Annotated in this window: 99 protein-coding genes, 3 pseudogenes and 1 riboswitch (1 of these 103 running past the window's edge); of the genes and pseudogenes, 30 read left to right on the top strand and 72 right to left on the bottom strand. The window is 46.9% G+C overall.

The window, feature by feature from the left end; all coding sequences use genetic code 11:
- On the bottom strand, nt 1–1198 hold the 5' portion of the coding sequence (locus DESYODRAFT_RS08990) for an aminoacyl--tRNA ligase-related protein (protein ID WP_007782080.1). It extends 2 nt beyond the left edge of the window; 1198 of the gene's 1200 nt are visible here — the first part of the coding sequence; its start codon is at nt 1196–1198; only part of the stop codon is in view: it crosses the left edge, with 1 base visible at nt 1.
- A 185-nt stretch (nt 1199–1383) separates the two neighbouring features.
- On the bottom strand, nt 1384–2079 hold the full coding sequence (locus DESYODRAFT_RS26615; protein WP_007782077.1) for a 4'-phosphopantetheinyl transferase family protein: 696 nt from the start codon (nt 2077–2079) through the stop codon (nt 1384–1386).
- Nucleotides 2080–2205: 126 nt separating this feature from the next.
- On the opposite strand from DESYODRAFT_RS26615, the gene DESYODRAFT_RS26610 reads away from it, so the two are divergent.
- The 5 genes from DESYODRAFT_RS26610 to DESYODRAFT_RS08960 all read left to right on the top strand — a co-directional run bounded on the left by DESYODRAFT_RS26610 (nt 2206) and on the right by DESYODRAFT_RS08960 (nt 8468).
- Nucleotides 2206–3087 (top strand): formyltransferase family protein, encoded by an 882-nt coding sequence (locus DESYODRAFT_RS26610; protein WP_007782074.1) that lies wholly within the window; start codon nt 2206–2208, stop codon nt 3085–3087.
- 39 nt (nt 3088–3126) lie between these two features.
- Nucleotides 3127–3855, top strand: coding sequence for a thioesterase II family protein (locus DESYODRAFT_RS08975; protein WP_007782072.1), 729 nt, complete (start codon nt 3127–3129; stop codon nt 3853–3855).
- Between the two features lie 62 nt (nt 3856–3917).
- Entirely contained in the window at nt 3918–4616 is a 699-nt protein-coding gene (locus tag DESYODRAFT_RS08970; protein WP_007782070.1) for an ABC transporter ATP-binding protein, read from the top strand.
- Nucleotides 4617–4637: 21 nt separating this feature from the next.
- Complete coding sequence (locus DESYODRAFT_RS08965; protein ID WP_007782068.1) at nt 4638–7220, top strand: ABC transporter permease; 2583 nt, start codon at nt 4638–4640, stop codon at nt 7218–7220.
- A gap of 21 nt (nt 7221–7241) precedes the next feature.
- A complete protein-coding gene (locus DESYODRAFT_RS08960) occupies nt 7242–8468 on the top strand; it encodes an efflux RND transporter periplasmic adaptor subunit (RefSeq protein WP_007782065.1) in 1227 nt (408 codons plus the stop codon).
- On the opposite strand, the gene DESYODRAFT_RS08955 is transcribed toward DESYODRAFT_RS08960, so the two are convergent.
- The 7 genes from DESYODRAFT_RS08955 to DESYODRAFT_RS08925 all read right to left on the bottom strand — a co-directional run bounded on the left by DESYODRAFT_RS08955 (nt 8465) and on the right by DESYODRAFT_RS08925 (nt 16416).
- Nucleotides 8465–10195, bottom strand: coding sequence for an ABC transporter ATP-binding protein (locus tag DESYODRAFT_RS08955; protein WP_007782062.1), 1731 nt, complete (start codon nt 10193–10195; stop codon nt 8465–8467). The two genes, DESYODRAFT_RS08960 and DESYODRAFT_RS08955, sit on opposite strands and share 4 nt — an antisense overlap.
- Nucleotides 10185–11954, bottom strand: a complete 1770-nt coding sequence (locus tag DESYODRAFT_RS08950) for an ABC transporter ATP-binding protein (protein WP_007782059.1) — start codon at nt 11952–11954, stop codon at nt 10185–10187. The genes DESYODRAFT_RS08955 and DESYODRAFT_RS08950 overlap by 11 nt, the downstream gene beginning before the upstream one ends.
- Before the next feature lie 101 nt (nt 11955–12055).
- Nucleotides 12056–13097 (bottom strand): IS630 family transposase gene (locus DESYODRAFT_RS27190; RefSeq protein ID WP_085938773.1). Its coding sequence is split into 2 segments (ribosomal slippage): nt 12056–12611 and nt 12610–13097, totalling 1044 coding nucleotides; the frame shifts between segments, so codons are not numbered across the junction.
- A gap of 205 nt (nt 13098–13302) precedes the next feature.
- Nucleotides 13303–13422 carry a GxxExxY protein gene (locus tag DESYODRAFT_RS29925; protein ID WP_427854323.1) on the bottom strand — a complete coding sequence of 40 codons (120 nt, stop codon included), beginning with the start codon at nt 13420–13422 and terminating at the stop codon, nt 13303–13305.
- Nucleotides 13423–13637: 215 nt separating this feature from the next.
- On the bottom strand, nt 13638–15098 hold the full coding sequence (locus tag DESYODRAFT_RS08935; protein WP_007782055.1) for an ABC transporter ATP-binding protein: 1461 nt from the start codon (nt 15096–15098) through the stop codon (nt 13638–13640).
- Between the two features lie 11 nt (nt 15099–15109).
- Nucleotides 15110–15808: an energy-coupling factor transporter transmembrane component T gene (locus DESYODRAFT_RS08930; RefSeq protein WP_007782052.1), complete on the bottom strand. Its 699-nt coding sequence runs from the start codon at nt 15806–15808 to the stop codon at nt 15110–15112.
- A complete protein-coding gene (locus DESYODRAFT_RS08925) occupies nt 15805–16416 on the bottom strand; it encodes an MptD family putative ECF transporter S component (protein WP_007782049.1) in 612 nt (203 codons plus the stop codon). The genes DESYODRAFT_RS08930 and DESYODRAFT_RS08925 overlap by 4 nt, the downstream gene beginning before the upstream one ends.
- A 226-nt stretch (nt 16417–16642) precedes the next feature.
- Between DESYODRAFT_RS08925 and DESYODRAFT_RS08920 the strand changes: the two genes are divergently transcribed.
- Entirely contained in the window at nt 16643–17614 is a 972-nt protein-coding gene (locus DESYODRAFT_RS08920) for a helix-turn-helix domain-containing protein (protein WP_042338381.1), read from the top strand.
- A gap of 320 nt (nt 17615–17934) precedes the next feature.
- On the opposite strand, the gene DESYODRAFT_RS08910 is transcribed toward DESYODRAFT_RS08920, so the two are convergent.
- Complete coding sequence (locus DESYODRAFT_RS08910; protein ID WP_007782044.1) at nt 17935–18453, bottom strand: DUF3231 family protein; 519 nt, start codon at nt 18451–18453, stop codon at nt 17935–17937.
- 304 nt (nt 18454–18757) lie between these two features.
- Between DESYODRAFT_RS08910 and DESYODRAFT_RS08905 the strand changes: the two genes are divergently transcribed.
- From DESYODRAFT_RS08905 to DESYODRAFT_RS08880, 7 genes are all read left to right on the top strand, one after another.
- Entirely contained in the window at nt 18758–21454 is a 2697-nt protein-coding gene (locus tag DESYODRAFT_RS08905) for a sensor histidine kinase (RefSeq protein ID WP_007782040.1), read from the top strand.
- On the top strand, nt 21447–22175 hold the full coding sequence (locus tag DESYODRAFT_RS08900; protein ID WP_007782036.1) for a response regulator: 729 nt from the start codon (nt 21447–21449) through the stop codon (nt 22173–22175). Before DESYODRAFT_RS08905 ends, DESYODRAFT_RS08900 begins: the two co-directional genes overlap by 8 nt.
- Nucleotides 22176–22585: 410 nt before the next feature.
- Nucleotides 22586–22663, top strand: a complete 78-nt coding sequence (kdpF, locus tag DESYODRAFT_RS29920) for a K(+)-transporting ATPase subunit F (protein WP_083842242.1) — start codon at nt 22586–22588, stop codon at nt 22661–22663.
- Nucleotides 22664–22683: 20 nt separating this feature from the next.
- Nucleotides 22684–24402 carry a potassium-transporting ATPase subunit KdpA gene (gene kdpA, locus DESYODRAFT_RS08895; protein ID WP_007782032.1) on the top strand — a complete coding sequence of 573 codons (1719 nt, stop codon included), beginning with the start codon at nt 22684–22686 and terminating at the stop codon, nt 24400–24402.
- A 13-nt stretch (nt 24403–24415) separates the two neighbouring features.
- The gene (kdpB, locus tag DESYODRAFT_RS08890) at nt 24416–26470 is read left to right on the top strand and encodes a potassium-transporting ATPase subunit KdpB (RefSeq protein ID WP_007782030.1); all 2055 of its coding nucleotides are present in this window, start codon (nt 24416–24418) and stop codon (nt 26468–26470) included.
- Between the two features lie 60 nt (nt 26471–26530).
- Entirely contained in the window at nt 26531–27169 is a 639-nt protein-coding gene (locus DESYODRAFT_RS08885; protein WP_042338377.1) for a K(+)-transporting ATPase subunit C, read from the top strand.
- Between the two features lie 503 nt (nt 27170–27672).
- Complete coding sequence (locus DESYODRAFT_RS08880; protein WP_007782022.1) at nt 27673–28050, top strand: pyridoxamine 5'-phosphate oxidase family protein; 378 nt, start codon at nt 27673–27675, stop codon at nt 28048–28050.
- Here DESYODRAFT_RS08880 and DESYODRAFT_RS08875 read toward each other — a convergent pair.
- Together DESYODRAFT_RS08875 and DESYODRAFT_RS08870 are read right to left on the bottom strand one after the other, a co-directional pair.
- Nucleotides 28030–28266, bottom strand: coding sequence for a cell wall-binding repeat-containing protein (locus tag DESYODRAFT_RS08875; protein WP_282433062.1), 237 nt, complete (start codon nt 28264–28266; stop codon nt 28030–28032). The two genes, DESYODRAFT_RS08880 and DESYODRAFT_RS08875, sit on opposite strands and share 21 nt — an antisense overlap.
- A gap of 177 nt (nt 28267–28443) precedes the next feature.
- Nucleotides 28444–28842, bottom strand: a complete 399-nt coding sequence (locus DESYODRAFT_RS08870; RefSeq protein WP_007782020.1) for a VOC family protein — start codon at nt 28840–28842, stop codon at nt 28444–28446.
- Nucleotides 28843–29045: 203 nt separating this feature from the next.
- Here DESYODRAFT_RS08870 and DESYODRAFT_RS08865 point away from each other — a divergent pair, with 203 nt between their 5' ends.
- The gene (locus DESYODRAFT_RS08865; RefSeq protein ID WP_007782018.1) at nt 29046–29891 is read left to right on the top strand and encodes a sialate O-acetylesterase; all 846 of its coding nucleotides are present in this window, start codon (nt 29046–29048) and stop codon (nt 29889–29891) included.
- A 48-nt stretch (nt 29892–29939) separates the two neighbouring features.
- Here DESYODRAFT_RS08865 and DESYODRAFT_RS08860 read toward each other — a convergent pair whose 3' ends face one another.
- The 6 genes from DESYODRAFT_RS08860 to DESYODRAFT_RS08835 form a co-directional block, all read right to left on the bottom strand.
- Nucleotides 29940–30578, bottom strand: a complete 639-nt coding sequence (locus DESYODRAFT_RS08860) for a Vat family streptogramin A O-acetyltransferase (RefSeq protein WP_007782017.1) — start codon at nt 30576–30578, stop codon at nt 29940–29942.
- 155 nt (nt 30579–30733) lie between these two features.
- The gene (locus tag DESYODRAFT_RS08855; RefSeq protein ID WP_007782015.1) at nt 30734–33313 is read right to left on the bottom strand and encodes a transglutaminase-like domain-containing protein; all 2580 of its coding nucleotides are present in this window, start codon (nt 33311–33313) and stop codon (nt 30734–30736) included.
- Between the two features lie 29 nt (nt 33314–33342).
- Nucleotides 33343–34545 carry a DUF58 domain-containing protein gene (locus DESYODRAFT_RS26605; protein ID WP_007782013.1) on the bottom strand — a complete coding sequence of 401 codons (1203 nt, stop codon included), beginning with the start codon at nt 34543–34545 and terminating at the stop codon, nt 33343–33345.
- Nucleotides 34539–35525, bottom strand: coding sequence for an AAA family ATPase (locus DESYODRAFT_RS08845; protein ID WP_007782011.1), 987 nt, complete (start codon nt 35523–35525; stop codon nt 34539–34541). Before DESYODRAFT_RS08845 ends, DESYODRAFT_RS26605 begins: the two co-directional genes overlap by 7 nt.
- Nucleotides 35526–35849: 324 nt before the next feature.
- A complete protein-coding gene (locus tag DESYODRAFT_RS08840; protein ID WP_007782009.1) occupies nt 35850–37094 on the bottom strand; it encodes a serpin family protein in 1245 nt (414 codons plus the stop codon).
- Nucleotides 37095–37271: 177 nt separating this feature from the next.
- The gene (locus tag DESYODRAFT_RS08835) at nt 37272–38120 is read right to left on the bottom strand and encodes a VanW family protein (RefSeq protein WP_007782008.1); all 849 of its coding nucleotides are present in this window, start codon (nt 38118–38120) and stop codon (nt 37272–37274) included.
- 106 nt (nt 38121–38226) lie between these two features.
- Between DESYODRAFT_RS08835 and DESYODRAFT_RS29095 the strand changes: the two genes are divergently transcribed.
- From DESYODRAFT_RS29095 to DESYODRAFT_RS08815, 5 genes are all read left to right on the top strand, one after another.
- The gene (locus DESYODRAFT_RS29095; protein ID WP_242833578.1) at nt 38227–38661 is read left to right on the top strand and encodes a helix-turn-helix domain-containing protein; all 435 of its coding nucleotides are present in this window, start codon (nt 38227–38229) and stop codon (nt 38659–38661) included.
- Nucleotides 38658–39662, top strand: a complete 1005-nt coding sequence (locus DESYODRAFT_RS08830; protein WP_242833576.1) for a Mu transposase domain-containing protein — start codon at nt 38658–38660, stop codon at nt 39660–39662. The genes DESYODRAFT_RS29095 and DESYODRAFT_RS08830 overlap by 4 nt, the downstream gene beginning before the upstream one ends.
- Entirely contained in the window at nt 39662–40423 is a 762-nt protein-coding gene (istB, locus tag DESYODRAFT_RS08825; RefSeq protein ID WP_007782005.1) for an IS21-like element helper ATPase IstB, read from the top strand. The genes DESYODRAFT_RS08830 and istB overlap by 1 nt, the downstream gene beginning before the upstream one ends.
- 4 nt (nt 40424–40427) lie before the next feature.
- A complete protein-coding gene (locus tag DESYODRAFT_RS08820; protein WP_242833471.1) occupies nt 40428–40649 on the top strand; it encodes a DUF5348 domain-containing protein in 222 nt (73 codons plus the stop codon).
- Nucleotides 40650–40717: 68 nt separating this feature from the next.
- Nucleotides 40718–41059 (top strand): hypothetical protein, encoded by a 342-nt coding sequence (locus tag DESYODRAFT_RS08815; RefSeq protein WP_007781996.1) that lies wholly within the window; start codon nt 40718–40720, stop codon nt 41057–41059.
- A 564-nt stretch (nt 41060–41623) separates the two neighbouring features.
- Here DESYODRAFT_RS08815 and DESYODRAFT_RS08810 read toward each other — a convergent pair.
- Nucleotides 41624–42535 (bottom strand): DUF3102 domain-containing protein, encoded by a 912-nt coding sequence (locus DESYODRAFT_RS08810; protein WP_007781990.1) that lies wholly within the window; start codon nt 42533–42535, stop codon nt 41624–41626.
- Nucleotides 42525–42692, bottom strand: a complete 168-nt coding sequence (locus tag DESYODRAFT_RS28060; protein WP_157137140.1) for a hypothetical protein — start codon at nt 42690–42692, stop codon at nt 42525–42527. Before DESYODRAFT_RS28060 ends, DESYODRAFT_RS08810 begins: the two co-directional genes overlap by 11 nt.
- Nucleotides 42693–42777: 85 nt before the next feature.
- On the opposite strand from DESYODRAFT_RS28060, the gene DESYODRAFT_RS08800 reads away from it, so the two are divergent.
- Both DESYODRAFT_RS08800 and DESYODRAFT_RS08795 read left to right on the top strand, forming a co-directional pair.
- Nucleotides 42778–43002 carry a DUF1659 domain-containing protein gene (locus tag DESYODRAFT_RS08800; RefSeq protein ID WP_007781988.1) on the top strand — a complete coding sequence of 75 codons (225 nt, stop codon included), beginning with the start codon at nt 42778–42780 and terminating at the stop codon, nt 43000–43002.
- A gap of 33 nt (nt 43003–43035) precedes the next feature.
- A complete protein-coding gene (locus tag DESYODRAFT_RS08795; protein ID WP_007781986.1) occupies nt 43036–43275 on the top strand; it encodes a DUF2922 domain-containing protein in 240 nt (79 codons plus the stop codon).
- Between the two features lie 102 nt (nt 43276–43377).
- On the opposite strand, the gene DESYODRAFT_RS28055 is transcribed toward DESYODRAFT_RS08795, so the two are convergent.
- Entirely contained in the window at nt 43378–43545 is a 168-nt protein-coding gene (locus DESYODRAFT_RS28055) for a hypothetical protein (protein ID WP_007781984.1), read from the bottom strand.
- Between the two features lie 772 nt (nt 43546–44317).
- Between DESYODRAFT_RS28055 and DESYODRAFT_RS08785 the strand changes: the two genes are divergently transcribed.
- Both DESYODRAFT_RS08785 and DESYODRAFT_RS08780 read left to right on the top strand, forming a co-directional pair.
- Nucleotides 44318–45181, top strand: coding sequence for a tyrosine-type recombinase/integrase (locus DESYODRAFT_RS08785; protein WP_007781978.1), 864 nt, complete (start codon nt 44318–44320; stop codon nt 45179–45181).
- Complete coding sequence (locus DESYODRAFT_RS08780) at nt 45174–46340, top strand: IS91 family transposase (RefSeq protein ID WP_007781972.1); 1167 nt, start codon at nt 45174–45176, stop codon at nt 46338–46340. The genes DESYODRAFT_RS08785 and DESYODRAFT_RS08780 overlap by 8 nt, the downstream gene beginning before the upstream one ends.
- A 316-nt stretch (nt 46341–46656) precedes the next feature.
- Here DESYODRAFT_RS08780 and DESYODRAFT_RS08775 read toward each other — a convergent pair whose 3' ends face one another.
- From DESYODRAFT_RS08775 to DESYODRAFT_RS08745, 8 genes are all read right to left on the bottom strand, one after another.
- Nucleotides 46657–47292 carry an EcsC family protein gene (locus DESYODRAFT_RS08775; protein ID WP_007781969.1) on the bottom strand — a complete coding sequence of 212 codons (636 nt, stop codon included), beginning with the start codon at nt 47290–47292 and terminating at the stop codon, nt 46657–46659.
- A gap of 181 nt (nt 47293–47473) precedes the next feature.
- Nucleotides 47474–47986 (bottom strand): hypothetical protein, encoded by a 513-nt coding sequence (locus DESYODRAFT_RS08770; RefSeq protein ID WP_007781966.1) that lies wholly within the window; start codon nt 47984–47986, stop codon nt 47474–47476.
- Between the two features lie 269 nt (nt 47987–48255).
- Nucleotides 48256–48390, bottom strand: a complete 135-nt coding sequence (locus tag DESYODRAFT_RS29515) for a hypothetical protein (protein WP_007781963.1) — start codon at nt 48388–48390, stop codon at nt 48256–48258.
- 122 nt (nt 48391–48512) lie between these two features.
- Nucleotides 48513–49364 carry a diaminopimelate epimerase gene (gene dapF, locus DESYODRAFT_RS08765; RefSeq protein ID WP_007781961.1) on the bottom strand — a complete coding sequence of 284 codons (852 nt, stop codon included), beginning with the start codon at nt 49362–49364 and terminating at the stop codon, nt 48513–48515.
- Nucleotides 49365–49431: 67 nt separating this feature from the next.
- The gene (locus DESYODRAFT_RS08760; RefSeq protein ID WP_007781958.1) at nt 49432–49962 is read right to left on the bottom strand and encodes a YfiT family bacillithiol transferase; all 531 of its coding nucleotides are present in this window, start codon (nt 49960–49962) and stop codon (nt 49432–49434) included.
- An 829-nt stretch (nt 49963–50791) separates the two neighbouring features.
- A complete protein-coding gene (locus DESYODRAFT_RS29090) occupies nt 50792–50893 on the bottom strand; it encodes a putative holin-like toxin (RefSeq protein WP_242833574.1) in 102 nt (33 codons plus the stop codon).
- A gap of 476 nt (nt 50894–51369) precedes the next feature.
- Complete coding sequence (locus DESYODRAFT_RS26600; RefSeq protein WP_083842141.1) at nt 51370–53553, bottom strand: M56 family metallopeptidase; 2184 nt, start codon at nt 53551–53553, stop codon at nt 51370–51372.
- On the bottom strand, nt 53550–53915 hold the full coding sequence (locus DESYODRAFT_RS08745) for a BlaI/MecI/CopY family transcriptional regulator (protein WP_007781956.1): 366 nt from the start codon (nt 53913–53915) through the stop codon (nt 53550–53552). Before DESYODRAFT_RS08745 ends, DESYODRAFT_RS26600 begins: the two co-directional genes overlap by 4 nt.
- 370 nt (nt 53916–54285) lie before the next feature.
- Between DESYODRAFT_RS08745 and DESYODRAFT_RS08740 the strand changes: the two genes are divergently transcribed.
- From DESYODRAFT_RS08740 to DESYODRAFT_RS27175, 3 genes and pseudogenes are all read left to right on the top strand, one after another.
- Nucleotides 54286–55650 carry an MATE family efflux transporter gene (locus tag DESYODRAFT_RS08740; protein ID WP_007781955.1) on the top strand — a complete coding sequence of 455 codons (1365 nt, stop codon included), beginning with the start codon at nt 54286–54288 and terminating at the stop codon, nt 55648–55650.
- Nucleotides 55651–55940: 290 nt separating this feature from the next.
- On the top strand, nt 55941–56213 hold the full coding sequence (locus DESYODRAFT_RS08735) for a type II toxin-antitoxin system RelB/DinJ family antitoxin (protein WP_007781953.1): 273 nt from the start codon (nt 55941–55943) through the stop codon (nt 56211–56213).
- Nucleotides 56200–56295: pseudogene (locus tag DESYODRAFT_RS27175) on the top strand (type II toxin-antitoxin system mRNA interferase toxin, RelE/StbE family); the annotation flags it as partial. The gene DESYODRAFT_RS08735 and the pseudogene DESYODRAFT_RS27175, both read left to right, overlap by 14 nt.
- Before the next feature lie 514 nt (nt 56296–56809).
- Here DESYODRAFT_RS27175 and DESYODRAFT_RS08730 read toward each other — a convergent pair.
- The 8 genes and pseudogenes from DESYODRAFT_RS08730 to DESYODRAFT_RS08695 form a co-directional block, all read right to left on the bottom strand.
- Nucleotides 56810–57619 carry a permease prefix domain 1-containing protein gene (locus DESYODRAFT_RS08730; protein WP_242833572.1) on the bottom strand — a complete coding sequence of 270 codons (810 nt, stop codon included), beginning with the start codon at nt 57617–57619 and terminating at the stop codon, nt 56810–56812.
- Nucleotides 57600–57940 (bottom strand): annotated as a pseudogene (locus tag DESYODRAFT_RS08725) (PadR family transcriptional regulator). The gene DESYODRAFT_RS08730 and the pseudogene DESYODRAFT_RS08725 overlap by 20 nt, the downstream one beginning before the upstream one ends.
- 324 nt (nt 57941–58264) lie before the next feature.
- Nucleotides 58265–58576, bottom strand: a pseudogene (locus tag DESYODRAFT_RS08720) (IS1634 family transposase); the annotation flags it as partial.
- Complete coding sequence (locus DESYODRAFT_RS08715; RefSeq protein ID WP_042338371.1) at nt 58548–59027, bottom strand: FAD-dependent oxidoreductase; 480 nt, start codon at nt 59025–59027, stop codon at nt 58548–58550. The gene DESYODRAFT_RS08715 and the pseudogene DESYODRAFT_RS08720, both read right to left, overlap by 29 nt.
- A gap of 42 nt (nt 59028–59069) precedes the next feature.
- Nucleotides 59070–61808 carry an NHLP bacteriocin export ABC transporter permease/ATPase subunit gene (locus tag DESYODRAFT_RS08710; protein WP_007781943.1) on the bottom strand — a complete coding sequence of 913 codons (2739 nt, stop codon included), beginning with the start codon at nt 61806–61808 and terminating at the stop codon, nt 59070–59072.
- Between the two features lie 84 nt (nt 61809–61892).
- Nucleotides 61893–64136 (bottom strand): NHLP family bacteriocin export ABC transporter peptidase/permease/ATPase subunit, encoded by a 2244-nt coding sequence (locus DESYODRAFT_RS08705; protein WP_007781941.1) that lies wholly within the window; start codon nt 64134–64136, stop codon nt 61893–61895.
- Between the two features lie 17 nt (nt 64137–64153).
- Nucleotides 64154–65125: an NHLP bacteriocin system secretion protein gene (locus DESYODRAFT_RS08700; RefSeq protein ID WP_007781938.1), complete on the bottom strand. Its 972-nt coding sequence runs from the start codon at nt 65123–65125 to the stop codon at nt 64154–64156.
- A 13-nt stretch (nt 65126–65138) separates the two neighbouring features.
- The gene (locus DESYODRAFT_RS08695) at nt 65139–66266 is read right to left on the bottom strand and encodes an ABC transporter substrate-binding protein (RefSeq protein WP_007781936.1); all 1128 of its coding nucleotides are present in this window, start codon (nt 66264–66266) and stop codon (nt 65139–65141) included.
- Between the two features lie 213 nt (nt 66267–66479).
- On the opposite strand from DESYODRAFT_RS08695, the gene nlpM reads away from it, so the two are divergent.
- Complete coding sequence (gene nlpM, locus DESYODRAFT_RS08690; protein ID WP_007781933.1) at nt 66480–67871, top strand: nif11-like peptide radical SAM maturase; 1392 nt, start codon at nt 66480–66482, stop codon at nt 67869–67871.
- A gap of 77 nt (nt 67872–67948) precedes the next feature.
- Here the strand turns inward: nlpM and DESYODRAFT_RS08685 are convergent, their stop codons facing one another.
- From DESYODRAFT_RS08685 to DESYODRAFT_RS08610, 16 genes are all read right to left on the bottom strand, one after another.
- The gene (locus tag DESYODRAFT_RS08685; RefSeq protein ID WP_007781930.1) at nt 67949–68191 is read right to left on the bottom strand and encodes a Nif11-like leader peptide family natural product precursor; all 243 of its coding nucleotides are present in this window, start codon (nt 68189–68191) and stop codon (nt 67949–67951) included.
- A gap of 84 nt (nt 68192–68275) precedes the next feature.
- The gene (locus DESYODRAFT_RS08680) at nt 68276–68518 is read right to left on the bottom strand and encodes a Nif11-like leader peptide family natural product precursor (RefSeq protein WP_007781929.1); all 243 of its coding nucleotides are present in this window, start codon (nt 68516–68518) and stop codon (nt 68276–68278) included.
- 111 nt (nt 68519–68629) lie between these two features.
- Nucleotides 68630–69013, bottom strand: coding sequence for a hypothetical protein (locus DESYODRAFT_RS08675; protein ID WP_007781926.1), 384 nt, complete (start codon nt 69011–69013; stop codon nt 68630–68632).
- On the bottom strand, nt 69003–69569 hold the full coding sequence (locus DESYODRAFT_RS08670) for an RNA polymerase sigma factor (protein WP_007781923.1): 567 nt from the start codon (nt 69567–69569) through the stop codon (nt 69003–69005). The genes DESYODRAFT_RS08675 and DESYODRAFT_RS08670 overlap by 11 nt, the downstream gene beginning before the upstream one ends.
- A 210-nt stretch (nt 69570–69779) precedes the next feature.
- Entirely contained in the window at nt 69780–70451 is a 672-nt protein-coding gene (locus DESYODRAFT_RS08665; RefSeq protein ID WP_007781921.1) for a response regulator, read from the bottom strand.
- A complete protein-coding gene (locus DESYODRAFT_RS08660; RefSeq protein ID WP_169315915.1) occupies nt 70423–72162 on the bottom strand; it encodes a sensor histidine kinase in 1740 nt (579 codons plus the stop codon). Before DESYODRAFT_RS08660 ends, DESYODRAFT_RS08665 begins: the two co-directional genes overlap by 29 nt.
- 63 nt (nt 72163–72225) lie before the next feature.
- Nucleotides 72226–72525 carry a hypothetical protein gene (locus DESYODRAFT_RS08655; protein WP_007781916.1) on the bottom strand — a complete coding sequence of 100 codons (300 nt, stop codon included), beginning with the start codon at nt 72523–72525 and terminating at the stop codon, nt 72226–72228.
- Nucleotides 72526–72663: 138 nt separating this feature from the next.
- Nucleotides 72664–73770, bottom strand: coding sequence for a 4Fe-4S dicluster domain-containing protein (locus DESYODRAFT_RS08650; RefSeq protein ID WP_007781913.1), 1107 nt, complete (start codon nt 73768–73770; stop codon nt 72664–72666).
- 2 nt (nt 73771–73772) lie between these two features.
- Nucleotides 73773–75785 carry an oxidoreductase gene (locus DESYODRAFT_RS08645; protein WP_007781909.1) on the bottom strand — a complete coding sequence of 671 codons (2013 nt, stop codon included), beginning with the start codon at nt 75783–75785 and terminating at the stop codon, nt 73773–73775.
- Nucleotides 75786–75800: 15 nt separating this feature from the next.
- Nucleotides 75801–78041: a molybdopterin-containing oxidoreductase family protein gene (locus DESYODRAFT_RS08640; protein ID WP_007781905.1), complete on the bottom strand. Its 2241-nt coding sequence runs from the start codon at nt 78039–78041 to the stop codon at nt 75801–75803.
- A 231-nt stretch (nt 78042–78272) separates the two neighbouring features.
- The gene (locus DESYODRAFT_RS08635) at nt 78273–78722 is read right to left on the bottom strand and encodes a MarR family winged helix-turn-helix transcriptional regulator (RefSeq protein ID WP_007781902.1); all 450 of its coding nucleotides are present in this window, start codon (nt 78720–78722) and stop codon (nt 78273–78275) included.
- A gap of 187 nt (nt 78723–78909) precedes the next feature.
- Complete coding sequence (locus DESYODRAFT_RS08630; protein WP_007781899.1) at nt 78910–80145, bottom strand: GAF domain-containing protein; 1236 nt, start codon at nt 80143–80145, stop codon at nt 78910–78912.
- Between the two features lie 3 nt (nt 80146–80148).
- Entirely contained in the window at nt 80149–84441 is a 4293-nt protein-coding gene (locus DESYODRAFT_RS08625) for an acyl-CoA dehydratase activase (RefSeq protein WP_007781896.1), read from the bottom strand.
- A 24-nt stretch (nt 84442–84465) separates the two neighbouring features.
- A complete protein-coding gene (locus DESYODRAFT_RS08620) occupies nt 84466–86070 on the bottom strand; it encodes a B12-binding domain-containing radical SAM protein (RefSeq protein WP_007781894.1) in 1605 nt (534 codons plus the stop codon).
- A 186-nt stretch (nt 86071–86256) separates the two neighbouring features.
- Complete coding sequence (locus DESYODRAFT_RS08615) at nt 86257–86571, bottom strand: hypothetical protein (RefSeq protein ID WP_007781891.1); 315 nt, start codon at nt 86569–86571, stop codon at nt 86257–86259.
- A gap of 110 nt (nt 86572–86681) precedes the next feature.
- Nucleotides 86682–87659, bottom strand: coding sequence for a helix-turn-helix domain-containing protein (locus DESYODRAFT_RS08610; RefSeq protein WP_207636363.1), 978 nt, complete (start codon nt 87657–87659; stop codon nt 86682–86684).
- Between the two features lie 190 nt (nt 87660–87849).
- On the opposite strand from DESYODRAFT_RS08610, the gene DESYODRAFT_RS08605 reads away from it, so the two are divergent.
- Complete coding sequence (locus DESYODRAFT_RS08605) at nt 87850–88803, top strand: LysR family transcriptional regulator (protein WP_007781886.1); 954 nt, start codon at nt 87850–87852, stop codon at nt 88801–88803.
- A 9-nt stretch (nt 88804–88812) separates the two neighbouring features.
- Here DESYODRAFT_RS08605 and DESYODRAFT_RS08600 read toward each other — a convergent pair whose 3' ends face one another.
- From DESYODRAFT_RS08600 to DESYODRAFT_RS08570, 7 genes are all read right to left on the bottom strand, one after another.
- Complete coding sequence (locus DESYODRAFT_RS08600; protein WP_007781884.1) at nt 88813–89586, bottom strand: ABC transporter ATP-binding protein; 774 nt, start codon at nt 89584–89586, stop codon at nt 88813–88815.
- Nucleotides 89583–90617: a FecCD family ABC transporter permease gene (locus DESYODRAFT_RS08595; RefSeq protein ID WP_007781883.1), complete on the bottom strand. Its 1035-nt coding sequence runs from the start codon at nt 90615–90617 to the stop codon at nt 89583–89585. The genes DESYODRAFT_RS08600 and DESYODRAFT_RS08595 overlap by 4 nt, the downstream gene beginning before the upstream one ends.
- 11 nt (nt 90618–90628) lie before the next feature.
- The gene (locus DESYODRAFT_RS08590; protein WP_007781879.1) at nt 90629–91735 is read right to left on the bottom strand and encodes an ABC transporter substrate-binding protein; all 1107 of its coding nucleotides are present in this window, start codon (nt 91733–91735) and stop codon (nt 90629–90631) included.
- Nucleotides 91732–93471 (bottom strand): nitrogenase component 1, encoded by a 1740-nt coding sequence (locus DESYODRAFT_RS08585; RefSeq protein ID WP_007781877.1) that lies wholly within the window; start codon nt 93469–93471, stop codon nt 91732–91734. Before DESYODRAFT_RS08585 ends, DESYODRAFT_RS08590 begins: the two co-directional genes overlap by 4 nt.
- Nucleotides 93468–94328: a nucleotide-binding protein gene (locus DESYODRAFT_RS08580; protein ID WP_007781874.1), complete on the bottom strand. Its 861-nt coding sequence runs from the start codon at nt 94326–94328 to the stop codon at nt 93468–93470. The genes DESYODRAFT_RS08585 and DESYODRAFT_RS08580 overlap by 4 nt, the downstream gene beginning before the upstream one ends.
- A gap of 200 nt (nt 94329–94528) precedes the next feature.
- Nucleotides 94529–94663: riboswitch (cobalamin riboswitch) on the bottom strand.
- Nucleotides 94664–94808: 145 nt separating this feature from the next.
- On the bottom strand, nt 94809–95294 hold the full coding sequence (locus tag DESYODRAFT_RS08575) for a hypothetical protein (protein ID WP_007781871.1): 486 nt from the start codon (nt 95292–95294) through the stop codon (nt 94809–94811).
- Between the two features lie 146 nt (nt 95295–95440).
- Nucleotides 95441–95758: a hypothetical protein gene (locus DESYODRAFT_RS08570; protein WP_007781868.1), complete on the bottom strand. Its 318-nt coding sequence runs from the start codon at nt 95756–95758 to the stop codon at nt 95441–95443.
- Nucleotides 95759–96017: 259 nt separating this feature from the next.
- Between DESYODRAFT_RS08570 and DESYODRAFT_RS08565 the strand changes: the two genes are divergently transcribed.
- Nucleotides 96018–96728, top strand: coding sequence for an ABC transporter ATP-binding protein (locus tag DESYODRAFT_RS08565; protein ID WP_007781866.1), 711 nt, complete (start codon nt 96018–96020; stop codon nt 96726–96728).
- On the top strand, nt 96725–98317 hold the full coding sequence (locus DESYODRAFT_RS08560; protein WP_007781863.1) for a putative ABC exporter domain-containing protein: 1593 nt from the start codon (nt 96725–96727) through the stop codon (nt 98315–98317). Before DESYODRAFT_RS08565 ends, DESYODRAFT_RS08560 begins: the two co-directional genes overlap by 4 nt.
- A 571-nt stretch (nt 98318–98888) precedes the next feature.
- On the opposite strand, the gene DESYODRAFT_RS08555 is transcribed toward DESYODRAFT_RS08560, so the two are convergent.
- From DESYODRAFT_RS08555 to DESYODRAFT_RS08500, 12 genes are all read right to left on the bottom strand, one after another.
- A complete protein-coding gene (locus DESYODRAFT_RS08555) occupies nt 98889–99878 on the bottom strand; it encodes an Rpn family recombination-promoting nuclease/putative transposase (protein ID WP_007781860.1) in 990 nt (329 codons plus the stop codon).
- 214 nt (nt 99879–100092) lie between these two features.
- Nucleotides 100093–101991, bottom strand: a complete 1899-nt coding sequence (locus DESYODRAFT_RS08550; protein ID WP_007781857.1) for an ABC transporter ATP-binding protein — start codon at nt 101989–101991, stop codon at nt 100093–100095.
- Nucleotides 101988–103715, bottom strand: a complete 1728-nt coding sequence (locus DESYODRAFT_RS08545) for an ABC transporter ATP-binding protein (RefSeq protein WP_007781854.1) — start codon at nt 103713–103715, stop codon at nt 101988–101990. The genes DESYODRAFT_RS08550 and DESYODRAFT_RS08545 overlap by 4 nt, the downstream gene beginning before the upstream one ends.
- A 17-nt stretch (nt 103716–103732) precedes the next feature.
- On the bottom strand, nt 103733–104164 hold the full coding sequence (locus DESYODRAFT_RS08540) for a MarR family winged helix-turn-helix transcriptional regulator (RefSeq protein WP_007781850.1): 432 nt from the start codon (nt 104162–104164) through the stop codon (nt 103733–103735).
- A 311-nt stretch (nt 104165–104475) separates the two neighbouring features.
- Nucleotides 104476–105600, bottom strand: coding sequence for a toxic anion resistance protein (locus tag DESYODRAFT_RS08535; RefSeq protein ID WP_007781847.1), 1125 nt, complete (start codon nt 105598–105600; stop codon nt 104476–104478).
- Nucleotides 105601–105659: 59 nt separating this feature from the next.
- On the bottom strand, nt 105660–108209 hold the full coding sequence (locus DESYODRAFT_RS08530) for a YceG family protein (RefSeq protein ID WP_345788221.1): 2550 nt from the start codon (nt 108207–108209) through the stop codon (nt 105660–105662).
- Nucleotides 108210–108286: 77 nt separating this feature from the next.
- A complete protein-coding gene (locus tag DESYODRAFT_RS08525) occupies nt 108287–108628 on the bottom strand; it encodes an arsenate reductase family protein (RefSeq protein ID WP_007781841.1) in 342 nt (113 codons plus the stop codon).
- 182 nt (nt 108629–108810) lie between these two features.
- Nucleotides 108811–109224, bottom strand: a complete 414-nt coding sequence (locus tag DESYODRAFT_RS08520; RefSeq protein WP_007781839.1) for a hotdog fold thioesterase — start codon at nt 109222–109224, stop codon at nt 108811–108813.
- A 376-nt stretch (nt 109225–109600) separates the two neighbouring features.
- Nucleotides 109601–111196 carry an acyl CoA:acetate/3-ketoacid CoA transferase gene (locus DESYODRAFT_RS08515; RefSeq protein WP_007781836.1) on the bottom strand — a complete coding sequence of 532 codons (1596 nt, stop codon included), beginning with the start codon at nt 111194–111196 and terminating at the stop codon, nt 109601–109603.
- Nucleotides 111197–111253: 57 nt separating this feature from the next.
- Complete coding sequence (locus tag DESYODRAFT_RS08510; protein ID WP_007781833.1) at nt 111254–112039, bottom strand: enoyl-CoA hydratase/isomerase family protein; 786 nt, start codon at nt 112037–112039, stop codon at nt 111254–111256.
- Nucleotides 112040–112057: 18 nt separating this feature from the next.
- Nucleotides 112058–113239, bottom strand: a complete 1182-nt coding sequence (locus DESYODRAFT_RS08505; RefSeq protein WP_007781830.1) for a thiolase family protein — start codon at nt 113237–113239, stop codon at nt 112058–112060.
- Nucleotides 113240–113282: 43 nt separating this feature from the next.
- Complete coding sequence (locus tag DESYODRAFT_RS08500; RefSeq protein WP_007781826.1) at nt 113283–115097, bottom strand: acyl-CoA dehydrogenase family protein; 1815 nt, start codon at nt 115095–115097, stop codon at nt 113283–113285.
- Nucleotides 115098–115343: the final 246 nt, after the last annotated feature.

The following is a 115343-nucleotide window of genomic DNA, read 5'->3' as shown; positions in this document are numbered from 1 at the left end:
ATAAATGAACGTACTCCTCTATTTCCCGGCGCGTGGGTTTGTCCCATTTATCACAATCCAGTCCCTTTTGAGACAGCAACCCATAGGCTAAGCGGTCGATGCCGAAAGCAAAGCAGGTGCTGTGACAATAGAAAGGCCCGTCTCCCGAGCGGATATTATATTTTTTGGTGAAATGCGTACGATGAAAGTTTGCCGAACTGCCGGCAATGTACTCTTTACTGTGGGGGATCAGCAGCTTGAATTCATTTTTGGATGAGCCCAGCATTTGAAACAATTTTAATTTTTTATAATTGCCGGCAAAGAAGGAGTCATTGGCCGTTTCCACCCGGCAATTGAGGGAAAAGACCTGAACCCACTCCCGCCATAGGGCTTTGGCTTCGTCGATGCCAGCGATGACATCATCGGCTTTTCCAATGAAGACATACTCTTTCATGAGAAATTCATTGAGCCGGGACAACTCGTTAATATTCCGGCCCTCGTTGCGATAGCATTTGCCGGTGACAAAGAATACTGAAGGCTCGTCCGGGGGAAGCACCTGATTTTCCAGCATCGGATAGACCGGCGCGCAGGCTGCCGTTCGCAATACATTCCCCGCCGGTTTCATCTGCTCCAAAATAAGGCCGTCCTGCCAACCGTTTTTGGCAAAAGCGTCAAGTACGGAGATATCGTTTTTCAGTGTCGTTTGAAACATAATGTGATGGGGAAAGGTCTCGAAGTACCCTCCCTTGCGGTAATCCTCCACCGGGAAAAGTGCCGGAACATCCAGGGTGGAATGGGGATATCGATTGAAATGAAAGGACGAGAAGCGGTCGATCTTGCGGATGAAGTATTCGTACACTTTCAGAAATAAACCGCTGTAGGCATATGAACCGGCCGCACCCGGAAGGATATCCCCCGCCGAAATCAGGCTGTCGAAAATAGTTTCCCGGTTGATGGTTGGCACATCCGAATAATCTTCCAGTATGGTTGTTTGGGAGGCCTCAGACGCGGAAGCGGATAATTTTGCGGTGATCATTTCTCTGAGCAGACCGGCTTTCTCCAGTACGGCTTCCTCCCGGCCGGCCTCAATGGTAAAAATAATTCGAGTACCGTCTTTTTTCACATCGCTTATGTATTCCGACAAATACGAGGACATTTCCAAAAAAAACGCCTGGTCCGCAGCACTGAGATCCTTGACGCAGTAAGATAGTTCCCTCATTTTTCCTCTCCATTCTTAAAATTTAAATCATTTGTTCTCAGAAAAATTTTGAAGTTATGGTTGATTTTCCAAATACATAGTGACATAATATTTTTAAGTTAGATCGATCTAACTTTTCGATTAGTATAAATCACAATTTTTGTAAGGTCAAACATTTTTTAATAAGACAGTATTTTTCAGGAAATTCAAGCAATGACTTTCTGAATGAAGTCCACCAATTGTTGCATCCCTAGATTCACCGGTCCTTGAAAATCGGCGGTACGGCTGCAAACCGAGCAGATGGCGTTTTTACCAAGCACATACTGTTTAAATTGATGTTTCAGCTTTTTGCCGCCGGCAAAAACTTCTATCTCCCGCTCTTTCATTGTTATGGAAAAGGCGTTCAGCGGCTGATGCAGCCCCGTTCCCTCAGCTTTAAGATAGCTTTCCTTTAAGGTCCATATGCCGTAAAATCTTTGTTCAAAACAGGCGGGGATTTCTGTGATGTATTCCTTTTCTTCGTCACTAAAATATTGCATAACCCGCGGACTGCCTTTTTTGTCCCACGTCTCCACATCAATGCCAGCAGAACCGCCGGTCGATACACAACCCACGACCCAGGCACCGGAATGGGATAAATTATATTCGACGGATCTTTTGTTGTGAAAATAAGGCTTGCCATAGGTGCCGTTGCGGATCGAATCCAGGGATATTGTCAGGGCAAATTGATCACGCAGCATATATAAGAGCAGTAAATCGCCACACAAGGAGCGCTGGGCATCCTGATAGTTTTGATATTGGGAAAGCCGTTTTTGCTTCTGCGGACCGGCCAGCCCTTGAAAGGACGCATATTCTGATGCCGTCAGATCTCTTGTCAATTCTAAACAATAGGTCGTAACCATTTCCCATCCCTCTTTCAACAGCCTCTAATATCCTAAATTTATATCATAAATTTTCATTGAGGTGTATATTTTTTAAACCGTACCGGACATTGAAGACTGTTGGTCCGTAGAAAGGGGACTTGCATCATGAGGTTCAGCGAAGGCATCGTTGTCGGCAAAGGATCATTGAAATTTAAAATCGCCCTGCTGCTGAAGAATAAGGGATTGCCGGTGACCATACTGGAACATGATCTCCGGTCATCCGCTAAAGAACCCTGTGCCTTTAATGGGATTCCCCATCATTTTTTTCATAAAGAGGCACTATACGACAGGTTGAAACAGGTAGGGCACGGAGCGCTTATTATCAGCGCAATCAACACCTATTTGCTTCCGGCTGATATCGTCTCCGCCCATACCATCATCAACTATCATAATGCTTTGCTGCCCCGGCATCCGGGGCTGAATGCGGAAGCATGGCAAATCTATGACATGGACCCTTATGCCGGCATTACCTGGCATTATGTTGATTCCCATATCGATACCGGCGATATCATCGTTCAGGAAAAATTTCTGCTCGACAATAGAATTACTTCTATTAAGCTGCTGAAACGTCAAAACGCCTTGGCCTACCGTTGCTTTGAGGACTTTGCAGACAAACTTTTATGGTGCGATTTGCCTGGGGCAAAGCAAGCCGATCATCCCGGCAGGCGGTTACATTATTTAAAAGACGCGCCCAATAATCGGCTGCTGGAGCTTACCTGGACCGCGCCTAAGGTATCCGCCTTTTTGCGGGCCATGGATTATGGGCCGCTCCATCTGCTTGGCATTCCAACCGTTACTGTCAAGAATAAAAATTTCCGGTGTGAATCTTATCAGATCTCAGAAAGCGGTCAAAACAGGGGAACAGCCCTGCAAGATAACCGCCTTTATATCGAAAATAACGGACTGAAAATTATAGTATTTCTGTCGGAGTTCTCGCCGGTGCAATATTCGGCTGATCTGAAAAGCTCCGCAGTTTCCGAAAAATAAAGAATGGTGATAGCTTTTACTGTAGGAGGTCTGGAATTAATGACGTACAAATTATTTTGCATCCCTTATGCAGGCGGCTCTGCGTCTGTGTACTACAGTTGGAAAAGGTACCTGCCGCCGGGACTCGAATTATTTCCCATAGAGTTGGCGGGCCGGCGGAACCGGCTTAAAGAACCTTTTTATGAAAGCATAGCAGCTGCTGTCGAGGATGTGTTTACAATCATCAGAAATCAGGTGAGTGATAATGGTGCATATGCCATCTTTGGGCACAGCATGGGGAGTTGGATCACTTTTGAAGTTGCCAAAACGATTTTTCAATGTAAGAAAACCCCAAACCCCTGCCACCTCTTCTTTTCCGGAAACTATCCCCCCCATTTTAGTAAAGGCGGAGGAACCATCCATCAACTGCCGGAAAAAGAGTTTCAGCAAGCGGTTATGCAGGTAGGGGGCACCCCGAAAATTATCTTTGAAAATGAGGATTTGTGCCGGCTTTTCAGTCCCATTATCAGGGCGGATTACAAACTCCTCGAAGGCTACAACGGGGCGGAGGATTCTTCCTTCCGCTGCGATTGCGATATAACCGTTCTTTGCGGAAAAAAGGACAGCATCAAAGAAGGGGAAGCGCTGGAATGGCGCCGCTATGCCGGCCGGGGATTTGCCCTGAATTTTTTTGACGGCGGTCACTTTTTTATCAATGAAGCGGCGGAAGCTGTGGTGCATTCCCTGTCCAAAACATTGAATCCTCATCCGGCAGTCCAAGCGGGATGACCTATTGAAGACTGTGAAAAAATGTAGTATTGAAAATAGCGAGAATAAAGCGGGGCGTAAAGATGTTTCTAGAGGTAAAGGAAATTGAAAAAAGCTATGGAGCCGGTGAAAGCTACACCCAGGTTTTGCGCGGTGTTTCCACCACAATGGCTAAGGGGAAAATATGCGTCATTCTGGGTCCCAGCGGCAGCGGCAAATCAACCTTATTAAATGCCATCGGCGGTCTGGACGGGATTGATAAAGGGGCAATCCTGATTGACGGCCTGGAGATCACCAAACTGAAACCGGAGGAATTGGTTCTCTACCGGAAAAACTACCTGGGGTTCATCTTTCAGTTCTACAACCTGGTTCCCAATCTCACGGTGAAAGAAAACATTCAGGTCTGTGAATACCTGACCGATTCTCCTTTAGACCTGGGGGAATTGCTGGATACTTTGGGCCTCACGGAACATCGGAACAAGTTCCCCTTTCAATTGTCCGGCGGACAGCAGCAGCGCTGCGCCATTGCCCGGGCGCTGGTTAAAAAGCCCAGGCTCCTGCTCTGCGACGAACCCACCGGAGCCCTGGACTATAAGATGTCCAAAGAAATATTGCTGCTTTTGGAACGGGTCAATCAAGCCTACGAAACCACGATTTTAATGGTATCCCATAATATCGCGATTAAGGATATGGCCCATAAAGTCATTCGCTTTAAAGACGGCAAAATCGAAGAAGATTATGAGAATACCGCCATCACTCCTGCTGCGGATTTGGAGTGGTAGATCGGAGCGCTGGGGGCTGCCATGATTTTAAATCAACGAATTAAACGGGAATTAAAGGAAAATCCGCTTCAGTACGGCGCGCTTTTCTTTCTGATCGTACTCAGTATGAGTATTGTAATCAGTATGGCGTCGGCTACGGATTCTGTTTTTCATACTGTGGATACGGGCTGGCAAAAAAACCATGTTGAGGACGGCGAATTTCATGTTCTGGTACCCTACTCCGGGGCACAGGCAGCGGAAATTGAAGCGCTGGGCTTGAAGCTGGAGGAAAATTTCTATATTGACCTGGATCTGGAGGGGATGACCTTTCGGATTTTTAAAAACAGAATGTTCATCAATACCCTGGAAGCGGACACAGGGGGGCCGGCAGAACACCCCGGCGAGATCGTGCTGGAAAAACGTTATGCCGCCCACCGCGGCCTGAAAGCAGGGGATACGGTCCAATTAAAAGACCAGCCCTTTACCGTCACCGGGATCGGTTCGGTCCCGGATTATGCCTATGTGAAAAAAAATCCCTATGATGTGGCGGCGGATCCCGATCAATTCACCATCGCCTTTGTTTCTCCGGAGACCTTTGCCGATCTGAAAAATTACGGCAATGCGGAGCTGTGCTACAGCTATCTCCTGACGGGAGACCTGACGGATAAGCAGTTAAAAAACCACCTGACCGATATGGACTTCGACCGCTCCATGATTTCCAACCGTTATCTCCTGGAAATGGTAGCAGAGGCGGAAAAGGAAAAGCAGGAGCTGGCAGAAAACCTTGACCGGCTGGCGGAGGGAAGCGGTACCCTAAAGGATGGCATCACCGGGCTGAATGACGGTCTGGACAACTTAACGGCTGCCTTGCAATCCCTTAGCCTCAGTCAGGACCTGGGGACTCTGAACCCCGAATTGGACGCCCTTTATGACGGAAGCGCCGCTTTATCGGCAGGCGGCCGGGAACTGGGCGGCGGTGCCTTTGCCCTGGACCAAGGCGTGCAGGACCTGCGCGCAAGCCTGATTGATTTCTGGGAAGACCAGGCGGAGGATCAATATGTGAATCTCTCCTATTTCTTAGTCAATCAGGATAACCCAAGAATTAATGACGTCAAAACAGACTGTGCCATCAACAAGTTCAGCGCGCTTTTTGCCGGCCTCATTATCCTGCTGCTCCTCGCTTATGTGATTTCCGTATTTATTGTCAACACCATTGAAAAAGAAAGCGCTGTGATTGGGACCCTCTATGCCCACGGCTATGTAAAAAATGATTTAGTCAAGCATTTCCTGATTCTTCCCCTGTTGCTGGTAACGGCAGCCTCCCTAGGGGGAACAGTCACCGGCTATTGGCTGATCCCGCTGATGGACCAATCCTCCGGGATCTATTCTTTCCCGCGGCTTCAGGCGGTAATCAAACCTTACGCCATGGTCTACGGCATTGCCGCCCCCATTCTCATCGCCGCTTCAGTCAATTTCTTCGTGATTAATAAGAAATTATCCCTGGCACCCCTGCAATTGCTGCGGCGGGAAACGAAACAAAGCCGGATTGCCAATCTTGATTTAGGGGGCATGAGTTTTATCCGGCGGTATCGCGTCCGCCAGCTTTTAAGGGAGATCAGAGGGAATATCACCATTGTTCTGGGCTTGTTTTTAGCCATCCTGCTGATGGTATTCGCTGTTCAGATCAAAGGAAGTATTGACAATTACGTGGAGCATACGACGGATGACGCAAAATTCAACTATATGTATATTCTGCAATATCCTGAGGATGAGGTTCCCGCGGAGGGCGAAGAGGCCTACAGTCAATCTTTATATACCTACTTTGATATCATTGACGGTGATCTGGAAGTCAATCTGCTGGGCATTGAAGAAGATAATCCTTATTTTAAGTTTACCGTTCCCGAGGGCGGGAATCGGGACGACGTCTATATTTCCAATTCAGTGGCTTATAAATTCGGCTATAAAACCGGCGACAGCATTATCCTGACAGACTCCATTGAAAATAAAGGCTACAAATTTCAGGTCGCGGGTATTGTCCCCTATTCCAACGGCTTATACATTTTTGCCAATCTTGATCATATGCGCAAAACCTTTGCCAAAGACGATGATTTCTACAATACGGTGCTCGCCGCTGAAGAACTGGCCATCGAACCGGGCAGGATCGCTTCCGTCATTCATTTAAGGGATCTGGCCAAAGCCGCCTCGAAATTTAACGAGATAATGGCCGGTTTAATTGTGACGCTGCTGGCCGGCTCCGTCCTGATCTTCATTGTTGTGTTGTATCTCTTATTAAGGATGATGGTCAATAAGGCAACCTTCAGTATCTCTCTGCTTAAAGTATTCGGCTATCAGGAGAAAGACGTCAAAAAAATCTATCTGGGCAGCGCTTCTTACACTGTTTTATTGGCGGCCGCCCTGGGAATACCGGTGAGCCGGCTTATTGTCAAAGCAATCTGGCCTTATATGATCTCCAATGTGGCGGCGGGATTTGAAAGCTACATCCCCCGGACCCTCTACCTGGCGGTCATCGGGATCATCTTGCTGTCTTATCTGGCCGTTAATTTTAGCCTGGCCAAACATTTGCAAAAAGTCACCCTGGTTGAGATCTTAAAAAACAGGGAATAAAGGAATGAAGGGAGCGCCGGAATGAAAGCAACCCTCAAAAAAGCCGCGGGAATCTCCATTGTCTTACTTTTAGGTTTGGCCGCGATCATTGGCTTCACGCAAATCACCAAGCCCAAAGCTGCTGAAGCGGAGATGGCCGTCCTTGAAAAAAGGAACTTGGCGAAGTCCATATCCGTGACAGGCAGCATCGACTCCGATGCCATTTATGAGACGGTTTTAAGTTCCTCCCAAAAGGTCGTCAAACTTTACAAGAAAGCGGGGGACTCTGTTCAAGCGGGAGATACTCTTGTTGTCCTGGCTACAGAAGACCTTGAGTATCAGCTGAATAAAGCCCGCCTTAGTCTTGAAACCCTTAACATAAGCCGGGAAAATGCCGAAGCCCAAGCCGCCATCAAGCTTAGTACGGCGAAAGATTCTTATGCGCTGGCCGAAACATCTTATCAGAATATTAAAATGCTCTACGATAAGGGCGCTGCTGCCAAGGACGATTTTGACACGGCGGCCAATGCCTTAAGCTTAGCGGAAAACCAGGTAAAATCAGCAGAACTTCAATACAACAACCTGCTGCTTCATTCAAGCAGCTCCGATGTGCAAAAACAACTGGAACGCCTGAACCTGGAGATTGAAAATCTGAACCGTAAGATTGCCGAAAGTACCGTTAAAACAACGGTCAGCGGAACCCTGACCTTGTTGGAAGCGCGGGAAAACCAGTATCCTTCCCGGTCCTCCCAGGGCCGGGTTCAGGTTATGGATCTGAGCAGACTTCTGGTAAAAGCCGATGTCAGCCAATACGATGCGGTTCTTTTAAGCCCCGGACAAAAGGTTTCCATAAAAGTGAAAGGACTGGGAAAGCAATTGACGGGCAAGGTCAGGTCAATCAGCGACACAGCGACAACCTCTTCTTCCGGCTCCAATACGGAACCCAAATACGAAGTTCAAATTTCCATGACTGATCCTGCCAATGATATCCGGGCCGGTTACGATGTGGACGCGGATATTTTTGTTGAAGAGAAGAGCGACTCCCCGGCAGCCTCCCGCCGGGCGGTTCAAAAGGAAGACGGGCAAACCTTCGTTTTCGTGGTTGAGGGGGGAAAGGCTGTAAAAAAATACATAAAAACCGGACTGGAAACAGACCGGTATGTTGAAATATTAGATGGCCTCTCCGTTGGAGAGCCGTACATCGCCGCGCCTCCCGATGATTTAAAGGAAGGGGATCGTGTGAATAGCCCCACCTCCATTCACTTTTAAGCCGAAAGCTTCTGCTCGGCCCTCCACATGGCGGCATACTTCCCGCCTCTGGCCAGAAGGGCCTCGTGAGTGCCGGCCTCACCAATCCTGCCCTCCTTCACCACCAAAATCTGATCCGCATGCTTGACAACGGACAGAGTGTGGGCGATCATCACCACGGTCTTTTGGCGCTTCAGCAGGTTGGCCACTGCTTCCTTCACAGCCAGCTCATTTTCAATATCCAGGGAGGCCGTGGCCTCATCCAGGAGGAGGATGGGACTGTTTTTGAGAATGGCCCGGGCCACGGACAAGCGCTGCCGTTCGCCGCCGGAGAGCAGATTACCGTTCTCTCCGATCCGGGTGTCGTATCCCTCCGGCAGCTTGAGGATAAACTCATGACAGTTAGCCTCCCGGCAGGCCTCTTCCACCTGGGCATCCGCAGCCTCCCGCCGGGCGTAGCGGATGTTATTGCGGACGGTATCGTTAAAGAGAAAGACATCCTGATCCACCATGGAGATCATCTCCAGCAGGCGCGGCCCGGCCATCCCGGCGATAGGCTGCCCCCCTATGGCAATGCTTCCCTCCTGAGCTTCATAGTATTTGGCAATCAAATTTAAAAGCGTGGATTTTCCCGAGCCGGAATCCCCCACAATAGCGGTGAGCTTCTCTTCCTCAGCCCGGAAACTGACCCCTTTCAAAACCGGCTCCTGGTCAAGATAGGAGAATTTCACATCCGTAAAAACAATGTCGTGGGCCTGGAGCGCCAAAGACGGGCCGCCGCCCCGTTCTTCCTCCTCCCCCAGGATTTTGAGGATCTTGTTTTTGGAAATAATCATGTTCTTATAGCTGGTAAGATCTATAAAAATCGTCCCCGCCAGCTTGGCGAAAAAGAGGGGCAGCAGGCAGAGGAGCAGGTAGGATACGGTGTCCAGGGTCCCGGCCTGCCAGGGCAGGGATGCGCTCCACATGACGAGAGGCAGGCTCAGCCAGTTCAGGATGGAAAAGATCACCCCCACGGGGATAATCTTGGCCTCGTAGCGATAGCTGATCTCGCTGAAAGCCTTCAGGGCCGCCACGGCGGTTTTATTTTTCATCCCCCCGGCGCCGTAGGCCCTGAAGGTCTGAATACCGGTGACATACTCCACAATGCTGCTCACCGACTCGGCGCAGATGGCGTTCTTCTCAGCGCCGTATTGCTTGACGGCGCGGAAGGACAGCCACAGAGCAGGCACCAGCAACAAGTCGCAGGCCAGGAGGATCAGCCCGGCAGGCAGCCAGATAGCAGACACGAAAACAATGAGCATCAGGGACAGGGTAATATTTTTGACCAGATCCCCCGTTTTATGGGTTAAGATTTTCTCATAGCTGCCCACATCACTGGTCAGAGTATTGATATAGTCTCCCATCTGCCCCCGGGCCAAACGGGACAGGGGGATGCGCTTCAGCTTGTCGCCCAGAAACAAGCGGATTTGCCGGCTGACCGCCGCGCCCCCCACCTGTCCCTGAATATAGCCGGTGCTGTAGACAATCAGCCGCAGGACAAAGACCGCCGCCAGCCCGGCGGAGAGAGCCCCGATCCGGCTCAGGTCAAAATCCCCCTGCCACAAGGCTCCCATAACGGCATAGAGAAGCATGAAGTTAAAGCCGGAGAACAGTCCCTCCGCCACGGTAAGGGCTATACTGAGGCGAAAGGCCCGGTTCTTCTGCCAGGGATTGTGCTCAGACTTCAGATTATGCTCAGGCTTCACCAAAAGCGCCTCCTTCCAATTGATAACGGATTTCCCGGGCCCTTTCATAATCCTCCCAGGCCTTCCTGTAGTATTCGTTCCCGGCCCGGGCCCCCTTATGGGTTCCGCAATAAGTCACAGTCTGCTTTTCTACCACCGCCACCCCGTCGCACATCCCCACGGCGCTCAGCCTGTGGGCCACAATAATCACCGTCTTGCCCCGGCAGAGATTGCGGATGGCCCGGTCGATCTCCACCTGATTCTCCGGGTCCGCCGCGGAAGTGGCTTCGTCCAGGATCAGGATGGGAGCGTTTTTCAGGATGGCCCGGGCGATGGCAAGACGCTGTTTTTCCCCGCCGGAGAAGCGTGTGCCGAAGCTCCCCACTCTGGTGTCATAACCCTCGGGCAGGGACATGATAAAGTCGTCGATCTGCGCCTCTTTGGCCGCCGCCCGCACCTCCTCCAGAGCGGCCTCCGAACCCATGCGGATGTTTTCCAGCACACTCTCCCGGGTGAGAAAGGTCTTTTGCAGGACTATGGAAATATTCTGGAGCAAAGTTTCATAGCCGATGTCCCGGATATTTTTGCCGCCGATAAGCACCTCCCCTTCCTGAACATCGTAGAAGCGGGAGACCAGCTCGATAATGGTGCTCTTGCCCGCTCCCGACCGCCCCACCAGGGCCAGCTTCTGACCGTCTTCAATCCTCAGACTGCAGTTTTTAAGAACATCGGTTTTGCCGTCATAGGTAAACCTCACTTTTTTCAGCTCAATATCGTGGCGGTCCGGGAAAGCCCCGCCCCCTTCATAGGGAGGAATAGCCAGGATTTCCGCCGCCTTGTCGATCCCTTTCAGCACCTGGGCTAAACTGCTACCCAGCTCTTGCAGGGGACGGAGCTCCGTGAGATAAAGAGAGCCGACAAAGGCAAAGAGGAGAAAAGCACCGGCGCCCAGGGAACCCTGCAGGAAAAGCAGCCCGCCCAGGGGCACCAGCAGCAGCATGCCGCATTCGATGAGAATGACGAACGAAGCATAAAGGGGTCCCATTTTCCGGGACATCTCGTTCCAGACCTGGTTTTCCTCCCGGATGGCTGCAGAAAATTTCTGAAAGGAGCTGCTGCCCATGTTGTAGGCCTTGATCAGCTTCATTCCCCTCACATACTCGATGATCACGGAATTCAGTTCGGAGATCGCCCGACCGGCCCGCTCCATCATACCCCCTGCTCGGCGGAACATCACTGTCATCACCGTCACAGCCAGGACCAAGGGAACCAGGGAGATCAGGGCCAGGGGCACATTGACGGTAAGCAGGTAGAGGAAAATCGCCACAGGCCCCACCAGATAATAAATTAAATCCGGCAGGTTGTGAGCGAGAAAAAGCTCCAGCTTTTCGATATCTTCGTTAAGGACCGTCTTAATATCCCCGCTGCTCCGCTCGTTTAGCGCTCCCAGGGGAATTTTCGCCAGGTGCTCCGCCACCCGGCAGCGGACCCGGAAGAGGGCCCCGTAAGCCCCTTTGTGGGAGAGCACCCCCGCCAGCCCGAAAAAGACAAAGCGCAGGCTGACCGCTCCCACCACCAGCCCGATACACTGCCCCAGAACCTGCCGGCTGTAGCTGCCGGCTATCACCGCCTCCAGCAGGCGATAGAGGGCAAAATAAGGCACTGCCGTACATAAGCCGCTGAGAAAGGCCAGGGCCGCCGACAAATACAGGTAGTACCGGTCCCCTTCCGCCCACTCCAGCAGCGTGACAAGGGGATGGGATTTTTGCTGTTCCTTCAAGTGTTTCACCTTCTTATGCGTTTATTCACTTATTTGCTTATTCACTTATACCCTTGATTCCCGTGAAAAATTATACCTATATAAGTTGAATTAATCCTTCATTATAACTTGCAGCATAGCCTTTGAATAACGGCTTCTGGTTTCGTGCTTATGAACTTAAGAAACGCTTTGACATTTTTTCTGATTTCAGGAACCGTTTTGTAAAAAACATTGTAAACGACTCGTTCCTTTAGCCACTTCCATAGCCCTTCAATTAAGTTGAGATCGGGACTGTAGGGCGGCAAATACATCAACTGCAAACGTGCTTTATTAGCTTCTAATAAGGGGTGAAGAAGCTTTGCATGGTGAATTCGTGCGTTATCCAGAATGATCACCGTTTTACCCTTCGTATTCCTTGACAATACGTTGTTCAGAAACTTGAGAAACACTTCTGCGTCATAGCGTTCATGCTCTTCGCAGTAGACTTCGCCGGTTTCATAGTTCAGATAACCGACCAGTTTGACACCACGATGGTTGCCGTAGGTCTTGATGATTCGTTGCTTGCCACGCTCAAACCAAGTTTGATGAATTGCCTGGTAGTCACGAATCATGGATTCATCAACAAAGAGAATGCGTTGGATTTCATCCTCCAGCAGTTTTTTTAACCATTTCAAACTCCTGCAGAAATTGCGCTTGCTTTTCCTTATCCGCTTTAGCCAGTACGTAAGTCGGTCGGGTATAGGAAAGCCCTAGGCGGCCTAACATCCCTGTAATTCCACGGATAGAATAATGATAACCATATTCCCGTTGAATGTACTGGGCAATGAGGCCTGCTGTCCAGTTAAATTCTGCCGTGAAACCGACTTCAACAGGCACTTTATTGAGAATGACTTCTTTTAAGGAAACCAGCTGATCGGCCGTTAGTCTTGATGGCCTTCCTGGTATGGGCTTATCTTGGAGCCCTTGAAGCCCTTCCGATTTATAGGTCTTGTGGAGATTCGATACCGTTTCCTTTGTGATTCCTACGATTTCAGCGGCTTCTCTGCAAGTCCTGCCTGAAAGGAATAGGTATAAAGCTTGATAACGTTTAAAAACTCTTACTTTCTTTTCTGCATCCATAGCCAATTTGACTGCATTTAATTCTTCCTGTGATACTCTCACCATCTGTCTCATCCTTTATAAAAAGTGTCAACAGATTATCGACTAATTTATTAAAAATCTTTAATTCAACTTATATACATTAATAAACCCTGATTTTACAGGCATTTTGGTGTTTTTGTAGGTAAAAATCATTCCTACAAATTGAATTACGAATCATTATTTTTATGACTATTCAGGTACTCAGTTAATCAACCACAGATTACACAGATTAACACAGAATAAGAAACGGAATCCCTTTTTCAGCCAACTCAATTGCTAATGCCGCCTGATAAACCGCTTCGAGAAACCCTGGGCCAAGTGTCCGGTGTACCTCCATTGCTGCACCAATAATGGCCTAGGTCTGTGAATCCCGTTCCACATTCTCCATCCCCTTTATCCTTCGTCTGTGTGTTTCTATCTAATCGTTCGTTATCTGTGTAATCTGTGTAATCTGTGGTTCCCCATTCAGAATTCCCCAAAGCATATTTACAGTGTTTCTCCTTGTAGGTATAAAAAAATGCGGGATTTTAGGGTATAAGTTAGGCCACTTACTCACCTATCCTATTATTCGCTTATTCCCAAAAGTCTTCTGAGTTCCGCCGTATTTTCAGGCCTCACCGCCAGGTCGTCCGGCATTTTCCCTTCGTCCAGACGGAGGACTCGTGTGCAAGTGCGGCAAATGAATTCGTAGTCATGGGTCACCACAAAGATGACCTTGCCCAGCCGGGCCAGCCTTTCCATCAGCCCGCCTACCTGTACCATGCTGTCGTAATCCAGACCGCTGGTGGGTTCGTCAAAGACCAGCACCTCTTTGCCGCAGACCATGCTCACGGCAACTGCCAGGCGCTGCTTCTGCCCGCCGGATAAAGTATTGGGATGCCTCTCTTTAACCGCCTCCAGGCCCAGCTCAGCCAAGGTTTGCTCTGCCAGCCCCAAGTCCGGGTGCCTGAGCCCAAAAACACATTCCTTCTCCGCGCTCTCGGCAAAAAGCTGGTAATTGACATCCTGCATGACCAGAAAGGAGTTTTTCCGCCTGGCCTTGGGTTCCATGGCCCTGCCCTGCCAGAGGAACCTGCCGCCCCGGCTGGGGTGCAGGCCGCAGAGGGCCCGGGCCAAAGTAGTTTTGCCCGCTCCGTTGGGCCCCGCCAGGCCGGTGATCTCCCCCCGGGCGACTTGTAAGCTGATTTTTTCCAGAACCGGCCGCTTTTTGTAGTCCAAGCTCACCTCCTCCAGCTCCAGCACGGGAGGCGCGGGGGCCGGCGGCTGCCGCCCGGGCCAGACCCCATTCAGGCAGGCGGCCCGCAGGCCCATTGCCCCCCGGGTTTCCTCCGGCAGAGCAGCCAGCTCCGCCGGTGTGTAAATCCCCCTCACCTGCCCCCGGTCCAGATAGACAATCCGGTCGGCCAGGTCCATGAGGTAGTAGAGCCGGTGCTCGGCAATAACCACTGTCCTGCCCTGAGCCTTGACCAGCCTCAGGTATTCTTTCAGTTCGGCCATGGAGTTCATATCCAAATTGGAGGAGGGTTCATCCAGGAGGTAAACCCCAGGGTTCATAGCATAAACTGAGGCAAAGGCAATTTTCTGTTTTTCCCCTCCGGAAAGCTCAAAAATATTCCTGCCCAAAAGCTTCTCCAGGCGGAGTTGGGAAGCTGTATCCCCGACCCGGCGGCGCAGTTCAGCCGGGGGCAAAGCCCTGTTTTCCAGAGCAAAGGCTATCTCGCTGTCCGTGTCCACATTAAAAAATTGGCTGCGGGGATTCTGAAACACCGAACCCACCTGCCGGGCAATCCGGTACATGGCCGTGTGAGGGATATCCATCCCCTGCACCCTCACCCGGCCCCTCAATTCCCCGGGAAAAAAATGAGGAATCAGGCCGTTGATCAGGCGGGTGACCGTGGTTTTTCCGCAGCCGCTGGGGCCGCAGAGGAGGACGCATTCCCCCTCCTCAATAGTGAGGTTCAGACCCCGGAGGCTTCCGCCGGCCTGCCCCCCATAGCTGAAGGAGACATTTTCTAATTCAATCATTGCCATTCTCCTCACCAATATCTTCCCGCCAGAAAATAGGCGGCCAGGCAAACTACCGCCAGTCCGTCCCTGAGTCCAAACCTGACGGGGGTAAGGCAGGTGCGGGGGGCAGGGTTTTCTATCCCCCGGGTCACTGCGGCCACGGATAATTCGTCCGCCGTCTTGGCGGCCGACATCATCAGGGGTACATATAAGCACTCCACCGTCATCCCCGGCCGGCTGACCAGCCCTTGCAAGGAAGGGGAAACATCCCGCAGGGCCATGGCATCCTTAATAAAGCGCCAGTCTTCCCGGACGGCGGGCAGATAGCGGAGCATCACCGCCATGGGGATAACCAGGGACTTGGGTACCCGGATTGTTTGCATGGCAAAGAGGAATTCGCTGACCCTGGTGGTCGAAATCACGATCCCCGCTAGGAAGCCGCAAGGATAGACTTTGTGCACCAAACCTAAAAAAGCGATCAAGGTCACTTGCAGGGGTGCCGCCGTGCCCCCCAGGGCGACAGTGGTAAGCAGATAAAAAACAGTGTAGACCATCAGCCCGCCCAGGGCATATCGCCCCTTGCCGGAAACCAGGCCAAAGAGGGCAATCAGCAGTACCAGCCCCAGTTCATAGGTCAGGCTGGGGGCCATAGACGAAGCAAGAACACAGAGGAGGAGCAGCAGTCCTTTGGCCCGGGGATCGAAGCAAAGCCCCCTCTTCCCCCTCATGCGGTGATGCCCGCTTTTTCAAACTGTTTGCGCAGCAGTCTGCTCCCCACCCAGCCGCTGAAGAGGGCCACAGCCAGAGTTCCCAAAATAATAACGGCCAGCATCCAGTCCCGGGCCGCCCCATTCATAGCCTCGATATAACCCGCCGACGTACCCCCCTCCAGCATATAGCTGCCCCAGGAGGCCGGGTCGGCGAAATAGGTGATGTAAGTGCCGGTGGGCCCCAGGCTCAGGCAGGCAAAAGCCAGGATGTTCAGCTTAAGGCTGCGGTATTTGCGGATGCCGGCGATGAGATCTGCCTCAATACCGCAGAGCACATAGCCCAGGTCCATGGCCCAGTGCATTCCCGTGATAAACCAAACGCTGCCGATGAGAATCCCGGCAATAGATATCGGCCCGCGCTTGGGAACCTTAGCCGCCAAAAGCATAAAAACCGGGCCGCCTAGAAGAGCGGACCCCAAGGGCATATAAAAGGTAGTGAGGGGGTTGGGGGCGAAGGGCAGCCCGCCTAGCAGCATGGTGATCCACAGCAGGGCGGAGAAAATCCCGGTGGTGACCAAATCCTTGACCGTAAGCCCCGGGGAGTTGACATAAGGTTGACTGTTCATCAAAATTCCTCCTCATCAAGATCATCACATCCCCCGGCCCATTGACGGCCGACAGGGTATGTGTTAAAACTTTAGTTAGATCGATCTAACAGTTTTAACCTACTATACCCTCGGATAAATGACAATAGTTCTCAATGAGCTTCGTCTCTTTGCGATAGAACTGCGTCCCATCGTGGCAAAAAGTACCGGGCAGCGAACTCTGTCCCTCACGGCGGAAGGTGATTTAATGACTGATGTCATAGAGGAAGTCTATGGGCCCATGCTCTCGGAAAACGGTTTTGTCCCCCAGCCGGAGGACGGCCGCTTCGGTTCCATGGGGCTGTGCTGGAAAATGACAGGCGGCCGGGGGGCCGGCTATTACTGGACCTACGGGCAAAAGGATTTATTCAATCTCAAGATCCACGACTTTTACTTCCATGAAGATACCTTTTTTGAGTTCCGGCTGCCCGAGTGCCTGAGCATAACCTATTATGAGTCCGTTTCCGGGGAGGAGCTCAGTCCTTACCGGCGGCTCAATGCCGGCTGCACCAAGACCTTTACCGGCGGCCCCGACCCTTGCAAAATGCTCATTCACAGAAAAATCCCCATCCGCTCCACGGGCATCGAGATCATGCCCGCCTATTATCAGGATTACCTGGAGCAGCAGTATCCCGGGGAATATGTCAATCCCCGGGACGCTTTTCGCAGCCTGGACCAGACGGAGAGCTTTCCCGAGATGGTGCGCCTTTTAATGCAAGTGAAAAACTACCGGGGCGATGGCATCGCCGCCAAACTCTTTTACGAGAGCAAAGTGGCCGAAGCGGTCTCTCTGGTAGTGGAGCGCCACAAGAAGCATGATCGCAGGGAAAAGCAGCTCTCCGAGACTGACAAAAGGCAGATCGAAAACCTGACCGCCTATATCAACGATCATTACGCCTTCGACCTGCCCCAGGAGCGCCTGGCCAGGATTGCCTGCATGGGAGCTACCAAACTGAAAACATCCTTCCGCCAGTACCATGACTGCACCATTACCGAGTATATCCGCCAGCGCCGCCTGAGCCAGGCTGAATATCTGCTTTCCTCCACGGATCTGAGTATCGGCCAGGTAGCCCAAACTGTGGGCTATCAGAGTGCCAGCCGTTTTGCCCAGCTGTTTCGGAAGAGCACCGGCCTGGTACCCAACGACTATCGGAAAATCAGTCTTGCCGGACGCGGCTAGGATTGGTCGAAACCCTAGGATTGGGTCAAACCCCTAGGATTGAGCAAAACCGCTAGGATTGGTCAAAACCCTAAGGTCAGTCAAGAAAGCCGGCAAAGAATTCTATCCAGGCAAAAAAAACCAGCGCCGGCATAAGCCGGCGCATCGTATTTACAAGAGAGAAAGCAACCATCCAGCATTGATCAAAGCGGGAATCCTATCAGCTCTTACCCTGTTTGTCCGAGAATCTTACGCGCGTACGATTCTCGGACAAACAGGCCGGGCCTTTTATCCACGGGTTAAAAAGAAAAAACTTGGCTTACACCAAGTTTCGGAGAACATCACGGTCTGAATGTGGGAGGCTCATGCAAGTATGATTTTAATTTGCCATATTCATAGTATTTGTCATACATATCCAGCTCTTCATCCAGGAATGTCCTGAAGATTTCTCTTAAATATGAACCGTGGGCCCTCTGATAATTGGTAATATGCTTAAACATGGTGTTGCTCATTCCTTCATAGATCTTCCGGAACACGAAACGATCAGACATGGTGTTTAAGTCAATCACCGAATTAGGCTCTTCGGGGGGACGCTGGGGCATGGGAACGGAAAATTCCTTCGCCAGTTGTTCAAGGGTTTCCTTCTGTTCCTCCATGACTTTGATGCCTTTGCGGATGATCATCTTCAGATCCGTATCTTTAACAAACTCCAAAAGAGTTTTTGTCTCGATCAGAGAATCATAACGGAGCACCATAGCATGCCAGAGGGAATAACCCTCTCCCAGGGAAATCATCCTCCTCTTCGCCTCAGAGGTTTTTCCTAGATAGCCAATTTTCTCAGCCAACCGCATAATTTTCATAAATCCACCTCAAGACCTATTCTGCCTTGCTTTTAGTGAATATATGTAATGAAGTTAAGGATACCCTTGCCAATTTAGCGAAGCGGAAGGAAGTTCATAAAATTGCCTTAACATAACCGGAACGCCAATATGAATGCCAACCGTTTCAGCAATACATAATAAGCCTTAGATGGTTACCCCCACTTTATTCCTATAATGCATCTTAATACAATCTTAATGCTGCAGCCAAAGTTATAACGCTATGCTGATTTTGCTTATGTTATACTCTGTAAAAGAAATCCTCTAAAGAAAGGGGCGTATTGGCATGGCAATCAAGCAAACAGATGCCGGTTCCCTGCTTGAGCAGCTTTCCACCAGACCCGCGGCCAAAAAACGCGGCCGGCTGAGAATCTACTTTGGCTATGCGGCAGGGGTCGGCAAAACCTGCGCCATGCTGAATGACGCCCATGAGGCCAAAAAAAACGGCGTCGATGTGGTTGCCGGTTACATTGAGCCCCATGCCCGGCCTGAAACGACGGCTCTTTTAGAAGGGCTTGAAACCCTGCCGCCCCTGGAAATGCCCTATAAAGGTGTTGTCCTGAAGGAATTTGACCTGGACCTCGCCATCCGGAGAAGACCGGAGCTTATTCTGGTGGATGAACTGGCGCATACCAATGCCCAAGGCTGCCGTCACAAAAAAAGATATCAGGATGTTGAAGAGCTGCTGGGAGCAGGCATTGATGTTTATACCACCATCAACGTTCAGCATATCGAAAGCCTGAATGACGTTGTGGCCTCCATTACCGGCATTAGCGTGCGCGAACGCATCCCGGACAGCGTCTTCGACAGCGCCGGTCAAATCAAGCTTGTGGATATTGAGCCGGAGGATCTGATTGAACGCCTGCAGCAAGGGAAAGTCTATGGTGAAGAACAAGCGCAGCGTGCCCTTTCTAATTTTTTCACCAAGGAAAAACTGATTGCCCTGCGTGAAATCGCCCTGCGCCGCACCGCCGATAAGGTCAACCGGGTTGCGGTTCAAAACAGTGAACCGTCAAAGCACAACCGTCCTTTTACCCACGAGCATATTTTAGTCTGCCTCTCTTCGGCACCTTCCAATACCAAGGTCATCCGTACGGCGGCGAGAATGGCGGATGCTTTTCACGGTGCCTTTACGGCCTTGTTTGTGGAAACGCCGGAAACTCAGGAACTGGAAACTAAAAACAGGTTAGCCTTGAGAGAAAATCTTAGGCTGGCCGAACAGCTGGGCGCCCAAATCGCCACGGTCTACGGAGACGATATTCCCGGGCAGATCGCAGAATATGCCAAGGCCAGCCGTGTTTCCAAAATAGTGCTGGGGCGCTCCAGCCGCCTGAGACGATGGTTGATAAAATCCAATTTTGTCGACAGACTTACCGCTTTGGCTCCAGCCATTGATATTTATATCATTCCCGATCTGCAGCCTTCCGCCCATCTATATTTTAAGTTTAAAAGACCGGCCAATCCCACCTTGGGCGACACTGTTAAATCAATAGCCCTCTTATCAATCTGCACCTTAATAGGATTTCTGTTTACTTATTGGCATTTCAGCATAGCAACTATTATAACCGTCTACATTCTGGGCGTTCAACTGAACGCCGTAGTTACCCAAGGCCGGATATACAGTGCCGTATCATCCCTATTAAGCGTGTTTATATTCAACTATTTCTTTACAGAGCCCCGTTTTTCTTTCCTGGCAACGGATCCGGGCTACCCGGTGACCTTTGTCGTCATGCTGGCAGCTTCCTTAATCACCAGCACGCTAACCAAGCGGGTCAAGGAACAGGCCCGCCAATCAGCACAAAAGGCCTACCGCACGGAGGTACTCCTGGAAACAAGCCGCAAGCTGCAGCAGGCCAAAGATCAAGGGGATATCCTGAATGAAACAGCGCAACAACTGGCTAAACTCCTGGACAGGACCGTAATTTTCTATTCCGCCCAGCAGAATACCCTCTCAGAACCTTTGGTTTTACCCAAAAAAGATTCGCCGGCTGATCCCCAGGCTTATCTTGGCGCGGATGAACGGGCGGTAGCCGAGTGGGTCTATAAGAACAATAAACACGCGGGTCAGACGACAAACACCCTTTCCGCCGCTAAATGCCTTTACCTGGCGGTACGCGGGAGCAGCGCGGTTCTTGCTGTGGCGGGAATCGTCATGGCTGAGGAAGCTCCTTTGGAGACTTTTGAGAAGAGCCTGACCATTGCCATGCTGGGAGAGTGCGCCTTGGCGCTGGAAAAAGAGCGGCTGAACGAAACCCAGAAACAGATTTCCATACAGATCCAGCAAGAGCAGCTTCGCGCCAACCTGCTCCGGGGAATTTCCCATGATTTGCGCACCCCTCTCACCAGTATTTCCGGCAACGCGGGTGTTCTCATGGCCAATTCCCAAGTGCTGAATGAAACCCAGAAAAAAGCCCTTTATACCAATATCTATGACGATGCCATGTGGCTGATCAATCTGGTGGAAAACCTGCTTGCCATTACCCGCCTCGACAATGGCACCTTACATTTGAATATGCAGCCCGAGCTTCTGGAAGAAATCATCGCCGAGGCCTTGCTGCATATTAACCGGAACAGCGTGGAGCATAACATTGAAACCCGATTGGCTGACGAGCTGCTCATGGCCAAAATGGATTCCCGGCTGATTATTCAGGTTCTGATCAACATTGTAGACAATGCCATCAAATATACGCCGCTGGGATCTCATATCACTGTTTCAGCAAAAGGCGAAAACCAAAGGGTGCTGGTCGAAATTGCCGACGACGGCCCCGGAATATCAGAAGAAGTAAAGACCAAGCTCTTCGATATGTTCTATACTGCCAATAACCTGCGCGGGGATGGGCGGCGCGGCCTCGGCCTGGGTCTTTACCTGTGCAGAGCCATTATTGATGCCCATGGCGGTAAAATCTACGTCAAAGATAATCTCCCCCATGGTACGGTATTTTGCTTTACCTTGCAGGCAGAGGAGGTGACTGTTCATGAATAAACCCTTAATCCTGGTGGTCGAGGACGATAAGGCAATCCGCAAGCTGATCACCACAACCCTGGAAACCCAAGGCTACCAATATCATACGGCCGGGACGGGCGAAGGTTCGATTCTGGAGGCCGTTTCCAAACAGCCGGACATTATGATCCTGGATTTAGGACTTCCGGACATGGACGGCGTGGATATCATCAAAAAGGTCCGGGCCTGGTCCAACATGCCGATCATCGTGGTCAGCGCGCGCAGTGAGGACCGTGATAAAATTGATGCCCTGGACGCCGGCGCAGACGACTACCTGACCAAGCCCTTCAGCGTGGAGGAATTACTGGCGCGGCTCCGGGTCAGCCTGCGCAGGGTCCGTTACGACAGGGAAAAGCTGCAAAAAGACGCCTCGGTCTTTACCAATGGAAATTTGAAGATCGACTATGCGGCAGGCTGCACATGGCTGGATGGAGAAGAAATCCACCTGACTCCCATCGAATATAAGCTCCTCTGCCTGCTGGCTAAAAATGTCGGGAAAGTGCTGACCCACAATTTTATCCTGCATGAAATATGGGGGGGTTTCGCCAGCGACATTCCCGCCCTGCGTGTTTTTATGGCGACTCTGCGAAAAAAGATAGAAAAAACACCTTCCCAGCCCAAATACATTCAAACCCATATCGGCGTCGGCTATAGGATGCTGCGGGTGGGCGACGAGGGCAATTTCCCCGACCCTAAACCATAAACCGGATTAAATATGCTTTAATCACCAACTAACCCAGGTCCTATAAAAGGCCTGGGTTAGTTTTTTTTGATCTCCTGCCGGAGTATGGTTCTGATACTAATTGGCTTTTAAACTATTATTAATATTCTATTGGATAAATCATTATTGCTCAATAACTATGTCTTTATAATCCCATCATTCAAACTCAAATTAGTATGAAAGCTAATCTTAATATCCTCTTAATTCGCCGCCGGAAACCCTAAGCCTAAATTTATGACAGAAATGATAGACTAAATCAAAATCAGGGATAAGGAGGAATTTGGTATGGATTTCTTAATGATTGCTGCCCTGGCCGTCTGCTTTCTGTTCATCAAGCTCTTTGCCGATTGGTGCGGGCGTCAGGTTGAAAAATCATAGAGGAGGATGGTTTTATGCTCTTGCTTGGAATTTTAATTGTCGCTTTGGGAGGGTACCTGGTCTATGCCCTGGTCCATCCCGAAAAATTTTAGGGGAAAGGCAGAGAAAAAACATGCTGCAAATTCTTATAGTTTTGGCAGTCTTTATGGCCCTTATCCTCCCCATGGGGAAATACCTATATCATATTGCGGTTGGCGGGCGCACCTTTGCCGATCCGGTTTTCGACCGGCTGGACAACCTGATTTACCGTGTCTGCGCTATTGATCGAAAGGAAATGAATTGGAAGCAGTATGCCCTAGCCATGCTCACTACCAACGCCGTCATGGTCTTCCTTGGCTACCTGATCCTGAGGATTCAGTCTCTTCCCCTTTTCAACCCCAACGCTATCGGAGGTATGGAACCCAGCTTGTCATTTAACACGATCATTAGTTTTATGACCAATACAAACCTTCAGCACTACTCCGGAGAGTCCGGCCTTTCCTATCTGAGCCAGATGACGGTGATTATCTTTATGATGTTCACCTCTGCTGCCAGCGGATTCTCCGTTGCCATAGCCGCTGTCCGCGGCTTTGCCGGCAAAGGGAAAACCATGGGCAACTTCTATGGGGATCTTATCCGCATTACGACCCGTGTTCTCCTGCCCCTCTCCCTATTGGTCGGACTGGTGCTTGTGTCACAGGGTGTCGTCCAGAACCTGTCCCCCAACCTAACCCTTCAGACCCTTGAGGGCAACTATCAGGATATCGCCATGGGTCCGATTGCCGCCCTGGAATCCATCAAGCACATAGGAACCAATGGCGGCGGCTTCCTTGGGGCCAATTCAAGCACGCCCTTTGAAAATCCGAATGTACTGACCAATATAATCGAAATGCTCTCCATGATGATTCTGCCCGGAGCTTGTGTGGTGATGTTCGGCCTCATGGTCCGCAGCCGTAAACAGGAAACTGAAAAAGGCCGGCAAAAAAGGGTTCTGTTCGGCAGTGAAGCCAAACCCATTTTTGCCGTGATGCTCATCTTTCTTGTTGTGGGCATTGCTGTCTGCTTTGGAGCGGAGGGAGCCGGAAACCCCACGTTGGAGCAGGCCGGATTAAGCCGGAGTATGGGCAACCTGGAAGGCAAGGAAATGCGCTTCGGCATTGCTCAATCCTCCTTATTTACCACCGTAACCACCGCTTTTACTACCGGCAGCATTAACAATATGCATGATACCCTGACACCCCTGGGCGGCACGGTCCCGCTGATGAATATGATGCTCAACCTGGTATTCGGCGGCAAGGGCGTCGGGCTGCTGAACATGATTCTCTATGTGATTCTGACCGTGTTTATCTGCGGGCTGATGGTAGGCCGCACGCCGGAGTATCTGGCCAAAAAAATTGAAGGCCGGGAAATGAAGCTGACGGCCCTGGGCATCATCATCCATCCCCTGCTGATTTTGGCTTTTTCAGCCTTAGCTGTTGCTGTACCGGCCGGCTTGGCGGGAATCACCAACCCCGGCTATCATGGCTTGACCCAGGTAGTGTACGAATACGCCTCTTCAGCTGCCAACAACGGCTCGGGGTTTGAGGGGTTGGCGGATAACACCTATTTCTGGAATATCACTACAGGGCTGGTCATGTTCCTCGGACGCTACCTGTCCATTATCATCTCCCTGGCCATTGCCGGCTCGCTGATGTCGAAACAACCGGTCAGCGAATCCATCGGCACCTTAAGAACGGATACAAGGACCTTTACCCTGGCGCTGCTCATGGTGGTTTTAATCATTGCCACGCTGACGTTCTTCCCGGCCCTGGTCCTGGGCCCCATTGCCGAGCATCTGACCTTGTGGCCTTAAGGAGGGTACTTTCATGAGTAAAGCAAAGAAGACAAAATTTATAACCGAGGATATCTTCAAATCCTCCCTTCTCGGAGCATTTAAAAAATTGAATCCCCGCTACATGATGAAAAACCCTGTCATGTTCGTGGTAGAAATAGGGTTTGTCGTGACCCTCCTCCTCTGCTTCTTCCCGAACCTGTTTGGGGATCAGGGCAACAACCTGCGCTTGTACAACGGGATTGTAGCGGCCATTCTTCTGATTACCCTGCTCTTTGCCAACTTCGCCGAAGGGGTAGCCGAAGGCCGGGGCAAAGCCCAGGCCAAAAGCCTGAAAAAGACCCAAAAGGATATGCAGGCCCGTATCCTGAGCGGCAGCGGCCAGGAAACCGTCATCAGTGCCAGTGACTTAAAAAAAGAGGATGTGGTGCTGGTTAAGGCCGGGGAACTGATCCCCAACGACGGCGAGGTCATGGAGGGAATTGCCTCGGTGGATGAATCCGCCATTACCGGTGAATCTGCACCCGTATTAAAAGAAAGGGGCGGCGATTTCGCCTCGGTTACCGGCGGAACAACGGTGACCAGCGACTGGCTGAAAATCCGCATTACCTCCAATCCCGGGGAATCCTTCCTGGATAAAATGATTTCTCTGGTGGAAGGCGCTTCCCGTAAAAAAACCCCCAACGAGATCGCCCTGAATACACTCCTGGTCAGCCTGACCATTATCTTCCTGATTGTGATTGTCAGCCTTTACCCTATGGCGGTGTACAGCGGTGTTCGTTTGCCAATTTCCACGCTGATTGCCCTGACCGTTTGCCTGATTCCCACAACCATCGGCGGTCTGCTGTCGGCCATCGGCATCGCCGGTATGGACCGGGTTACACGTTTTAACGTCATTGCTCTGTCCGGCAAGGCCGTGGAAGTCTGCGGCGACGTGGATACCATGATTCTGGACAAAACCGGCACCATCACCTACGGAAACCGCAGGGCTGCGAAATTTATCCCTGTAGGTAACTCAAATGAACAGGAGCTTATATATTATTCCCTTATCAGTTCACTGCAAGACGATACCCCGGAAGGAAAATCCATCATTGAACTGGGGGAACGTTTGAGCGGCAACCATCAGGAAGCCATCCCCGGCATGGAGTTCATGGAGTTTAGCGTCCAGACACGCATGAGCGGCGTCAGTCTTCCCGACGGCACCAGGATACGCAAAGGCGCTTCCGATGCGATTCAAACCTATGTACAGGATCTGGGCGGCTCCATCCCGAAAGATTTGGAAACCGAGGTCAATGAAGTTGCCAGGTTAGGCGGTACTCCCCTGGTCGTCTGTGCCGGCAGCCGGATTTTAGGAGTTATTTATTTGAAAGACACCATCAAGGAGGGGTTGGTGGAGCGCTTCGCCAGGCTCAGGGCCATAGGCATCAAAACCATCATGTGTACCGGGGATAACCCGCTGACTGCGGCCACCATCGCCCAGGAAGCCGGCGTGGACAGCTTCATTGCGGAATGCAAGCCGGAAGATAAGATCAAGGCCATCAAGGCCGAGCAGGCCGAGGGCAAGGTCGTGGCCATGACAGGGGACGGCACCAACGACGCCCCAGCCCTGGCCCAAGCCAATGTGGGCATTGCCATGAACAGCGGCACCACTGCCGCCAAGGAAGCGGCCAACATGGTGGACCTGGATTCCGACCCCACCAAGATTCTGGATGTGGTGGAAATCGGGAAACAGCTTTTGATCACCCGGGGTTCCCTGACGACCTTCAGTATTGCCAATGATATCGCCAAATATTTTGCGATTATCCCGGCCATGTTTATGGCGGTCATCCCCCAAATGGGGATGCTGAACATTATGGCCTTATCTACTCCCTCCAGCGCGATTCTGTCCGCTTTGATCTTCAACGCCATCATTATACCCCTCCTGATCCCCCTGGCCATGAAAGGTGTCAAGTATAGGCCGATGCGGGCGGAGAAGATGCTGTCCCGCAACATGCTGATTTACGGACTGGGCGGCGTAGTCGTGCCCTTCCTGGGCATCAAGCTGATCGATCTTGCCATTACCCCGCTATTGGCGGCTTTGGCCCTATAATAGGGCTAAACTTATGATCCCGCTGCCGGCGCTTTAGGTTAAGAATAGGAGGTTTTGATGATGAGTTCATTTTTGAAAGGAATAAAGAGGCCCTTCTTGGTGACAATAGCACTGCTTCTGATCTGCGGACTGGCTTATCCCCTGCTGCTTACGGGAATCAGCCAGCTCATCTTTCCCAAGCAGGCGAATGGCAGCCTGGTCAAGATAGATGGCCAGACCATCGGTTCTGAGCTTGTAGGGCAGGATTTCTCAGATGCCCGCTTTATGAAAAGCCGTCCTTCCGCTGTCAATTACAACACCTACACCCGGGAGGATCAAGAGAGAGGCAATTATACAAGAGTCGCTTCCGGTTCAAAGAACTACGCACCGACCAATCCGGAGCTTGTTAAACGGGTGGAAACCGATATCGCGGAGTTCCTGAAGGCCAATCCCTCCGTAAAGAAAGAAGCTATTCCTACAGACTTATTGACGGCATCCGGCTCCGGTCTTGACCCTCACATCAGCCCCGCATCGGCCGCAGTACAGATACCGGCTCTGGTTAAATCCACGGGTTTGGCGAAGGAAACACTGGAAGCCATCGTCAGAGAGAATACCCAAGGTAAGCTTCTCAGTATTTTCGGAGAAGAAACTGTCAACGTATTGATGGTGAATCTGGACATTGCCAAGGAACTGGGACTGCTTAAACAAGCAACTAATTAAAACATGGTGTTGTTATAATACCTTCATAATAGATAGGGGGAAAATAATTGACCCTACCCGTCAATTATTTTCCCCTATCCAATACTTACAAAAAGGTAAGTATTGCACAAAAAAGTGCCTGCTTGCCGAATGCCTGTTTTCAACCTATTATACTGGATAACTAAAAGGTAATAAAGATTTATGTCAAAGTTGGTCGAATACAGTATATTTGTCGTATTATTTGAAATAACTATCTTTTAGGTTTAAACATTTTTAGCAAAGGAATGAACGTGATGCAACGTATTGAACAGGATTTATACCAATTTAGTACATATATTCCGCCGATTGATCTCTCATTTCACCAGTATTTACTTACGGCAGATGAACCGATTTTATTTAAATAAGCCCCAGCTTGGCAGCGACAGGTCACGGTCCTTGCCTTAGGTTAAAGTAGGTGGTTATAACCCTGTTTTATTTTGCATTTAGCCGCAATTACATCAAAAAATTAAGGAGTGTTAGAACAAATGATCGACGAAAAGCTTATGGAAGTACTCACTACCCCTCCCGATGCTGCCCTTGCAATTGTTACACAGGGCTTAAATGAACCCCATGTAGTAAATTCATGGAACAGCTATGTACATGTGACTGGCGAAGGAAAACTACTTATCCCCGCAGGCGGGATGATCGAAACGGAAAAGAACATTGAAAGAAACAACAACGTTAAATTAACAATAACGAATAGAGAAGTTGAGGGTAAAACCTATAAAGGGACAGGCTTCTTGATTAAAGGCACTGCAGGTTTTATAAAAGAAGGTTCGGATTTCGATACAATTAGAGCGAAATTCCCATGGGCAAGAGCAGCACTAACAATAACAATTGAATCAACGGAGCAAACTCTCTAGTATTGTCCGAAAAACGGCCTCTCCGCCGAAGATGACCGTTTCAGCCGGTTTTCTGGATTCGATGTAATCCGCAGTCTGCTCAGGGAGCCTACTGTCTGTCAGAATGATCGGAGCCTTGGTTTTCGCCACATAAACGCTGCCGGCCAAGGCGTCCGGAAAATCCTTTCCGGTGGCTACACACAGGGTCTGGCTTCCCAAATTGAAGTATTCCGCGATAGCCAGTGAGGTAAGGCATCAAAACATGAACTCACAGAATGGGAACTGTGAGTTCTTTTATTTGTGCATAAATTTTCGGATATCCTTTTGTGTGTCTTATTGAATTAATGCCCCCTGTAGCTTAACAATTTATGCTTTTTGTTATGATATCAACAGGATAACATTAAGTTCTTTATATTATATAGGTAGATTTAGTTGCCACGAAACTCCAAAACGGTCATTTAACCATCCGAACTTTTTACTGAAACCATAATCCCCTAAAGGCATAAGCGCTTGTCCGCCTTCGTTGAGTTTCTGATAAAGATTGTCCAATTCTTCTTCAGTATCACAAGTAACATAGATGGAGAACGATGGTGTAAAGGAAAACTGATGCTTCACATTACTGTCAATGCACATAAATTCTTGTCCTTTTAAGGTGAAAGCAGCCTGCATTACAGTTCCTTCATCCCCACTGTCATTGGCACCATACCGAACAATTCCTGTAATTTGAGAATCACTAATAAGAGATATGTAAAAATTCATGGCTTCTTCTGCTTTGCCATCTTGAAACATTAAAAATGGTGTGACCTTTTCCATTATAAATCGACTCCTTTTAGCATCTATTTTTTAACTTATAATTCAACTTGTATTATAATATACATTCTTTTAGTAACCTAACCGTCAGTTCAATAACAATTATATCAAATAAATACATCTTCATTTATTATTTGATATAATATGAATGTTGTTAGGTTCAGAATTACCCAAAAGAATTCAGTATAAAAAGGGGCTTACTTCACATGATTCATTCTTTTTTAATGATTGGACAGTCAAATATGGCTGGCCGGGGTTTTTTAAATGATGTTCCACCTATTTATAATGAACGCATAAAGATGCTCCGAAATGGACTTTTTCAATTTATGGAGGAACCCATAAATTATGACCGTTCAATTGCCGGGGTTGGTCTTGCGGCATCTTTTGCCGCCGCATGGTGTAAGAAAAACAAGCAGAATGAAATAGGTCTTATTCCCTGCGCCGAGGGAGGCAGCAGTCTTGATGATTGGTCAGTGGACGATGCACTCTTTGCCAATGCAATAGCACAGACAAAACTTGCTCAACGCATTAGCACATTGGACGGAATTATTTGGCACCAAGGAGAAGCTGAGTCTCATTCAGGAAAGTACCGTGACTATCAGGATAAGTTTTTTATAATTATTGAAAGACTGCGCCAAGTACTTAATGTTCCGGAAATTCCTCTGATCATTGGCGGTCTTGGTGATTATCTTGGCGACGGCATAATGGGAGGGTATTTTAATGAATACACTCAAGTCAACGAAGAGCTTAAAAGGTTTGCCCACAGTCATAACAACTGTTATTATGTCACAGCCGAGGGACTGACTTGTAATCCGGACGGTATTCATTTAAACGCTGTATCCCAAAGGATTTTTGGTCTGCGCTACTATGAAGCCTATGACCAAAAATGTCATATCCTCGCGCCTGTTAAAAATGAAAACAAGGCTATTGAGATAGATAGCGACAGACCACATACCAAGACCGAAAAAGCACAGATGATAAACGTACTCTTTTTTGGCGGAAAGATTTCTTTTAAAGAATATCAGCAGAAGATGTCACAAATCGGCGACTAACAAGGCTTCAAGATTTATCATCCCCATACCCTTGGCTTTTCTGCTGGTTTAACTATTGTTCATTAATTGATCCAAACCAGCTTCTGATGTCAGCTTTTCAAGATTATCAAATATCCTTTCTTCGTCCCAGTTCCACCACTTAAGCTTTAGTAAGAACTCAACCTTTTCATCACTGAATCGTTTCTTAATAAATTGGGCTGGGTTACCGCCATAGATGGTATAAGGCTCAATATTTTTTGTCACAGTTGAGTCAGCGGCAATAATCGCACCATCACCAACTTTGACACCCGGCATGATCGTAACATTTTGGCCTATCCAAACATCATTGCCAATCACTGTATCCCCCTTGAAAGGCAGCTCCTCTCTTGTAGGAGTGACCTTTTCCCACCCATTTCCAAAGATATTAAAGGGATAGGTTGTAATTCCATCCATTCTGTGGTTTGCTCCATTCATGATAAACTTAACACCCTCGGCAATTGCACAGAACTTGCCTATTATCAGCTTATCCCCCAGGAATTCGTAGTGGTGCTCGATATTATCATAAAATTTCTCCGGAGATTTTTTATTATCGCTATAATAAGTATAGTCTCCAATCTCGACATTGGGCCTTTTAGGCAGATTACTTATATAGCAAACCGTCTTGATCGTTTCATTGGGATAAAGTTTTTTCTTATCTGGTCCCGCCATAGAATGCTTCCTCCTTTTTCAAAATCTTATAAACCCCTAAATCAGTTTACCCATGATAGCAAAATCTTTGACCTCTTGTAAAATCACTTTTTTGTCAATATTTTGTTATCCAAATTCCCGATCTCAAAGTTTAGACGGTCCGGTCAGCTTCACAGCTAAAACAGCACATAAATATACGCAAAGACGAACCGGCGAAAGAGTGACGCTTTTCGGCGGACCTGATCCGCCAGCGCCCCGGCATAGTCCAAGAGCTGATCCAGCTCCTGCTCTGTAAGCATCTGCCGGCTAAACCGTGCTTTCAGTACTAACTCATATAAATTTTCCGGGATCTCAGCGCTAAAGCTCAGATCGGATTTTGGGTGCGGGAGGAGCTGCAACATATAATCATAAACAGCAAGCGCCCCTTGGTTATGATCTTCTTGCCTAAACCTCTTGCGCCGTGAAGCAACACGCAGCTTTCTGTTGATCAACAAGGCCGGCAAGGGCAAAGCAATCACCGCTAAAAAGAAGATTACCCTCAACTGGGTGCTGATAACCATACTTTGAGGTCCTCCCGGCCCTCTTTCCCCTCCCTCAATCTCATTGGGAATCTGCAGTTCGGAAGATTCACCGGAAACTTCTTCCTCCGGGGCTTCACCGGAAAACTCCTCCTGAGGCACATTGGCTGCTTCCTGAGCCGGGGCGACCGCCCCGGTTTGATGATCAACTACCCCGTTATAAACGCCCGGCGTGGCCTCCACCGGAACCCAGCCCACACCGCTGAGATAGATTTCCGCCCAGGCGTGGGCACGGGAATCCGGAATATCCACCCAGCCATCGGGACCTGCCAAATCATGCGAAGATAGGGTGTACCCCTCCGCATAACGGGCCGGAACCCCCGCGGAACGGAGCAGCGCCACTGTAGCGGAGGCAAAATGCATGCAGTACCCCCGATGATTTTCCAACAGGAAATACTCGACAAAATCGCGCCCTCCCGGCAGCAGGCCCGGCGAAAGGGTATAGGTATTTTCACTGTGTACCTGATCGATAATGGCCCTGGCCAGGGAGCGGGGCCAGGGAAAATGTTCTGTGTCTAAACCATGCTCCCTGCGATATTGGTCCAGCTTGCCCCTCAGTTCTTCGGGAAGCTGAGTATAGTGTGCATAAACAAAGGAAGTGTAGGCCTGGGCGGCTTGGGCAAAAGCAGCTTGCTCCGGGGAAAGGAGCCCCGCCAGCCGCTCCGGCATCCTCCACTCATCCAGTTGCCGGCTGCTGCTGTCAAAATCCCTTTGGAAATTCCTGTCTAAACCCAGGTCGCCTAAGCCTCCTCCCCCTATCCAGGCATACCGCAAGAAATTCCCGACTACGCGGGTATAAAAACTTGTATTTTGATAATCCGCCGGGAGGCTGATTGCTTGCATACTGTATTGCGGCGTGCCGAACAGGTAATTACCGGATCTTAAATAGCCGTCATTGACAAAATCAAGGCCCGGCAAGGTATCCGGCCCGGAAATCAAACCATATGGAGTATAAATGCTGCGGGGATTGCCCCCCACATTCCGGACCACCAAATCATATACGTACAAGTCCCGATCCAGATTGGAACGGAGAAAATTGGTAAACAGGGAGGGGAAATTCTGTACTTTTTGTTCATTTAACAGCGCATTCAGTTCCCGGTAATCTTCCTCCCCCAGGGCTTCCCAGCTTTGGCCGGTATAGACACTGCCTGCGAAGCCCTTTAAATAGTCCGTATCCTTTTGGGAAGATTGTACCTGCAACACCGTTCGCCCTGTATAAGCGATGTCCCCGGCAAATTGCAAATTGACCCGATTGACATTTCCGGCAACCCCTCCGCTGCGGAACAGAGTTGTCATATTCGGCCTGCTGAGCAAGCCGCTGCGCAGATCCTCCACAACCTCGGAGCGCTGAAAGCTCTGCATCGGAAACAAGACGCCGACCAGCATCAAACAGTCAGCTAAAATAGGCAGCAAGATGAGGGATGCCGGATGTACCGCCGAATTCCTACCCTCATAAAACAGATTGCCCCTTTTGACAAAGCCCTTTTTACTGCGCAGAGAGGATGCGTTGAGCAGCAAAAATGCCCAAAATGTCAAAAGCGCTGTCACTGCGGCATAATGAGGAATGATGGCGAATACCAGGGAGACCGCTAAAAAGGGAGTTGTGAGCAGGAAACAGAAAAAACTGTTCTTCCTGTGAATCAGCAGCCAGGCCATAAGAAACGTTGTAAGCAACAGGACGAACACCGCAAACACCGTACAGGAAATAGTGATTTCCCTTAGGCCGGCCGGCTCGGCAGGCCAGGTGATAAAGTTATAGTTAGCCTTTTGGGCATAGGCAGCTATAACATAATTAACGGTGCGGATAAGCCCTTGACATAAAGGGTTCCGCCAGGCACCCGGCAAACCGTCTTTCAGAAAAAACAGGCTGCCCAGGCAGGCAATAAACAGAATTGGCAGCCAAATACCCCGCCTGCCTCCCCGCTTCTTTAAAAACAGGACTGTAAAGCCGGCGGAAAACAGGACTGTGCAGGGAATAACCACCCACCAGAAGACAGGTATGGGAAATGCCGTATAAAAACAGCCGTATGCAGCGGAAATCCCCAGCAGCAGCACGAAAAAATAAAAAAGGAAGCGCTTCGTCAAGGAGACTTCCGCCGCAATCAGGCGGGGATTGCCCAGGTTCAGGCTGCTATTCGGTTTTTGCTGTTGTTTTTCTTGTTTACCGGCAAGTTTCATAGCAAACATTCTCCTTTGAGTGAAAAGCATTATAAGGTAAGACTGCTCAGGCTTTCTCCCATATGCTCCGGATCGATAACCGTCAAGTTTACCCCCGGGACCGCAGCCAGGGACGGAGCCATTTTCTCCAGCTTATCGGGTTCCTCTACCAGCAGAATGCGGACCCGGCTTCCCGACATCCGCTCCCCAAGCAAAGCCATGGAGTCCTGGGTAATCCCTGAGCAGAGGTAGATAACCTGGGAATACCGGGCATAGCCGCAACCACTTCCGCAATTCGTCAAGGACAACGGCTGCCGCTGGAGCCTGTCTGGGGAGAGCAGGGCACTCAATGCCGTGTTAAGGTCATCCTGACCGGCGATCCTGGTACGGGCGAAGCCGCCCTGCAGACCGTCATACCCCTCTATTTCATGGAGGATCTGATGTTCCAGAAGAAAACAGGACAAGGAATAGAGGCTATCCAGCAGACCATCCAGTTGCTTAGGGCGGCCATTCAGATCAAGCAGCAGGAGTACGGCTTCAGACATTGGCAGGCCGAAATCCTTGACCATCAAGTGATCATGCCTGCCGGAAAGCTTCCAGTGGATTCTGGTCAAGGGATCCCCGTTTCTGTACTCACGGATAGCAAAGATTTCCCCGGGGTCGTCCCCCGCTTTACTTGGGGAAAACTCATCACTTTCTGTATCCTGCTGGATTTTTGAGCCCCCGGCCAGGCTGGTAAGGGGATAAACCGAGGGCAGGACAAACACAACCAGGCTTTCTCCCAGAGCTGTTTTTTTACGGAAGGAAACTAATCCGAGATAGTCATAGATCCGCAGCTCACTAATCCGGCAGTCCAGTTTACCGCAATACCGGGAAGAAAGAACCTGCTCCACGGTTTGCCCTGAAGGCCCTGCCGTGATAAAAAGGATTTCTGTTTGTTCCTCCTGCAGCAGTTCATTGCGTATGGCCAATTTCACCCTGACCCGGCAAGCCAGAAATGTGTTATTTTTCACTTTCAAGCTTAAGACCAGAGCCTCCCTTTTCTGTATGGCAACGCTTTTCTGCAGGGAGGCGCTTTTTATTTCCAGTTCCGCCCTTAGGCCGCGAACGGACAAAACCGTCATCAACAGGGAAACAGCCGGAAGAGCCAGAAAAAAAGCCAAAACGAAGAAGGAAAGATAATCCACCAGAAAGATATGAAACACTGTTGCCGCCAGCAGCAGCAGGCCATATTCCACTCGTTTTTTCACCATCTTCCGGACCTCGCCCGGACAATACCCGGCGGGGAAACTGCTTTGATGACATCCGTCAACAGACTGTGAGCTGTCGTATTGCTGATTCTTGCCTGGGAATTAAGGACCAGGCGATGTTCAAAAACATCGAAGAGCACAAACTGCACATCCCAGGGGATAACATAATCCCTTCCGGCAAGCCAGGCGGCGGACCGGCTCATCCGCACCAGCCCAATCGAGCCGCGGGGGCTCACGCCAAGGCTGATCAGAGGATGCTCCCGCGTGGCGGCAGCGAGACGGACGATATAAAGGTAAATATCCTCGTCAAGATGTACGGCTTCTGCCTGCTGCTGCATCTGGATAATTTCCTGGGCATCCACTACTTGCCTGACAAGCTTCAATACTTCGCGCCCCTGCTTTTTCTTTAAGATTTTCACCTCATCCTCTAACTCCGGGTATCCCAGGGAAAGCCGTACCATAAAGCGGTCCATTTGGGATTCGGGCAAAAGCTGGGTGCCGGCTGAGCCCACAGGGTTCTGGGTAGCGATGACAGTATACGGACCGGGAAGTTCACGGGTGACACCATCCAAGGTGATACAGCCTTCTTCCATCACTTCCAGTAAAGCGCTCTGGGTCTTGGCACTGGCTCTGTTGATTTCATCCACCAGCAGTAAGTTGCACAGGGCTGCTCCCGGCTGATACTCCAGTTGACCGCTGACCTTATTGTAAACGGAAAAACCAACAACATCCGCGGGCATGATTTCCGGCGTGAACTGGATTCGTTTATAGTCCAGGTCCATGGTTTTAGAGAAAGCGAGAGCCAGGGTAGTTTTGCCTACCCCGGGAGTGTCTTCCAGTAAAATATGGCCTTGCGCTAAGACGGCCATCAGCACTTTGCCAATGATCTCCTCTTTGCCGATAACGGCTTTTTCGATTTCTTTTATAATAGACAGTGCCTTTTGATGCCTAAAAACGCTTCCTGTATCCGGCGAATACAACAAAAAACCACCCGCCTTTCCGTCCAATTCATTTATTGCCTTCTGGATTAGTGAAGATTTGAACATGGTTACGCAAACAATCCGTAAGTAATTCACTTCCTATTATAATGCATTTCTTATGCATTTTGTTTAAGATTTTCTAGTTTGCCATTTTCCTAATTCTTCCTCCTCAAAACGGCAACGTAAGAGTAATCACTCGCTGTTATAAACTTCTATAGGTAAACTTATGATATATCAAATACCTATGCTTAAAAATGACGTCTTAACCACAGAAGGCAGCAGTAAGTTCAAATTCACTGCTGCCTTTTATCATTTGAGAAAATTTATTTACTTTACCTCATACACCTTGCCCATAAATAAAATGGTCCCGGTTTGATCATCCGCAATCACGAATAAAAACGGCCGGTCGGCGATGAAAGCCAGCGGTTCCGCTGCAGACGTCGGCCGTATTTCCACTGCGGTCGCCGCTGCTGCTTCACTGCCTTCTTCATTAACCTCGATGACCGCCTTGTGCAACACCCGGCTGATACAGACATCATCGCCGATTCCGGAAAAATCGGCTTTATCCGTAAAGGCTTCCCCCATCCCGAGGGCTGTCAGGCTGTCGTTTAAATTCTTGATCCCGTATTCCAGCTTGAAACGGGGCAACTGCAAATTGACCTCATTCCGCTCCGTGATGCTCTCCTTGATCCCCTTCCATCGGCCTGTATCCAGCGTGGCGATAAAATCATTAATTGTTTGGTCTTTCTCCGGCAAAATGCAGTACATTGCCGCCTTGCCGCTTCCATAGGGAAGCCGGACCGCTTGGAAATCGTCGCCCTTTCCGTATTCAACGTTCCCTGTCCTGCTCATCATCATGACTTCATTGGTGCCGCCGTTCCCTGCCCTGAATTGTGCCTTAACCGTATTCTTGCTGTCAAATTGCTCAGCCCAATCCCCCTTGAAGTAGATGGCATTGATCAGGTACATGATAGTATCTGAAGGTATCGGGGAACTAATGATCTTATCTATTTTTTTATTGGTCGCTTCGGACACCCATTGATTGATTTGATCCGGGGCATTGGCCTTACTAAAATCAAGAGGGGTCACGGAAGCCTTGAAGCTATCCTTGTTAGCTGTCAGGAAATCCTGCTTGATCTCCTCTCCTTCTCTCACCCACAAGGAATTGCTGATATTTAATTCCACCTTGTCATCCAGTCCGTTCAAATACGGAATCAGGTTTCGATAGCTTTCCTTGAGCTTTGCGTCTTCAATCCCGGTATATCCCAAAACCCCGGCCATAGCTTCTTTCGTCGCAGCTCCGGCTCCCTGGTAGGTCATGGCCAGGGCGGTGGATATGCTTAAAGGTGATATAAGGATATTCTGCTCCCGGTCCTCTTTGTCCAATTGTTTGAAACTATCGAAGGCAAAACGTGAATTCCCTTCGACAGCTTCCATACTGATTTTATCTTGATCAAAACTTTGGTTGAGAACCGGATTAGTTTGTCCGGACTGGGCGGGCTCGGCGGTACACCCTGCCAACAGGCTTACTGCCGCAATAAAGGCAAGCGGCAGGCAAAACCGTCTTTTCATGGGCTCAACTCCCTTTTAATTAAGATTTACTCCCTACTAAATACTTCTTGGAATTCCTTTCCTTATAATTATGACGTAAAAAAAGCTGCCCACCTGACGCTATGGATTTTCTCATTACCAAAAATCAATTTATCAAAACCAGCAATGCCTGATTTGCTTTGATCAGCCTTTCATTGATTATTCGTTTTTAATTACTTCGTCCGTCTGCTTATAGACGTCTGGGACATATTTGACCTCAGCAAAATTCTTTGTTACTAATTCGGTCTCTAATATTTCCCCGCTTTTCCTTCTGATTATTTTATTTCTCCATAGTTCATTTTTTCGGAAATATTTATTCCCAATTTTTAAAAACTGATGGTTTTTTTCAAATACATGATAAGCAAAGTCCAGGTCCTGATCGACCCTCAGTTCTCCTTCCAAGCACTTTTCCGAAAGCCAAAGTCTTAGTTGGAAAGTATATGGGGTACAATTCATAAACTGATAGTCTATATAGTTATAAAACACGGTTGCCCCACTACCAAAGGGCAGCACCCTTCTGTCATCTGGAAAAGGATCGAAACTGTGATGATACCGTTTAGTAACAGTCAAAGGACTATGAATAACCAACCAATGGATTAGGTTAGCTATCTGACAGATACCACCGCCAATGCCAGGCTTTGCTTCTCCGCAAGACAACAATATACCTGGCAAATATCCCTTACGCTTAGTTGTAAGTCCTACTAGTTTGCAAAAAGAAAATGTTTCACCAGGCGGTATAATAATGCCATCAATCCGCTCGATGGCTATTGAGAGATTTTTAACTTTGTTATATTGCAACTGCATGTCTGTATCACCGAGTTTTCTAATCAGTACCGACTGATGTTTCTTCACCCGGTATGGCAGCTTTTCGGTACTTTTTAGAGAAGAAAACGTTTTGCCTTCAAAGCTCCACTTTAAGTATGTGATCAATCTCCGAAACCATACCGATAAAAAGTAGAATATTGGATGTACTTCGCTTAACAACCTACGAGCTGTATCTGCTAACATAAAAGTGTACCACTTAGACATGGTTTGCTAACAAAAAAGTTGACCACCCTGAGCCCTAACCTGTTATGCTCGATTTGTCCAAGAATCAGCAAAACAGGAGGAAGGAATGCTTAGAATGGTCGACAAAGAGTATATCAGAAAGAAACATTTTTTGGAAGGATGGTCAATCCGAGAACTCAGTAGACAACTGAAGATTTCCAGGCAAACCGTAAGGAAAATGCTAAAGGATGGTGAAATACCGAAGTACCATCGAAAAAAGCCTAAACCCAGTCCGGTCATGGATCCTTATCGAGACGTCATAGAAAACATCTTAGAAATGGATACAAATGCTCCACCAAAGCAGCGGCATACCTCAGCTCGTATTTATGAACGACTTCATGATGAATATGGATTCAAAGGCGGAGAATCAACGGTCCGACGCTACGTGCGCAGTTTAAAAGATGTAAAGAATGAGTGTTTTCTTTTGCTCGAAGCCGCACCAGGCGAACAAATGCAGATCGATTTCGGGGAAGCCCAAATCTATTTAAAAATAAGCTTGTGAAAGTTTTGTTATTCTGTATGCGCTTAAAGCACAGCAGCGTACCGTTTGTTATCGCTTTCCCAACCCAACGTCTTGAAGCTTTTCTTGAAGGCCATAATCGTGCCTTCGCATATTTTGGAGGTGTTTGTAAAGAAGGCTTGTATGACAATGCCTCTACTCAGGTCGTTAAAATCCTTGAAGGTCCCGAACGAGAAGAACACACTTGGTTTTCCAGTCTGAGGGCTCACTATCTCTTTAACAGCTTATTTGCCCGACCTGGTCGTGGAAACGAAAAGGGCAGCGTTGAATCTCTTGTTAAATATGTACGTAAACGCGCTTTAGTTCCAGTTCCATCGTTTCAGACATGGGATGAATTGAATGCTCATCTGCTTTCTTGGTGCCAAAAAGAGAAAGAGAAGCATATGGATCAATGGCTTGAAGAACAAAAAGCTCTGCGTCCGCTTCCCGTCACCTCCTTCTCCGCTGCACGGCCAAAACCCGTTAAAGTGGATTCTTATGCTTTAGTTACGGTCGATCGTAACAAGTATTCCGTTCCATGCCAGTATACTGGCCAAGTGCTTCTAGCCAAAGCGTATGTGGATCGTGTAGACATCATCCATCTTAGCCAAATTGTAGCAACACATCCTCGCTGTTATGCCCGAGGTGAAGCTATCCTTGAAATCTTGCATTACCTACCCGTGCTTCAGCACAAACCTCATGCCGTCACCCATGCTAAAGTGGTGAGGCAGCTCCCGGCAGTGTTTGGACGTTTACGTGAACGAATGGTCGGGGTCCATAGCCGCGGCTACAAAGACTTTCTTGAAGTTCTGCTTCTGCTGCGTGACTATTCCGTTGCCGAACTGACCACAGCGTTGGAATTGCTGGGTGAATCTACGATCACAGCGGATACTATCCGCCAAATAGTATCAGGAGATAATGTTCAACCCCAAGTCTATTCAGAAGCCATCACGACCATTGATGATGCGACGAAATACGATCAACTTCTAGCGGAGGTGATCTAATGGATGCCTCTGCCATTATTGAAGCGCGGATAGAGCTGGCCTGTGGGCAACTACGGTTGCCGGGACTTGCTCAATACTATCGAGACATTGTTCGCGATGCTCTTGAACGGAATTCAGATCACTTAAGCTTCTTGGCAGCTTGCTTGGAATATGAGGTTGCCCGAAAACAAGAGCAAAAACAATTAGCCTTACTTAGGCAGGCCAAATTTCCGGTCCTTAAAACACTGCAAGAATTTCAATTTACAAAGATCCCTAAACTGCCAAAAATGAAGGTAGAACAGCTTGCCGGGGGAGATTTTGTCGGTCACCACGAAAACGTTCTTTGCATCGGAAAATCTGGAACTGGTAAAAGCCACATAGCCATTGCTCTTGGGATAGAGGTTATGCGTCAGGGGTATCGGGTGCGTTTTACACCGGTTATGCAACTCATCCAGGAGTTGCAGCAAGCGGAATCGGAATACCGTCTTCCCCGTTATCTGAAAACCTGGAACAAATATGATGTCGTGATTCTTGATGAACTTGGGTATATCCCTTTGGGAGAAGGCGGCAAGCTTCTCTTCCAGTTTATTTCTCAGCGTTATGAACGAAGCAGCCTCATTATTACCTCTAATTTGGAGTTTTCCCGCTGGATCGAAGTGTTTGGAGATCCCGCTTTAACCACCGCACTATTGGATCGACTGACCCACCATTCTCACATCCTTGTGTTTGATGGCGAATCACACCGATTCCGTGAGCGCTTAAGCCGCTCAGAGGAGGTGTGAAGTGGTGAGTAGAAAGACGACGATTCACTACAACCGTGAGCAAGACCAGTGGTGTGTCAAATTAAATGAGCGGATGTATCCCTTACACTGTGGAGAATCCTTTCTGTTGCATATAGGAAAAACCACGTTTTCATGCCAATTGGAGTTAGATGCTAACTGGTATGTCATTGTTCAGGAAACTCCCTTCGTGTTGCATCCAACGACTATTTATAGCGTGAGCATGTGAGAACGTCTAGTGGCAACAGATAAGCCTATCTTAATCCAGCTTGAATACGTTAAAATGGAGGAAATTACGTGAATCGATTCAACCGCGACCTTAAAAATCTAATTCAAATACTGCTCAAAAATAATGTACCGGCAATTTATCCTGCAGAAATAGCCCGCATGCTGCATTGTGAAGTGGAAATGATTCAAACTATACTCTTTCAGATGGTAGAAGAAGAGAAGCTTGAGCAGGCGTATGAACTGCATTGTGGCGAATGCGGTGAGATCATGTGGGTTTATGAGGACCCGGACCAATTAGATGGTCCTTCATTTCCTTGTCATGGCTGTTACACTCAAATGGATTCCATTACTATGAACGAAACGGTATGTACATTCTATCCACAAGGGAATAAGCGAGTGGTTTATGCGTAACCCCAAAGATTGATTTGGTCTTGTCTGTGGATAGGTGGCTTAGTAGCCTAGGGTTACTCCGGCGGATAACTTACTTTCTCCTTGGTGATAGAGGCTGAATTTTTCGCGGCGCGTGTAAAATCTTCATTCGGACTACGTCCTCACTTCGATTTTACACGCGCACTCTCTCCAAAAGAAGAATATGTCATTAACATTCGTATGTATTTAACGCTAATTTTTTTGCCAGGGTAGGTCAACTTTTAAGTTATCAAGGTGGTCAACTTTTAGGTTGACAAATACACGAGCCATATTATCCTTTTCCCCACATCTCAAATGTATCTTTCTCTTCGTGAGAGCTTTAGAATCAGCCAAATCAGTCCACTCAAATATTTCTACGTTTTTTCCTCATGTCCTTCCTGTAAAGTAAAAATAACCCAATCAGACATAAAAAGAAATCCGCAGGAAAGGAGAACAAACATGTCCCCAAACACGACAACCTGTCGCGTTTTAGGACATGCCTGCTTTAAAATTGAACTCGCTTCTTCTCAATCTACATAACGGGCAGAGCCTTGAGTTACTTACCGATCAGAACTTCTCCCGCAAGGCCTTGTGGAGAAAATCATCGATCTTCTCCTTGTATAGGTTATGCAGCTCCGGGTTTGTTCCGGCAAACCGGGTCATTTCATAGGCTAATTCCTTAAAGGTCTTGAAGAGATTGTCATATAAAAAGGCGATTTTATTGGCCTCAGCCCTGCCATAAGCTTCATTCAAAGTCGCCTCCATTTGTTTAATGGCTTTGTAGCCCGTTCGCTCTTTCAGCTTGTCGTAGGAGGCTTGTTTATTTTCGATCGCCTGCTCCAATTTATTTTTCTCCAGCTTTAGCTCATGGGTTTCGGCTTTCAGGCTATCCCGTTCTCCGGCCAACCGGGCGCTCTTATCCTTTTCCTTGTCCAGATCCTCACGGAGAACTGCGCTCTCATGTCTGACCTGATCCCGTTCGGCCACGGCCTGCTCCCTTTCCTTCTGCGCCTCTTGCCGCTGCTCAACGGCCTCTTTCAGCTCCCGGGCGCTCATGCTTTCCACATCCGCCTCCACCAGGAACTGAACCCGCTCTTCCTTGGGAAGCCCTAAAAGAATCATAGCTTGCGCCGTTGTCAGCTGCGGCAGCATCCGGCCCGCTTCCTCAATCCGAATCCCCTCTCCGCCTTGAGTCACCACCTGATCCTGGGAGGACTCCCCGGCTACGGGCAGGAGAAAGTGTTCTCCGTAAGCGTCAAAGAGCCGCATGAAACGCTGGGCTGTTCTTGGCGAGTAATTGACCGATGCTTCCAGCCACTGCCCCCACTGTCCAGTGGGAAGTACGGATCGGACCTCTTTCAGCCTGCGCCCGATTTCGACGGCATGGACAAGGAAAATCTTCTCCATCTGCCGCTTTAGGGTGTTAATCTCCGAGGCAATCACCACGGGGGTCCGGTTAGCTGCCAATTCATCCATCATTCCATCCATCCTCTCCTGCACCCGGCAAATCTTCTGTCGGTTCTAACCATAGCATATGATTCGCCCGCTGAGGGTGACAACCGGCACGGGCATGTCCCAGAACGCGACATCGTGTCGCGTTCTGGGACATGCCCGCTTTCCCCTGTTTTTTAACCAAGCTGTAACCTCCGGGAAAATAAAACCATAAGATACAGAGACAGGCCGAATATCCGGTCTGCCAATAAAACAAGGAGTTGAATTGAATGGCCATTACTGCTGAACCTCTGAATTCAGGACTGGTGATAGTCTATCAGGACGGAACCACTCCCGCCGGCGCTCCGGTGAGCCGCCAAAAAAGCATCAGCTATGTGCGGTCCGATGCCTCAGAGGAAGCACTTTATGAAATCGCTCAGGCTTTGTTCAGCCTTTCCCTTCATCCGGTCCTTGATGTCCTGCTGAAAAAGAACTTCCGGCTGCTGGAAGAATAAGGAGCACGACAATCAGAGAAAGGAGGCAGCGCCATGGGTATTTCAACGAATAAAATCCTTAAGCTCAGCTTCACTACGGCAGGCGGGAAGACGTTCACTCTGTCGATTCCCAATCCCCGGGAGGATTTGAGCCAGGCTGAAATTCTCACCGTCATGAATAAGCTCATAACGAAAGACATTTTAATCACGACCAGCGGCACCATTACCGGGGCCAAGGATGCGAAGGTCATCGATACCGTCATCAATGATTTATTCGACCCGCCTCAGACTTAAAAGTGCTGAGTGCCCCCTGGGTCTCAAAAGAGAAACCCTTTAGACTGCCGGCCAAGGTCTCTTGGCCGGCAGCTAACCTCTCACAAGGGGAATCCTCTTTCCCTATTCAGGATCACGGTTTTCATCTTTAATGGTAATGACTTTGAACCCAGGAAACGGCTCTTCATTCATGAATTCAGATTCTCCCTCCTGCAGTGCTTTTAAAAGAATATCCATGGCATCCGTAACTTTAGCCGCCAGCTGAAAATACATCTTTTTATAGTCCAACATCTTATTCTATACCCCCTATTTCAAGCAGCGGCAAGGCTCCGGGTCATGACCCGGTCCTAACCTCTGCTTTTATAGGGGAAATTAAAAAGCGCATGCGAGGTTTTATTTACCCTACACATGCGCTATGCTTCGTAATTTGCTGAATCCTAAACACCTGAGCCCCATCACAACGTTCCTTTCCGCTGCCCGGGTCAGGAATAGGCTTAATCTCCTGCTGCGTGAAGCCGCACAGTCTAATCCCCGCCGACGTTCCGTTATACTCGCTTCACCCATAGCACGGGTACCTCGCTTGTGCTTAAATGGGCAGCATTGTATAATAAAAATGTCGTCGTGGACAGTCTGTTACGTGTAGGTGCCGTTTCACCTGCGCGTGCCTGGAAGTGCGCCAACACTTTCAGGTCACGGCGACTTTTTAATTTCCACCTATTCCTAATTATAGCTTTTTTGACGGGGATTGCAAGGTATGGGAAAGGGGTAGTGTTGAAAAAACTGGCTTGTCTGACTCGGGCGTCAAAGTATTTAAGATCGCGAAGTTCAACCTGCAGTTTTTGATGATACTTGACTCTTTGATACCATATTGAGCCACGCACTGTTTCCTTCCCGGTTAGTAAAACATATTTTCTCTTTTACTAATATGGATAGCACTAAACCGCTTCGCGGTGGTCTCCGTAATTTTAAGATGCCTGTTGCTGAACTGATATAATAATCAGTTCCTTTTTTATTACTCTCCTTTACAATTAGAGCTAATTTAGATTAAAGGAGATGTTCTATTATGACCAAAGAAGAAGTTCTGGAAAAGCTGAAATTCGATGTAGAACTCAGGGGGTTAAGCAAGAATACCCAAGATGAGTATTATACCAAAGCTAAAATCTTTCAGGAGTACTTTGATAGACCTGCTACTGAGTTAGGTGAGCAGGACATTAGAAAGTTCCTCCACTATCTCACTACAGAAAAAGGTCTCGCTTCTGGATCGGTAAATTCCTATAATAGCGGTCTCCGCTTTTTGTATGGCGTAACGTTGGATATTAATTTAAACATCAAGCAAATCCCTCGTCACCGTAAACAACGCAAATTCCCTGATATCCTTACTCAACAGGAAATTCAAACCCTTTTCAAGGCTTGTGATAATTTGAGAGATAAATGTATTCTAATGACCATCTATGGTGCAGGACTTCGCCTTAGTGAAGTGGCTTCCCTTAAAGTCTCAGATATTCATAGTCAAAAAATGCAGCTTTTCATTCGTAATGCTAAAGGCAGCAAAGATAGATATGCTCTACTTTCACAAGCTAATCTTGAAATTCTTAGAGATTACTGGAAGGCATATCGCCCGAAAGAATGGCTTTTTTACAGCAGGAACAAGACTGGCACACACATGACTTCCAAAGCTGTACAAAATGTTTTTCATAAATATATCAACAAATCAAAAATCACCAAAAACGTGACTGTCCATAGCCTGCGGCACAGTTTTGCCACCCACTTACTTGAATCAGGCATAAGTATCTTCCACATTAAGCAGCTACTTGGGCACTCAGATATCAGCACTACATGCTTCTATTTGCATTTACTTAAGATTGAATCTCTAAATGTAACAAGCCCTCTTGATCTGCTCGTTGAATTGGAAAAGCCTAATGGTTGAAGTTCAAGATATCTTCCTAAACTACGGCACTGACTATCGAAACAACCATAAGCTCACTCTGGTGCAGCATAAAGCGATGTCTGCCATTCAAAAATGTCGATCGTCACAGTTAGGCGGTCATATGGACGTTTGTGATAGTTGTGGGCATACTCGAATTTCTTACAATTCTTGTCGTAATAGACACTGCCCTAAATGTCAAACTCTTGCGAAAGAACGTTGGATTGAAAACCAGAAGAGCAATTTGCTTGACGTTGGGTACTTCCATGTAGTCTTCACTATTCCAGATACTCTAAATTTGATGGCCTATCAAAATCAGAAAGCAGTTTATACACTGTTGTTTAAGACGGTTGCCGAAACTCTTGCAGAATTAGCCTCTTACAAGAAATATCTCGGTGCAAAGATTGGTTTCACCTCTGTCCTCCATACGTGGGGGCAAAATCTTATGCACCACCCGCATATTCACTGCATTGTACCAGGTGGTGGATTATCCTCAATTGGTAAATGGGTTAATAGCAGAAAGAAATTTTTCATCCCTGTTAAGGTTCTGTCTCGAAAATTCAGAGGCAAATTCCTGTATTACCTTAAACAACTATACTGCCAAAATAAGCTTGAATTCCACGGTAGTCAATCGTATCTTTCCAACGATCATGAATTTGAAAAGTTACTCTCCCCTCTCTATAGCAAAGAGTGGATTGTTTACTGTAAACCTCCTTTTAAAAATGCTTCTTGTGTTGTCGAATATTTGGGTCGATATACTCACAGAGTGGCTATATCCAACAAGCGTATCGTCAGTATGGAAAACGGTAACATTGCCTTCAAATGGCGGGATTACAAAGATAGCAGCAAGCATAAGCTAATGACTGTTTCTGCTGATGAGTTCATCCGCAGATTTCTTATTCATATTTTGCCAAGCCGTTTTATGAAGATTAGACATTATGGCTTGCTTGGCAATCGTAACAGGACTACCAAACTGAAAATTTGCAAACAGCTTACTAATACGCCAGTTCTAATTAAAGAAGAGGCTTCCAATCTTCAGCTTATCCAAAAACTCACAGGACTGGATTTGTCCAAATGTCCCCACTGTGGATCGGACAAACTAAAGCGATTTATGGACTTTGGTAAATCTCCTCCTGCCGCCATAAAAATTACAAACTCTTAAAAGTGCCCTGTTATGGGGAGGGGGGAACTATGTCTATGTTGCCATATTTGATGTTGATTTTTCATAGTAGTTATTGCGTCTTAACGCTGATTCCGTAACAGTTCTCAAAACTAGACAGGAGAATACTATTCAATCCCCATACTGATGTGCTTTTCCCGGCGGTTTCGTGCTATCGTAATTATCCAAAGTTAGGCAAGAATCGGTTCCCCTAGATATGTGTATTTATATACTCAGGCTCTAATTTGGGCTTGAGCTTTTTTACGCCTAACTCCGGATAATTTGCTAAGGATAATGAGAATTTCAAATAATGTACAAATTATCCCTTATAATATTTTATTGCAAATTTTCCTACAGCTTGTGTTGCAGCCCAATCAAATGAAAAACCAACCGGTGCACCAACTAAAGGTACCATTTTCATAAAACTAGTCAAAGACTTTTCACCTGCTTTAGTAATAACTTTTCTTCCTACCACACTCCATATTTTCAGCATAATATCTTTAGTTATATATTTTTCCACTGCCTTTTTAGTTATAGCCTTTGAGGCCTCAATACCGATTTTTTTCAAGGCTTCCTTAGCAGAATCTCCAGCAAGAATCAAATATAAATCCGTTTTTAAATCAGTAGTATCCTTTGTATGCCCATATACATACGAAATAGAAAAAGCCATCGATGCCTGAATTCTCCATGAACAAATTAAATCAGCCGGAATAGTAACGGGCAAAGTAATTAATCCGCCAAGACCCGTAGCTGCACCTATAAATCCATTCTTTATAGATTTTCTATGCAATATTTTTTTTGCTAATTCATCACAACTAATACCTTTGTTTTGTTCAAGTAGTTTTTCTACATAAGCCTCAATAGTTAGATGGTCTGTTGATATTACATAATCCAATACGTGTTCTAGTGCATTTTGTAAATCACTACTACTTGTCGGCAGCTTTAGTTTGTTCATAACTTATCCACCTTTAAGATTATTTTTATCATGATTACTATTGAACTCCCGATTATTAGATTAACGGGTATATAGATAATGGGAGGTTCAGTAAGTGGGAAGCACTGTAACAAATTTAAGAATAATTATAATATTCCGTTAATTACCAGTACAGTTCGAAAAGCGAACAATATCATTCAATTCATAGGATTTTTTTTACACTAAGTTTAACTATAAAATTTTTAGGGTTACCGTCATCTTGTGTGTAGGTAAGAGAAAAATAAAGGTTGTCTTTAAAAGCATTAATGTCTTTATCACTAAACAGTTCCTCGCTACTTATTTCTCCAATAGCTCTATTTAGTGATAACTCATCAGGAAACGTCATCCCCGTGATGCTATTATAATTCAATACAGTGTTAGATAAGACAGGTTGCTGACTCCCTTGTTTATCCAGATAAATAGTCTTGGAATAAGACTTTATATTTCCTAATTTGTTGCCTACATACTGTATTTGACCACCGTTAACAATCTGTTTACCAGAAGAGATAATAATAATACCATTACTTAATCGAATATCATTACTTTCTCCTTCGAATGTATATACTTTGAATACTTGATTGTCAATTATTCTTTTATAAAAAACGGTTGTAGAAATAAATATTAGATTGGTAATAATTAATAAAATAATGATGAGCTTAGCCCAATTTTTTATCATATTACTTCTCCTTGTAATTAGTTTATTCCCAGCAATTACCTTAATTTAGTATGCTACATAATTTAATGCCAGTCATTACATTGTTTTGGCACATCTAAAAGGAGGGGTAGCGTTAGCTAACACCCACGTCCAATCAAGCTCACATTTTAGATATTCTTATTAAGCGGAGTATACATAGCGTACATTGATATTCTTAGTTTCTGATTCATTAGGGTTGCATTAAAATAATTTGTCCTTGTCAAATGGAAATCAGGAAAGATTTTTGATTCCTATAACAACCTTATATGGTACATACAACGCATGGCATCCTTCTCAAGTTTTAGCATACCTACTGAATCATCATAAAAATTTACTACATCCCACTTATCTTTAAAAAATCCTCCTTGGTAAAACATCTCTATCATAAATTGTCCTCCATAAAAATGCTAGGATTGCAGATAACGTCCCGAGGGTTTGCGACGTCGGGTTACTACATTCATATTATCTCCGATGTCGCGAAACCCTCTGTATATATGGCGTAACAGCTTTACCCCAAACGCTGCCACATTTCGTCTGAAAATGTACCACTTGTGACACTAGAAACCGAACCGGTCATGTGAACATGTCCGTCAGGATTAATGTCTATGTCAATGACTCCACCAGGCATGTGCACCTTCACCTGGTGATCAACTAAACCTAACTTAAATGCAGCGCTTGCTGCCGCACAGCTACTACTGCCAGATGCCAAAGTATAACCAGCTCCCCGTTCCCAAATCTCAATTCTAATATTCTTTCTGTCAAGGATCTTTAGAAATTGAATATTTATCCGATTGGGGAACATCGGATGGGTTTCAATAACAGGTCCTAATTCTTTGGCTAGCCCCTCTGAAATCATATCCATGGGAAACACGCAATGTGGATTACCTATCGATAGACACGTAATCCTAAACGAACCTTTATCCAATTCTAAGACTTCATCCACAACCTCGCGGGAAAGTCCTGCCACTGGGATGGATTCACTCAAAAAGGTTACGGCCCCCATGTCTACTCTTATTAATTCACCTTTTCCATCTAGTATAGTAACAAGTACCTTCCCACCCAAGGTGTCCAAAGTGAACCTGTTCGTGTTGATATAGCCCTGATCAAAAAGATACCTTGAAAAGATACGGATTCCGTTTCCACTTTTCTCGGCTTCACTACCGTCAGGATTTAGAATCCTTAGCTTCATGCTACCGCTATCAAGGATTGGTCCATATAAAATCCCGTCTGATCCTATTCCAAAATTCCGATGACAAATCAGTTCAATATTCTCCTTAGTTAAATTAAGCCTGGTTCTATTGGGATCGATAACTATATAGTCGTTACCCAACGCATGGTATTTTACATAATCTACTTTCACGTATTAACCCCCTCTATCAATTGACCACAAACACCTTTTCCGATAGCTGTTATGTGTTGTGCCCACTCTATATTTCTAGCCCGATCTTCTTTTTGAAGGTGTTTATGTGTCCTAGATGATGATTACCGTGCCAAGCGTAAAGACTAGTAGCCTTTTTGAGACTGACGTTTCCGATATCAGGGTGACGAAATTCAGAGTCTAGTTGCGTACTGGACAATGATCTTATTAATCGAACCCATCTTTTGTGTAACGATTCGACAAGTCTTAGAGAAACATCGACCGGCATATTCACAGCATCCTCTAGTTCGGCCCATTGGGCCTCGTCGTATGGTTTGATTGTGGGACAATCTTCTGTAAGCGCCAATTTAAACCTAACGTACCCGTTCATATGGCTATCAGCAATATGATGAACCACTTGTCTAATTGTCCATCCCGCTGGTCTATATGAACAGTTCAATTGTTCTTCAGACAAACCTCCAATGGATTTTAAAAGTAAATCTGGCAGTGCCTCTATGTGTGCAACTAAGCCTGGAATTTGCACGTCACTGACCTCTTCAGAAAAATTAAATTGACCAATAGGATATTTAAGCTCGTCCATTTAACGCAACCTCCTCTTCATCCTATAATTCTCGTCTGGCAAACCTACCCCGAAATAGGCATGACACATAACTACGGGATTCCCGAATATTTAGTTCGGGTATTCCTACTATTTTGGGAAATACCCGAAGTTAATTTCGAAGATTTCCCCTTTTTCAAAACAAATTTACTTTATTTCGGTACGTCTTACGAATATGCCACAATCATTTATGCCATATAAAAATTCATTCTTAACGTCCATATTCATTACCAACTTCGCCTAATAGACAAAGCACTACAATATTCTAACTAACTGAATACCATTTCAGGTTACTTTTGATCGGGTCCAGTCTTATTCTTTAGTTTAGGGAAGCGGTACTTCTATGGCTCCACTGCAAGCCACCCCTGCGCTCCCTCTTTCATTATTGCACAACGCTTGTATAAAATTTGGCGAACGGAGTCATAAAACAAAAAAGCCCCTACCTACATCGGAAAGTGAACCTGAGCTGTTCCACTTTTTCTTGCGCGGTTCGTGCCCGTTGCCTCAGTAGACAATATCAGCCAACATATTAAGAAAGAGCACGATACACAACAAACATACCGCGCTCCCGTTCAACCATCCGCAAAATGAGCGGACTTATAAATGGATCTTGCCGAAAAAGTAGCTACTTCTCAGGGCAGGCTACTTTTGTCTTCAGTACTTGCTCAATCTCTTAAAGGGATATATAATTAATTCATAAGAACTCGAATATAAATAAAGCTAGGACGTTACCGCGTCCTAGCCTGCACAACCAGTCGCAAAGTGGGCGACCATAGGGGTACGGAAAAAGTAGCTGCCGGTCAGGGATGGGCTACTTTTTCTTTTGCGTTATTTTAAACGCAAATTGAAGTATCAAAACAACCAAAGTTGCAAATGCAATCATCAAAGAAAGCGTTTGATACATCTTATCCATGGCATCACCCCCTTCCACGGGGATTAGCCGCCCACCCTGCTCCCTATTTAGTTGTACAAGCCTATTATATCACGTTTTTGAGCTCATTTGACCAAATTTAACGAATATACTAATTACTTACATCGCATCCATACTTGCTTAATCTCTTAAAGAGGCTGTTCAAAAACACCAGTTTTTAGTCAAACAGCAACGTCAAAGAGCTAGAAGAGATTCCATAATTGGAAATAAAAGTAGTTCATAGACATTAGATATCCTTCAAAACTCCCATTTATTAGTTTAACTCCTGATTTCGGGCAGACATATCCTTTGTGTCGTAATGCTCTTTTCGTCACCACGAAACCAAGCAGTGTAGTTTCTTGATCGAGTCCATCGAATATAAGGGCATGGCCATCGTCGCATTCCGGTCTTCCTTCAGGAGAGCAGTGTTTAGCTGCCAAACGCGCAAGTAAAGGAAAACCCTGCCGGCAGTCTCCTCTTTATTCTATAACCACCAGAATATCCCCCAGATTATAGCTCTGTTCAACCCTCTCCCCTTGTTGGTTGGTATAGGCCACATCGATATTCAAATTCTTCAGTCTGTCCCGCAAGCCATTTTCCCCAATCTCTCTGATATAGACAACAATCTCAGCAGAATAGTGAGCGAAATTTTCAGAGGAATTATCCTGACTAAAACTGCTGGAGAACCAATGTACCTCAGGTGTCAGCACATCAGTTATTTGCCGGTCTTCAGGAAAACTTAGTTTCCTGTCATCAAGCCCTTGCACTTTAAGCGTCAGATCCAGCCTGCGAAAATCATCGATTGAGGGATTTTCTATCTCTGAAGTACCTACTTCCAGATATTCCTTCTCCGTTAAATGCCTCAGTTCGGCAATTGGGGATATCACCCTGGTTTTTTCAGAAAGAGGGTTTTGCTCAAACCACCTTACCCCCGCAGCAATTGAGCCGTTTTTTACTTTCATTTGATCCACGATTTCCATCATCTCTTGCTTAGAGATTTCCAGGGGATGGCTGACCAAAACATCAATGGTTCCGTATTTGGCCAGTTCGCGGCGTATATCTTCGATACTGGTGGTAGCCGCCGTCAGATCATAAATCTCCTCCGCCGTTTTATTGCGGTTCGTCCCCTGAAGAAGGGTGTAGTAGATAGCATTGCTGCCGGTTAGCTCCGGATTGCGCCAAACATAGAGTTCCAAGCCTTTCATTGTAGCTTGGGCTTGTGTTGTATCCGAACCCAGCAGCTTGACCACCTCGATCAGCTCTTCCAAGCTCCTTTGATCCTTGGCAAACTGCCTCACATCCCCACCGGCCACCCGCTCAGCATCAGCACGGGTATAGCTGAATTGAAAGGGTGTGGAAGAAAGCAGTTTATTATGCCAGAACCCGGTATGGGTCACCTGATCCAGATTATCGATCAGGGCAAAAAGCAGGATAGAGTTTCTCAAGAACTGATCTTCACTAACCTCAAGAGCATCATCTTCCAGATCGTAGTAAGACGTCAAGCCATAGGGAGGATTATCCGTTGACAATACGAAGCTGCCTCGGGTTATCCCCTCGGGCAGGGGCAACCCATTGAGCAGGGCACCCACCTTTGAGTTATTTCCCACATAGGGGGTTTTGTTGTTCAGCAAATACTCAACATTATACGAAGAAGCGGCGGCTTGAAGGTCCGATGTGTTTTGTCTGCTCAGTGGGTTGGAGATAAGCACCACTACCAAAATCAAGAGGGCAATAGCGGAAACACTTAAAGCCCAAAAGGATGGCTTGCGGTAGTTGAGGATATTTTTAATCCGGGCTTTCACATTGCTTTCCCCAAAAGCCAAAGGGGTTGGTCTGGGCATTTTCTTCTGAGCCGCTAAAGCCAGCAATGAGGAGCTGTAGCTGATGACTTCTCCGTTCTCCGCCCTTTCCACAACCCGTTCATCACAGGACATCTCCATATCCTTAGTGAACAAAGAGAAACAGACCCAGATCAGCGGATTGAACCAGTGGATCACCAAGGCAAAATAGGCTAAGGGTTTAATGATATAATCCAGGCGTTTGATATGAACCTGCTCATGGCGTATGATGTATTCCCGCTCACGCCCTGTGATCCTGAGAGGCAGATAGATCCTGGGCTTGATAAAGCCACAGACAAAAGGCGTTTGAATTAAGTCCGTTTCGTAAATGTTATCTTCGACCCAAGTCGCGGTGCTGATCCGGCTCAATAAGCGCTGATAAGAAAAGATGGCATAACCAAGCAAAACCACTATCCCGGTCAGCCAGACCAGACCGGCCAAAGAAATCCAAACCTGCATCGGGTTGACGCTGGCATAGGGAGTTGCCGCAGGCAGTACGGCATTGATTCCGGCGTTCACACTGTCTATTCCCGTATTCACCTGAGGAACAGCCATCAGCCCGATTTTACGGGGAATATACTGAGCAGCAGAAAAGGTATTATCGACGTGGTTGGAACCGATAAGCCCCAATAAACTAAAACCAGAGGAAAAGCTGACAGGGCAAATCAGCCGGAAAAGTACAATCGACCAAAGGGCATAGGAAAATAGTTTAGGTGCCTTGCGCAGAAGGAAACGGGCAGCCAGCACAGCCAGCGCCACATAACTGGCTGTCACACTCATATTGAGCACGGTCATAAACGCATCTTCATAAAATATGCCCATCATCTAGCCTCCTTATGACGGTCAATAAGGCGCTTCATCTCTTCTGCTTCCTCGGCGGAAAGCGTCTTATCATCAAGGAAAGCGGCGATGAATTTGGGCAAAGAACCATTGAAGGCTTTTTCAACAACCGTTTCACTCTCATATTTTTGAACTTGCTCCCGTTTGATAATCGTGGAAACCTGGGAATTCACATTCTGCAGGATTCCACGGTCGCTCAGCTTGCGCAGTACTGTATATGTAGTGGTTCTTTTCCAGCCCAACCTCTCCTGACACAGCTCGGTAAGCCTTCGGGCACTGAGCGGCTCTGCTTCCCAAACGATGCACATAAACTTAAATTCCGCATCAAACAGTTTATATTGTTCCATAATCCTCCTCACTTTCGTCTATTCCAATAGACAACATCAGTCTATCATAATAGACAAACGTTTTCAATCAAGTTTTAAATACTAAATTCGCCGCGCCAACCGTCAATTTATTACAATTGCAATTGATTCCAGGTCACTTTTCATATACAATAACTTAGTTAAAAGGTGAGAATTCTAACTATTAATCTCTTGCCTTAATGCAACAATGCAGTTTTTACTGTTGGGAACTTCCTGAGCAGGAGTCTTTGGCACCATCCTGGATAAAAAAAATCACGGTAAAATTATCAGCGTTCTTTATCAGCATGATTACCTGACCTTAACTGAAATCGGTAAGCGGCTCGATATGAAAAAAATTTAGAGGAGCTACATTATGAATAAGAATTTAGAAATGCGCGACGAAAAGATCAGTAAACTTCTTTGGAAATTTTCCTTGCCGGCGATCATCGCAATGCTGGTCAATGCCCTTTATAATATTGTCGACCGGATTTTTGTCGGTCAAGGTGTGGGATCTGTAGGGATTGCCGCCACAACGGTGGCATTTCCGATTATGATCATCATGATGGCAACGTCCATGTTGATTGCCATCGGAGCCACAGCCCTCATTTCTATCCGCCTTGGCGAACAAAAGAAAGAAGAAGCTGAAAAGATCGCCGGCAATGCCACTGTCTTGCTCATTTTACTTCCGCTCCTGCTGGCAGCACTTTATCTGGCTTTCACCGATCCCATCCTGAAGTTGTTCGGAGCCAGTGAAGCAGTTTTGCCCTATGCCCGTGATTTTACTCATATCATTATGTTGGGTTCAGTCTCCGGTTCGATTGCCTTTGGTATGAACAACTTCATTCGGGCCGAAGGAAACCCCCGCTATGCTATGCTGACTCAGATCATTGGTGCAGTAATCAACACGATCTTAAACTACATTTTTATCTTTAAACTCGGTTTAGGTATTAAAGGCTCTGCTTTAGCTTCGATTTGCGGTCAAACTATATCCGCGCTTTTCGTTCTTGGTTATTATCTTTCAGGCCGCAGTACGATTAAAATCTACTTGAGAAATCTCAAGCCCCAATTGCCTATTGTCCTGGGTATTCTTTCAATCGGATTTGCTCCCTTTGCCATGCAGATCGCCAACAGCGTTCAACAAACGATTTTGAACAAAACTCTGATGGTCTATGGCGGAGACCTGGCCCTTTCTGCCGTTGGGATTATTATGAGTATTGCTACATTAATATTCATGCCCATTGTTGGTATCAGCCAGGGTGCTCAGCCTTTAATCGGCTTTAACTATGGTGCAAAACAATATGACCGGGTTAAAGAAACTTTAAAGAAATCAGTGTTTGTCAGTACCATTATGGCCGTGACCGGCTTTATCGTTATTCTGATCTGGCCTGATCAAATTGTGGGGCTTTTCAGCAAGGGGGATCTGCCGCTTACCGAGCTTACTGTCCATGCGATGCTGACATTCTTTGCCCTTCTTCCCCTCATCGGTGTCCAAATTCTCTGTTCCAGTTACTTTCAAGCCGTGGGCAAACCTGTTCAATCCACTCTGCTGAGTCTTTCCCGCCAGGTATTGTTGTTCATCCCGCTCCTGATCATTCTTCCTCGCTTTTGGGGAATCGAGGGAGTATGGAGAACAGCTCCAATAGCAGATACTTTGTCTGTTCTGATTACAGTTACAGTTATCCTGTTTGAGATGAGAAATCTCCCCAAAAGTACCTCTAAGCCGGTGGAACAGTCCTGAAGGTGATTTTGTAAAAACTCTTCAATTCTCAAAATTCAAAGTGGGTACAGGTAACAAGAAGCGTCCTTCTCTCACTATAAAAGTGAGAGAAGGACGCCTTTCACTGATACAAATTAATTTTAATCAACCACTTTCCATGTATCTCCTACAAGTAATTTTACCTTCGGAATGATTTCCGGGACAGAGAGTTTTTATATAGATTTGTAATGACAACGTAAAGCAAATCAGGGAATTTTTTGAATAACTGCATATAATACTATATAATCTAAGTATAGAAAGGGGTTGGTATTGTGGCTAATACAACCAACTTAAATATTCGAGTGGATGAGGAATTAAAACGCAAGGCTGAGGCCATATTTGCTGAGCTAGGGCTTAATATGTCCACAGCTATGAATATTTTCCTGCGTTATTCCGTTCGCTACGGCGGCATTCCTTTTGACCTCCGCATTGAACAACCTAATGCTGAAACCTTGGCTGCTATTGATGATGTCAATAACAATCGCAATATGAGCAAAGCCTTTGACAGCGTCAGTGCTTTAATGGAGGATCTATATCACTCCTGACTGGCTGCTAATTTATAAAGTTGAAAAGGACATCTTGATATTGTCTTTGACACGAACAGGAACACATAGTGATTTATTTTAATGAGTTTACTCTAATACTCATGGAGATTAACCGAAACATTTCTATTCAGTTTACCTTCAACCCGACACTTTCCAACACCTCCTCGATCGTGCAATTCGTGTGACTACTCTGCCCGACCCACTCAATATATGAAAATCCCCCGGCATAGCTTAACGGAACAAAAACAGACGCAAACGAGACACTTCCTTGTGAAGCGCCTCGTTTTTCATTCCCCTATCGGTTTAGGGTATGGGGCCGCCCACAAAAAACCTGCTCTCCGGTCACGGATGCCCCGGCTCCATGAAGGGTCACTTTGTCACCATTCAGGTAATAGTTTGTCGTAACTCCATTAACGGTTTTCTGAGTTCTGAACTTTCAGTTGAATCCTTTCCATAACATCCACGCAATGCGATGTCATCTATTACCAACAAGTCATCTTCCATCATTCTCTGCTTAATTTTATAATTTCCTTACCTGACACGTAAATTATGTCTAGTAAGTAACTTATTAATTGTCATTGTCACTCTTCTGTAAATTATGCTATTCGTTCTTTAGAATTTTTTGCCGATATAAAAGCTGCCATCAGTAGTTGAGGAACCAAGCACATAATACAAATGATTGCTAAGGCTTTAGGAACATTCTCAAACCCTCCATAGCTGCCATTCACTCCGTGGTTGTACATATAACAATTAATTTGGGTGCCTACCACGAATAGAAAAAGTCCAGCAAAACTCGTTATAGTAGACATTAGACCAGTTTTAACACTTCTACTGATTCGGTATACGACAAGGAAGCTAATGATATTGACAACAACCAAGAGCAGAGCAAACCTAATACGAGGGAATACCTCCATAAAGTAAATAGCTGTCAGGATAAAACCTTGACACCAAATTATGACTTTACTTATATTCCTCGGAGCAAAAATAGCTGCAAATGAAGATATGGTCACAAACACTCCAACTAGGTAAATTAGTTCTCCTAGCATTGGGATATTTATCCCAAGCACTATTTGGTCTCCCACCCCAAGAAGCCGTAATAGACTGTTGCCCATATCCGCTGTTCCCAAAATACCTAGAACTAAAAGTATTCCTATACTCATGCCAATAAGCCCAGGCCTATGAACACGGTCAAGTTGCTCCCCAACAACAATAGGGTCGCCCATCTCAGCAATTGCCTTGTCTGTTGCCTCTTCTTCATTAAGTCCATCACTAATGAAGGCGTTCTTTTGATCAATTATATGGTTTTCGATTTCCTCTAAAACAGAAGATTGAGCCTTTTTCCAACGTATCTGTCGGCACACAACTTCCAAATACTCGGTTATTTTACTAGGTTGCAAAACCCGCACCTCCCAAAACAGCATTTACAGCAGCAGTAAATGTTTCCCATTCTTCTTTTTTCTCGTTCAAATGCTTGCGACCTTTTTTGTGATACTGTAATACTTTCGTACCCTCGCATTATCAACAGTCTCTTCGTAAGAAGTGAGCATATCCTTTTGCTCTAAGGTGTGGAGCAATGGATATAACGTTCCTGCTTTTAACTCAAAAGTATTGTTTGACTTTTTTCTGAGTTCTTCAATCATCTGGTAGCCGTACATATTTTTTTCGTCAAGTAGCTTTAAGATAAGTATGGTGGTACTTCCAGTTAAAAGACTTTTATTGATTGCCATATTCGGGCCTCCATATATAGATAATCTATATTAGTATAGTATATAGATTATCTATATATGTCAATAAAAAAAATACAGGAATGGGAGCCATTTCCTCTAACCGTAACCCCTTGTCGTCCAAAAGGTCTGTTGTTAACCCAACGTATCTCTTTCCGTTTACTGTGTTTATAGCACAGTAGATAATACCATTGAACTCTTTCAAAATATAAGCTCACACACGCTTTTGTTCTGAAAGTCATGTAGGAAGTCAGGCCGTTTCGTGACATAAAAAAAGAGCATAGACTTCGCTAGTCCTGCTCCCTGTGTTACCTGAGTTCCCGAAATTTATAACGAGGGTGGATTCACACCTAAGGCTCTGTAGATACCTTCTTGTTTTTTAGTCACCTCGCCTAGAATACAACCATGTCCTGGGGCCTCAAACAACTCAATGGTGTCCAGTTCATCCAACAGGCCTTGCATTGTCCATGCTTCAAAAAGTCTGGCATCCTGCATTTTCTTTTTTACATAGGATAGATAAATGAGGGCAATAAACTCAACAAAAAGTTTGCCGTTTAGAGATAATTCGGATGAAACCTGCATTCTACGGAAATTCAATCTCTCCTTTAGGTTACCAAAGGCCTTCTCGACAATGTCTTTGACTGTCCATCGTACCTGCTTCCGCCAAGAGCAGAGCAGTATCCACACCCACAGCTCCGCCGACGACGATAATCACGTTTCGCCCCGTTTTTTTACGGCCTAATAATACATCCCACGCCTGAAGAACCTCTGCACCTGCTTCAATTTTGATCGGCGGAGTGATAGGCTGGGCTCCGGTGGCCAGAACAACTCTATTAAACTCGACCTTCTGCACAGCGACCAGAATCTTGTCCGGAGTTGCCTTGATATTATACTGAATCCTTACCCCCAGTTCCCGGCAGGCATTGGCTAAGTAGTCAGCAAAGTATAAGAAATCCTGCCGTCCCGGAGGAGCTGCCGCCAAGGCTAATTGTCCCCCCGTCTGTCCGTTCTCTTCCCAAATGGTAACCTTATGTCCGCCCGGGGCCGCGACCCGCGCAAATTCCATCCCCGCGGCACCGGCCCCAATCACCAGAATCTGTTTGTTAGAAAACCTAACTCTGGAGTATCCGTTTTATCGAGAAAAGGTCACCAACTGTCTTCTGGCCAGATCAGCGAAGACCCCTTCCTTGTCCATAAGTTCCTGATAGGTTCCGCGCTCCACAATTTTCCCCTGATCCATCACCAAGATTTTGTGGCAGTTCATAATCGTGCTCAGGCGGTGAGCAATGACAATCCTGGTTGCCTGCAGCTTATCCAAACTTTGGCTGACAATAGCCTGGGTCCGGTTGTCCAGGGCGCTGGTAGCTTCGTCAAAGAAAATGATCCTCGGTTTATTGACAATAGCCCGGGCAATCATCAGGCGCTGTTTCTGCCCACCGGAGATGGTGCCGGCACCTTCACTGACCATGGTAAACATGCCCATGGGCATTTCCCGGACGTCTTCTTCAATTCCCGCCATCTTGGCCGCTTCCCAGGCGTCGTCGATGGTTAGCCGGGGATTGGCGCCGATTATATTGCTTAAGATGCTGCCGGTCATCAGCTGCCCGTTTTGCAGCACTACACCCAACTGCCGGCGCACAGCCCGGACATCTGCTTTGGCCAGGTCCTGTCCATTATAATAAACCTTTCCCGTTTCCGGTTTTTCAAAACCCAAGAGAATCCGAAAGAGTGTGGATTTACCGCAGCCGGAAGTACCCACCAGGGCGACATAGTCCCCTTCTTTAATTTCAAAGGAAACGTCCTCCAGGACCAGGGGGCCGTCAGTCCGGTAACGGAAAGAGACGTGGCTTACTTCAATTGAACCGTTTAAAACCCGGGGATTAATCTTCTTTTCATCGTCTTCAGGCAGGGTTTCCAAGATCGGTTTGGCCCTTTGGTAGAGAGGAATCACCAGGTTAACGCCGATTAAGGCGTCAGACAATGAAACCATAGAGAGCATAAAGGTCGTAAAGGCCGAATAAAAGCCGACGAACTGACCGGCCGGCAGCGGCTCAGTTAAGGAAGTCAGAGCATAGAAAATAATGATGCTGGAGAGAACCGGAAATATGGAATAAAATGTGGTTAAAACATTGGCCACAGTTTCCCTCCGGAAAACCAGTTTCCGCTGTAAACTAAATTCCCGGGCCCAGCGGCTGAAGGCTCTCTTTTCCGCACCTGCCACCCGGAACTTGATCACTCCGCCAATCAGCTGCAGCATTAAACCGGAGATATGGTTGGAAACCTCCAAGACTTGGCGCTCCCAGCTTACCTTGCGGTAACCCAGATACCCCATAATCAGGACAGCCAGGGCAACCAGTACTGCAGCTGCCAAGGCCAGCCGGGCTTCGTAATAGAATAGCAGAACAAAAGTGAAGACCGAAAAAATGCCGGATAGGATTGTATTAAGGGTTGTTCCTGAAAGGATGACCCTGATCTGGCTGATTCCCATAGCCCGCATGGCCAATTCCCCTGCTGAATATTCTTTGAAGAAGGGCACCGGCAGACTTAGCAAGCGGTTCCAGACCGCCGCCTGGAGTGTTCCGTCCATTTTTCCTTCCAAGCGCATTGTTGCTAAAGAACGGGTCAATTGAAATAACATCGAGGCCAGGGCGGCTGACCCCAGGATCAAAGCAATTTGCAGAAGCGCACCCTTATCTCCTTCAGGAATAATGCTGTCAAAGACGATGCCGGTTGCCAAGGGAACGGCAGTACCCAGGAGTCCTCCCAGAATACCCATGAGCACAATCACCAGCAAGTCCCTTTTCCAGCAGCTTTGCAAACCAAAGGAGAGAAGATCACCCAGTTTAATCGCTCTAGGGTTGAAGGGACGGTAGAAAACATACCCCCACCCTCTGATTTGAGCAGCCGTTTCCCGGTCCACCTTTTTTTGGCTATGTAAGACTGGGTCATGAAGAATATAGGCACCAGGCGAAACAGGGATCAGAGCAACCGGTCTGCCGTCTTCTTCCCTAAACCCCAGGATCGGGCCGCTGTCCTCTTTATACCATTCCTCGTTCAAAGCCACTTCTCTGATCCGGATACTGGAAGCGCGGGCAATTGCGTCTAAGGTAAGCTCCGAGACATAGCCTTCTCTGCCGTCATCATCATGACTATTTAAATCAGGCGTTTCAATTTTGATCTGCATGCTTTGCCCTACCAGACGGCAGGCATCCAGCAGCGGATCGCCGCTTTCCTCGTCGAGACCCCTTTCTTCCTCTTTGCTATTCAGGGAGGCAAGACGAGAAAGTACACTGTCCATCAGCCACAGGTCATTGTCTTTCCTTTTTTGCAGGCGTTTTGCTTCCGTCTGCCTTTTTTCCTGCCAAGATTCTGTGATCGCGCGCAGAGCCAGACTGTGATCATACTCGCTCTGACCAAGGTCCCCTGAAGCTGCAACCTCACTTAAAGCGTTATCGGCCAGATTAGGTTCCCTGCTTTGCCCAATTATCTCGCCGCCAGCGGCTTTCCTCAGATTTTCCAGCCAACAGGCCGTCAACCTGGCTCTTTCCCGGGATATTTCCTCTGACTGAAACTCTTCGAGCCGCTTTGCTTCCAGCCGGATCAGGCTGGAGCCTAGCCGCCCGCATGCCATTAAAGCCGTTTTTTGGGGAAGCTCTTCCGGGGTCAGGCCAAAGAGCAATTCACCGGGTCCGGCTTCAAACAGAAAATTCTTAACTCCCGGCTGGTTATCCATGGACAAAGCCGTTATAAAGACAGTAACTTTCTCCGGCCCGACAAACCAGACGAAACCAGGATCGTCCAGCATTTGCGGTTTGCTGCCCGCTAATAAGACCTTAGTGCCTTCTCTCTCAAAAAAATCTGCAATAGCCATAATTCACCTGCTTTATAAAGAAAACTCGCTTAGTGCCAAGCATATATAAATATCTCTGAAGGCCCCTTTTTGCCGTTCTGCAGATCAGCCGGTTTTGATCAGGCCGGCATAAAGGCCGCCTCGCGCATACAATTCTTCATGAGTGCCCCGCTCGGCGATTTTCCCTTTCTCCAGAACGATAATCTCATCACAGTCCCGGATGGTGCTCAAACGGTGGGCTACAATCACACAGGTACATCCCCGGCGCCGGATATTTTCATCCACTATTTTTTCAGTTAAGGGGTCCAGGGCACTGGTAGCCTCATCCAAGATTATAATTGCGGGATTTTGCACTAAGGCCCTGGCGATCTCCAGACGCTGCCTTTGCCCGCCGCTGAAATTCTTCCCGCCTTCTTCCACCCTTTGGTCATAACCGCCTGCCCGGGATGTGATGTCTTCATGAATACAGGCATCCTTAGCCGCCCGTATCAGTTCGAATTCCGAAACCGTTTCATCCCACAGGGTGATATTGTCCCGCACACTGCCCTCAACCATCCAGATTTCCTGGTCAACCATGGCCAGGGAATTAGTGATCACATCCGGGAGCCAGTCTGACCTAGGGCGGCCGTCCAAGAGGATTTCCCCGGACCAGGGCTTGTAAATTCCAGCCAGAATTTTCGCTACGGTGGATTTACCGCTGCCGGAACCGCCTACCAAGGCGACCCGAAATCCGGGCCTGAGCTTTAAACTGAAATCTTCAATGAGGGAAGGCTCCAGGAGGCTGTAACCAAAGGTGATCCCCTTCAGTTCTATAAAGCCCTCTAACTTTTGCCCAGCCGGGCAAATTCTCCCGCCCTGATCCTTATTCTCAGCATTAACCCTCTCTTCCATTTTCTCTGCGTCTTCCGCTTTTTCTTCGTCCCCTGTTTCCGGCCGGGCAGGGTACTGCAAGACATCGTCCAGGCGGTTCATTTCCCCTTCCACTTCCTGCAGCTCCGCCCCCAGCCCCACAATTTCTGTAACAGGGGTCATAAAGCTGGTCATCAGGCTTTGGAAAGCCACCAGCATGCCGATGGTCAATTGTCCCTCCAGAATAAAAAAGGCACCAAAGGCCAGGATCAGGGTGTTATTAATTCCCGTCAAAAAGGCAGGAAGTACCGCCAGGTATTGGGAAGAAACCCCTAATTCCTGTTCTGAATTCAGAGCTTTAGCCTGATAACCTGCCCACTTGGCAAAAAAGTCCGATTCCGAACCGGTGGCCTTGAGGGTTTCAATAATCTGCAAGCCTGTCATCCCGGTTGCAGTAACCATACTCCGGTCTTTTAAGAGCTTGCTGTTCGTGTCTTTTCGTTTAGCCGCAACCATCTTCAAATACAAAATATTGATGAGAGCAATTGCCAGCCCAACCAAAGCCAAGATGACATTATAATGAAGCATCAAAATAAAATAGAAAACAATCATAATCAGATTTAAAACGGAGGCTGCCAGTTTACCCGAGAGCAATTTAGCTACCCGATCATTGCTCAGCATGCGGGAGGCGATGTCCCCGGCGGAGCGTTGGGCAAAAAACTCCGCCGGCAGCTTTAAAATATGCCACAAAAACCGGCTGGAGGACGCCAGAGCAATTTTAGATTCCAATTTTAACAGGTAATATTGTCGGAGCCAGGTAAGAATCCCACGAACAACCGCCGTCAATCCCATCCCCCAAAGCAAGGGAACCAGCCAGGAATCTTTTCCGGCCAATAGAATATCGTCAACAAAAATCCTAGTAAAAACAGGAAGAATCAAGCCTGGAATGACCAGTGCCAGTCCAGCCAGCACCACATAAAGCAAAGCGGCCTGGGAACCGCGCAGTCGTTTAAGGAGACCGGAGACCAAGCTGGGCTTTCTGCCGCCTTTTTCAAAATCCGGCCTAGGAGTGAAGGTAAGGGTGATACCGGTAAAGGACTGGTTAAATTCATCTTCCGTTACACTCCGCCGGCCGGAAGCGGGATCATTCAAATAAACGTTACCCTTACGAAAGCCCTCCAGGACCAAAAAATGACTGAAGTTCCAGTGAACAATAACCGGCAGGGGCATTTTTTTCAGGCTTTCCGGTTCCTTGCGAAACCCTTTGGCCTCCATACCATACTGCCTGGCTGCTTTGAGGATATTACTGGCCTTACTGCCGTCCCGGGATACACCGCAGGCTGCCCTGACCTGCTCTAAGGGCACATATTTCCCATAGTATCTTAAAATCATGGACAGAGAGGCTGCCCCGCATTCCACTGCTTCCATCTGGAGGACGGTGGGTACCCTGGTTATGGCCGAAGTTATTCCTTTGTTATTTAGCACCTTATTTCTGCCCACTTGCTTAATCCCCCGCTTTATTTCTGACCGTTTTCAGCGGTCTGTGCCCCGAAAAAGGGAATCACCTTGGCAACCGGTTTTTCTCTGGCAATCACGACATCGCCTTGCACCAGCGTTCCGCCAGCCATGGCGAGGGGCGGTCCGGCCGGTGAAGACCACTTATATCCGCTGACCGTACTGTTGTCGGGTACCAGGTCGACTAGGACCTCTAAGGGGGCACCCCGCCCCGTCAATAAAGAGACCAGGTTTTCGTTGCCCAGAGTTTGCATCATGCTTTGGACAGTCGCCGGATATTCTGCAACGGAAATGACCCTGCCCGGCATATAGCCATATTCTTCTTTATTGACAATTGTCGGAGAGATTTGTACTTCCATCCCCGGCCGGATTTTTCCCGCAAGCTCCGCGGCAACATAGAGCACGGCTTGCAGCCGGACCGAGGCGCCATACTGCTCCAGTGTCGCCAGGGTCTGCCCCGGCTGAACGATACTGCCGGGATGCATATTCATGGCTAAAACCCGCCCCTCAATTGGTGATACGATTTGCGAGCGGTAGCCCAATTCTTGCCGCAGCTGCTCTACCTGGTTTTTCAAGCTCTGATATTTAAGAGAGGCTGAGTCCCCATCCTTTTCCAAACTTTGGAGGGTATCAAGCAGACCATTAATTTCTTTTACCAATTCCGATTGTTCGATTCTAGCGATAATATCTCCTTTTTTCACTTTATCTCCGGCAGTGAAACGCACGTCGAGGACCAGACCGGAAGTGTCATGAGTTAAAGAAAAAACGCCTGCGTCATTTAAGAGGATCCCCTGTCCTGCTATTTTCGTGGGAATGCTGCCGGCAAAACTCCAGACGATCACCCCAGCCAAAAGAAGGATTAGAGCGACCAGGGCCAGCCATCCCCTGGGTGAAGTAACTTTGATCAGTTGATCCAGTTGTTCCGGCGAAGAAAGCCTCTTTAAGGATACTTCCCGGAATATTTTTTGCTCCATACCCAGCACCTCATTACTTTTCTAAGAAAACAAATTTCCCATCCTGCAACTGTTTTAGGACTGCCAAGTCGCCCAGGTCGTCTCCCTCTGCACTCAATTCATGGACCCCGCAGACACCCGGCCACTTACCCAAATTCCTTAATCCTTCAGCTATCGAAGCCCGATCCTCTTTGCCGCTTTTTTGCATCGCAGCTGCCAGCATCCTTACGGCATCATAACCCAAGGCTGCATCGGAAGTGGGTTTTTCCTGGTACGTTTTCTGGAAGGCCGCGACAAAACGTTGTACCTCCTGTCGATCACTAACTGAATCAAACACCGAGCCAACCACCGTCCCATCCGCCGCTTTTCCTCCTATGACGGCCAGTTTAGGAGAGTCGAGGGCATCCCCGGCAGCAAAAGTCCCCTTGATCCCGGCTTTTCCGGCATCATGAATAAATTGGGCTCCTTCAGGCATCGAGGCCGCAATGAAAACACCGTCGTAACTAAACGCCTGCCACCGGCTGCGCAGCCGTTTGAGTTCTTCTATACCCGAGTAATCGTTAAAACGATCGACTATCGTGATGCCCTTCCGCTTAGCCTGGTCTTCAAAAGAATTGGCTAAGCCGGTCCCGTAAGCATCCGGGGAATAATAAACCACCATCTGTTTTAAGCCCTGTCCTCCCAAGAATTCTGCCAGTTTCCCCGCGATTTCGTCATCACTGGGAAGGCCGCGGAAAATATAGCGATAATTGTTACGGGTAAGTTCCGGGTCCGTGGAAGTGGGGGACAGCATGGTAAGTCCGGCTTGTTCGTATACTGCGGAAGCAGGAAGAGAAACAAAAGAATTGCGGTGCCCGATGACTGCCCGGACGGACTTATTGCCAGCCAACGATTCGGCGATGGAGATCCCTTTGACAACCTCGGAATTGTCGTCCTCTTTGAGCAGTTTTAATTCCTTGCCGTTAACCCCTCCGTCAGAGTTAATCTCTTTAACGGCCAGATCGATTCCTTCATTAAAAAGGTCATTATTAGCCGCAAAGGGCCAAACCGCCCCAATGACGATTTCCCGTGGTTCTTCCGGCCGGGTGCATCCTGCGGACAAAAAGATTAAACCAAGACAAAGAAAAAGGATTTGAAAAATCCGACACATTTTATCGAACATAGCCCCTCCTGCCTTTTGCTTGATCATTCTGAGATTAGAACGATTTTCTAAGTCTCTATGCTTTAAGTTAGTACGTTAGAGCAAAGAAAGTATTACAACCTGAGAAAATATTACAAGCTTTTGTAATAGTACCTCTTGTTTATCGTATTAACAAATGAAGCCGGAGGAAAAGCCCTCCGCAGGCCGAAAATCTAAGGAAAGAAGGATAGCGCGTTGAGCAGCAAAGATATAATGCCCTTTCACCTGTTTTATCATCAGGGCAGCCCCTATGTCATTAATATTGAAGGGATGTGCGCTAAGGCCATTGATGCTCCCACAGCCAAAATCCTTGAAAGCCTGTCCGCTCAGCCTGAAGTATTATTATCGGCCGGAGCAGAAAAAAAGCTGCAAGAAATTGGTATCATTTCAGAAGGCTGGGAGAAAAAACTACGACCGCTGAGAACAGAACCCTATCCCATTATCAACATGTGCCTTTTTCTGACCCAGTCCTGTAACCTAAACTGTGTTTACTGTTATGGAAATGGGGGGGGATACGGAACAGGCGGCAGTCTGGAAGAAAAGACTGCCTATCAGGCTGTGGACTGGTTAATTGAACAATCGAGGGATATGAAAAAGATTCATCTGGGCTTTTTTGGGGGAGAGCCTTTTTTAAAGTTTCCGCTGATGAAAGAAATTGTAGCGTACACCAATAAACGCGTTCGAGAGACTGGTAAAGAAGTGAGATTCCACTGCACGACCAATGCTACCCTTTTGGATGATGAACAAATCGCTTTTATCCGCAACCATAGTATTTCCGTCATGATCAGCATTGACGGTCCCCGGGAGATTCATAACCTCCAACGCCCCTTTGTGGGCGGTCAAGGATCTTATGATGTTGTCGTACCCAAAATAAAGAACCTGCTGACCTTCTTGCCCGATACCCCCGGTCATGCCGTAATTGTCGGCAATACCGATCCCCAAGTGGTTAAGGACGCAATGAAAGAAATCGGTTTTCAAAAAATATCGGTTATCACGTCTTCCCAAAGCCTCTTTTGCGGAGAAGCCGATAAGCAAAAAGCGGAGCGTGACATCTCCAACCTCCTCGATCTTTTGGAGCAGGAGGCCGAAACCTGGATCAGCCTTACCCGGAGCAGAGATGTAGGGGCTTTGCTGGAACTCAAAAATAAAAGTTTCTTATATTTTGGTCTAAGCGCTTTGTTCCATAACAAAAAATTGCATTATGCCTGCAGTGCGGGGCTGGGGATGGTCGCGGTCTCGGTTACAGGTGATGTCTATTTATGCCAGCGTTTTGTGGGTATGGCGGATTATAAAATCGGGTCCGTTTTTGAGTCTAAGCTGAACAGGGAGCAATATCAGGAAAGTCCTGCCAGAAGCAACCCGCTCTGCACCGCCTGCCTGGCCCGCTATTATTGTGCCGGCGGCTGCAAACACGATAATGTGGGCTCCCGCGGCTCCTTGACCACACCATCGGAGGAGATCTGCCGCTTGAGACGCCGGGAACTTGAACTGGCCGCCGCGATCATTGGTTGTTTGGACCCTGAGGATCTGGCTTTCCTGCTGGGAGGGGATATACTCCCCCCGAAACCCTGCCCCCTTGATTTTTGACATTTTTATTCCATGTGTGGCGCACAGAGGGCGCAGCGAAGTAAAGCCTTCGCTGCGCCCTCTTCCAGCACCTGGATTTAATAATATAGGCTGTCACAGAATAAATTCTCCCTGCACCCGGCACCTGCAACGGCATCCAGTTCACTGTCACTGAGCTGCTCTTCCCGGATTTCTTTGATCTCTTCAGGCGTAAAGCTAAACCCGGCTTCCTTCGCTATGACCATGCGCTCCTCAGCAGTGCGGCATTCTCTTATCTTGCTGTTGAATCCTTCGTCTGTTTTTAACCTCTCGATAAATTTCCTTGCTGATTCCGTACTCACTTCATAACCACCCCTTTGGTTATTTTCAATTGCAAAGCCGGCTACTAGAGGAACAGCCGGCTTTTGTTTGTGCGGTTACAGTTCTTAATAACCAAATGTCCAGCAAAAAGCATTTTCACACCAATGATCGCCGCCGGCAACCGCGTCCAGCTCATTATCGCTAAGTTCTTCATCCACTTGTTTAATTTCTTCCGGCGTAAAATCGAAACCTGATTCTTTCACGAACGCTAAGCGTTCCTCGGCATTCGGGAAGGCCTTAACCTGATTGGCAAACCCCTCATCCGTCTTGAGCTTTGCTACGAAAGCTTTTGCTGATTCAATACTCATCTTTCCAACCTCCATTTTTTATTGACCACTTGCTTTGCATTTTCAATGGTTAATACGCTGAACATTTGACTTTATTACATCCTAAAAGTACTTTTATTTCAAATTTTGACCCTACCTGCTGCAGAAGGGACATCTTCCCAGGCTGATGGTCCTTGCCCCGCAATAAGGACAAATTGTCTCTCCGGCTTGTCTCTCCAGACCGGCGGCTGCATATGCCAGATCTTCATCCGTAAGCTCGTCCTCTTCTGTCCGGTTGACCTTGACGTCAATTGCCTGGTTGGGTGTATCTTCAGGCGACAAGTGAGCCAGAAGCTTTCTTCGCAGTCTCTCCCTGATTTCCTTGTTTGTGCTGAAGTCAACAGTAATCATGCTTTGGGCCAGCCCCAAGAGTTTAGCTACTTCGGCATCCTCGACCGGTCCAATATCTTTTTCACCTGTCAGTATCCGGTCCAGGTAGGCGAGGTACAGTTCGGCCTTCGTTTGATCAGTTATCAATGTTAACCCCCCGGCTTTCCAAGATTTGACGCAGCCGCCGCATGGCCCGAAATAAGATAACACCAATATTGCTTTCGCTGATCCCAGTTAGTTTAGCGATATCCCTGTTGGTACAACCACTCCAGAATTTCAAGGCGATGATCTCCCGCTCCCGCTGACTTAAAGAAGCCAAAGCCCTATGCAAATGCCGCCGCATGTCCTTAGACTCGACAGCATCTTCAGGGCTAAATCCGGAATCTTCAAGCTCTTCCGTTTCTTCCAAAGAAACATAAGTATTTCGCCCCCGGCGGCGATAATAATCTGTTACGGTATTGCGGGCGATTCTGAATATCCATACTGAAAACGGCGCCTTTTCCGGCTGGTAACATTTTCGTTTGGTAAAGAGTTTGAGAAAAATCTGGTTGGTTAAATCGTCAGTATCATGGAAATCGTTCACTCGATAATGCACATAATTGTAAACCCGAGAAAAAAAAGCATTATACAACTCAATAAAAGCACGATCATCATCGGCCGGAGAAACCAATGACCTTTCCTCGGTTTGGGTCTGCGTGAACATTTTCTTGTAGTCCTCCTTGGAACATATGCAACTTATATTTAGTCAATATTATTCGAGGATTATCTCTTATAAGGAAAACTCCAAAAATACAGCTGATATTTTAATTTTATTTGCTAATCTTTTTCTTAACAATGTGCGAAAGTGCAGTCTTGCCAACAAAAAAAGTACAGTCTCCGGATTAGAGACTGTACTTTTATCAATCATCTTCATTTACTTGCCTTTGATAAGCCCCATCTGGGCTGCATAGGCAATAACCTGAGCCCGTTTTTCCAAATGGAACTGGTCAATAATTCTTTCCATATGATACTTAATAGTGCGTTCTGAAAGTCCTAAAGCCGCTCCCGCTTCCTTATAGGTCATGCCCCCGGCAACCATCTCCAGCACCTCCAGCTGCCGTTCCGTGAGATGCCTTCGTCTAACCTCTTCCCGGGCCTGCTGAGAGAAAACGTCTGCAGGCGCACCTTTGCGTCTGAATTCTTTTAAAAGCCTGGCAGCAAGGCACGGAGACAAAGGAACCTCTCCCTTTTCCAAACCGGACAGCATATCTACCAGCTCTCTGGCACTGGTATTTTTCAAAAGATAACCCGAAGCCCCGTATTTAATAGCGTCAAAAAGGTCATCATCCTCATCGGAAGTGGTCAGCATGACGATCTTAATTTCCGGCATATCGGCCTTAATCTGTTTTAAGACATCCAACCCGCAGCAATCCGGCATTTTAATATCCATTAAAATAATGTCCGGCTTCAGAAGCCTGGCCTGAGTCAAGGCCTTACTGCCGTCTTTGACTAAGCAGACAACCTCAATTCCATAGGTTCCGAGCAGGTATTTCAGCCCTTCCATGAATAAGTCATGATCATCTACCAGCATCACTTTCCCCGGCATCTTCCCTTCTCACCTCTTCCAACGGGACCAGCAAGGTAATCCGGCTCCCTTTCCCTTCTGCCGAAACAATCTCAATTTGAGCACCTATTTCCCAAGCCCGTTCCCGCATAATATTTAAACCAAACCCATGGTTGGTGTCTTCGTCCGGTTTTGAGTCAAACCCTCTGCCATCATCCTCTATAGCAGCAGATAACTGTCCCTCCGCTCTGACCAGGGATAGACTGACCACACCGGCTCCGGCATGTTTCCTGATGTTATTCAAGGCTTCTTTGATAATGTTCAGCAGATTGATTCGAACCAGGGGTTTAAGCTCTCGCCCGGTAAAGCCGGGAGGAATATCCAGTTGAACCTTGATACCGCTCTGTTCCTCAAAACTCCTTATATCTCCGGCAAGAGCCTCCGCAAAGTTTTTATCCATAAACCCTGAGTTTCTGGCCCGGCGGATATACTCGCGGATATCAGCGTGAGCGGCTTGCGTAACTTCCACCAGTTTATCAATCTGAGGCCTGGCAATGGTTACTCCAGCGTTCAGGAGTTCCTGCCGGATCCCCTCCGTCTGAAAATTAAGAAAGCCGAGCACTTGTGCCAAATTATCATGAAGATCCCTGGCCAGACGTTCCCTTTCTTCTGTAACAGCAAGCTTCCACTGTTGTTTCTGATATTCCTGTTGAACCAGTTTCTTTTGGGTTATATCATTGATAACTACCAACCGCCCAATGAGTTTTCCTTTCTGGTCCATAAGCGGAGAAATCCAGACCTCATAAACTTTGGTTTGCCCGTTAACAATTCTGGAAAACTCACTGGGAGTCATATTTGGACTTGTACAAAACTGGATAAGCTCCGGAATTCCTGTGCACACTTCGTCCACCTGTTTGGTTAGAACCAGCGCAGGATTTATTTCGGCCATATTGGCAAAGAAAGGGTTAACATCCAGAACCCTGTTGCGCAGATCTAAAACCATAACCCCAGCCTCCATGGTTCTGATTACGGTGGCCCAGGCCAGCGGGACAGCATCAAACATTTTATAGCGAAAAATAGCCCAGGCAATAATTAAACCGGCGGGAGCAAAGAAGACGGGGGTCAGGTCGAATCTTTTTACCGGACTATAGCCTGAAATATATAGGATATTCGGCAAAACAATGAAGCTTATTCCCAAGAGAAGAGCCGCGGCCTGCTTCCGGTAGACGGTATTTCTAAAAAAGACCTCCCTGAATAACAATACCCAGGCAAAAAAATTTAAAAAATGGGAATACAGGGCATGAATATAAAACATTGGGCCATATCTTTTGGCAATTACCGGAAAAGTGCCGCTATAATCCATGTGTAGGTTATAGCGAATTAAACTGTGCAGGGGATCTGTCCAGACCAGCAGAAGGATAATTGCGGGCAGGACGGCAAACCGAAGCACTTTTTTATTGTCAACCCAGCGGTCAAAGCCTGTAAACTCCATACACAAGGCCAGTAAGGTTACCGGGGAATAGCAATAGGCAAAATACTGGACATTTGCCCAAAAAAGTTTGGTTGGTAAATCTGAACCTGCGATTTCCAAGGCATTGCCCCCGGACCAAATAGTTACTACAAACATACTAATCATAAAACTTTTAGCGCCTTTGACATCCCTGCGCTTTAACAAGGTAAATATCCCCAGGGATAATGAAACACAGGCTGAGGCAATGACCGGCATGATATAAGGATGATACTGATAATTCACACGTTCTCCCCCAACCAATACCATTTTAGGTTTCCTTTAATATCTTTTCCTCTCATTTTGCTCTTAAAATAAATATTTCCTTATTAATCCTAAATCTATTTTCTCACGCATAGAACGATATTTCCAGTTAATATTTTTTAATCCCGTCTTTTTTTGGAGTTCTCGTAAGCTGTTCAAAATCATTTTGGTCGGCCGGTTGTCTTTATCATATTCGCAGCTGGTTACAATGGAGTCGCTTCCGTAAATCCATTGGGGGTCGCTAAACACACTGGACCAGCGAGTGGCTGTATTTCCGTCAACTGCTTTGGCTGCATTGTGACGATTTTGTGTCCGACTATTAAAGCCTTTCTTCCAAATACGCAATTTATTACCTCTCTGGGTTAACACAGAAAAGCGCACGTTAGAATTTAACGTGCGCCTAAGATCTTCTATAATTTTGTATATACTCCTAAGCTAACTTGAATACTCAACTTCTGTTAATACTGAAGAGAATCATCCCGATCAGCGGCCCTTTTCCAGCGCCATGCGTTGAAACTTCTCTTTGACATTCTCCGGAGGCACCAGCCGGACTGAACGGCCGGACATGGTCAGCGCTCCGCTGGGGCAGGCAGCGGAACATACTCCGCAGCCGATACAGACCTCATTGTTTATGACCGGTACTTCACTGCCATCCTCTTGAGCTGTCATAGCAATCGCATGGATTTGGCAGCTTTCCGCGCAAATCCCGCAGCTAATGCAGCTTTCCAATTCCACGGAGGGAATAAAATTACTGGGATGGGTAGCAAAAACCTGTTGTTCATTGATACCCCGCAGAACCTTGCAGCAGCAGCCGCAGCAGTTACAAATATAGGTTGGTTTATTCATTACATTATCACACAGATGCACTAAGCCAAGTTCCTGGGTTCGTTTAAGCACATTGAGCAGGTCCTCAACAGTTGCCGCTTTGCCCCAGCCCTTACGTATGATCCATTGGGCCGCGCCGCCCAGGGAAATACAAACCTCCAGCGGAGCATCACAGGCTGTGCCCAGATGAGAGGCCTCGTGGCGGCACGCGCACATGGTTATGGCTCCGCCTCCGGATTGCCGGATAACTTCCGTCGCCTTCTCATAGTCCAAAACCTCAGTTTCAACTGCTAAAGGCAAAACATTTTCATAAATCAGGGTTCGCATAACTTTGGTATCCAGGCCGGCAATTTCCTGCATCACACCCGGGCTATGAAAATAAGTTTCAAATAACTCAGCTAACTCTTTAAGATGAACATGATCCCCTGTCCGCATAAAAGTATATTCAAAAAATCCAACCAACATGGGAGCTAGCATATAATAGACTGTATCCTTGCGCGGAATATCCAGGACCAAACCCTTATCAGACATTCCGTCAAGGATTGCTTTTAATTCCGTTTCTTCTACACCTGTGAGAGACGAGATCTTTTTCAAAGGCATAGGTATTGAAGAAAATTTGCTGCCCACTAAAGCTTCGCCTTCCGTATAAAGACGATGAAGTATTGCCATGAGGTGTTCATTAATTGGCGCACCTTCCGGAGTCTTGCTTAGACGTTCAGCCAGCGCATGGTATATCTCATCTTTAGCATTAATACCGTGGCCCAAATTTATTTCCTCCCCTCAGCATAAGCCTCATGCACTGCATCAAGGACTTTGCGTGGTTTAACCGCATCTCCGATAATACTTAAATTCTCTATCTTATCCTGCAAAGCTTGATAGAGTTCATTCCGCGAACAGGAACCTACTGCTAAAACCACCGTATCGCTTGGAATAACTTTCTGAACACCGTCATTGGCGCTCTCCACCAGAACACCGTCCGAGCGGATTTCAAGCACAGTGTGTTTGCTCAGACAATTCACCTTATAGCGCTTCAAATCGGCTAACATGGACCAGCGGGTACTGGGACCGATATCCCGTCCGATTTCTTTAGCCATTTCTAAAACAGTAATCGTTTTTGTTCCCTGAGTCAACAAGCGATGAAGTTCCTGATCTGTTTCCGCTTGCTGCAGCATGAGGAATCGCAGGGTTTGACTGTCCATCGTACCTGCTTCCGCCAAGAGCAGAGCAGTATCCACACCCACAGCTCCGCCGCCGACGATAATCACGTTTCGCCCCGTTTTCTTACGGCCTAATAATACATCCCACGCCTGAAGAACCTCTGCACCTGCTTCAATTTTGATCGGCGGAGTGATAGGCTGGGCTCCGGTGGCCAGAACAACTCTATTAAACTGTCCATTCTGCACAGCGGCCAGAATCTTGTCCGGAGCTGCCTTGGTATTATACTGAATCCTTACTCCCAGTTCCCGGCAGGCATTGGCTAAGTAGTCAGCAAAGTATAAGAAATCCTGCCGTCCCGGAGGGGCTGCCGCCAAGGCTAATTGTCCTCCCGTCTGTCCGCTCTCTTCCCAAATGGTAACCTCATGTCCGCCCAGGGCCGCGACCCGCGCAAATTCCATCCCCGCGGCACCGGCCCCAATCACCAGGATCTGTTGAGTTTCCGCAGCTTGCCTGATTGGGCCCAGTTCCGCCTCCCGGCCTGCTTCCGCATTGACCAAACAGCTGACTGGTTTGAGGCGGAAGACATAGTCTAAGCAGCCTTGATTACATCCGATGCAAGGGCGAATCCGTCCTGATTGACCGCTCATGGCTTTATTGGGCAGTTCAGGGTCCGCCAGCAAAGGGCGGGCCATGCCGATAAAGTCGGCTAATCCCTCTTCTAAGATACCCTCTGCCAATTCAGGAGTGTTAATCCGATTACAGGCTATGACAGGAATAGAAACGGCGGTTTTGATTCCATGAGCCAGGTAGGCGTAAGCTCCCGGGGGTACATTCATAGTAAGCTGAGGAACCTGGGTTTCATGCCACCCGCCGGTTACATTGAGAGCGTTAACGCCGGCTTTTTCTAAGGCCTGACAGAAAGCCCGGGATTCTGTGTTTGTATTGCTGCCCGGAACAAAGTCATTGCCGGCTACGCGAACAATGATCGGAAACTCCGGTCCGACTGCTTCACGCACAGCCCCCACTACTTCAAGTCCAAAGGTCATGCGCTCCTGAAGGTCACCGCCATAGCGGTCTGTCCGGTGATTGGTAAGCGGGGAAAGAAATTGCGAAATCAGATAACCTGCGCTGGCAATTATCTCAACCCCGTCAAACCCTGCTGATTGGGCTCTTTTAGCGGCGCCGGCAAAGGAAGCGATGACTTCCTTGATTTTTTCTTCGGTAAGCTCCACAGGAGTTTCCCTGGTCAATTTGGAAGGAATCGGAGAAGGCGCCACCGCGGGCTGACCTGTTAAAACAGAATGAGCATACCTTCCCGCTTGATAAAGCTGGGGCACAATTTTAGCACCTTCAGCGTGTACGGCATCAACTAAACGGCGAAGTCCCGGAATGAAGCGATCCTCATCAAGCTGAGTCATACCGAAAGCATTGCCGATCCGGTCGATTCCGCACCCGCCAACCACGATTAAACCCACTCCCCCGCGGGCTCGCGCTCGATAAAACTCGATCAGCTGATCAGTTACTTCCCCTTGAGGACTGTACCCTAAGTGCATAGGCGTCATAACCAGGTGGTTGCGAAGCTGAAGTGTACCAATTTGAGCGGGCGAAAAAAGGATTGACATCTTGAAAAACCTCCCCTATTCTACTTTTTCGACTCTGCAGCGGACATATCGGTGCAGCGGAGTACCGGCAATTGGGTCTCGATGGGTCTTCTTTGTTAACTGATTGACATTAACCCCATATTCCTCCTCATTATAGGAAAGCCCAAAACCATGAGGAATGATGATCGTTCCCGGTCTGGCGGCCGGCGTTATCTCCAGCTCGATATCCACGGATCCTGCCTCGGTCGCTGCCCTGACAATCTGCTGATCATTCAGGTCCAGCCTGGCGGCATCATCAGGATGCATAGCCAGCGTGCAGGCCCGGTGCCCTTTGTTCCACTCCGGATTGCGTATCAGGGTATTGGCATTCATGTCCATGTGTCTTCCGGCCATGAGAATAAAGGGGTAATCTTCGTCAGTCTGCAATTGCTTCTGCTCAAGCTCCGGGGTGATACTGCCGACCCATTCCTCCACTTCCGGGATATAGAGATTGATTCGCTGATCCTCCGTACGCAGGTTGGCAAAGTTGTTATCCGGGTCAGCACAGCCAATCCACATACCCTCCGGGTGATCGACAAGGGCCTGGAAAATATCATCCCCCATGGTTGGACCTGGCTTAAAGCCTGCCCGGGCTGCGTTGGCACGGAAATCCTTGGGCACGGTCTGAAGCAAAACCCACATCCAGGCCAGATTTGCCGAACCCATTTCTTTGCCCAGGGTTTTAGCCACCACAAAGGGCAGCGCAGCAACTATCTTCGGATCGGATTTCGCATAAGAAAATAACGCCTGACCATAGTCCAAACGGGATTTCTGAGCTGCCTCCTGCAACGACTCCGGAATCTCCGGAATAATCCCCAATTTATCCGCCAGACGGGTCCAGATCTCACTTCCCTCCAGACATTCACCCTCAGCTTTTATAACAGGCCGGCGCATCTGGCAGTAAATTTCCGGGTAATCCCAGGAAAAATAGGTTGTATCCCAGCGTTCATAGGCTGAAAGATCAGGGAGAACATAATCGGACACCCTGGCCGTCTCAGACATAGCTATGTCCACGGTAACCAACAGATCCAGCTTGGAAAAGGCTTCTTCGTAAGCGGTGGTGTCCGCAAAGGAACGTAAGGGATTACTTGAACTAATGAGCACGGCACGCAGTCGTTCCGGGTGGTCGCTGCTGATTTCTTCCGGCAGCACGTTGGGCGGGTACATGCCCATGATGGCTGGGTAATTAGTAGCAACCGTACGCCAGAACTTTGAATTCCGCTCATCACTGTGGGAGCCCATGGGCATCAGATAACCCGGAATCACGTTCCCGCCGGGTACGCCCAGCCGTCCGCAGACTGTGAGCAAAATAATTTCCAAATAGGTTGTCAGGGTACTGTGCCGGCCCATGAGCACACCCAGATCAGGATGAAGGGAGGATTTGCGGGTAGCGAAGAGACGTGACACCTCCCTGACCTGATCAAAGTCAAGCTCACAAACCTTGCAGGCCTCACGGGCATCAAACTCCCTAAACCAGGGGCTGATCCGCTCAAACTGGCTGACATGACGCTCAATATACTCCCGGTTATGCCAGCCTTCCTGGAGTATGATGGCGATCATGGCACGTGTCAGGAGCGCGTCCGTGCCCGGCCGCAAAGCCAAATGAATATCAGCTTTTTCCGCCGTTTCTGAGCGGCGCGGGTCGATGACCACCAAAAGTTTCTCAGGGTCCTTCGCTATCTGGTTAAGTATCCGTCTGGCCTGGGGAATTTGATGGCTCATCCATCCGTTCCAGCCAATGGCGACCAACATATCCGTTTGATGGTGGTCGGGAATGGTCGCATTGTATTGCCTTCCCACAGTCCGTCCGTATCCCCAATACAAACCGGTCAGTTCTCCGGCTAAGGCATTGTAGTAATACTGAGAACCCAGGGCTCGCAGCAAGCGGAGTCCGAAAACCGCTTCACTGTGGCCTCCCAAACCGCCCAGGCCCATTACGGCCAGGGAACGGGAACCATGTTCTGCAATTATGGTCCTTAGTTTCTCCGCGATCTCAGTCAGGGCCTGATCCCAGGTGATGGGTACAAAATCTTTCCCAACCTTTTTCAGGGGATAGGTTAAGCGCTGGTCATGATGCTGGTAATAAGCAATATTGAGTCCTTTCCGGCAGGCATATCCTTGACTGCGGGGATTGTCCTTATCGGGTCTGACCTTCACCATCCGGTTATTCTCCACTTGAACCTCTAAACCACAATTTTGAGCACATAGTACACAACTGGTTTTTCTCCAATCATCCATCCGGCAATCCTCCTCTTCTGAATATTCAATTATCTTTATGTAAAAATTTTTCCAATCCCCCCTTATGGCCAATGCCAATCAGTTTAGAGAACCTGCCCCTTTATCCGATGACTACCAGCCGTAAAACTCCCATCTTCTATAAGTGGGAGATAACGGCTGCTACGTCCCTGGATAAGTTCTTCTAAGCTTCAGCTGGAGTAAGTGTTCCTCTTGGGCAAACTCTATCTGAAGCTAAGAATCACTTGATTCCTGAGAGAACTTATCTAAAACTCTCTCGAAAGCGGCAAATTCCTCATCCGAAAAGCGTTCCTTGATTTCTTGTTGGAGTTCTTCAGCCAAGTGGGTTATTTCAGCAAATTTATGCTTGGCTTTCTCCTTCAGAAATACCAAAAGGGAACGTCTGTCCTCCGGGTCATTTCTTCTCTCCACTAAATCCAGGCGTTCCATGCGGTCTAAGATAGAGGTAAGAGTTGATCCGTCCATATCCAAACTTTTGGCAAGGTCCTTGAATTTTAAGCCATCTCTTTCCCACACTGCACTCAGCACATAAAATTGTGCGGGAGTAATTCCGTACTGGGAAAGGTTGCTTTCGTAATAGCGGTGAACCTTCCGCATTGCCCGGCTCAACTTGAAGCATACATATTTTGACGGACTCCTGCTTTTATCATTTGATGCGTCCATTATCTCACCTCATTTCACTGATTATTTTATTGGTAGAGAAATTAATTGTATATCAATTGTTTGTGTACCAATGATTAATAAGAGTATAGCGCAGTTTAAGCTTTATGGCAACCTATTTATATAACAATGAGCAAAGCCGTTGTCAAAATAATCATGACAACGGCTTTCACCGGCAATTTTGCAAAGGTTAAATTATTATGCTCCAGAAATGGGTCAACACCAGATAATTCCCGATCAGAAAATGTGAAATACTAATGCCGATGATCGTTCTATGCCGCATATAGAGATAGCCCCATAAAAATCCGCTGACCGAGGTAAGCATCGCTAATTCAAAGGAGTAGAAAACATGAGAAACACTGAATAGCATGGAAGCAACCACAATGGCCCACAGGGAGTTGTATTTACCGGGCATAATTCTTTCCACAGTTCCCTGAATAACCCCCCGGGCAATAAACTCCTGGAAGGGAGCAATGAGCAGGTATAGGTAAAAGGCCCAGTCTATTAAACCAAAATCAATCACCGGATAGCCCTGAAAAACCGCCCAGCTCTTGATAGCCTCTATTTTTAACAAAGTAATAAGAATTAAGATAATGACGGTTACGACCCCGGATTCTATTAAGGATGGTTTTAAGTTTTTAAAGCTTAAGCCAAATTTGCTGATGGGCAGCTCACTGCGGCGTATCAGGGCAATCGAAATAACAATAAAATACAAACAAATCAGTAAGGTCACAATGGTATAGGAATTATCATTAGCCTCGGGATCAATAACCCCTAAAAAGAAGGTGTAAACACATAGGGATAAAACAAGGGCTACAAAGGTAAAACTGGATTCGGATTGGATGCATTTTAACCTGGAATTGTGAATTGCCACAGCCGCCTGACTGGCAACGGCAGAAATAACCTCTTCCAACTGCTTAGGAAAGGGGACAATCTTATTATTCCCGTCAAACTTGTTGATGAGCTGAATCACGCCCACGATAGTACCATCCTGAAGCTTCATGGGTACAACCAGCATGGAAATTGTTTGATAATGGGTGGCCTTATCATAAGAACTATTAAACTTAAACTCTTCTTTTTCCGATAGGGCGTAACAATCGGCAATATTTACCGTTCTTCCGGTCAAGGCGGTAAACCCTGCTATGGATTGTTTTTCCAGACTCACAGGTTTTGCTTTAAAGGTGCTTAGATGCTGAGACTGCTTTTTTTCCAGAGATAGTGTGCGTGTCGCCTGAAAGACTAAGCGGTCAGGTTCATATTCTCTGAGAAACAGGGAACAGGCATCACAATTGGCAATCTCCAGCATTTCGCTGACAATCAATTGAAACAAGTTATTGAGATCGGTTTCCGAGGTTAAAGCAATGGCGATTCTACTCAAGGCAAAGGTAAACTCTTGATAATTCAGGTTGTTCTCTTGTTTTTCCACAGCTTATCCTCCCTTCCCCTTTAGCTCCTTCACTGCCATTGTCCGTTGATGTACCCGCTTTACCTGCATGCCGAACACTTCAAATCGGGCCTCGATCAGCTGAGGAAAGGGATTGCCGTCGGTTTCCACCGCCAGATGGGGAATTGAGGGATGATGCTTCATTACTTCCGCCACCAGTTCTTTATTCCTGGCCACCTTTATTTTTGTGGCGGACATTTTGGCAGTAATCACGGACTCCGCTATTCTGCTCAACATACAGGCAAACGGGCCAATAGAAATCACTCCGGCTGCATCTTCCACGGCCTCATAAAAAGCAGCCGCCGTCGTCAATAATGCTTCTGTCTCAAACTCAGGTGAGATGAGCTGAGAAACCGTTTGGAGCATTTCCTCGATCTCTATCAGGTGTATTTGGTAAAGACCTGATTGGCCGAGAATTTGTTTTATTTCTCTTTCATAGAACCGTTTCATCTGATGAATCAAAACCGTCGCCATTCTTTCTTTCAGAGTGGTTTTAACAATTTTATGGATGATATTATAGTCACAGTAATGCAGCCATTCGCTCACAGGTGCGGTTCTTACCATAATCCCTTCCCGGGCCAGCCTTTCCACCAGGTATTGCCTGGAAAAGCCATCCCTGCGCACATATATTTCTCCCACCAAAGAAACCTTAGGCACCTGTTCTAATTCCTGGACTCTTTCAATCCTTCCCAGCCTGGCGGCCGCTTCCCTCAGGACACGTTTTACCCCCTGCCAGTCATCTTTTTCCACACTTTGCAGGATACTTTGGCACGCCAAAGCATAAGCTGCCAAAGCCTTTGCTTGATCTTTGGCAACCGTTAAGACAGCACTGTAGATATCTTCCATCACATCGCTGATCACTATGGACTGCCATAACCTAAGGGAGAGCTGGGTTCCGAAACCCGCATAGCTGTTCTCACTGGTCAGTGACAATAAGGCTACATCCTGAAGCTGCATTTTTTCAATTAAATTTTTTATAAAAACCGAATACTGACCGAAGCGGCAAGGACCCGAGGTTGTGGGCATAAAATAGACCAGTATTTCCTCTTTTTCTCCTCTATTCTCTAAATAGTTTACTAAGCTGCCCACGGTCAGGGTCAAAGGCAGACACTCCTTGCAGGAAGACAGCCCCTTGCCGATTTTCAATTCCCTCTCTGCAGGAGCAGGTACATGACTGGCCTTGATACCCATCCGCCGGAAGGCAGCGGCAAACAATTGTATCGCAAAGTCACCTATGGAAGGAAAAAGAACGTGTACCTTAGGATCCGTTAACTCAAATCTTCTCCCTTGAGAATCCATGACCCAGCTCCCTTGAGCATCACTGACCACTTCCGCCGCCCGAAAGCCGCTTTTTGGGGGTTCTGTCCTGGCGTTGCCTTTCAGATAGCTATTCACCACATCTAAAAAAGCTTCAATCCGGGTATCTAACCCCGCATCTGCGGTATGACTGTCCAGTTCCAGAGTGAGTGAGGGTTTATTGCCCATGATCTTCCGAAAATAATTGATTAAAAAAGAATCCGCCCCGCAACTGAAATTGGTGATAAAAACGGGAAATAAACGTGGATGCCTTTGTACATACTTAGCCCCTTGCAAAATCTTTTGACCGTTGGCCCAATACATATAGTCTTCCGGCTTCTCCCGGGAAAAGGGCAGAAATTCATGAGGAATAACGCTATACCCTCTGGAGACAAATTTCTGGGGAATCCCCATATTAGCCGACGCGGTAAAGGCATTATAGGATCTGCCAAACAGCACGATAGCTATCTTCTCCGGCTGCCTGTCTAACGCTTGTAAAAATTCTCCGCCCATTTCCTGACACTGTTGAGTAAACCCTTCCTGAGCTTCAACTCCCCTGGAAAAGGCCTTTTTAACCGCTTCTTTTCTTACCCCCAGGGTTTTGGCCAGATTAAGAAAGGTTGTTAATCCGGAAGCATAGCCCTTGGAAAAGTCAAGAATAGGGCTGAGAATCTTAGCTTCTATCTCAGGGAAAGTGGCCTTCAAGTAATAGGGTTCCGCCTGGACCATGGGACAGGTCACACTGGCGGCCAGGAGATTCACCGCCGGCAGAGCCTTAATAAAGGGCAGAAAATAAAAATCAGCGTCGGTTTTGATCAGTCCCTGTAAGGCACCGTGAGCGATCTCCACAGGATAACAAAATTCAGCGCCCCTTCTCTTGATCCCTTGACTGTCGATTTCTGTCCCCAGGATCACCTGAAATCCCAGGGAGTGAAAAAACTGATCATACAGCGGGAAAAGAGTGTGGGTCATTAAGGAATAATTAATCCCCACTGTCTTACTATGGGCAGGCAGCAGCCCCTCTTTTCGCCCAGTATAGGTTTCCGTTAACATTTTTTCCCGCTGTCTTACCAAATCCAAGGCCTGGGGGGAAATTTGCTCCTGATCCCGGATCAGATTAACGTATCTGTTGCAGCTGCCGCCAAAAGGGTAGGTCCTCCCTCCAATGGATAAGCGGCTGATCCTACACTTTCGATCACATTGTTCCTGGCCCCCCCGGCAAGTGAAGGGGTCTGCATAGTGTAATTCCCGCGCTGCCAACTCTTCCAGGTTGATATCCATGGCTTCCAGCAAGCCCCTGTCCAATCTGTTTTGCACTTCTAAAGCAACCCCAAAAGCACCCATTAAGCCAGGTTCCGGCGGGACAATAATTCCCTTGCCAATTAAGCCTGCCATGGCTAAGGGCACGGCCTTATTGTAGCAGACACCCCCTTGCATAAAGACCCGCTGCCCCACTGTCCGGTTGCCTTTGACTCGATTAATGTAATTTTGACAGATAGAATACACTAAACCTGCCGCTACATCTTCAACCGAACGTCCTTCCTGAATGGCACTCTTAATATCACTGCCGATAAAGGCGGCACACTGATCATTGAAATCAAGAGGGTTGGCGCTTTTCAGGGCAATCTCACCGATCAGCTGAGTGGGGATCGCCAAGGATTCCTGGGCCGCCTCTTCCAAAAAGGAACCGGTTCCCGCTGAGCAAGCCTCATTCATGGCATAGTCGGAAGCCACACCATTAGTTATAAAGGTATATTTGGCGTCTTGTCCGCCGATCTCAAAAATCGTATCCACCTTCGGATCGAAATAAACCGCTGCCGCGGCATGAGCTATTATTTCATTGATCACTGCTTTAGAGCCGCCATGCAGCGCCGCGATCTGTCTGCCTGATCCGGTTACCCCCAGACCCACAATCTTTATGTTCGTCGTTTTAAGCAAACCATTGATTTCCCGGTAACATTTTCTGGCAGCCTCCACCGGGTCACCATTGGTGCGGAGATAACAACCGGCTAAAATCGCCTGATCAGCGCTTCGGATCAGCACTGCTTTGGTGGTTGTGGAACCCACGTCTAAGCCTAAAATGCCGAGATCCCCCGCTTTAACTTCCTGCCGCAGGGTTTCTTTATAAGTAACCAGGGGCAAAGCATCCTTTAAATCAGGCAAACAGGCAAAGGAAGTACCAGCCTGGGCCAGTAATTCTTCCACCGCGGTTATTGATTTCGTTTTAACCTTTTGGGCCCAAAGGGCAGCACCCAGAGCTTCAAAATATTTAGCCTCCGGGGGTATACACAGTTCCGGAATCTCCTTTTGCAAGAAACCAACCACTGCCGGGTTTGCTGAAACTCCTCCGATCAGCATAACTTTTTGGTACTCTGTCTTGTTTAAGATTTCCATGATTTTTACAGCCAGCATCCGGCTGAGCCCTGCCACTACCTCTTCCTTCTGCCTGCCTTTATTTAAAGCATGGGTACAGTCACTTTTACAAAAGACGGAACATCTTCCGGCCAGTTGATAAGGGTTGGCTGATTGAGTACCATTCACCGCTTCTTCTAACTTGAGATCCATCCTTTTGATCTGCTGCAAAAAAAATTCACCGGTTCCGGAGGCGCATTTATTTCCGGTGAATACATTGACGATGCGGCCTTTAGAATCTAATTTATAGGCCATAAAGGTTTCCCCGCCGGCGCTGACAATGACATCAACCTTGGGATATTGCTCCCGCAAATATTCATAAGCGTATTCCACAGCCTCCGGCTCGGCAAGGGAGGAGGCCTGAAGCTTAGCTTTTAATTTTCTGCCGGTAATAGCCAGACCTTTTATTTGCGGGAGCAGCTTGTTGTCCAGCATCTTCCTGATGGTACCGCCGGGATCTCCTTCATGGGCCTTAATTTCTATCCTTTCTATCCTGACCCGGTCCGGAATCTGCTCTAAGATGACCAGGCTGATATTAGAGGAGCCGATACATAATCCTAAGGTCTTCATAATTTCTCACCATCCCTGCTTCCGTCAGCAACGAAACCGGCGTCTTGTAAATTCCGGCTGCTCCTGAATATTTAACCTGGTTTTAAATTGGGTGAAGCGGATCATGCCGGGGATAAGATAAGACGCCATTTTTTCCCACCAGCTTTGGGGGCCTGTTGCTTCAGCTATCTCTGCAATTAGTTGCTGAAGCCATTGGGCGGTCTTTTCATTAACGAATCCTTTGCTGCCTGCCAGCAAAATCATGGCCCGGTGAGCGTCCTTGCCGTATTGCTCCGCTTTAGCTCTGACCCGGGGCAGAGGATGATCTTTGAGATTTTTGTACCCAATCAGCCAGTTTTCGATCACCCGGAAAGCGGTAGGCCCCATCCGCCTGAATTCTTCCCGATATAATTCTTTTTGGATGCCGCTCATCTCATCCTGCCCAAGATGAGGATGCTTAAAGGCCAGCATAAAGGCATCCGCCTTAGAGAATTCTTCAACGGGCATGGGCAGCATTCTTCCTTCATTGTTTAACCTTTCCCGTAAGGGTGTTCCCCAAGTAGGCGCATAAATAAGAAATTGGCAGGCACAAGGCTTTAAATCCATTAATTCAGCAAACTCCTGCCGGATAATCTCTTGGTTTTGATAATCAAATCCCAAAATCATGGATGCCAGCACACCAATTCCATGTGCTCTTAGTTCGGAAAACAGCTCTTGGTAGGACTTGCCCCGCATTTTCTCATAATTAGCGCTTTTACCCTCATACCCTATCCACAGCCAGTCAATCCCCATCTCTACAAGCTCTGCCGGGGTATACTGGGAGAGGGCTTTTACACTGCCATAGGTGGAGATGGATAAGGGAGGCAACCTGGAATCCCTTATAGCTGCCAAAAATCCTCTGCCTCTCTTTTCATTTAAGAGAAAATCTTCGTCTTGAATAAAAAACGAAGTAATATCAGGGTGTCTGATCCTGATTTCTGAGATGGTCTCTACAATTTGTTTCCCTGTGGGAATCAAGGCCAGATGTTTTTGTTTGAAATAATGAGAGGTTGTACAAAAATCACAGCCGTTAGGACAACCTAAGCCTGCAAAAATATAGGCCAGCCTGCCGGTTACAGGAATAGAAAACAAGGTCTGACGCTGAGTAATATCCGGCTGCCTGAACGATCTGCGGTTTTCCTCTCCCAGGAGACGACGCATAAAAGCGACTCCCTCCTCATTCCTGCAGATATGATCGTAGTATGGGCCGATGATGCTGTCATCGAGAACTGTACCATAGCCCCCCAGAATGATTTTCGTATCCGGTGCGTGGCTGCGGATTGCTTTCACCATGGGGATTAATTTATGTAAAGTGGACGGTACAAAAGCTATCCCTACATAATCGTAGTTATTTTTCAGTTCAGCGATGAACTTTTTCAGAGTAGGGTAATGAAGGGTGACAACAGGCGCATCCAGGTTCTCTGCAATAAAGTCTATTCCCCACTGGGTGGTTGTGGCTCTGGGACGAAATACACCTTGGGCCCACAGAACCTGCCATGATCCCTCATAGGAAACCCCAAAACCATCCCCATATTTGACTCCAAACGGTGCACAGACGCTGCTTAGCAATATTTTTTTCTTTTTCTTTTGTTCCGAAATTGCAGCACTCAACCCATACCCCTCCAATTTTGCCTAAGGTTACTTCAAAGAACTATTATAAAGGTCTAAATAATTTTTCATTATAGTTTCTTTTTAAAGTAATCTCATTGACAATTTTGCGGTAGCAAAAGAAAAAGAACCCCAAAAAGGGTTCCTGCTTGTCCGATATATCCTCTCATCATAAACAACCTGCTATCTTTATAGATTTGCGGGTCTTTTCTCTAAAGCCTTAAGCCTGTTTTCATAGTCGTTAAAACTATTATCGGCAGCAATAACAAACGACTTAATTATTTGCAGATCAGATTTGACGTTCCTCATATCAGATTCTAATAATTTCTGCCTGCTTTCCAGTGCTTGCTGTCCTTCCTCCACCTTGTCCAACCTATTTTCGATAATTTTCTGTCCCTCTGCCAAAGTTTTCTGTCCTTCAGCCAAGATTTTCTGTCCCTCTGCCAAGGTTTTGAACATATCCCGAACTTCCTCAAGTATTACACCCACCTGATTCTCATTCATAAGTACACCGCCTTACAATATGTTCTTGCCATTTATTATACCATAAAATACCACAAATGTGTTTTCTAAAGTCAACCTAATTTAAGCAGAACTAAAACATGAGGGCACAATTAATCCAAACTGTTTGCTGCGTTAATATAGGGTTCCAAATAGTTGCTTGCCTCAGAAAGCGGATAATCCTGATATTCTATCTGGGAAGCCAGAGTTTTGTCCTCTGCCCGGTACATTCTGCGAAACTGCAGAGGGGTACATTGATAGTTTGATTTGAAGTACTTTATGAGATATTTCGGATCGGAAAATCCACATTCAAGGGAAATATCCAGGATACGTTTATCCGTACCCAGGAGCAGCCTGGCCGCCTGTTCTCCTCTGCTGTAATTCAGTAAATCCTGAAAGGTTTTCCCGAATTTTTCCGTGACAAAATGGGACATATGGTGCACACCGATACTGACCAGCTCAGTTAGATCCTTCAAGCCCATCTTATCTGAATAGTGGCCGGCAGCATATTCATACATTTGCTTGATTCTTTTCACCAGCTTTTCATCCAAAGCCTCCGTCCCCATGCCCCAACGTATAAAATCAAAATTGTAGGCCAGATAAATGAGCATTTTTTGCAGAGAGCTTTCTATATCCTTCTTACAGACGGCTTGAGACCCCTTATTTATTTCCCCTACTAAACGGGCCAAATACCCTTTAAGTATGTGATACTTTTCGGGAACCACGGCTTCGTGGTAAATAGAAGAGCAGTAGAAGAACGTATACTTAAAATCCGGCAGGACCTTTTCACAGAAAGCCGGGTCAATTTGTATAAACAAAACTTTATTGTCACCGGGGTCTTTAGCTATACCATGTATCTCATCCACATTGATAACCGCGACATTGTTTTCCTTCAGCAGATGGGTTTCCGCACCTATTTTGATGTTTACCGAACCTTCCATGACATAGATGATTTCCACTGCATTATGCCAGTGATAGGGGTATTGACCGCTATTCCAAATAAATGCCCTGATGGGTATCCCATTTGAGAAGTTAATTATTTCAGGACGCATATCAAAGCCAACTCCACTTAATTTATTTTCTCTGCTCAAGGTGTTTGTTCTGCTGAGATTTATCATAACACGATAATCATAATTGTTCATGATGCAATAAGCATATAACTTAAAATTATTTGTTCTTTACAGTTTCACCCAATCCTCGGTATAGAGTAAACCGAGATAGTGTCAAGACAGGATCTTTGGTATAATAGCACTAATTATCGCGGCTAAGAGGTGGCAGAGCGTGACTTTACAGGTTTTAAGATACGTTATCGAAGTGGCTGCCTGTGCATCCATATCCGAAGCGGCAAAATCACTCTTTATATCCCAGTCAACCTTGTCAACTGCCATCAAGCAGCTGGAAGAAGAACTGGGGATTGTTTTATTTCGGCGCAACAATCGGGGGGTCGTCCTCTCCCCGGAAGGCGAGGATTTCTTGCAATTCGCCCGCCAAATTGTGGAACAAGCCAATTATCTTGAAAATCGGTACCAGCAGAAAAAATCATCGGATATGCTTTTTTCCGTATCGACACAGCGCCTGCCCTTTGCTGTACGCGCTTTTGTCAAGCTGATGGAAACCATTGATCCGGAGCCCTTCGATATTGCCATCCGGGAATGCCCCACCTACGAGGTAATTCACGATGTTGAAGCCGGCCGGAGTGAAATAGGCGTACTGGCCGTACAGCATCAGTATCTCGAAATCTTCCGGAAGCTTTTGCATTCCGGAGACATTTCCCAACATAAAATTCATACCCTTTCTCCCTACGTGTTTGTGCGCCAAAGCCATCCCCTCGCCCGGAAAAACGCCTTATTCATTGAAGAGTTAAAACAATATCCTTTTATCACCTTCGATCAAGGCAAAAACAGCGGTTCCCATTTTACTGAAGAAATTGTTTTCTACAGCCAACTGGATAAGATCGTCCATGTCAGCGACCGCTGCACAAAAATAGCCCTGGTTCGGGCCACGGACGCTTTCAGCATCGGACCGGACCTTGTCAACAGCAATGGGGACAAAATGCATGCCGGCCAACAGGAAATCTGCGCCATCCCCTTAGCCGGCCAAAGTGAACAGTTGGATATATTATGGATTAAGAAAACATCACGGCCGCTGACCACGACCGCGGAGCTGTATGTGCGGTTATTGGAGGACCATGTGCGCCGCTGCTTTGATGCCATGCCAGGTAGGCAGGGCTGCTGAAGATCCGGCCTATTGGGCCGCTGCACATATAGAGCGCCCAAGTTCCTCTACATAAAGAATACGAATGTCGCTGGCATATAGGTTACTTAACCGCTCCTGGGTCAGGATCTCTTCCGTTTTGCCAACGCTGAACTGCCCCCCACGGTCAAGGATGCCTGTTTTTCCGCCTAAGCGGAGGGCATGGTCAGGCATATGAGTGGTCATAATAATAGAATAACCGTCCTCCGCTAAGCTCTTAATCAGCTGCAATACCCGGATTTGATTTCCGTAGTCCAGATAGGATGTGGGCTCATCAAGAATGATGATCTGCGGACGCTGTACAAGGGTACGGGCAATGGTAACCTGCTGGCGTTCCCCGCCGCTGAGTGCTGTGTAAGGCCGCTCACTTAACCCGGCTATACCCAATTGCTCCAATACGCTGTCCACCAGGGCATAGTCCTGGGCACCGGGCTGCTGAAAAGCAGTCAAATACGGCGTGCGCCCCATGACGACAAAGTCCCGCACGGAATAATCATAGACCAAAGAATGAGTCTGAGGCACATAGCCGATGGTTTTGGCGATCTCACGCACATCCATTGAGGCGAGAGGCTGGCCGTGTACCCGGATCAAACCGCTTTCAGGCGTAAGCAAATTCATAATGCAGTTAAGCAGCGTAGACTTTCCTGCTCCGTTGGGGCCGAGTATGGAAAAGATCTCGCCTTTTTTTAAGGTGAAGCAAACATTCTTCAGCAGCTTATCGCCTTTGCCGTAGGCGAAACAAAGGTCGCGCACTTCTAATCTCACGACAGCTTCATCCTTTGCTTAATTAATAAATAAACGTAAAAGGGTGCTCCCACAATTCCGGTTAAAATCGTCAAAGGCAGCTCTGCGCTGGTCATCAGGCGGGCACATGTATCAATGACCAACAAAAAAATTCCTCCCAACAGGCATGACAGCGGCAAAAGCTTCCGGTTATCCGGTCCCGCCAGCATGCGCCCAAAATGCGGGATAACAAGCCCTACCCAGCCGATAGTGCCGCTGATGCATACGGCGCTGGCTGTCAGAACCGTGGCGCATAAAATCACAATCCGGCGGGAACGCAGCACCGGCACTCCCAAGGATTGAGCTTCCCGGTCTCCCAAAGACAAAACATTAATACGCCAGCGCAACAGCAGCAGAATCCCCGTAGCCAGCAGAATCGGTATGGCAACCGTCACCAGATCCGGGCTTACCACTTTGGCAAGACTGCCCATCTGCCAATAGGTAATGGAGGCCAATTGTGTCTCCGGGTCTGCAATATACTTGATGAATCCCATAATGGAACTCATCAGACCGCCGACAATAATACCGGATAGGACCAACATCATCATGGATTGATTGCGTGTAATCTTCGGGATACTGGTGGTCAACCCAACCGCCACCATCCCTCCTATAAAGGCCAGCAGCTGAATACCGGAGGCATTCCACCCCAGCAGAATCCCCATAGACGCTCCGATACAGGCACCGGAAGAAACCCCCAGTACATCGGGGGCAACCAAAGGATTTTTAAACACTCCCTGATAACACGCTCCGGACAGAGAGAGGGCGCTGCCTACCAAAACCGCGGCCAGAGCACGGGGCAGCCTGAGGGTAAAGACCACCCCTTCCGCCTGCTGAGGCCAGGTTGGTTCAATGGGCACCCACTTGGAGAGCAAAACCTGGAGCACTGTGAAGGGATGCAGAGGATACCTGCCCACACCCACGACAATGAGCAGCAAGATGACAAGAAGGACGGACAGCAGGATGAGCAGCCCCGGAAAGGCACCCGCCCGGCGGTCTTTGAGGTTTGTACGCATTGGCGGCCGCTCTAGGAAATGCGCCGCTCACTGGCGGCGTTTGCCTTATCCTTAAAGATTTGCCCGAAGTCCTCATCTGTCAGTGAATAGTCAAACATATCCTGATAAAAGCTCTTCATTTGCGCCTTTAAATCTACTTGGGAGAAAATCTCAGGCTGCAGCATCTTCCCCAGCCAAAGCATCATCAACGGTGTTTCCACACCGGGTGCATCCCAGCGATAGATTCCCACAGGGGTTTTGTAAACCCGCTTATTCACCACTGCTGAAACGCTGCTCCAATCCTGGCCTGCAATGCGGTTCTCATATAAATCCTGGGGCAGAAATTTATCGAAGTCGCTGAGCAGGATAATCTCCGGGTCAAGCTTGAGGATTTCCTCCATGGTGATGCTTTTGGCATTCGCAGCAATATTATCCGCACCGGCAAGTTCCATGGATTCCTTTATAAAATTGTCGTTTCCCTGCAAGGTGAGATCCGAGCGTTTCAGATAGAGAACCCGGGGCTTGCCGGCTTTCTTTACTTCCTCGCCATAGGACTTCATTTTCCCGTAAGCCTTGGAGTATTCATCAATGATCCACTTGGCCCGTTCTTCTTTACCCAAAAGCTGCCCAACTGCTTTAAAACTGTCCTGCAGCTCCTGGACATTCCCGTTCTTTACCATCACAGGGACAATCCCCACTTCTTTAAGCTTTTCGGCTTCCGCCGTTTGATATTCCCAGATGATAACAGCCTGTACCTGCCGGTTGAGCAATTCTTCAATATTAATCGAGAAATCGCTGCCGATGCTCTTGTCATCCAGTGTGGCGTAATTCTTATCCAGCTTGGCAAAGAAGCTGCCTGAATAGGCTTTCAGCGCACTGGGGTTGATGGAGACAAGCCGTTGGGAACCCCCATCGACGGCACTCACCACGGAAGACCAGGGCAGAGGCGTCACTGCGATTCGGGAAATGTCCGGCGGAACCTCTACCACATTGCCTGCGGCATCCGTAACAGTACGGACAGCGGGCTGTTCCGGCCCGGATGCCTGATCAGCCTGCCGGCCTCCGGCGGCACCACAGCCTGTAAGCAATAGGGACAACACCAATATGGAAGCTAGTAAACCGGTAAAGAATCGTTTCATCGTTTTTTCTCCTTCCTCTCTTTTCCCAATTTAGATGCAAAATACTGATAACCTTCTTCCCCGATTAAATCTATCGAGGACCTAGCATAAAGGTTGCCGCTCAGGGCGGGGTAGGGTACAGAAATGAACAAGGGCCGTGCTCCCCAGCTCTGAGCCAGTCTTTCATAAAGGGGGTCGGCAATCAAAATATCCGCACTGCACACCAGCCCTTTGATCTCCTCCGGGTTTTGGAAATGCACAATGGGTTGACCAAACTGATCCTCTTCAAAACCCCTGGCCCGGCCCCCCAAACCATAAACAGCTACCCTGCTGCCGGCATAGGCAAAGTCTTCAAATAAGCATTGCTGAATTCCTAAACCGGTGAGAGGTTCGCTGATGATTAAAATGCGGGGAACATCCCCGTAAGCTTCGGAAACCTCGTAAGCTTCGGAAACCTCGGAAGCCTCGGAAGCCTCAGAAGCTCCTGGGGCGGCTGCCGCCTGTTCTCCCCCCATGATCCTGGCGGGAGCTTTCCCCTCTTCAGATATTAATTCCAATAACCGGTTCATCCCCCTGCGACCAATGGGCAAATGGGTAAACCATGACGTTCCAAAGGTTTCTTTCAGCCATCCTGCCAGGGCTTCCCCAGTGGATGAAACACACCAGCATAAGGAAGCTGCTGCCGCCTGCCGCACGGATTCTATGCCGCCGTCCCCTAAAAAGAAAACCGAAAAACCCAATTCCTCAATCTTGTCAACGGCCCCTTGCAGATGGCTCCGGGATACAGGCTCCATGGCCGAGCAGCCTGCCAGCAGAATCTGCCTGCTCTCCCGCTTGCGGGAATCGAGGAAGGTCTTACCCAGGATCAACAGAGCCCTTTCCATCCCCACAGCATAAGTCTCAAACCCGTTGCAGGGGAAGCACAAAAAAGGATACTCAGGACTGGAAAGCTCTTGCTTAAGCCACTCAAAGTCACAGCCCGTAATGTAGGGCACGGGCGTGCTTACCAAGGCGCGCCCTATTCGCCCCTGCTCGGGGGGCGATTCCCGCATCAGCTCCACCAGCTTCCCCTCGGAGCCCAGTACGGCGTGAATATCATTATAGCTTGTGTAAGAAAAACAAGGCGGTCGCTCGCTGGGTTCATCCATCTGTAAGCCGGTTCTGCATCCGCCGGGTGTATAGAGAATCAGTTCGCAATTCCAATCCTGGAGCATACTGACAACCCCGGCAAAATCCCCTGCGAGGGGAGGCAGGAAAAAGGCTTTTTCCCCATGAAGATGACTCAGCTCACCTGCCGGGCCGGGCATCTCATCTTCAAGCTCCTGATATAAGATCTGAAGCCGTTTGACAGCGGGCATTTTTCGTTTTTCTAAAGGGCCGCGGCAAAAGATCTTTACCGGGATACCCGCCGGATTCTCCAGCCCTGCCAGAAGCTCCTCAAAATCCACCAGCATGAGAATATCAGCACAAGTCCCATACACCAAAATCCCTCTGACAGTCTGTTCCCCCAGTACCCGGTCCAGGCGCTCCCGGACTTTCGTCCGGAAATTCCCCAGGGCATATTCCCGGGTTGTAAGGCAGCACAGATGCAATTGCTCCAAAGCCTGTAAGCGCATGGCCAGGAAATACAAATGGCGCAGACAGGCTGCCGGTCCAATGGCGACCACCGCCACATCGGAACGTTTGAATAAAGTGGCGGAGGCCGTCCCCTCATCCGTCTCCTGAGTACAGGCACAGAGGGCAAGGGTTGTTTTCATTCCTTCACCTCCTCATCCTGCAGCAGCTTGAGAATGCCGGCTCCCACTGCATCCATGTCCTGGGGACAGAGTGGCGTCGGCACAGATGCTTGCCCAGACTCCGCCATTTGCCGCCCCAGCTCTAAAAACACCTGGGCAGCAGTGCCGCCGGGGAAGGCCTTCAGCACCGTTTGGCGCTGAAGCTCCGCCAGACGAATTTCCGGAGATTGTCCCATAGCCGCTATGTAAGGGGAATTGGTTTTTCGGCAAAACTCCTGGACCACTGCCCTTTCCTTGGCACTGCCTAGGCGGTTGTGCAGTATACCTCCCAGCAGAGGCTTCTCCCTATTCGAATAGCGCTTTACGCTTTTGAGAATATTATTGGCCGCATAAAGGGACATAAAATCGGCTGAAGTCACGATATAAACCGTATCCACATGCTTTTTGCGCATGGGTACGGAAAAGCCCCCGCACACAACATCTCCCAGCACATCATACAGGATGATATCCCAGTCCTGGTCATACACACCCAGACGGGTCAGCTCTTCCAGTGTAGTGGAAATGCCAAGGCCGGCGCAGCCGATTCCAGCTTCCGGCCCTCCTGATTCCACACAAGAAACCCCAAAATCACCGGTATGGAGAAGATCTTGTATTCCTATCTTTTCCGAACCCTCCAATGTTTCCAGAACAGAAGGAATGGTTTCACGAGTCAGATTACGGGTGGAATCCGCCTTAGGGTCACAGCCAATCAATAGCACTTTCAAGCCGCTGCTTGCCAAAGCGGCTGCTAAATTTGAGGCAATAGTTGATTTACCTATTCCGCCTTTACCATAGAGGGCGATTCTTCGACAAATATGTGAAATAGTATTGACCCCCATTTCTTAGAACCCGGCTTGCCGGGTCCTTATATTTCATGCCGCACAAAAGGCGAAGCCGCTGGCTGACTTATGCTTCCTGACAGTATAAAAAGAACCCGCTTGTCCTCGAAAGGTCAAACAGGTTCTCCCAATTGTTATACAACAAATAAAAGCTCACCCAATGACACGTCAGGCAACACTATAAATCAAAACCTGTTTAAGTATCCTGGCTTAGATTCATAGCCTTGCAGACGACTTCCCGGATCGTAATCCAGTGTCACAATTGTTAAAAAACAATCTCTGCTGCAAGCTCCTCATCACAGTGGCGGCACCGCATCGGAATTACACCGATTTCCATAAAGCAGATTCTAAATTCTATATACAATTATTTTTCCTAATTGTAGCATAGCCTACTATACAACACAATCTGACAACCTTCTGTATTTTAGATTGGCAGCCATCGATCATTTCGATAGCAGGAAGTCAGCATCCCCTAAAATGTCATCCTTCCTCATTTAAGCCCTCTTTGGGGATGGAATGGTTGTGGTAGATGCGATTAGGCCAAATAATGTTTTTTGAGTCTTTAAATAAAGGACTGAATTCAATATTTTTTAATCTATTTAACTCGAATTCGAATGTTGTCCATATTTCTTCACAGAATATAATGTCGAAGGTATCATAATCTTCGTATTCAATTTTTTTATATCCATTATTTAAGAGTAGGCTTTCGATTTCTCCTTTAGTTTTATTTATTAGTTTTTTCTTAAACATTTTCACATCAGGATTATGCACTTCTATAGAATATAGTTTTAAGTCTTCCTCTTTATCAAATTTAGTTTTTATTAATTTATCATAAAAGTAGTAAACAATTCCCTTGTCTTTTTCTGTCTCACTAGTTTTGTCAGGTTTTCCTAAAATATCCTCAACTTCTTTTTGTGACATTCCAAATACTAAACAATCTAACCCAATTCCAATCTTAATTTCCATAACGTTACCTCCAATGTGTCTCACCTTTACTCTTCTTTTGATCATCTTTAAAGATACAAACGATACCGTACTAGCCTTCGGCTTTAATCATTTCACCACCAACAATCATAAGCGGTCACAGCAAAATTGTTTTTCTATAATTTTCTTTATATATAATCTAACAGTTTTGCTTTGCCAATTATTCTTGAAGCATTTTGAATATCTAAATTCATTCCTATCTTAATAACAGATTGAATAGCTTCATAAGCTTCATTTTCTATTGTAGGAAATTTTACGGATACAACATACATATTTTCATATATATACTTCTCATATACACAATCACTTTCTACCATTCCAGAAAACAATAACCCCTCACCGAAATTAAATGCTGGTCTTAGAGTAATATTTGTACGTATTCCATCGTTTATCGAAAAACTTCCATTTGGACGAAAAAATATTATCTCTGCCCTAATTATTAGCATAGTTTCTTTCACCTCATTAGATAATCGATGAAACTTGTCGTTTCGCGAAGGTACCTGGAACCCATGCGGAACGACAAAAAATGACAACTCATTAGCAGGTTCCGGCGAGTAGTATCTTCTTAATGAGCGAAAGATACCATGAATTGTATTATAATGAGTTGGGATGTGTATAATCATATTGTTTTGTTGGAATCATGAAAGGCAGGGAAGATCTTTTTCTGCTATGCTGTGGGTACCTGAATAAGGAAGGAAGATTGCCTTGATCGACGTACATAATATGACCAAAAACTATGGCAAGTTAAAGGCTAACGATAACATCAATCTTTCGGTGTCGGCCGGGGAGCTTGCCGTTCTTCTGGGTCCCAACGGCGCGGGGAAATCCACATTAATAAAATCCGTATGCGGGCTGCTGCGGTATAAGGGTTCCATCACTATCGAAGGGCATGAAAATCATACGGTGGAAGCGAAGCGGCTCTTGGGGTATGTGCCGGAATTCCCCGTACTCTACCCGATGCTGACGGTGGGCGAACACTTGGAGTTTATTGCCAAGGCGTACCGGCTGGAAAGCTGGGAGGAAAGAGCGCAGGAACTGCTCCGCCGTTTTGAACTGGATGATAAGAAGCTGAAGTTGGGCAAAGAGCTTTCCAAGGGAATGCAGCAAAAGGTCAGTGTCTGCTGTGCGCTTTTGCCGGAACCCAAGGCCGTTATTTTTGATGAACCGCTGGTCGGGCTTGATCCTCATGGCATTCGTGAGCTGAAAAACCTGATTGCCCGGCTTCGGGACAGCGGCTGCGCCCTGATTGTGAGCACCCATATGATTGAAAGCATGGAAGACAATTGGGACGTGACCTATATTATGGTCAAGGGCAAAATAGAGCGGGTGGTCCGCCGTGGGGATATAGCAGGTCAAAGCCTGGAGGATGTCTATTTTGCAATCACGGAAGGACAGCTTCAAGGGGGTGCACAATGAGCAGCCTGGTGTTCCTGTTGGTGAAAAGCGCCAAAAACAGTTTTTTTGAGTTATTGCGCAAGCCGGCAAAGCTGATTATGTGGATTGTATTCATTGCCATGATTGTGGGGCTCATAGTTCTTTCGCTGTTCACCACCCGGGAAGCGGACAGTTTCCAGGATATAATCTGGCTAAAGGGTATTCTTTTTTTTCTCATTCTGCTTTTTGTCGGGATCGCGGTTCAAAAAGGACTTTCCAACGGTGATGTGATCTTTGACATGAATGATGTCAATTTGCTGTTCGTTTCTCCGGTCAACCCCCGCCTGATTTTGATGTACGGAATTGTCAAAATGGCCAAAATGTCCTTTCTCGCCGGATTTTTTATTCTCTTCCAAAGCAATTCCCTTAAGATGGGCTTTGGGGTCGGATTTGACGCAGTGCTCATTGTCCTGCTTGGGTTTATGATGGCCAACAGCCTGCTTCAGGTTATATCTCTGTTGATTTACACCCTGACCAACAGCAAGCCCAAGCGAAAAATGGCGGTGAGAATTATCGCCGCAGCAGTCTTTCTTCCGCTTATAGCAATGCTGGGCAGCCAGCTTGCGGTCGCCGATAACCCGATGACGGCGCTGGAAAATACCATGCGCTCACCGGTATTTTCCTGGACACCGGTAGCAGGCTGGGCTTCGGAGGGTGTTATTGCGCTGATTGCCGGCGACCTTGCAAAAGGCCTGCTGTTTCTGGGCATAATGGTGCTGATCGGTGCGCTCCTGATTCTCTATATCGCCTTGAGCAATCCCGATTATTATGAGGATGTACTGGTGGCCACCGAAACCACCTTTGAGAAGAAACGCAGCCTATCTGAGGGGCGGATTAACACGGAAGCTGCTTCGACTAAGAAAATAAAAGTGGCCGGGACGGGCATCAGCGGACTTGGTTCGAACACTATTTTTTATAAACATCTGCGTGAATCCTTCCGCGCCAACCGGTTTGGCCTTTGGGGATTACCATCCGTTATTATGATTGTGAGTGTGGCAATTTTTTCTTCATTTCTGCCCTCCGATGCGGGGGGAGGCCTATTGATTATCCTGCAGACTCTGATGTGGGTACAAATTTTCATGATCGGGACAGGGAGAGGCCTAAAGGAGCTTTATACCCATTATATCTACCTGATTCCCGATAGTTCTTTTCGGAAAATCGTCTGGAATAATTTGGAGATTGCTTTTAAGGTTCTGGTGGAAAGTGTGGTTTTGTTCTCTGTCAGCGGTTTTATTATGGGTGAAACTATTTTCTTGATCGCTCTGTCCATTGCGGTTTATACTTTGTTTTCTTTCCTTCTGCTGGGCATCAATTATCTATCCATGCGCTGGACGGGTGCAGACATCAGCGCCGGGCTGATGATCATGCTTTATATGTTCGCCGTCATGATCATCATGGCACCGGGTTTGGCGGCCGCCATTGTCCTTGGCAGTATGATCGAAGGGATTGGGGTGTTGATTGGAATGGGGGTTCTCGCCGGCTGGGAACTCCTTGCCGGTCTTCTTTGCTTTGCTCTGTCCAAGGGAATTTTGCATAACTGCGATATGCCTGTGTTAAGAACCGGAAAATAAGACGGAAGTAAACCATCATTCATTTGCCGGCTCCTTTCCGAAATATAAAATTTCAAACCATTTAAAGGCAAATCAACACCATTAAACACTCTAGTTTGAGAGCCAAGATTTTTCTTCCATGTAACCATGCCTGAAAATTTAAATGGTTTTAACCTTTAAATAGGAAATAGCATGTTAAATGTCCGCCCTCTTGCCCCACATCTTTCCATCGTTCAGGGAGCATGCTTGCATCAACTTCCCTTCGAACGGGTTCTCTTGAGTCTACTTTGTCAATAATAAGTCCATGCGATAAGATAATAAGATTTCAAATAATCTTTCTCCTTGGGATAGATTACTCAAGCCTTCGAAGATCACCTTCGAGGTCAACTTTTTCTCTCAAAGGAGACTGGCAGTTCCAGGTATTTGTCGAATCTCTTTTAAGGAATTGGGGTCTGCTATAAAAAAATATGGGGCGATTAGTTTAAGCCAATCGTCCCATAAGTTGGAGTGGATATTCCATTTGCTGGTTTGTCCAAGAATCAGTCATACAGAGAAAGAAAGATGGGGAAGATTCGTTCATGAATTGTCAACGTTAATTGAGCAAGTTTCGGACTTCTTCCTCGGTCAGTCCGGTTGCTTTTAAAATCGTATCCATTCCTAAGCCCAGTTTTAGCAAATTTTCCGCTACTTCCAGCTTTCCTTTCTCCATGCCTTTCTCTATACCCTTTTCCATGCCTTTTTCCATGCCTTTTTCCAAGCCCTGTTCCATGCCTTTCTCTATACCTTTTTCCATACCTTCAGTGATCAGTTTCTCTGCAATTGTCATAATAACAGCACTCCTTTCCAAAGAAGCCTCTTTAACCAGTTCGTAGATGGTCTGAAATTCCAGGTTATTTCGGGCGTTCATAATATAGCGGATAAAGGTCTCAAAATACTCCAGACCCTGGTTTTGCTTTTCCAGTTGGTCGAAAGCATGAATCGACTCCCGTAAGGTTTTGAGAAACAGTGTGTTATCTTGTTCAAAGATGTCCCGCAGAAGTTTTAGAAAGATCTGAAGTTTGATGCCGCCTTTAAGTTCAGCGTTGCTGTAGTGAGAGAGGTTATAGAACAGGTAAGAAAAGTCAGGAAGGTGGGTTGTCACTGCCCGAGGCAGTTGTTCGTAATCATCGATCAGGCCCGAGAGGTTTAAGGGGCTGTTCCAGCGGGCTTTACCGTGGTAGACCACCAGAGGAATAATGACCGGCAATTTGGCGGTGGGCCGGGGGGCCGTTTTTTGCTCCCAGATGTTGAGGATGTACTTCAGAAGTTGAAGGGCGATCTTAGGGGAAGGGTAGCTTTTATGCTCAAAGAGGAAATAAAGATAGCCCTCTTTATGGTTGATTTTGGCTTGGATGAGCAGGTCTGAAAAAGTTTCTTCCAGATCGTTTTCAATGTAGCTGTCTTTTTGCGGGGTGATGGTACCTAAATCGACAAGGTCGAGAATTTCCGGAGGCAGATAGTGGCGGAGGAAATCCTTGGCTGTTTTGATGTCGCTGAGGGTTTCCTTAAAAAATTTATCATGAGGTTGATGGATAAGACTCATTCGTCACCTCTTTGCCCCATAAAAGGATTTGTTTATTCTCTAATTATACCATATCCCGTGACAGCGGAGAACAAGGTTTTGGGTTTTCCAATATCCGAGTATTTATCTGCGAACTTCATCGTTTCCTCCAAGCTTAATCCAAATTGTACCGAACAGCTTACCTCCTCAAATTCGGATCCGGATCCGAATTTGAACTACAGCAAGGCCAAGGACTTTATACCACTTCAACCTCTAAGTTCGCTCCCGCAAACTGACTGTTATAAAGGTCCGCGTAAAAACCATTCTGTACAAGCAGGTCCTTATGATTACCCATTTCAATAATCCTCCCCTGGTTCATGACCAGGATCAGGTCTGCATCTCTGATGGTCGATAAGCGATGGGCAATGACAAAGCTGGTCCTTCCCTTCATCAGTTCTGTCATCGCTTTTTGGATAAACACTTCAGTTCTTGAGTCAACACTGCTCGTCGCTTCGTCAAGAATTAAAATAGCCGGATCAGCCAGGATAGCACGGGCAATGGTGAGAAGCTGTTTTTGCCCTTGAGAAATATTGGAGGCTTCTTCATTTAAGATTGTCTGATAGCCATCGGGAAGTGTCTTGATGAAATGGTGGGCATGAGCAGCTTTGGATGCCCGAATTACCTCTTCTTCTGTAGCCCCTTCACGGCCATAGGCGATATTCTCAAGAATTGTTCCATTAAACAGCCACGTCTCCTGAAGCACCATACCGAACATGCTGCGTAAAGCACCGCGCTTTATATCCCTGATATCCACTCCGTCAATGGTTATTCTGCCGGCATTTATTTCATAGAACCGCATTAATAGATTGACAAGTGTGGTTTTGCCTGCCCCCGTTGGACCAACGATAGCAATAGTATGGCCCTGTTTAACATCAATATTGATTTCTTTAATTAATGATTCTTCAGCATTATAACTGAAATCCACATTTTCAAATCGAACATTTCCTTTAGGGAAGGTTATCACCTTGGCCTCCATTGAATCCGGTACTTCTTCTTCCTCATCCAGCAGTTCAAAAACACGTTCAGCCGAGGCAACCGTTGATTGAATGATATTAGCTATATTAGCGGTCTGTACTATAGGCTGGGTGAATTGCCTGGAATATTGAATAAAGGCCAGAATATCTCCAATAGTTATCAGCCCTCTGGTTGCAAAAACTCCGCCGACGACGCAAATAATCACATAACCAAGGTTACTGACGAATCTCATGAGAGGCATAATTACGCCGGAAATAAACTGGGCTTTATAGCCTGCCGAGTACAGTCTTTCATTAATCTTATTAAAGGTTCCTATGGATTCATCCTCACGCCCATAGGCCTTAACGACTTTGTGACCGGAATACATTTCTTCAACATGTCCATTTAATTCGCCCAGGGATTTTTGCTGAGCCGCAAAGTGTTTTTGAGAACGTTTGGCAACGCTCATCGTGACAATCATATAAAGCGGTAAGGTTAAAATTACGATCAGGGTCAGCAAAGGACTGATTGACAACATCATAACCACAACCCCAATCAGGGTGACAATCGAGGTTATGAGCTGAGTGAGACTTTGCTGCAGGGTTGTCGAAATATTATCAATGTCGTTGGTAACCCGGCTTAAAATCTCGCCATGAGTCCTGGCATCAAAGAACCTCAGCGGCAATTTGGCAAGCTTTTCATCAACGTCCTTACGCAGCTTGTAAACTGTTTTCTGGGCAACTCCAGCCATAATATACTGCTGTATATAACCAAATGCGGCACTGATCAGATACAGCCCAATAAGAATCAGGACGATATGCCCGATATAGGTAAAATCCAAGGATGGAACAGGCTTTCCCATCTGCAGCGCCGCCATTTTGGCCCCAAAGCCTTCTCCGATTTTAGTGATTCCTTTCCCCATAATTTTGGGTCCGAGAATACTAAAAATTGTACTCAGTCCGGCGAAAAGAAACACGATAATAAATTTAGTTCTCTGGGGCTTCAGATAATTCAGAAGCCTTAAGAGGGTTCCTTTGAAATCCTTAGCTTTTACCACTGGTTTGCCGAGAGATCCCATTGGACCTCCCGGCCCGCCGCCGGAAAAGCCTTTATCCTTTTTGGTATTGCGTTCTCCACTCATCTCAATTCCTCCTCGGACAGTTGTGAAGCCACAAGCTCACGATACACCTCACAAGTATTTAACAATTCAGTATGAGTTCCCATTCCCGCGATCAGTCCCTCATCTAAAACTATAATTTTGTCTGCATCCCTAACCGTTGAAACACTCTGGGCAATTAAGAATACCGTAGCTTCAGCAATTTCAGGTCTTAAAGCAGCCCGCAGCTTAGCATCTGTTTTGAAGTCCAAAGCGGAAAAGCTATCATCAAAAATATAGATTTCAGGTTTTCGCACCAAGGCCCGGGCAATAGAGAGACGTTGTTTCTGTCCTCCGGAAAGGTTGGTTCCCCCCTGGGCAATAGTATACTCGAAACCCTTCTCCAATTCTGAGATAAACTCAGTCGCTTGAGCCACATCGGCTGCATGCTTGATCTCTTCTAAAGTGGCATCTTGCTTGCCATATCGAATATTTTCCGCAACCGTGCCTGAAAAAAGGACTGTCTTTTGAGGAACAAAACCTATCTTAGCGCGCAGGGCTTTCTGACTCATTTCCCGGACATCTGTCCCGTCAATTAGAACACATCCGTTTTCCGCATCATAGAAACGGGTGATTAAATTGATTAAGGTTGTTTTACCTGAACCGGTTCCTCCGATAATTGCCACCAGTTCCCCCGGCTTCGCCGTAAAGGTTATTTTACTGAGGGCAGGTTGGTCCGCACCGGGATAGCGAAAGGAAACATCCTTAAATTCAACGACTCCTTTGGCATGATCTGCTTTTACTGGGGTTTCAGGATCCTTAATATCCAATCCCGTCTCAAGAACTTCATTAATCCTGACTGCGGAAACCTCAGCACGGGGGATCATAATAAACAACATCACTAACATCAACAAAGAGAATAAAATCTGGGTCGCATATTGAATAAAGGCCAGGAGAGATCCGATCTGCATATCTCCCGAGTCAATTCTAATCGCACCAAACCAAACAAGGGCTACCGATGTAAGGTTCATGACCAGCATCATGACCGGCATCAAAGCAGCCATGATTAGATTAATCTTAATAGCGTTGTTCATAAGATCTGCGTTAGCGTCATCGAAGCGCACTTTTTCTTTATCGATACGATTAAAGGCACGTATGACCCTAATCCCTGTAAGGTTTTCCCTTAAAACTAAATTTAATTTATCCAGCTTTTCCTGCATCAATTTGAATAAAGGCAGTCCTTTATACAGCGTCACTCCAATAATGCTGAATAATATGGGGATTACAACCACAAGCACCCAGGCTAATGAAGTATCTTGCCGCAGCGCCATCACAATTCCACCGATCGAGGTTAACGGGGCGGTCACCATCATCGTCAGGATCATAACCGACACATTTTGGATTTGAGTTACATCATTCGTTGTCCTGGTAATCAGCGTGGCAGTCCCAAAGCTATCAAACTCATGAAGAGAGAAGCTTTCGACTCTGCTGAAGAGTTTTTCCCGTACTATTTTCCCAAAGCCTACGGCTGTCTTTGAGGACAGGAAGGCAGCGATAATTGCGCATAATGTCCCTCCTGCTGCAATGAGCAGCATAAAACTGCCGATTCTTATGATATAGTTAATATCTTTATTGACGATACCTATGTCGACTAAGTCGGCCATTAACGTCGGCAAATAGAGATCTGACATTACTTGTACAAAGAGCAGCGCGACAATTGCAAAAATATAGGCAGTATACGGTTTTAGTAATCGAAACAGCTTTACCATAGATATCACCTCCAATATTAATCACTTAACAGTTTTTTAAGAGTGCTCAAGCCTTCGTATATCTTTGCCAAGTCTTCTGAAGTCCCTTTACTCATGACGTTTTCAATATTTTTCTCAAACTGATTATGAAAGCTTTGATGAATTTCTTTAAACTCCGGAGATATCCGAACATAGACAACTCTTCTGTCGGTTTCACTTCTGACTCGTTCTACCATTCCTTGCTTTTCCAGCCTGTCCACAATACCGGATGTGGTACTATTGGATAAACTCAATTTACTGCTGAGTTCAGTAATTTTCAGTTTAGTTTCCTTACTCAGGATTCCCAGAACCATACCTTGCGGCGGGGTTATGCCTGAATTCTCAAACACTTTACCCATACTGTTTCTGAAAAGTATCATTACTTCCCGGAAAAGGTTTGCGACGTTTGTGCTTTCATTTAAAGTGTCCATTCTCTCAGCTCCTTATTTCCAACCCATATCCTTTGTATGCGAATACTTCGTGCACGAAGAATATTACTCCGGAATTATATGAATGTCAATTATAAACCTAAGCTTTTCGATACTTATTTGGAAAACAATGGATATTCCTAAGTCACATTAGCCAAGATTGGCCTTCGCAATTCCAGGTTTTTTTATAAATCGTCTGACCTGGATTCAAAATATTTCCTTTTCACCCCAGAAAATTATGGGCGCTAAAAAGCGTTCCCATTTCACTGTCAAACCGGAGTCAAAGTGAAATGAGAACGCTTTCGTTTTATTGTTTACCTGACGATCCCGCGGTTTACAAAATCTTGTTTGAGAACCTCTAAACGCTTAGTCCCATCCAGGCGTTTTTGTCTCATTTCCTCCTGGATTGCTTTTGTTTCTTCAATCCCTTTAACAATCGTCTGCCAGGATTTTTCCAAGGTTTCAATATTTACGGAACTTCCTGTAGCAAGGCTGGCAACCATTTTTGATTGAAGCGCTGTGTTTTCAGCATTTCTAAGTAAAAGCTCGTTTGTCTTCTCATCTAAAGCGCTCATCGCCTTAGCCTGAACTGACTGGCGCTTTAACATGATGGCCTGGACCAAACATTGTTTAAAAATCGGCATAGTAATGACAAAAGCGGAGTTGATTTTACGAACTAAGTTATAATTACCGTATTCAATGGCTTTAATCGTTGGCATGCTTTGGACAGCGACATTTTCAGCGAGCTGCAAATCATAGATTCGTTGTTCCATGATTTCTTGCACCTGCAAGAGGTTATTGACCTTCATTTGATCGAGTTGATTTCCCGACTGATTGGCTTGGGCTTGAGCTGTAGGGATGATATTATTTTTCAGTTCGGCCAGGACAACCTGACCGGCATAAATATATTGCCCCAACTGCTCGTAGTATTCAACGTTTTTATTAAACATGTCCTCAAGGTGTCTATTAGCGGTGCCGATTTCAGCTTCATACTTTTTGAGTGTAACAAATACCTTATCGACTTCATCACCCATGGAATTATATTTCTTGAAAAGTGCGTCAACGGAATTCTTAGCCTTGGAAAAGATTTTTTCCAGGAATCCCGGTGGTTTGTCTTTAAAGTCTTTGATATCAAACTTATCCATAATTTTATTAAGCTGAATCAATAGTTCCCCTGAATCCTCAACCTTGGTCGCCTGCATAGAATGAAGAATAGCATCTGAGAACCTGGACACTTCTTCAGCCGTATTTTTACCAAATGTCATGATCGAATTTACATCTTCGATGTTGATCTGCCGTACAATACTGCGTACTTCAGGGCCGTCCATGACCTTCGTCATGACTTCGTTTTTCTGCTTCTCAAGATCAAAGTCAGGAACTTGTACCGGCACCAGGCTCTTATCTTCAGTTAACTTTGTTGTAAATCCTTGAATCTCCAAGTTTTTTCCCCCTTATTACTAAAATTTTACCCTTACCCGCTTAAACCACTCTCCCATGATTAACGAAGTTTGAACAAACGAGACAAAAGCCCAAGTTTTGGCGTCGGATTCGTCTGAATACTATCTAAAGCAGGAAGCTGTAAATCATATTTTACGAACGGTAACTGATGACAATCAAAAAGACTCGGCTTAATATAATGTTCAATAGTTTTATAGTTAGTAGGCGTAAAGACAACGATATCAAGCCCAATTAAGTTAAGATAGGCAAGCATAATACTATCACTTTCAGTGAAGGTTTCTTTTTTATTATCATAAACAATAACTTTGGGAACTTCTTGGGGATAATCAAATACTTCAATGAGCCTGAGAAGTTCATCATCCATCGTCAGGATCGTCATTATGATCTTTAGTTTAAATTTTTTATCGACGGTTCCTAAGAACATTTCAGATAATAACAGTTCATTAATCTTTGCGATTAGAAAATGCTGTAAGGGCGCTTTAAGATGCCCAAACTTGTAATGACGGCTTTTGGCAGCTTCGAATTCTTCTAAAAGCCCTTTTTTGTTCAATAAATAACTGGTCTGATAGAGGTCTTGTTTGGAATAGGTTATTTTTGTGAAGGGCACAGCTTCAATGAGCTTTGTATTAGAAGCAGAGGAAAGTTCTTTGAGGTCCTGCCAATAGTCATTCAGGTCCTCGCTGACTCCATTGATTTTGGCAAATAAGTTGGGGACATAGACTTTCTTATTCTGAATTTTGAACTCCGGCCGGAGTTTTACAGGTTCTTTCCAAAGTATTTTAAGTTCGTCATAGGTTGTTTTCAAGGTTATAGGCTGAGTGCCATAGCTCTCAAACTGCCACGGTTTAAAAAGTCCGACCTCTTCGCTGTAGATCACTTCCTCGATTTCTTTAGATGCATTATAAGCAATAGTACTTTTGCGAATCAATCTCTCTCCCTGCGGAAAGGGGGCTAGGGATAGATTATGCCTGTTTCTAATCAGATGAGTTAAGGCATTTTCCTCATCAAAGCTTTGAAACGGCTTGTCTCCTTCTTCCTCAGAATGAACATAAAGAACATCACATCCCAGCTTGTGAAAGGCAGTAAGAAGAAAGATCTCATGAGCTTTAATGGGTCCATAGAATAAAACTTTAGGATTATGCTCATAATTCTGACCTGGATTCCCGGATTTCCGGTTGCGATTCAGCCTTGGAAATAGTTGGGGCACGTATCGGTTTAACCAGCTGATTAGTTTTAAGGAGAAATTTAAGAGGATGGATGTATTAGCATTACTGCTTTTCTCTGCGAAAAGATGGACTATGTCAACAAAGGTTTTTCTGATTGTATTGTCTAAAAGCTCATCATAGGTTTGAGGAAGCAGCTTGGCCCTCAGAGTTTGTTCAATAATCTCAAACCGGTCCTGAAACGCATAACTGATTAGATTATGAGGAATTAAGGCACTTTCCTCCGCACTGGGTGCGGGAATGCCTTCTGAAAATTTCAGATACAAACCTGACATTCGCAACGTTTTGTCCAAATTATAAAGACTATTATAATACTCCGCTTCCCAATCATCCGTTGAGCTGGGTACTCCGATATAGCGTACGAAATAGGCTGGAAGAATAGGATAAGGCTCACCCACATAACCCGTTCTGCTGTTCAATGGAACAAGGATTTCCTCAAATATCTTCTCAGTTCTCTTCAGTTTTACCACAAGGACAGGATCGTTCAGCAAGCGGGCCGTTAAATCCTTTTGACGGTTTAAAGCGCGATTGGTCGGGACAGACTCCTCCTTCGGCGATGCTACCCGCCGTATACTATCGTCAGCAGAAGCTTTCGTCACCGGCGTTTCGCTGTTTAACGCTGGCCGGACAAGTCCACTCGGGTTCGCCCTAGTCCCAGTCCTGGTCTTAGCAGCCGTATTAGTATTAGTATCAGTCTTTGTATTTTCTTGCTCTTGAATCTTGCGGCCGGGAAAATCATCGATCAGCAGTTCTTTGGAATGTTTAATGACCATCGAAAACTGATTATCTTTATCTACTTTCTCGAACTTATCTTTAAAAGATGTGTTCAGAACAAGCACATCATACCCTATGAGAGACATCAGGATCAGAAAATAAATTTCATGTTTTTGAGGGCTTCCCCAATAAATCACCTTAGGATTATAGGGCGATTTATTACGATTATGCTTGCCATAATCTCCAAACCAAAGCAGAATCTTAGTACAAAAGTTCATTAGAATACTTAAGTTTGGGGATTTTTCATTCTTTAAATAGTGATTAAGTACAATGCCAAATGCTTGTTTGATTCTTTGATTGACCCGAATATCTGAACTGACCGAAAAGAAGCCCTTCGATTCCAAGACATTAATCAGCGCTCCATTTCTATAATCCTTAAGGGGCGCTGGCTCAAACAATTTCCTGACCCGCTCTATGGTTACCGAGTCTGTGCTGACCGGGATAGTTTTGTCAAAAACTATATAGTTTCCTGTTAATTTTAATTTCTCATCTAATTCTTTAATATTCGCCAGATATTCCCTTTGATCCTCGTATCCTATGATCCGATAAAAATACGTATAGGGACTAGTCCCCCTTTCTGCTAAAGGAGACAGTATGTCTTTAAAAATATCATTGGACTGTTTTAAGATAGTTCTATTGTCCTTACTTGTCTCCGTAACTTCTCACTCCTTTAGTCTTGCCAGGACTCCCATATGGCCGGTTCATAGCCCACAGTCGCTCGTTTCCCATTCCGCACCACAGGGGTATTGTAAAGACCGGGATTATTTAACAAGAGCTCTTCCCTGCCGCTTTCGGAAATTATGCGGTCCATATTCAGCCGCTTATAATCCTTAGAGTTAGGATTAATCAGGTTTTTTAATCCGACAGCCCCTTTAACGCTTTGTAATTCACCTTTGCTCAAGCCTTTTAGGGTCAGATCAATCAATTGGTAGTTTATCTTTCTCTCTTTAAAATATCGTTCAGCTTTCTTAGTATCAAAGCATTTCTTAATCCCGAATATTTGAATATTCATCCTTAACCCGTCTACTCCTTAAATCACTATCTACTTAAATTATGGCAATATTAATCCCTTGTGATACTTCGGCTTCTTTAAATATTCTACAGTAAGCTATTGAATCCCTTTTCTAGAAGCGAATAAACATTAAACGCCCCTGACCTGTGTGGAGGCAAGCGGCGCTGCTTTATGGCAAAAACTTAACGTTCTCTATTTATATTAACTATGGCCATGGTACATCTGGAGACACAGATTAACTTCTCGTTTTCATCCATGATTTTAATATCCCAAACCATTGTCGTCCGGCCTTTATGTAGGGGGATACCCACTGCGGTAACGATTCCATCTCGCTTGCCACGTATATGATTCGCGTTAATCTCTAACCCTACCGCTCGTTGATTAGCCTGGTCGATCAAATTGAAGGTTCCCACGCTGGCAACCGTTTCCGCCAAAGCTACCGAGGCTCCCCCATGCAGCATTCCAAACGGCTGCCTTGTTGCTTCCATGACAGGCATCGTTGCCACAACCCGCTGTTCGTTCAGTTCCACAACCTGGATTCCTAAAGCCTCCATTAAAGTATCTTTAGTAATCCCTCTCCCAGCAACGTTATCCATAAATCCTCCCAATTAGGTTAATTTAAATTCATTACATAATAACACCGTCTAACTATCAATCCAAACCCAACTATTTTATTATAGGTGATAAGGTGCCTGCCTTCAAGCCTTTGCTAATCGTAACAGAGCTGAAGCATGATGATTTTCATTGCCGAAGGATCTTGGGTATTATCCCCAGTTACCAGGTGGAGCATCTCAAAAAGCTTGACCAAAAATTATAACGGGGCTGTGCGAAAACTTGTTGATCGTTTTATCACAGCCCCACTTTCGTCAAAATAATCGTTAAAGAAAAGCGTCCTTATCCCACGTTTAGCGTGAGAGAAGGACGCTTCTTGCTACCTGTACCCATTTTGGAGTTGAAAATTAGGATTTTCAATCATGAAAGGCTTGCTAATTCTAAGGAGTTTCCTTGTGCCGGCGAGATCGTTTCGGCCAATACACCCCATACTTCTTGGAAAATCTCCCGGGGCATCATTCTTACATTTTTTATAATCGGCTTGAAATCCATGAGTCCCAGAATGTCCTTTTCAAGATCAACTCCTGGAGCAATTTCAATCAATTCCAAGCCCTCCGCCGTAAACAAAAAAACGGCTCTTTCGGTTACATACAGAACGCGCTGGCCAATACTGGCAGCATATTTGCCGCTGAAGGTTATTTGTTGTACATCCGCAATAAACTTTTTATTTTTTCCCTCTTGCACAATGGTTAATTTACCATCAGCGATTTTGACGGCCAAGCCGCCGGTAGTGAAGGTCCCGCAAAACACCAGCTTTTTGGCATTTTGAGTAATATTGATAAAACCTCCACAGCCAATCGGTGCCGATTTTAGTTTGCTGACATTGACATTGCCATAGCGGTCAATCTCCGCTGCTCCCAGAAATGCTACATCCAGTCCGCCCCCATCATAGAAATCAAACTGATTCGGGGACCCAATGACAGCATCGGCGTTAATCGCATGGCCGAACTCCAAGCCCGGCGCCGGTGCGCCGCCAATCGCGCCTGACTCGGTTGTCAAATGCAAAAGCCGAGTAACATTTTCCTCTGCCGCCACGGCCGATACGGCCTCGGGCATTCCAATCCCCAGATTAACAACTGCACCAAGGGTTAATTCTAAAGCAGCTCTCCTGCCAATAATTTTTCGTTCATCCATTTCCAGCAGTATCTCTGAATTAATAGGAACCTTTATATCTCCATTGTAGACGGGGCTAAAATAGTCTAATACGGTTTGATAGTGGTGCTCCCGCTTGCCAAGTACCAGGTAGTCAACGACCAGCCCCGGAACTTTCACGTCTTTAGGATGCAGGGTTCCGGCTTTTACAATCGTTTCAACCTGAGCAATGACTATACCGCCGCTGGCTTTGGCAGCTTGAGCCGCCGAAAACCAATCTACATGAATAGCTTCCCGATAAAATGAGATATTGCCGTTTTCATCAGCCACAGAACCCCGGATGAGAGTGACATCAATTTTAGGCAGCTTGTAATAGAGCCACTCCTCGTTGTCAAATTGGACAACCTCGACAAGATCTTCATTTTCCCTGGCCTTTTGGTTAATCTTCCCTCCTTCGACCCGAGGGTCCACGAAGGTTCCCAAGCCTACCTTTGTCAATATTCCCGGCCGGCGAGCGGCAATGTTGCGGGACATAGTATAGATTATCCCCATAGGCAAGTTATAAGCCTCAAACTTATTTTCGTTCACGAACTTGCACACCTTAGGCCCGGTACACTTATAATGTGCCGCAACCACCCTCTTAAGCATCCCTTCATGGGCGAACTGATGAAGACCTCGATCATTAAAGTTTCCTATTGCCGGATGGTAACAAGTTATCTCACGCGGGTGACCGGTCTCGAGAAAACTTTGTTCAATGGCAATCATCACGTCTTCTGCATACCCACTTGCAAATCCTGTTATATAAATGGTGTCACCATCTTTTACGAAATTTCCCACTTCCTTAAGATCAATGACTTTAGCCATTTTCCCACTTCCTTTTTAAATTGTTGAACCCCTAGCCGTAACTATCAGGTTCACCCCTTAACGTCCGATAAATTGGGGCTGACGTTTATCTAAAAATGCTCCCGTTCCTTCCTTGGCATCCTCAGTACCGGCGGCGATTCCAAAAAGGTAAGCCTCCATGGCGCAGGCTGTAGCCAAGTCAGTATCCAGACCGATATTGATTGCCCGCTTGGCCATTGCCAAAGCAACCGGTGCGCACTTTGCTAACTTAGCTGCCAGCTCTTTAGCTTTCCCAAGCAACTCTCCGGCAGGATAGACTTTTTCCACAATTCCCAGTTCCAACGCTTCCTGGGCAGTAAGATGACTGCCTGTAAAGATAAGGTATTTGGCCAATCCCTTGCCCACCAGCCTTGCCAAACGCTGAGTACCTCCGTTTCCCGGAATTATTCCCAGGCTAATCTCCGGAAGCCCAACCCGGGCTGTATCAGCAGCAAGGCGAATATCGCAGGCCAGGGCCAATTCGAGTCCTCCGCCCAGGGCAAAACCATTAATTGCGGCAATAACCGGTTTACCCATCTCCTCCAAACCGGCGGCTATACCCTGGGCCCGTCTGCAAAGGGCAACCCCCTCAATAGAACTCTCCAGGGCCCGGAGTTCAGCGATATCAGCTCCTCCAACAAAAGCCTTCCCGCCACTTCCCGTTAAAATGAGGACACCGATACTGTTATCATTGGCCACTTTCCAGATAACCCTTTCCAGCTCTTCGAGAGTTTCCAGATTAAGAGCGTTCATTGCCTGGGGACGATTAAACGAGACGATGGCTACTTTGCCATCCTGTTCCCATAACAAATTATTAAAATTCATAGCTGCCTCCTCTATCTATCAAATGATTAATTCCAAAATAATGGCCGTTCCCGGGCCACCACCGGCACAAAGAGAAGCGCATCCATACTGAACCCCGCGCCGGCGCATCTCATTGACGAGGGAAACTATTAACCTGGCCCCTGTGCAACTGACCGGATGTCCTAATGAAATACCGGAACCATTGCCGTTAACTTTATCCATATCCAGTTTTAACTCCCGATTACAGGCTATAAATTGGGCTGCAAAGGCTTCATTTATTTCCCAATAACCAATATCATCCAGCTTCAGGTTAGCAAACTTTAAGGCACGCTTAACCGCCGGAACCACTCCTATCCCCATGAGACTTGGATCTACAGCTGCAGAAGCGGTTGCCACAATACGGGCTAGAGGTTTGCACCCCAGTTCCTTGGCTTTGTCCATCTCCATTAATATCAAGGCTGCTCCTCCGTCATTTAAACCCGATGCATTACCGGGAGTAACAGTACCTTCCCTTGCGAAGGCGGGTTTCAGCTTGGCCAGGTCAGCCAGATTCGTGTCGGCTTTGGGATGCTCGTCAGTGTCAAAAAACACTGACCCTTTCCTTTTCCTGATCTCAACCGGAACAATCTCATTAATAAATCTATTTTCTTTGATGGCCTGACAAGCCCGTTGATGACTCAGCAGGGCAAGTTCATCCTGTTCGAGGCGGGAAATCTTATACATCTTCGCTAGATTTTCTGCCGTAACCCCCATATGATAGTCGTTAAAAGCATCAATCAGCCCGTCGGCAAACATCCCGTCAACAGCCTGAACATGGCCCATGCGATAGCCTTTCCGTGATCCGGGCAACAAGTAGGGTATATTTGACAAGCTCTCAGGGCCGACAGCTGCTCCAATATCCACTTTGCTCAACATTATTTCCTGAGCCAAAATTTCTGTCGCTCGCATTGAAGATGCACATTGCTGATTAATCGTGGCCGCCACTGTTTCAATTGAGCAACCTGAGCCTAAGGCGATCTGCCGGGCAGGATTTGGCTTGCACCCTGACGCATTGCCCATTCCGGCTATGACTTCTTCGATAAGATTTGGTTCAAGCTTAGCTTGGTTTAAGGCAGCTTTAAGAGCCAAAATCCCTAATTCGACAGCCGAAAAGTCCTTTAAAGAACCTAAAAAATCGCCAATAGGGGTACGCATGCCACTTACCATAACAACTTCACGCAAAATAACCTCTCCTTTTCTTAATATCCTTCATCCAGGCAGCAATTCAAAAAGCGTCTTCAGGAATATCCAGGGCAGAGTTGTCCCCCTCTTTAATGACCTGAAGAGTGGCCATAACATCAGGAACAACATTTCTAACGTAAAACCTGGCACTATAGATTTTACCCGTATAAAAATTTTGATTGGCGCTGGATTTATGCAGGTTATGCTCAGCCACCAAAGCCTGCTCAATTAAAAGACAACCGGCATACAGTTCGGCGGTAACCCTGAGAACCCGGGTAGAATATAGAGGAACAAACCCCGGCTTACTCAGAAAGTAACCCTGTACCACATTAAGCAGTTCTCTATACGCTTGAACGGCTTGAGATAGAATCTCAAATTCACGGACAAATTCATGATTATGTTTGTTTTCTCTAATGAACTCTTCTAACTCAGCAAACCACTCCTGGAATATATGGCCACCGTCAAGTTTCCATTTTCGACCGACCAAATCCATGGATTGAATATAATTGGTGCCTTCCCAGATGGAGTAAATCTTACTGTCCCTGGCCTGGCGCGCCGCCGGATACTCTTCGGTATAGCCATACCCACCATAAACCTGGATAGCATCAGCAATGAGACTCCAAGCTTGATCCGAACAATAGGCCTTTATCAGCGGGGTTATGATCTCAATCCGGCGATTAGCTTCCCGCACTTCAGACTCATCCTGACCGAAGGTAATTTGATCCATATAATAGTGCCCTTTAAAAATCATTGCCCGCATAGCTTCCAACACGGATTTTTGGGTTAAAAGCATGCGCCTTATATCCTCATGCTGAATAATCGGAACTCTTCCACTCTTGGGATTAGTGAACTTCCTCCCCTGAACCCGCTCCCGGGCATAGGCAACGGCATTGTTATAGGCAACCGTTGCCACGGCCATAGCGCTTTGTCCAGTGTTGATCCGGGACTCGTTAATCATCTTGAACATTTGAGCCATCCCTTGTCCAATGCCCTTAGCATCAGGCGCTTCGCCTAACAGAAGCCCACGGCATCTGCCTTCTTCACCGAAACTTAGAACAGCCGTTGCACACCCCTTATATCCCAATTTGTGTTCTATTCCAACCGTTGCTACATCGTTCGTTTCTCCCAAACTACCGTCGGGGTTAACCCAAATCTTAGGCACGATAAACAAGGACAGACCCTTAGTACCCCTTGCCGCTCCATCAACCCGGGCCAATACCAAATGGATGATATTTTCGGTAAGGTTATGGTCTCCCGCAGAAATAAAACATTTTGTCCCTTTAATTTTATAAATTGACGGTTCTTCTGTCGGATAGGCTTTTGAGAGCATATCACCCACGTCTGAACCTCCACCCGATTCCGTCAAGGCCATAGTGGCACTCCAGACGCCCCGAAACATTTTGTCCGTGAACAACTCAACCTGTTCCTTTGATCCATATTCTTGAATAACAGCCGTGATCCCGCCGGTCAGCCCAATGTAGGTTTCCAGACTCGGATTGGCCCCGATTAAATACTCACGCACAGCGCCAAATAAAATTCCAGGGAGAGCTCCTTCACCCTTCACATCTTTGTTGCTTGAACCCCAGCCATTTTCCTGGAAAAATTTATAGGCATGATGAAAGGACTCCGGAACAACTACTTTACCTTCACTGAAAATCGTACCTATCTGATCCCCATCGTCATTAGTCGGAGCCACAACATCCTTGCAAACCTTCAGGGCCTGATCAAGAATCTGCTCTACATCATCCACACTCAAATAATCCTTAAAACGGTCCAGCCCTAAAATCCTTTCACCTTTCAGCCATTCCTTGATGATAAACTTATGGTCCTGGGAACTATATAAAAAATTACTTGCCAAATTCGGAAGCCTCCTTTAATCTGAAGTTTTCAAAAGAGAATGAGCACAATACCAGATCCCTCCCCGTCATTGTCTATTTGCCTCACATGATGTTAGATATAAGCAAGATCCATACCAAATGGGCGGTGTAATCATTTAAATTTTCACACAAACAGACAAGGCTGAATTTACCGCATATTTAGTAAATTCAGCCTTGTCTGTTTGTGTAATTACTGATAGTTATCCGATCTTTGCCGTGACAATCCT

Origin of the sequence: Desulfosporosinus youngiae DSM 17734, assembly GCF_000244895.1 — a bacterium.
Taxonomy (GTDB): Bacteria; Bacillota; Desulfitobacteriia; order Desulfitobacteriales; family Desulfitobacteriaceae; genus Desulfosporosinus; species Desulfosporosinus youngiae.
This window is presented reverse-complemented; position numbering and strand designations above follow the sequence as displayed.

Coding starts and splice junctions, on each gene's coding strand:
- DESYODRAFT_RS08615 (WP_007781891.1), bottom strand. CDS start 86,571: ATGAATGAGAATCAGGTGGGTGTAATACTTGAGGAAGTTCGGGATATG.
- DESYODRAFT_RS08555 (WP_007781860.1), bottom strand. CDS start 99,878: ATGAGTCTTATCCATCAACCTCATGATAAATTTTTTAAGGAAACCCTC.
- DESYODRAFT_RS08580 (WP_007781874.1), bottom strand. CDS start 94,328: ATGGGGGTCAATACTATTTCACATATTTGTCGAAGAATCGCCCTCTAT.
- DESYODRAFT_RS08510 (WP_007781833.1), bottom strand. CDS start 112,039: ATGAATTTTAATAATTTGTTATGGGAACAGGATGGCAAAGTAGCCATC.
- DESYODRAFT_RS08665 (WP_007781921.1), bottom strand. CDS start 70,451: ATGCCGGGGAAAGTGATGCTGGTAGATGATCATGACTTATTCATGGAA.
- DESYODRAFT_RS26600 (WP_083842141.1), bottom strand. CDS start 53,553: ATGATGGGCATATTTTATGAAGATGCGTTTATGACCGTGCTCAATATG.
- kdpB (WP_007782030.1), top strand. CDS start 24,416: ATGAGTAAAGCAAAGAAGACAAAATTTATAACCGAGGATATCTTCAAA.
- DESYODRAFT_RS08545 (WP_007781854.1), bottom strand. CDS start 103,715: ATGGTAAAGCTGTTTCGATTACTAAAACCGTATACTGCCTATATTTTT.
- DESYODRAFT_RS08515 (WP_007781836.1), bottom strand. CDS start 111,196: ATGGCTAAAGTCATTGATCTTAAGGAAGTGGGAAATTTCGTAAAAGAT.
- DESYODRAFT_RS08795 (WP_007781986.1), top strand. CDS start 43,036: ATGGGTATTTCAACGAATAAAATCCTTAAGCTCAGCTTCACTACGGCA.
- DESYODRAFT_RS08550 (WP_007781857.1), bottom strand. CDS start 101,991: ATGAGTGGAGAACGCAATACCAAAAAGGATAAAGGCTTTTCCGGCGGC.
- DESYODRAFT_RS08810 (WP_007781990.1), bottom strand. CDS start 42,535: ATGATGGATGAATTGGCAGCTAACCGGACCCCCGTGGTGATTGCCTCG.
- DESYODRAFT_RS08840 (WP_007782009.1), bottom strand. CDS start 37,094: ATGAAAAGACGGTTTTGCCTGCCGCTTGCCTTTATTGCGGCAGTAAGC.
- kdpF (WP_083842242.1), top strand. CDS start 22,586: ATGCTCTTGCTTGGAATTTTAATTGTCGCTTTGGGAGGGTACCTGGTC.
- DESYODRAFT_RS08710 (WP_007781943.1), bottom strand. CDS start 61,808: ATGGCTATTGCAGATTTTTTTGAGAGAGAAGGCACTAAGGTCTTATTA.
- DESYODRAFT_RS08645 (WP_007781909.1), bottom strand. CDS start 75,785: ATGTCAATCCTTTTTTCGCCCGCTCAAATTGGTACACTTCAGCTTCGC.
- DESYODRAFT_RS08785 (WP_007781978.1), top strand. CDS start 44,318: ATGACCAAAGAAGAAGTTCTGGAAAAGCTGAAATTCGATGTAGAACTC.
- DESYODRAFT_RS08700 (WP_007781938.1), bottom strand. CDS start 65,125: ATGGAGCAAAAAATATTCCGGGAAGTATCCTTAAAGAGGCTTTCTTCG.
- DESYODRAFT_RS08695 (WP_007781936.1), bottom strand. CDS start 66,266: ATGTTCGATAAAATGTGTCGGATTTTTCAAATCCTTTTTCTTTGTCTT.
- DESYODRAFT_RS08910 (WP_007782044.1), bottom strand. CDS start 18,453: ATGAAAATTATGCGGTTGGCTGAGAAAATTGGCTATCTAGGAAAAACC.
- DESYODRAFT_RS26610 (WP_007782074.1), top strand. CDS start 2,206: ATGAGGTTCAGCGAAGGCATCGTTGTCGGCAAAGGATCATTGAAATTT.
- DESYODRAFT_RS08520 (WP_007781839.1), bottom strand. CDS start 109,224: ATGGATAACGTTGCTGGGAGAGGGATTACTAAAGATACTTTAATGGAG.
- istB (WP_007782005.1), top strand. CDS start 39,662: ATGGATGCCTCTGCCATTATTGAAGCGCGGATAGAGCTGGCCTGTGGG.
- DESYODRAFT_RS08960 (WP_007782065.1), top strand. CDS start 7,242: ATGAAAGCAACCCTCAAAAAAGCCGCGGGAATCTCCATTGTCTTACTT.
- DESYODRAFT_RS08595 (WP_007781883.1), bottom strand. CDS start 90,617: ATGCGTACAAACCTCAAAGACCGCCGGGCGGGTGCCTTTCCGGGGCTG.
- DESYODRAFT_RS08855 (WP_007782015.1), bottom strand. CDS start 33,313: ATGAAACTTGCCGGTAAACAAGAAAAACAACAGCAAAAACCGAATAGC.
- DESYODRAFT_RS26615 (WP_007782077.1), bottom strand. CDS start 2,079: ATGGTTACGACCTATTGTTTAGAATTGACAAGAGATCTGACGGCATCA.
- DESYODRAFT_RS08775 (WP_007781969.1), bottom strand. CDS start 47,292: ATGAACAAACTAAAGCTGCCGACAAGTAGTAGTGATTTACAAAATGCA.
- DESYODRAFT_RS08585 (WP_007781877.1), bottom strand. CDS start 93,471: ATGAAAACAACCCTTGCCCTCTGTGCCTGTACTCAGGAGACGGATGAG.
- DESYODRAFT_RS08525 (WP_007781841.1), bottom strand. CDS start 108,628: ATGAATATTCAAATATTCGGGATTAAGAAATGCTTTGATACTAAGAAA.
- DESYODRAFT_RS08905 (WP_007782040.1), top strand. CDS start 18,758: ATGGCAATCAAGCAAACAGATGCCGGTTCCCTGCTTGAGCAGCTTTCC.
- DESYODRAFT_RS08575 (WP_007781871.1), bottom strand. CDS start 95,294: ATGGAAATTAAGATTGGAATTGGGTTAGATTGTTTAGTATTTGGAATG.
- DESYODRAFT_RS08865 (WP_007782018.1), top strand. CDS start 29,046: ATGATTCATTCTTTTTTAATGATTGGACAGTCAAATATGGCTGGCCGG.
- DESYODRAFT_RS29090 (WP_242833574.1), bottom strand. CDS start 50,893: ATGGATAAGATGTATCAAACGCTTTCTTTGATGATTGCATTTGCAACT.
- DESYODRAFT_RS08935 (WP_007782055.1), bottom strand. CDS start 15,098: ATGATTGAATTAGAAAATGTCTCCTTCAGCTATGGGGGGCAGGCCGGC.
- DESYODRAFT_RS08835 (WP_007782008.1), bottom strand. CDS start 38,120: ATGTTAGCAGATACAGCTCGTAGGTTGTTAAGCGAAGTACATCCAATA.
- DESYODRAFT_RS08625 (WP_007781896.1), bottom strand. CDS start 84,441: ATGAAGACCTTAGGATTATGTATCGGCTCCTCTAATATCAGCCTGGTC.
- DESYODRAFT_RS08670 (WP_007781923.1), bottom strand. CDS start 69,569: ATGTTCACGCAGACCCAAACCGAGGAAAGGTCATTGGTTTCTCCGGCC.
- DESYODRAFT_RS08870 (WP_007782020.1), bottom strand. CDS start 28,842: ATGGAAAAGGTCACACCATTTTTAATGTTTCAAGATGGCAAAGCAGAA.
- kdpA (WP_007782032.1), top strand. CDS start 22,684: ATGCTGCAAATTCTTATAGTTTTGGCAGTCTTTATGGCCCTTATCCTC.
- DESYODRAFT_RS08965 (WP_007782068.1), top strand. CDS start 4,638: ATGATTTTAAATCAACGAATTAAACGGGAATTAAAGGAAAATCCGCTT.
- DESYODRAFT_RS08800 (WP_007781988.1), top strand. CDS start 42,778: ATGGCCATTACTGCTGAACCTCTGAATTCAGGACTGGTGATAGTCTAT.
- DESYODRAFT_RS08640 (WP_007781905.1), bottom strand. CDS start 78,041: ATGGATGATTGGAGAAAAACCAGTTGTGTACTATGTGCTCAAAATTGT.
- DESYODRAFT_RS08860 (WP_007782017.1), bottom strand. CDS start 30,578: ATGGCGGGACCAGATAAGAAAAAACTTTATCCCAATGAAACGATCAAG.
- DESYODRAFT_RS08760 (WP_007781958.1), bottom strand. CDS start 49,962: ATGGACGAGCTTAAATATCCTATTGGTCAATTTAATTTTTCTGAAGAG.
- DESYODRAFT_RS08770 (WP_007781966.1), bottom strand. CDS start 47,986: ATGATAAAAAATTGGGCTAAGCTCATCATTATTTTATTAATTATTACC.
- DESYODRAFT_RS08560 (WP_007781863.1), top strand. CDS start 96,725: ATGAGCAGCCTGGTGTTCCTGTTGGTGAAAAGCGCCAAAAACAGTTTT.
- DESYODRAFT_RS08880 (WP_007782022.1), top strand. CDS start 27,673: ATGATCGACGAAAAGCTTATGGAAGTACTCACTACCCCTCCCGATGCT.
- DESYODRAFT_RS08590 (WP_007781879.1), bottom strand. CDS start 91,735: ATGAAACGATTCTTTACCGGTTTACTAGCTTCCATATTGGTGTTGTCC.
- DESYODRAFT_RS08975 (WP_007782072.1), top strand. CDS start 3,127: ATGACGTACAAATTATTTTGCATCCCTTATGCAGGCGGCTCTGCGTCT.
- DESYODRAFT_RS08885 (WP_042338377.1), top strand. CDS start 26,531: ATGAGTTCATTTTTGAAAGGAATAAAGAGGCCCTTCTTGGTGACAATA.
- DESYODRAFT_RS08635 (WP_007781902.1), bottom strand. CDS start 78,722: ATGGACGCATCAAATGATAAAAGCAGGAGTCCGTCAAAATATGTATGC.
- DESYODRAFT_RS29515 (WP_007781963.1), bottom strand. CDS start 48,390: ATGATAGAGATGTTTTACCAAGGAGGATTTTTTAAAGATAAGTGGGAT.
- DESYODRAFT_RS29095 (WP_242833578.1), top strand. CDS start 38,227: ATGCTTAGAATGGTCGACAAAGAGTATATCAGAAAGAAACATTTTTTG.
- DESYODRAFT_RS26605 (WP_007782013.1), bottom strand. CDS start 34,545: ATGGTGAAAAAACGAGTGGAATATGGCCTGCTGCTGCTGGCGGCAACA.
- DESYODRAFT_RS08900 (WP_007782036.1), top strand. CDS start 21,447: ATGAATAAACCCTTAATCCTGGTGGTCGAGGACGATAAGGCAATCCGC.
- DESYODRAFT_RS08745 (WP_007781956.1), bottom strand. CDS start 53,915: ATGGAACAATATAAACTGTTTGATGCGGAATTTAAGTTTATGTGCATC.
- DESYODRAFT_RS08925 (WP_007782049.1), bottom strand. CDS start 16,416: ATGAACAGTCAACCTTATGTCAACTCCCCGGGGCTTACGGTCAAGGAT.
- DESYODRAFT_RS08740 (WP_007781955.1), top strand. CDS start 54,286: ATGAATAAGAATTTAGAAATGCGCGACGAAAAGATCAGTAAACTTCTT.
- DESYODRAFT_RS08930 (WP_007782052.1), bottom strand. CDS start 15,808: ATGAGGGGGAAGAGGGGGCTTTGCTTCGATCCCCGGGCCAAAGGACTG.
- DESYODRAFT_RS08970 (WP_007782070.1), top strand. CDS start 3,918: ATGTTTCTAGAGGTAAAGGAAATTGAAAAAAGCTATGGAGCCGGTGAA.
- DESYODRAFT_RS08540 (WP_007781850.1), bottom strand. CDS start 104,164: ATGGACACTTTAAATGAAAGCACAAACGTCGCAAACCTTTTCCGGGAA.
- DESYODRAFT_RS08920 (WP_042338381.1), top strand. CDS start 16,643: ATGACTGATGTCATAGAGGAAGTCTATGGGCCCATGCTCTCGGAAAAC.
- DESYODRAFT_RS08780 (WP_007781972.1), top strand. CDS start 45,174: ATGGTTGAAGTTCAAGATATCTTCCTAAACTACGGCACTGACTATCGA.
- DESYODRAFT_RS28055 (WP_007781984.1), bottom strand. CDS start 43,545: ATGTTGGACTATAAAAAGATGTATTTTCAGCTGGCGGCTAAAGTTACG.
- DESYODRAFT_RS08680 (WP_007781929.1), bottom strand. CDS start 68,518: ATGAGTATTGAATCAGCAAAAGCTTTCGTAGCAAAGCTCAAGACGGAT.
- DESYODRAFT_RS08570 (WP_007781868.1), bottom strand. CDS start 95,758: ATGCTAATAATTAGGGCAGAGATAATATTTTTTCGTCCAAATGGAAGT.